Annotated in this window: 82 protein-coding genes and 1 pseudogene; 23 read left to right on the forward strand and 60 right to left on the reverse strand. The window is 55.0% G+C overall.

What is annotated here, in order from left to right; translation table 11 throughout:
* Positions 1 to 159: 159 nt before the first annotated feature.
* From ACMWKA_RS04710 to ACMWKA_RS04720, 3 genes are read right to left on the reverse strand one after another with little or no spacing between them, the layout of a single operon-like run.
* On the reverse strand, positions 160 to 921 hold the full coding sequence (locus ACMWKA_RS04710) for an ABC transporter ATPase (protein ID WP_072051392.1): 762 nt from the start codon (positions 919 to 921) through the stop codon (positions 160 to 162).
* Positions 908 to 1,765, reverse strand: coding sequence for a helicase RepA family protein (locus tag ACMWKA_RS04715; protein ID WP_045419894.1), 858 nt, complete (start codon positions 1,763 to 1,765; stop codon positions 908 to 910). The genes ACMWKA_RS04710 and ACMWKA_RS04715 overlap by 14 nt, the downstream gene beginning before the upstream one ends.
* A gap of 5 nt (positions 1,766 to 1,770) precedes the next feature.
* Positions 1,771 to 2,001 (reverse strand): helix-turn-helix transcriptional regulator, encoded by a 231-nt coding sequence (locus ACMWKA_RS04720; RefSeq protein ID WP_001193557.1) that lies wholly within the window; start codon positions 1,999 to 2,001, stop codon positions 1,771 to 1,773.
* Positions 2,002 to 2,078: 77 nt separating this feature from the next.
* On the opposite strand from ACMWKA_RS04720, the gene ACMWKA_RS04725 reads away from it, so the two are divergent.
* Positions 2,079 to 3,050 carry a hypothetical protein gene (locus ACMWKA_RS04725; RefSeq protein ID WP_052950810.1) on the forward strand — a complete coding sequence of 324 codons (972 nt, stop codon included), beginning with the start codon at positions 2,079 to 2,081 and terminating at the stop codon, positions 3,048 to 3,050.
* A 577-nt stretch (positions 3,051 to 3,627) separates the two neighbouring features.
* Here ACMWKA_RS04725 and ACMWKA_RS04730 read toward each other — a convergent pair.
* From ACMWKA_RS04730 to guaB, 4 genes are all read right to left on the reverse strand, one after another.
* A complete protein-coding gene (locus ACMWKA_RS04730; protein ID WP_414760031.1) occupies positions 3,628 to 4,257 on the reverse strand; it encodes a hypothetical protein in 630 nt (209 codons plus the stop codon).
* Positions 4,258 to 4,380: 123 nt separating this feature from the next.
* Complete coding sequence (locus tag ACMWKA_RS04735; RefSeq protein ID WP_414760032.1) at positions 4,381 to 5,571, reverse strand: tyrosine-type recombinase/integrase; 1,191 nt, start codon at positions 5,569 to 5,571, stop codon at positions 4,381 to 4,383.
* A gap of 305 nt (positions 5,572 to 5,876) precedes the next feature.
* The gene (gene guaA / locus ACMWKA_RS04740) at positions 5,877 to 7,454 is read right to left on the reverse strand and encodes a glutamine-hydrolyzing GMP synthase (protein ID WP_013098264.1); all 1,578 of its coding nucleotides are present in this window, start codon (positions 7,452 to 7,454) and stop codon (positions 5,877 to 5,879) included.
* Between the two features lie 67 nt (positions 7,455 to 7,521).
* Entirely contained in the window at positions 7,522 to 8,988 is a 1,467-nt protein-coding gene (gene guaB, locus ACMWKA_RS04745) for an IMP dehydrogenase (protein ID WP_414760033.1), read from the reverse strand.
* A gap of 159 nt (positions 8,989 to 9,147) precedes the next feature.
* On the opposite strand from guaB, the gene xseA reads away from it, so the two are divergent.
* Positions 9,148 to 10,521, forward strand: a complete 1,374-nt coding sequence (gene xseA / locus ACMWKA_RS04750; protein ID WP_414760034.1) for an exodeoxyribonuclease VII large subunit — start codon at positions 9,148 to 9,150, stop codon at positions 10,519 to 10,521.
* On the opposite strand, the gene ACMWKA_RS04755 is transcribed toward xseA, so the two are convergent.
* A complete protein-coding gene (locus ACMWKA_RS04755) occupies positions 10,522 to 11,655 on the reverse strand; it encodes an MFS transporter (protein ID WP_414760035.1) in 1,134 nt (377 codons plus the stop codon). It lies immediately after the preceding gene.
* Positions 11,656 to 11,817: 162 nt separating this feature from the next.
* Between ACMWKA_RS04755 and ACMWKA_RS04760 the strand changes: the two genes are divergently transcribed.
* Both ACMWKA_RS04760 and ACMWKA_RS04765 read left to right on the forward strand, forming a co-directional pair.
* Complete coding sequence (locus ACMWKA_RS04760) at positions 11,818 to 12,837, forward strand: M4 family metallopeptidase (RefSeq protein ID WP_023620379.1); 1,020 nt, start codon at positions 11,818 to 11,820, stop codon at positions 12,835 to 12,837.
* Positions 12,838 to 13,188: a protealysin inhibitor emfourin gene (locus ACMWKA_RS04765; RefSeq protein WP_040023368.1), complete on the forward strand. Its 351-nt coding sequence runs from the start codon at positions 12,838 to 12,840 to the stop codon at positions 13,186 to 13,188.
* On the opposite strand, the gene ACMWKA_RS04770 is transcribed toward ACMWKA_RS04765, so the two are convergent.
* From ACMWKA_RS04770 to ACMWKA_RS04825, 12 genes are all read right to left on the reverse strand, one after another.
* Entirely contained in the window at positions 13,185 to 13,406 is a 222-nt protein-coding gene (locus ACMWKA_RS04770) for a zinc ribbon domain-containing protein (protein WP_013098270.1), read from the reverse strand. The genes ACMWKA_RS04765 and ACMWKA_RS04770 overlap by 4 nt on opposite strands.
* Before the next feature lie 52 nt (positions 13,407 to 13,458).
* Entirely contained in the window at positions 13,459 to 15,003 is a 1,545-nt protein-coding gene (locus tag ACMWKA_RS04775) for a peptide MFS transporter (protein WP_058651804.1), read from the reverse strand.
* 297 nt (positions 15,004 to 15,300) lie between these two features.
* Positions 15,301 to 16,776, reverse strand: a complete 1,476-nt coding sequence (der, locus tag ACMWKA_RS04780; protein ID WP_029882245.1) for a ribosome biogenesis GTPase Der — start codon at positions 16,774 to 16,776, stop codon at positions 15,301 to 15,303.
* Between the two features lie 112 nt (positions 16,777 to 16,888).
* Complete coding sequence (gene bamB / locus ACMWKA_RS04785; RefSeq protein WP_029882244.1) at positions 16,889 to 18,067, reverse strand: outer membrane protein assembly factor BamB; 1,179 nt, start codon at positions 18,065 to 18,067, stop codon at positions 16,889 to 16,891.
* Between the two features lie 10 nt (positions 18,068 to 18,077).
* A complete protein-coding gene (locus tag ACMWKA_RS04790) occupies positions 18,078 to 18,698 on the reverse strand; it encodes a YfgM family protein (RefSeq protein WP_013098275.1) in 621 nt (206 codons plus the stop codon).
* Between the two features lie 13 nt (positions 18,699 to 18,711).
* The gene (gene hisS / locus ACMWKA_RS04795) at positions 18,712 to 19,986 is read right to left on the reverse strand and encodes a histidine--tRNA ligase (RefSeq protein ID WP_013098276.1); all 1,275 of its coding nucleotides are present in this window, start codon (positions 19,984 to 19,986) and stop codon (positions 18,712 to 18,714) included.
* A gap of 81 nt (positions 19,987 to 20,067) precedes the next feature.
* Complete coding sequence (ispG, locus tag ACMWKA_RS04800) at positions 20,068 to 21,186, reverse strand: flavodoxin-dependent (E)-4-hydroxy-3-methylbut-2-enyl-diphosphate synthase (RefSeq protein ID WP_020690022.1); 1,119 nt, start codon at positions 21,184 to 21,186, stop codon at positions 20,068 to 20,070.
* Positions 21,187 to 21,212: 26 nt separating this feature from the next.
* Positions 21,213 to 22,226 (reverse strand): cytoskeleton protein RodZ, encoded by a 1,014-nt coding sequence (gene rodZ, locus ACMWKA_RS04805; RefSeq protein WP_047023259.1) that lies wholly within the window; start codon positions 22,224 to 22,226, stop codon positions 21,213 to 21,215.
* A gap of 291 nt (positions 22,227 to 22,517) precedes the next feature.
* Entirely contained in the window at positions 22,518 to 23,684 is a 1,167-nt protein-coding gene (locus tag ACMWKA_RS04810) for a bifunctional tRNA (adenosine(37)-C2)-methyltransferase TrmG/ribosomal RNA large subunit methyltransferase RlmN (protein WP_013098279.1), read from the reverse strand.
* A 169-nt stretch (positions 23,685 to 23,853) separates the two neighbouring features.
* Positions 23,854 to 24,285, reverse strand: a complete 432-nt coding sequence (ndk, locus tag ACMWKA_RS04815) for a nucleoside-diphosphate kinase (RefSeq protein ID WP_003860625.1) — start codon at positions 24,283 to 24,285, stop codon at positions 23,854 to 23,856.
* 159 nt (positions 24,286 to 24,444) lie between these two features.
* Positions 24,445 to 26,769: a peptidoglycan glycosyltransferase PbpC gene (pbpC, locus tag ACMWKA_RS04820; RefSeq protein ID WP_414760036.1), complete on the reverse strand. Its 2,325-nt coding sequence runs from the start codon at positions 26,767 to 26,769 to the stop codon at positions 24,445 to 24,447.
* A 1-nt stretch (position 26,770) separates the two neighbouring features.
* Positions 26,771 to 31,723 carry an alpha-2-macroglobulin family protein gene (locus tag ACMWKA_RS04825; protein WP_414760037.1) on the reverse strand — a complete coding sequence of 1,651 codons (4,953 nt, stop codon included), beginning with the start codon at positions 31,721 to 31,723 and terminating at the stop codon, positions 26,771 to 26,773.
* 274 nt (positions 31,724 to 31,997) lie between these two features.
* On the opposite strand from ACMWKA_RS04825, the gene ACMWKA_RS04830 reads away from it, so the two are divergent.
* The 4 genes from ACMWKA_RS04830 to ACMWKA_RS04845 all read left to right on the forward strand — a co-directional run bounded on the left by ACMWKA_RS04830 (position 31,998) and on the right by ACMWKA_RS04845 (position 36,628).
* Positions 31,998 to 33,542 carry a PTS transporter subunit EIIC gene (locus ACMWKA_RS04830; RefSeq protein ID WP_148790430.1) on the forward strand — a complete coding sequence of 515 codons (1,545 nt, stop codon included), beginning with the start codon at positions 31,998 to 32,000 and terminating at the stop codon, positions 33,540 to 33,542.
* 12 nt (positions 33,543 to 33,554) lie between these two features.
* On the forward strand, positions 33,555 to 34,922 hold the full coding sequence (locus tag ACMWKA_RS04835) for a 6-phospho-alpha-glucosidase (protein ID WP_023620126.1): 1,368 nt from the start codon (positions 33,555 to 33,557) through the stop codon (positions 34,920 to 34,922).
* Between the two features lie 90 nt (positions 34,923 to 35,012).
* Positions 35,013 to 35,858: a 3-mercaptopyruvate sulfurtransferase gene (sseA, locus tag ACMWKA_RS04840; protein ID WP_102752274.1), complete on the forward strand. Its 846-nt coding sequence runs from the start codon at positions 35,013 to 35,015 to the stop codon at positions 35,856 to 35,858.
* Positions 35,858 to 36,628 carry a MurR/RpiR family transcriptional regulator gene (locus ACMWKA_RS04845; RefSeq protein ID WP_013098289.1) on the forward strand — a complete coding sequence of 257 codons (771 nt, stop codon included), beginning with the start codon at positions 35,858 to 35,860 and terminating at the stop codon, positions 36,626 to 36,628. The genes sseA and ACMWKA_RS04845 overlap by 1 nt, the downstream gene beginning before the upstream one ends.
* 17 nt (positions 36,629 to 36,645) lie before the next feature.
* On the opposite strand, the gene sseB is transcribed toward ACMWKA_RS04845, so the two are convergent.
* From sseB to trmJ, 11 genes are all read right to left on the reverse strand, one after another.
* Entirely contained in the window at positions 36,646 to 37,422 is a 777-nt protein-coding gene (sseB, locus tag ACMWKA_RS04850; protein WP_102752275.1) for an enhanced serine sensitivity protein SseB, read from the reverse strand.
* Between the two features lie 112 nt (positions 37,423 to 37,534).
* Complete coding sequence (pepB, locus tag ACMWKA_RS04855) at positions 37,535 to 38,821, reverse strand: aminopeptidase PepB (protein ID WP_013098291.1); 1,287 nt, start codon at positions 38,819 to 38,821, stop codon at positions 37,535 to 37,537.
* 53 nt (positions 38,822 to 38,874) lie between these two features.
* Positions 38,875 to 39,075 (reverse strand): Fe-S cluster assembly protein IscX, encoded by a 201-nt coding sequence (gene iscX / locus ACMWKA_RS04860; protein WP_003860650.1) that lies wholly within the window; start codon positions 39,073 to 39,075, stop codon positions 38,875 to 38,877.
* A 1-nt stretch (position 39,076) separates the two neighbouring features.
* Positions 39,077 to 39,412, reverse strand: coding sequence for an ISC system 2Fe-2S type ferredoxin (gene fdx, locus ACMWKA_RS04865; RefSeq protein ID WP_102752276.1), 336 nt, complete (start codon positions 39,410 to 39,412; stop codon positions 39,077 to 39,079).
* Position 39,413: 1 nt separating this feature from the next.
* A complete protein-coding gene (hscA, locus tag ACMWKA_RS04870; protein ID WP_102752277.1) occupies positions 39,414 to 41,264 on the reverse strand; it encodes a Fe-S protein assembly chaperone HscA in 1,851 nt (616 codons plus the stop codon).
* Positions 41,265 to 41,278: 14 nt separating this feature from the next.
* Positions 41,279 to 41,794, reverse strand: coding sequence for a co-chaperone HscB (gene hscB, locus ACMWKA_RS04875; RefSeq protein WP_020690034.1), 516 nt, complete (start codon positions 41,792 to 41,794; stop codon positions 41,279 to 41,281).
* 80 nt (positions 41,795 to 41,874) lie between these two features.
* A complete protein-coding gene (iscA, locus tag ACMWKA_RS04880) occupies positions 41,875 to 42,198 on the reverse strand; it encodes an iron-sulfur cluster assembly protein IscA (RefSeq protein WP_003860659.1) in 324 nt (107 codons plus the stop codon).
* A gap of 13 nt (positions 42,199 to 42,211) precedes the next feature.
* Complete coding sequence (gene iscU / locus ACMWKA_RS04885; protein ID WP_003860661.1) at positions 42,212 to 42,598, reverse strand: Fe-S cluster assembly scaffold IscU; 387 nt, start codon at positions 42,596 to 42,598, stop codon at positions 42,212 to 42,214.
* 24 nt (positions 42,599 to 42,622) lie between these two features.
* Positions 42,623 to 43,837, reverse strand: a complete 1,215-nt coding sequence (iscS, locus tag ACMWKA_RS04890) for a cysteine desulfurase (RefSeq protein ID WP_414760038.1) — start codon at positions 43,835 to 43,837, stop codon at positions 42,623 to 42,625.
* A 117-nt stretch (positions 43,838 to 43,954) separates the two neighbouring features.
* Positions 43,955 to 44,446 carry a Fe-S cluster assembly transcriptional regulator IscR gene (iscR, locus tag ACMWKA_RS04895; protein WP_013098294.1) on the reverse strand — a complete coding sequence of 164 codons (492 nt, stop codon included), beginning with the start codon at positions 44,444 to 44,446 and terminating at the stop codon, positions 43,955 to 43,957.
* A 239-nt stretch (positions 44,447 to 44,685) separates the two neighbouring features.
* Complete coding sequence (trmJ, locus tag ACMWKA_RS04900; protein ID WP_013098295.1) at positions 44,686 to 45,411, reverse strand: tRNA (cytosine(32)/uridine(32)-2'-O)-methyltransferase TrmJ; 726 nt, start codon at positions 45,409 to 45,411, stop codon at positions 44,686 to 44,688.
* A 131-nt stretch (positions 45,412 to 45,542) separates the two neighbouring features.
* On the opposite strand from trmJ, the gene suhB reads away from it, so the two are divergent.
* Positions 45,543 to 46,346 carry an inositol-1-monophosphatase gene (gene suhB / locus ACMWKA_RS04905; RefSeq protein ID WP_013098296.1) on the forward strand — a complete coding sequence of 268 codons (804 nt, stop codon included), beginning with the start codon at positions 45,543 to 45,545 and terminating at the stop codon, positions 46,344 to 46,346.
* A gap of 61 nt (positions 46,347 to 46,407) precedes the next feature.
* On the opposite strand, the pseudogene ACMWKA_RS04910 reads toward suhB, so the two are convergent.
* Positions 46,408 to 47,302, reverse strand: a pseudogene (locus tag ACMWKA_RS04910) (nickel/cobalt transporter).
* Complete coding sequence (locus ACMWKA_RS04915; RefSeq protein ID WP_023620117.1) at positions 47,293 to 47,931, reverse strand: DUF1007 family protein; 639 nt, start codon at positions 47,929 to 47,931, stop codon at positions 47,293 to 47,295. Before ACMWKA_RS04915 ends, ACMWKA_RS04910 begins: the two are co-directional and overlap by 10 nt.
* A 125-nt stretch (positions 47,932 to 48,056) precedes the next feature.
* Between ACMWKA_RS04915 and csiE the strand changes: the two genes are divergently transcribed.
* On the forward strand, positions 48,057 to 49,334 hold the full coding sequence (gene csiE, locus ACMWKA_RS04920) for a stationary phase inducible protein CsiE (RefSeq protein ID WP_148790426.1): 1,278 nt from the start codon (positions 48,057 to 48,059) through the stop codon (positions 49,332 to 49,334).
* Here the strand turns inward: csiE and ACMWKA_RS04925 are convergent, their stop codons facing one another.
* Positions 49,335 to 50,474: a 3-phenylpropionate MFS transporter gene (locus tag ACMWKA_RS04925; RefSeq protein ID WP_013098300.1), complete on the reverse strand. Its 1,140-nt coding sequence runs from the start codon at positions 50,472 to 50,474 to the stop codon at positions 49,335 to 49,337.
* A 172-nt stretch (positions 50,475 to 50,646) separates the two neighbouring features.
* Between ACMWKA_RS04925 and ACMWKA_RS04930 the strand changes: the two genes are divergently transcribed.
* Positions 50,647 to 51,069 carry a DoxX family protein gene (locus ACMWKA_RS04930; protein WP_013098301.1) on the forward strand — a complete coding sequence of 141 codons (423 nt, stop codon included), beginning with the start codon at positions 50,647 to 50,649 and terminating at the stop codon, positions 51,067 to 51,069.
* A gap of 53 nt (positions 51,070 to 51,122) precedes the next feature.
* On the opposite strand, the gene glyA is transcribed toward ACMWKA_RS04930, so the two are convergent.
* Positions 51,123 to 52,376, reverse strand: coding sequence for a serine hydroxymethyltransferase (glyA, locus tag ACMWKA_RS04935; protein WP_013098302.1), 1,254 nt, complete (start codon positions 52,374 to 52,376; stop codon positions 51,123 to 51,125).
* A 303-nt stretch (positions 52,377 to 52,679) separates the two neighbouring features.
* Here glyA and hmpA point away from each other — a divergent pair, with 303 nt between their 5' ends.
* A complete protein-coding gene (hmpA, locus tag ACMWKA_RS04940; RefSeq protein WP_095453317.1) occupies positions 52,680 to 53,870 on the forward strand; it encodes an NO-inducible flavohemoprotein in 1,191 nt (396 codons plus the stop codon).
* A gap of 81 nt (positions 53,871 to 53,951) precedes the next feature.
* Here hmpA and glnB read toward each other — a convergent pair whose 3' ends face one another.
* The 5 genes from glnB to purL all read right to left on the reverse strand — a co-directional run bounded on the left by glnB (position 53,952) and on the right by purL (position 62,278).
* Positions 53,952 to 54,290, reverse strand: coding sequence for a nitrogen regulatory protein P-II (glnB, locus tag ACMWKA_RS04945; RefSeq protein ID WP_003860685.1), 339 nt, complete (start codon positions 54,288 to 54,290; stop codon positions 53,952 to 53,954).
* Between the two features lie 80 nt (positions 54,291 to 54,370).
* Entirely contained in the window at positions 54,371 to 55,708 is a 1,338-nt protein-coding gene (glrR, locus tag ACMWKA_RS04950; RefSeq protein WP_013098304.1) for a two-component system response regulator GlrR, read from the reverse strand.
* Positions 55,695 to 56,432: a two-component system QseEF-associated lipoprotein QseG gene (qseG, locus tag ACMWKA_RS04955; RefSeq protein WP_148790425.1), complete on the reverse strand. Its 738-nt coding sequence runs from the start codon at positions 56,430 to 56,432 to the stop codon at positions 55,695 to 55,697. The genes glrR and qseG overlap by 14 nt, the downstream gene beginning before the upstream one ends.
* Position 56,433: 1 nt before the next feature.
* Complete coding sequence (qseE, locus tag ACMWKA_RS04960; RefSeq protein WP_023620113.1) at positions 56,434 to 57,861, reverse strand: two component system sensor histidine kinase QseE/GlrK; 1,428 nt, start codon at positions 57,859 to 57,861, stop codon at positions 56,434 to 56,436.
* A gap of 529 nt (positions 57,862 to 58,390) precedes the next feature.
* Entirely contained in the window at positions 58,391 to 62,278 is a 3,888-nt protein-coding gene (gene purL / locus ACMWKA_RS04965; protein WP_108452819.1) for a phosphoribosylformylglycinamidine synthase, read from the reverse strand.
* Between the two features lie 267 nt (positions 62,279 to 62,545).
* On the opposite strand from purL, the gene mltF reads away from it, so the two are divergent.
* On the forward strand, positions 62,546 to 64,096 hold the full coding sequence (gene mltF, locus ACMWKA_RS04970) for a membrane-bound lytic murein transglycosylase MltF (protein ID WP_013098308.1): 1,551 nt from the start codon (positions 62,546 to 62,548) through the stop codon (positions 64,094 to 64,096).
* Here the strand turns inward: mltF and tadA are convergent.
* Genes tadA through murQ form a run of 4 tightly spaced genes read right to left on the reverse strand, consistent with a single transcriptional unit; the run spans position 63,984 to position 67,455 of the window.
* Positions 63,984 to 64,523, reverse strand: coding sequence for a tRNA adenosine(34) deaminase TadA (tadA, locus tag ACMWKA_RS04975; protein ID WP_038420406.1), 540 nt, complete (start codon positions 64,521 to 64,523; stop codon positions 63,984 to 63,986). The genes mltF and tadA overlap by 113 nt on opposite strands.
* 24 nt (positions 64,524 to 64,547) lie before the next feature.
* The gene (gene yfhb / locus ACMWKA_RS04980; RefSeq protein ID WP_013098310.1) at positions 64,548 to 65,183 is read right to left on the reverse strand and encodes a phosphatidylglycerophosphatase C; all 636 of its coding nucleotides are present in this window, start codon (positions 65,181 to 65,183) and stop codon (positions 64,548 to 64,550) included.
* Positions 65,184 to 65,186: 3 nt separating this feature from the next.
* The gene (locus ACMWKA_RS04985) at positions 65,187 to 66,548 is read right to left on the reverse strand and encodes a PTS transporter subunit EIIC (RefSeq protein ID WP_020690049.1); all 1,362 of its coding nucleotides are present in this window, start codon (positions 66,546 to 66,548) and stop codon (positions 65,187 to 65,189) included.
* Positions 66,549 to 66,561: 13 nt separating this feature from the next.
* Positions 66,562 to 67,455, reverse strand: a complete 894-nt coding sequence (gene murQ / locus ACMWKA_RS04990) for an N-acetylmuramic acid 6-phosphate etherase (protein ID WP_045293507.1) — start codon at positions 67,453 to 67,455, stop codon at positions 66,562 to 66,564.
* Positions 67,456 to 67,573: 118 nt separating this feature from the next.
* Here murQ and ACMWKA_RS04995 point away from each other — a divergent pair, with 118 nt between their 5' ends.
* Both ACMWKA_RS04995 and ACMWKA_RS05000 read left to right on the forward strand, forming a co-directional pair.
* Positions 67,574 to 68,422, forward strand: a complete 849-nt coding sequence (locus tag ACMWKA_RS04995) for a MurR/RpiR family transcriptional regulator (RefSeq protein WP_013098313.1) — start codon at positions 67,574 to 67,576, stop codon at positions 68,420 to 68,422.
* A gap of 56 nt (positions 68,423 to 68,478) precedes the next feature.
* Entirely contained in the window at positions 68,479 to 68,739 is a 261-nt protein-coding gene (locus tag ACMWKA_RS05000; RefSeq protein WP_008502177.1) for a YfhL family 4Fe-4S dicluster ferredoxin, read from the forward strand.
* Here ACMWKA_RS05000 and acpS read toward each other — a convergent pair.
* The 12 genes from acpS to rseD all read right to left on the reverse strand — a co-directional run bounded on the left by acpS (position 68,736) and on the right by rseD (position 78,188).
* Entirely contained in the window at positions 68,736 to 69,116 is a 381-nt protein-coding gene (gene acpS, locus ACMWKA_RS05005) for a holo-ACP synthase (protein ID WP_013098314.1), read from the reverse strand. The two genes, ACMWKA_RS05000 and acpS, sit on opposite strands and share 4 nt — an antisense overlap.
* A complete protein-coding gene (pdxJ, locus tag ACMWKA_RS05010) occupies positions 69,116 to 69,847 on the reverse strand; it encodes a pyridoxine 5'-phosphate synthase (protein ID WP_013098315.1) in 732 nt (243 codons plus the stop codon). The genes acpS and pdxJ overlap by 1 nt, the downstream gene beginning before the upstream one ends.
* A gap of 75 nt (positions 69,848 to 69,922) precedes the next feature.
* Complete coding sequence (gene recO, locus ACMWKA_RS05015; RefSeq protein ID WP_013098316.1) at positions 69,923 to 70,630, reverse strand: DNA repair protein RecO; 708 nt, start codon at positions 70,628 to 70,630, stop codon at positions 69,923 to 69,925.
* A 17-nt stretch (positions 70,631 to 70,647) separates the two neighbouring features.
* Positions 70,648 to 71,553, reverse strand: coding sequence for a GTPase Era (era, locus tag ACMWKA_RS05020; RefSeq protein WP_013098317.1), 906 nt, complete (start codon positions 71,551 to 71,553; stop codon positions 70,648 to 70,650).
* Positions 71,550 to 72,230, reverse strand: a complete 681-nt coding sequence (gene rnc, locus ACMWKA_RS05025) for a ribonuclease III (RefSeq protein WP_003860711.1) — start codon at positions 72,228 to 72,230, stop codon at positions 71,550 to 71,552. Before rnc ends, era begins: the two co-directional genes overlap by 4 nt.
* 222 nt (positions 72,231 to 72,452) lie before the next feature.
* The gene (gene lepB / locus ACMWKA_RS05030; protein ID WP_013098319.1) at positions 72,453 to 73,427 is read right to left on the reverse strand and encodes a signal peptidase I; all 975 of its coding nucleotides are present in this window, start codon (positions 73,425 to 73,427) and stop codon (positions 72,453 to 72,455) included.
* 15 nt (positions 73,428 to 73,442) lie between these two features.
* Entirely contained in the window at positions 73,443 to 75,242 is a 1,800-nt protein-coding gene (gene lepA, locus ACMWKA_RS05035) for a translation elongation factor 4 (RefSeq protein WP_013098320.1), read from the reverse strand.
* A gap of 185 nt (positions 75,243 to 75,427) precedes the next feature.
* Complete coding sequence (gene rseC, locus ACMWKA_RS05040) at positions 75,428 to 75,904, reverse strand: SoxR-reducing system protein RseC (protein WP_040023394.1); 477 nt, start codon at positions 75,902 to 75,904, stop codon at positions 75,428 to 75,430.
* On the reverse strand, positions 75,901 to 76,854 hold the full coding sequence (rseB, locus tag ACMWKA_RS05045; RefSeq protein ID WP_194500603.1) for a sigma-E factor regulatory protein RseB: 954 nt from the start codon (positions 76,852 to 76,854) through the stop codon (positions 75,901 to 75,903). Before rseB ends, rseC begins: the two co-directional genes overlap by 4 nt.
* Positions 76,854 to 77,504: an anti-sigma-E factor RseA gene (gene rseA / locus ACMWKA_RS05050; protein WP_023620106.1), complete on the reverse strand. Its 651-nt coding sequence runs from the start codon at positions 77,502 to 77,504 to the stop codon at positions 76,854 to 76,856. The genes rseB and rseA overlap by 1 nt, the downstream gene beginning before the upstream one ends.
* A 31-nt stretch (positions 77,505 to 77,535) precedes the next feature.
* Entirely contained in the window at positions 77,536 to 78,111 is a 576-nt protein-coding gene (gene rpoE / locus ACMWKA_RS05055; RefSeq protein ID WP_006176728.1) for an RNA polymerase sigma factor RpoE, read from the reverse strand.
* Positions 78,108 to 78,188, reverse strand: a complete 81-nt coding sequence (gene rseD / locus ACMWKA_RS05060; RefSeq protein ID WP_225368419.1) for a rpoE leader peptide RseD — start codon at positions 78,186 to 78,188, stop codon at positions 78,108 to 78,110. The genes rpoE and rseD overlap by 4 nt, the downstream gene beginning before the upstream one ends.
* Before the next feature lie 349 nt (positions 78,189 to 78,537).
* Here rseD and nadB point away from each other — a divergent pair, with 349 nt between their 5' ends.
* Positions 78,538 to 80,157 carry an L-aspartate oxidase gene (gene nadB / locus ACMWKA_RS05065; RefSeq protein WP_062729925.1) on the forward strand — a complete coding sequence of 540 codons (1,620 nt, stop codon included), beginning with the start codon at positions 78,538 to 78,540 and terminating at the stop codon, positions 80,155 to 80,157.
* On the opposite strand, the gene trmN is transcribed toward nadB, so the two are convergent.
* Positions 80,142 to 80,879: a tRNA(1)(Val) (adenine(37)-N(6))-methyltransferase TrmN gene (trmN, locus tag ACMWKA_RS05070; protein WP_013098325.1), complete on the reverse strand. Its 738-nt coding sequence runs from the start codon at positions 80,877 to 80,879 to the stop codon at positions 80,142 to 80,144. The genes nadB and trmN overlap by 16 nt on opposite strands.
* A 132-nt stretch (positions 80,880 to 81,011) precedes the next feature.
* Between trmN and srmB the strand changes: the two genes are divergently transcribed.
* Positions 81,012 to 82,340, forward strand: coding sequence for an ATP-dependent RNA helicase SrmB (gene srmB / locus ACMWKA_RS05075; RefSeq protein WP_013098326.1), 1,329 nt, complete (start codon positions 81,012 to 81,014; stop codon positions 82,338 to 82,340).
* Positions 82,341 to 82,393: 53 nt separating this feature from the next.
* Here the strand turns inward: srmB and grcA are convergent, their stop codons facing one another.
* Entirely contained in the window at positions 82,394 to 82,777 is a 384-nt protein-coding gene (grcA, locus tag ACMWKA_RS05080; protein ID WP_013098327.1) for an autonomous glycyl radical cofactor GrcA, read from the reverse strand.
* A 314-nt stretch (positions 82,778 to 83,091) separates the two neighbouring features.
* On the opposite strand from grcA, the gene ung reads away from it, so the two are divergent.
* Entirely contained in the window at positions 83,092 to 83,781 is a 690-nt protein-coding gene (ung, locus tag ACMWKA_RS05085) for a uracil-DNA glycosylase (RefSeq protein ID WP_414760039.1), read from the forward strand.
* 38 nt (positions 83,782 to 83,819) lie between these two features.
* Here the strand turns inward: ung and ACMWKA_RS05090 are convergent, their stop codons facing one another.
* On the reverse strand, positions 83,820 to 84,905 hold the full coding sequence (locus ACMWKA_RS05090) for a tRNA/rRNA methyltransferase (protein ID WP_038985714.1): 1,086 nt from the start codon (positions 84,903 to 84,905) through the stop codon (positions 83,820 to 83,822).
* A gap of 204 nt (positions 84,906 to 85,109) precedes the next feature.
* Between ACMWKA_RS05090 and trxC the strand changes: the two genes are divergently transcribed.
* From trxC to ACMWKA_RS05115, 5 genes are all read left to right on the forward strand, one after another.
* Positions 85,110 to 85,529: a thioredoxin TrxC gene (gene trxC, locus ACMWKA_RS05095; RefSeq protein WP_013098330.1), complete on the forward strand. Its 420-nt coding sequence runs from the start codon at positions 85,110 to 85,112 to the stop codon at positions 85,527 to 85,529.
* Between the two features lie 70 nt (positions 85,530 to 85,599).
* On the forward strand, positions 85,600 to 86,298 hold the full coding sequence (tapT, locus tag ACMWKA_RS05100) for a tRNA-uridine aminocarboxypropyltransferase (RefSeq protein ID WP_040023399.1): 699 nt from the start codon (positions 85,600 to 85,602) through the stop codon (positions 86,296 to 86,298).
* A gap of 35 nt (positions 86,299 to 86,333) precedes the next feature.
* The gene (locus ACMWKA_RS05105; RefSeq protein ID WP_013098332.1) at positions 86,334 to 88,997 is read left to right on the forward strand and encodes a bifunctional acetate--CoA ligase family protein/GNAT family N-acetyltransferase; all 2,664 of its coding nucleotides are present in this window, start codon (positions 86,334 to 86,336) and stop codon (positions 88,995 to 88,997) included.
* Positions 88,998 to 89,107: 110 nt separating this feature from the next.
* Positions 89,108 to 90,463 (forward strand): CDP-diacylglycerol--serine O-phosphatidyltransferase, encoded by a 1,356-nt coding sequence (pssA, locus tag ACMWKA_RS05110; protein ID WP_029882218.1) that lies wholly within the window; start codon positions 89,108 to 89,110, stop codon positions 90,461 to 90,463.
* A 44-nt stretch (positions 90,464 to 90,507) separates the two neighbouring features.
* Positions 90,508 to 90,831: a YfiM family lipoprotein gene (locus ACMWKA_RS05115; RefSeq protein ID WP_045293518.1), complete on the forward strand. Its 324-nt coding sequence runs from the start codon at positions 90,508 to 90,510 to the stop codon at positions 90,829 to 90,831.
* On the opposite strand, the gene ACMWKA_RS05120 is transcribed toward ACMWKA_RS05115, so the two are convergent.
* A complete protein-coding gene (locus ACMWKA_RS05120) occupies positions 90,828 to 92,123 on the reverse strand; it encodes an MFS transporter (RefSeq protein WP_013098335.1) in 1,296 nt (431 codons plus the stop codon). The two genes, ACMWKA_RS05115 and ACMWKA_RS05120, sit on opposite strands and share 4 nt — an antisense overlap.
* Positions 92,124 to 92,414 lie beyond the last annotated feature (291 nt).

Genomic DNA, 92,414 nt, shown 5'->3' on the forward strand with positions numbered 1-92,414 from the left:
AAAGCGCCTGCTCAGGCAGGTGATTTCAAAGACTGTAGATCTTGAACGATCCTGTAAATACTGCTGAATAGTAAAAAATCGGGCCGCTGTAGCACGCTACCGGGCCGCTGTAACACGCTACCGGGCCGCTGTAACACGCTACCGGGCCGCTGTAACACGCTATCGGGCCGTTGTGACACGTTTTATCCTAGAACCGTTCAAATCAATTCCAATTTCCAGCAATTGCACGGAATCTTCTTTCAATCTCCGACGATAGTTGCGTAAAGTCATATTACCCGTTCCTTCACCGCACACTGCTAATATCAACGTATCCATATACCACCCTCCTAAAGGATTATTCCTATGGGTTAAGACATGACGAGCGACTGCCTGGCTAATACCATGTTGTAGCCGAGCTATGGGGCCAGGATGATAATAAAATGGCAAATCTTTTTTGAGTAACATCGCTAATGCAACACCCAGACGGACACGCCATAAACGACGTTCTCCCCCAGTCAAAGGATCTGGACGCGTCATAGGTGATGGCACTACATGATCGATCAGTCCCCCTATTATACAGTCGCCGCTTTTCTCCAGCTCTGGCGTTATAATTTCAACTGTTGCGACGCGCAGATCTAAAAGCAATTTCTGTATACGACCATAACTGTATTGTGCATCGGATAGCGTTCGGCGTACTTTCGCTGGATCTACTAATAATTCGATTCCACCATCAGAAATTTCACGACGTTGCTCGGCAACATATAATATTGTCTCTACGATATCGGCATGACGCTGTCCGAGCCGTCCGGTAACACGACAACGTCCGAAACTTGTCTCCATCCATTGTCCCTTCACCTCCTTAGGACGCTGGCTTGGCTGGTACAGAATTACTCGGGCTTGCCAAGCTGTACTTGTGGGTGCCACTTTATTACCAGTTGTCATTGTCAGCGCCACTCCAGGTAGATGTTCTTTCTTTAGTAAGCTTTTTATTATTCTTCGAGCTGAGCGCCGTTATTTTTAATACTCCCCCCTCATGTCTCTGTAACCAACGATCTGGCGCACGTTCTCCATAATTTGCTTTATTTATTCCAAATCTAACAAATTGACCTCGAACATCATCAGAAATACCATACGTCTTCGCTTCTAAGGCGGTCATGCCCGCCAGATAAGATTGCCACCGTATATTATCAACCAGGACGCTACTACCCCTGCTTGCCTGCTGTACATCACCAACTCCCATCGTGGCAGAGCCTTTGTTTGAATGGTGTAGAAATATAATCGAACACCCAGTATCAGCAGCAATACCTTCTAGCTTTCCAATGACTTTGGACATTGCTCCGCTATTATTTTCATCTTCCTGGTGGAAACGACGAAGAGTATCCAAAATTATTAACCGTCTACTTTTTGAAATCTCATTAATCAAGTTGCTCCAACCTGGCGAGAAAATATTTGGACACTTCCCTACCAAAGGTTCGACAAGTAGCTTATCAGCTACAATCTGCTGCTGACGTGCTGTTAGATATTTTCCCAAAGCATATAGACGATGGTGAATGATGGTTGCAGAGTCCTCCACAGTTAAATATGCCACTAACCCCGTTGGATATTCACCAAAGTTTAATAGATCTACACCACAAGTAATCTGCACAGCCAGTTGTAATGCCAGCATTGACTTTCCAACGCCTCCCGGAGAAACAATCGCTCCGATAGTACCAATAGCCAAATTAGGCAAGACGTAATCAATTGGTTGCGGCTTAGCTTCAAATGCTTCCATTATGTTCAATGACATTGCTGTTACCTACCTAAAACAATACCGGGTCTGGCCGCTTTAAACATTGCTGATTTACGATCCGCAATCCACTGTTCCACTTCGGATAACTGCCATGCAACATTTCGGCTAGTAAGTGCTATACGGCGAGGAAACTCGCCTCGCTGTTCAAGGTTATAAATAGTGCGGGCTGACAATGGGATCATTTCCAGAAGTGTTTTTCTGTTAATGAGCGTGCTATGTGCCTTTGTTTGCATCTGCCTTCCTCCTGTTTCCAATCAGGCCTATACAATGCCAAGCATTACCACTTGCTAAAACCTATTCATTGGCTAAAATGGTTGACATGAAAATTACTATCTGGGAAGGCTGTGATCTCACAGTTGCAGCTGCAATTAAATTATTTGTAGAGCGTAGTTCTCCGTACTCCATATTTTCACGGAGGTATCCAATACTGCGTCTCATACAGGAAGTTATTGATCCAGCAGTAGCTGCTTATGTAAATTCCCTGCCACCAAGTCATAAAGACTACATTTCTGGAGTAAATCTAGGATTTAGTGAAGTACTTAAAAAATTGGGTTTAAACGTCGTAGTACAGGCACAAAGACTTCTTTTGCGTAATTTCGTTCTGACTTTAGATCAACAAACTTCTCTTGATAAATGCTTTACCGCTACTATTGAGTCTCTTATTGAGTTAGTCAGTGAGTGCGCATCCAAGCGGCCGAAGAAATCCTCTCCTGCAAAAGGAGTAACTATAAATTCACAGCGTAAGCTCGGTTATTGCGAGTTCTGCGGTAATCTAACCGAATTTTCCAAGTTGATCAGTGAGATATCAGAATTTGTTGCTAACGATAATGAGTTCCCCGTTCATGAAAAACAGGTCCTTAGTCATCGATATTGTTCTGACCATAGGCCCAAACTCACCAATGGTCTATGGAATCCCAAATACAGACAAGGAAAGCGGTCTCTCGAACAGTTCAATAAAGAACTAATAAGGCTTAGACGGCAATGCGCTAAACCTCATAAAGCTAACGCAAACACAGGGGATATATTGATTGATACATATTTTCATGAGTGGATGCAGGGTCAAACTTTAACCCCAGCAGATCTAGATAAACTTAGGAATATCGCCAGACGAATGGTTGACTCCAAATTCACTGATACTAAGAAAAAAATAATCATATTAAAACACCAAGGTTTTAACCAGTTTGAAACCGCACAGGTTTTAGAAAAAAATCACTACACAACTATGACAAAGCAGGCTGTGTCCAAGGCCTTAGCGTCTGTGAGGAAAGAATTTTATATTTAAAATAGTATATCCACGAGCTATTATGGTGGCAGTTTAAGTCTTAATATCATCCACTTTATTGAATTATAACCAGCCACTTACGAAGGTTTTTCGCGATTACCCTGCTTCAAATTGATGATTTTGAAAATACAGTATTATAGTTTATTGTTTGTAGCGCAGCTGTAAGCGTTATGCAAAACGGATCACAGTGATACGACCTCACCAGTAAATCACTGAAGCCGATCTGTAATGACATAGAACGAATTGGTTTTATGGTTATGCAATGGCTCATCCCCTTACTTGTCCCTGACCATAAAAAGCATTCGCTTTCCTGAAAGCAAGTCTAAGCCAAGGGGCGTTTGCAGTTGTCTTATCTTGACTCATTAGGTACTGGCTTAATGATTAGAATCATGTCGGTGGCATTTAGGTCCAAATATGCCCAAAATTTTAGCAGCTAAAATTCGTCTTCTCATGTAGGGTCAAGAAGCTTATGACTTAACCTATTGATTATGTGAATTACCTTGTGAGTAATACTCGTAGAATGGAATCTTCCAAAACTCTGACAATCCACTCTGAATGCATGGTAACAAAGAACAGTTTAAACCATGGTCTGTTCAGCGTTAAATTTCTCAAGATAGACTTCCATTTCGCGAGTCCACCTAGGGGTAGGTACCGAGGTGATCATTAGCCACGGAAACCACCATACAAGCATGAAGAGTAACATAAGCGGTGCGATCATTTCGGCCGAAGAATGAGAAACTATATACATAATGAATAATATTAGTAGAACTGCGTTTGCAATCTGACCTGCCTGAAAAAGACGCCAGAGAAAAAAATGCCATTTCCTGTTGAACACAATCAGTCCATCCCGTTCTTCGAGCCAGTTACGCCACGGCTTGAGATAACCAGCCCGCAACCCATAACGATCGCACATTATTACAGCCAAATCCTGCAGCCGATAATTATACAAGCCTGTGAGCCGATAAAGGCTGCGCTGACGAAGCTCACGCTTTGCCAGACGGACCGCATTTTTATTCAAATATGGCTGTGTCAGCATTTGCTCTAGCCGGCGCTTCCTAAGATTGAGTAGTCCACGAAATATACTGCCAGATTCAGCATTAATTACTCTGTGACGAACTACACCGAGTGCAATATAGATACACAGCAATAGCCAGCCGGTCTTAGGGTATTGATTCATCCATTGTATAATTACAGATAACTCAGGCACTCTTATTTTTCCTTTTTATGCAATCCAGATAAAACCAGTAAAGATTCAGTAAATTTTAGCGGCTAAAATTACTCTCCTAGCGTAGATAAAAGAAGCATATCCACTTAACTTACTGATTGTTCACTACTTAAGAGTCCATTCATCAATCATATTCGCCCAATCTTGTAGCATCTCAGCCCTCTGCTCACGATATTCAGCCTTGTTATAAACAGCTCGTACCCCTTTTTGTTCATGGGCAAGGCTCTTCTCAATCCAGTCAGTATTATACCCGGCCTCATGTAGCAAGGTGCTGGCTGTACGCCGTAAGTCATGGGGACCAAACTTAGGCAACAACTCCCCTTCTTTCTGAGCCAGGCGATACGTCAGTGTCAAAACCCGGTTTAAAGTAGCGCTACTCATTGGCGCATCGGAATCGTACCGCGAAGGAAGGATAAAATCAGAGCTACCGGCAAAGGTTTTGAGAGCAATCATAATATCCATTGCCTGTCTGGAAAGAAAAACCAAATGTGGATTACGTCGTTTCATCCTCTCCTTTGGTATCGTCCATAATGCCTCACTAAAATTGATCTCGTTCCAGGTTGCGTTAGTAAGCTCACTTTTACGTACCATCGTTAACAGCAAAAGTTTAACCGCTGCTCTGATTGATGGCGTCGTTCCTACCCGTTCCATGTACCGATACATCAGACCAATTTCAATTGGCGTCAATGCCCTGTCTCGAGGCTCAAATTTCGCTATGCTTGCAGGCCGTACCAGATCAGCTGGATTCTCCACCTTCTGACCGCGCTCAATAGCCCAGCGATAGACTTGCAATACAATCTCTCTGGCGTGTACAGCTGTCGCCGGTGCCCCTCTCTCGACAATGTTATCGGTTAATGCGCGTAAGTCTTCATGTGTAATCTCACTAAGTTTCTGCTGGGCAAATTTTGACTTCAACTCCCTTTGATATACCGAACGCCGCATATCACGCGTCGATTCAGCCATTTGATAACCGCGTAACCATTTCTCAGCCCACGCACCAGAAGTCTCCGCATCTTTGATACGCGCTTTATCTCTGGCTTTTTCCCTCGCAGGCGATCTTCCACTGGCAACCATTTTTTTGGCTTCATTGAGCCGTTCACGCGCTTCTGCAAGCGTGATCCCTCCAACACCATAGCGGCCAAAAGTAACGGTCTCCTGTCTTCCGTTTATTGAATAGTTATAACGAAATGAAATAGTTCCAGCCGGAGTGACCGCAACATACAGACCATCACGGTCATTAACTTTATAGAGTTTCTCCTTCGGCTTAAGGTGACGCAGCCTGGTGTCAGTCAACATGGTTTATTGTTTTCCTTTATCAAAAAATACCATGTTGTAAAAAATTCAGAAAAGTTGTTTAACCCTCTGTTTTTAATTGAGTTATAAAAAAAATACCATAACTCAAACGAAATTTATCACATGGTACTTTTTCAAACCTGAATTCGAAACCAGAGAGTACCATCAAAAATTCCATTGAAAAAACCGTGCTTCCCGTTGCTAACAGCTGCCAGAAAGTGCCAGACACAAAAACAAAAAAGCCCGCTGTTACGAGGGCTTAGAGGTACTTTACTGCTGTTACGTGCAGGCTGTTGCCAGACGCGAAATCATTCCCACTCAATCGTAGCCGGTGGCTTACCGCTGATGTCATACACCACGCGGGAAATACCGTTCACTTCGTTGATGATGCGGTTAGACACACGGCCTAAGAAGTCATACGGCAGGTGCGCCCAGTGCGCGGTCATGAAGTCGATGGTTTCCACCGCACGCAGGGAAACAACCCAGTCGTACTTACGGCCATCGCCCATAACGCCGACGGAGCGAACTGGCAGGAACACGGTGAACGCCTGGCTCACTTTGTTATACAGGTCAGCTTTGTGCAGCTCTTCGATGAAGATAGCATCCGCGCGACGCAGCAGGTCGCAGTACTCTTTCTTCACTTCGCCCAGCACACGCACGCCCAGACCCGGACCCGGGAACGGGTGACGGTAGAGCATATCGTACGGCAGACCCAGTTCCAGACCGATCTTACGCACTTCGTCTTTGAACAGCTCACGCAGCGGTTCAACCAGACCCATCTTCATCTCTTTCGGCAGGCCGCCCACGTTGTGGTGAGATTTGATGACGTGTGCTTTACCGGTTGCGGATGCCGCAGACTCGATCACGTCAGGGTAGATTGTGCCCTGTGCCAGCCACTTCACGTCTTCCAGCTTCAGCGCTTCTTCGTCGAACACTTCCACGAAGACGCGGCCGATGATCTTACGTTTGGCTTCCGGATCGTTGACACCGGCCAGCGCGTCCAGGAAGCGCTGTTCTCCTTCCACGTGAACGATGTTCAGACCGAAGTGGTCACCAAACATGTCCATGACCTGCTGGGCTTCATTCAGACGCAGCAGACCGTTGTCCACGAATACGCAGGTGAGGTTTTTACCGATAGCGCGGTGCAGCAGCATCGCGGTTACGGAGGAGTCAACGCCACCGGACAGGCCGAGAATGACTTTGTCATCGCCAACCTGCTGACGGATACGCTCAACGGCGTCGTCGATGATTTTAGCCGGGGTCCACAGGGCTTCACACTGGCAGATATCGCGCACGAAGCGCTCCAGCATGCGCATACCCTGACGGGTGTGGGTCACTTCCGGGTGGAACTGCACGCCGTAGAAGCGTTTCTCTTCGTTCGCCATAATCGCGAACGGGCAGCTTTCGGTGCTGGCAACGGTCACGAAGTCGGACGGGATAGCGGTCACTTTATCGCCGTGGCTCATCCACACGTCCAGCAGCGGTTTGCCGTCTGCGGTCAGGGAGTCTTCGATACCGCGCACCAGCGCGCTGTCGTTCACCACTTCAACCTGTGCGTAGCCAAACTCACGCTCGTTGGAGCCTTCTACGTGGCCACCCAGCTGCATTGCCATGGTCTGCATACCGTAGCAGACGCCGAATACCGGCACGCCCGCTTCGAACACATACTGCGGCGCACGCGGGCTGTTCTCTTCGGTGGTGCTTTCCGGGCCGCCGGACAGAATAATGCCGCTTGGATTGAATTCGCGAATCTGTGCTTCCGTGACATCCCACGCCCACAGTTCACAGTAAACGCCCAGCTCACGCACGCGACGCGCCACCAGTTGAGTGTACTGAGAACCAAAGTCCAGGATGAGAATGCGATGTTTATGAATGTTTTCCGTCATTGACGCTAATTCCGAGGCAAGTGAAACAAAAACAGAGCGCCCGGCATGAGCCGGGCGCGGAAACTTATCAGGAGCCCAGACGGTAGTTCGGGGACTCTTTGGTGATCGTCACGTCGTGAACGTGGCTCTCCTGGATACCCGCACCGCTGATGCGTACGAATTCCGCTTTAGTACGCAGCAGGTCAATGGTACCACAGCCGGTCAGACCCATACAGGAGCGCAGGCCGCCCATCTGCTGGTGAATGATCTCTTTCAGACGGCCTTTATAGGCAACGCGACCTTCGATACCTTCCGGCACCAGTTTGTCAGCAGCGTTATCGGTCTGGAAGTAACGGTCAGAAGAACCTTTAGACATCGCGCCCAGAGAGCCCATACCACGGTAAGATTTGTAAGAACGGCCCTGGTAGAGTTCGATTTCACCCGGGGATTCTTCAGTCCCTGCCAGCATGGAGCCAACCATCACCGCGGAAGCACCTGCGGCGATCGCCTTAGCGATGTCGCCAGAGAAGCGGATACCGCCGTCTGCGATGACCGGAATGCCGGTGCCTTCCAGCGCTTCAACCGCGTCAGAAACCGCAGTGATCTGTGGAACACCTACACCGGTCACGATACGGGTTGTACAGATGGAGCCTGGGCCGATACCCACTTTCACCGCGCTGCAACCTGCGTCAGCCAGCGCGCGAGCACCTGCGCCCGTCGCCACGTTACCGCCGATGATCTGCAGATCAGGATATTTCGCACGGGTGTCGCGAATACGTTGCAGAACGCCTTCGGAGTGGCCGTGAGAAGAGTCAATCAGCAGCACGTCAACACCTGCGGCGACCAGCGCATCAACACGCTCTTCGTTACCGACACCTGCGCCAACCGCAGCGCCTACGCGCAGACGGCCATGCTCGTCTTTACAGGCGTTAGGTTTACGTTCTGCTTTCTGGAAGTCTTTAACGGTGATCATACCGCGCAGGTGGAAGTTCGCATCCACAACCAGCGCTTTCTCAACGCGTTTTTCGTGCATTTTTGCGAAGACGACATCACGCGCTTCACCTTCACGCACGGTCACCAGACGCTCTTTTGGCGTCATATATACGCTAACCGGCTGGTTCAGGTCGGTCACGAAACGCACGTCACGGCCGGTGATGATACCCACCAGCTCGTTCTCTTCGGTCACCACCGGGTAACCGGCAAAGCCGTTACGTTCGGTCAGGGCTTTCACTTCGTGCAGGGTGGTGGTTGGCAGAACGGTCTGTGGATCGGATACGATGCCGGATTCATGCTTCTTCACGCGGCGAACTTCTTCAGCCTGACGCTCGATAGACATGTTTTTGTGAATAAAGCCAATGCCACCTTCCTGTGCCAGGGCAATAGCCAGGCGCGCTTCAGTCACGGTGTCCATTGCCGCAGAGAGCATAGGAATGTTCAGGCGAATGGTTTTCGTCAACTGCGTGCTGAGATCGGCAGTATTCGGCAGAACGGTGGAGTGAGCGGGAACGAGGAGGACGTCGTCAAACGTCAGTGCTTCTTTAGCGATACGTAGCATGGGCAATATCTCTGACCTGGGTGGTTAAATATTGCCGTGGCATTATACAGAGCGTAACCGATTGCATCCACACTTTTTTATAAAAAAACCTTGCACTCACCTCTCAGCAGGTTACTATCGACTGAATAACTTGCTGATTTAGAATTTGATCCCGCTCACATGTTATCCTCTCAATCCCCCTCAATTTATACTGTCAGCCGCCTGAATCAGACGGTGCGTTTGCTGCTTGAGCAGGAAATGGGGCAGGTCTGGATCAGCGGTGAGATCTCTAACTTCACGCAGCCCGCTTCCGGCCACTGGTACTTTACGTTAAAAGACGACACCGCCCAGGTGCGCTGCGCCATGTTCCGCAACAGCAACCGCCGCGTGACGTTTCGTCCTCAGCATGGCCAGCAGGTGCTGGTGCGCGCCAATATTACGCTGTATGAACCGCGCGGCGACTACCAGATCATCGTCGAGAGCATGCAACCTGCGGGCGAAGGCTTACTCCAGCAGAAGTATGAACAGCTTAAGGCTGCGCTTTCGCAAGAGGGGTTGTTCGACCAGCAGTGTAAAAAGCCCCTGCCCTCACCAGCCCACTGCGTTGGGGTAATCACTTCGAAAACCGGTGCCGCGCTGCACGATATTTTGCACGTCCTCAAGCGTCGCGATCCTTCCCTGCCCGTTATCATCTACCCGACCGCTGTTCAGGGTGACGATGCACCAGGCCAGATTGTGCGTGCCATTGAGCTGGCGAACGCGCGTCAGGAGTGCGACGTATTAATCGTTGGGCGTGGCGGCGGCTCGCTGGAAGATTTGTGGAGCTTCAACGACGAGCGCGTGGCACGGGCGATTTTTGCGAGTGCTATTCCCATCGTGAGTGCGGTCGGGCATGAAACGGATGTGACGATAGCCGATTTCGTTGCGGATTTACGCGCGCCTACGCCGTCTGCTGCGGCAGAAGTGGTGAGCCGCAATCAGCTGGAGCTGCTGCGTCAGATCCAGAACGGCCAGCAGCGCCTGGAGATGGCGATGGACTACTTCCTCGCTAACCGTACCCGCCGCTTTACCCAGCTTCATCACCGCCTGCAGCAGCAGCATCCACAGCTTCGCCTTGCGCGTCAGCAAACCGTGCTGGAGCGTCTGCGCCAGCGGATGAACTTCGCGCTGGATAATCAGCTCAAGCGCGCGATGTCGCGTCAGCAGCGCGTGACGCAGCGCCTGAACCAGCAAAACCCGCAGCCGAAAATTTACCGCGCACAAACGCGCATTCAGCAGCTGGAGTATCGTCTGGCAGAAACTGTCCGGGCACAACTTAGCACCACCCGCGAACGCTTTGGCAATGCGGTGACCCATCTTGAAGCGGTTAGCCCACTTTCTACCCTGGCACGCGGCTATAGCGTTACCACCGCCACTGACGGCAAAGTGCTGAAGCAAACCAAACAGGTGAAAGCCGGAGACGTGCTGACCACCCGTCTGTCGGACGGCTGGGTGGAAAGCGAAGTGAAAGGCGTGATGCCGGTAAAAAAACCTCGCGCCCGTAAAAAGGCGTAATCAGCGATGGCTCTCTGGCGTGACGGCTAGCATCAGCCAGGTCATGCCTGAAAAAATCGCCAGCGCAGCCACTGCGCTCGTTAACCCCAGAAGCAGGCCAAAAAGGATAGCCCCCACAACCTGCCCGCCTGCCAGCATCAGAAAGGCCAGGCTGACTCCAGCCGCAGGTGAAGGATGTGCGATCTCTGCCCCCTTCACCAACAATACCCCGGACAAAATCACATACCCCGCACCGCTCATGGCCACTGCCGGAATAAGCCACCAGGAGAAACCGTGGCTTACTGTCAGAACCGCTAGAGAAATGGCCATGAAGATCTGGGATAAACGATAGACCCCCCGCATGCCGATACGCCTTGCCATACTTCCGGTAAATATGGCAATAATCCCCGCCCCGCCGCTTATCAGCCAGAGAATATTGGTCGCTGCGCTATCCAGCTTCGTGTGACGCATAAGTATTTCCGGGCCAAAGCTCCACCATGCGGCGCTGGCCATACCGCTGATAAAGGCAATCCCCAGCAGCCGAAACATGCCGGGTTTGCGTACGATAGATAGCACCTTTGGCGTTGACTCACGGGATTTCGCCGCAGATGACGGCAGATACCGCCACAAAGCCGGCAGGCACAGCAGCGCCATAATGGCGAACACAACACAGGCTGCCCGCCAGCCCCCGGGCATGAAAAACAGAACGGGCACCGAGAGAATGATCCCACCGCTCGTTCCGGCATTGATGGTGGTATTCACATGGAGCTGACGGTCAGGGGCGATCCTGTCATTAACCGCCCCGGCAAGGGCCGGTGAGGCCAGGCCGGAGCTCAGCCCGGCAATAAATAAACCTATCGCCAGCATCGTTGAATGTGCCGAAGTCGCGAGAATGAACAACCCCGCGGCGGCGGCGATGGCCGCCAGCAAGGCGGGCAAACGAGGCCCTACGCGCGCAATAAGGTACGAGGCCATAAATATCGACATGCAATACGCCGCATAACTACAGGAGGCTATAAACCCCGCCACCTGCGGGGTGAAAGGGATAGCCTGGCGGATATCAGGCAGCATCAGGCCCCACGAAAACCTTGCCATACCATAGGTCACCGCGATGATTGAAAACCCGGTTATGCTCAGCGAAGTCTGCCTGTTCATTACGCTCCTCTTAGTTAATGCCGTTTAAAAAACCTAAACGGTGATGAAGCGTTGCGCCAGTTTTTAAGGAGACGAATTGTCCGACTTACAACCAGCACCGGTTTAATGTTTTACACTTAAGAAGATTCTTTTTTCGGCATTGCCAGAAAACAGGAGAGTTGCATGACCCGAATTCACAGCGTGATCCCCCCTTATATTCTTCGTCGTATTATCGAAAGCGGTTCTGAGCCGCAGCAGCGCTGCGCCCGCCAGACTTTAACCCATGTCCAGACGCTAATGGCCCACATGCCCGGTAAACCTGCCGCGCCGCACGTGAGCAAAGCCGGACAGCTGGAGCGTGATATCTACGATGCGAAACAGACCCAGGAGTTGCCAGGCACGCAGGTGCGCTATGAAGGCCAGCCGTCCAATGGGGATGTGGCCGTCGATGAAGCCTATGACTATTTAGGCATCACCCACGATTTCTTCTGGAAAGAATACCAGCGTGACTCGCTCGATAATAAAGGGCTGATCCTCACCGGCACCGTGCATTATGGCCGGGAATACCAGAACGCCTTCTGGAACGGTCAGCAAATGGTCTTTGGCGATGGCGACGGGGAAATATTTAACCGTTTTACCATTGCCATCGACGTTGTGGCGCACGAACTCAGCCATGGCGTTACCGAGACCGAAGCCGGGCTGATCTATTTTGAACAATCGGGTGCGCTGAATGAGTCCCTGTCGGACGTGTTTGGCTCGCTGGTTAAACAGTATCACCTGAAGCAAACCGCCGACCAGGCCGACTGGCTGATTGGCGAAGGTCTGCTGGCGAAAGGGATTAACGGCAAAGGGTTGCGCTCCATGTCGGAGCCGGGCACCGCCTATGACGATCCTCTGCTCGGTAAAGATCCGCAACCGGCGCACATGAAGGATTTCATCAAAACGCGTGAAGATAACGGCGGCGTCCACCTGAACTCCGGCATTCCCAACCGGGCGTTTTATCTGGCCGCAACGGCAATCGGCGGCTATGCCTGGGAAAAAGCGGGTTATGCCTGGTACGACACAGTTTGCGATCGCAATCTGCCACAAGATGCGGATTTTGATGCCTTCGCAAAACTGACGATAGCCCACGGCGAAAAGCGCTCGGGCAGCGACGTTGGAGCGGCAATAAGACAAGCCTGGGAACAGGTGGGAGTGCTGTAAATGCAGGTTCCGGAACTGACAGATGACGCCGTGGTTGAGCTGGCCCGGGAAGGCGGCGTCGCTTTTATTCCCAGGCTGAGCGGCCAGCGCACCATCACGCTCTCATCTCTCAATGAGGCGCAGCGTCAGCGCGTGGTGAGTATTCTGGAGCAAGCCATTCCGCGTGGGCAACCGCCTGGTCAGGCGTCGTCACCAGGCAGCGGTGACCAGCGTTATTTTCGTATCCAGATCTTCTGGACCCGGCACAACGAAGCGCAGTATACCGATATTATTGTGCTGGTACCGGAGCAGGAAGCGCCCGAATCGCTGGTTGAACTCTGGCAGAAAGGCGAAGGCTGCGTGTGTGATTAAGCCCCGGCAGGGACGAACTCCACGCGTTTTTTAGAGATCAGGCCGTGGCCGTTCTGGCAGAAATAGTCCACCGCACCACAGGCCTTTAATACCTGGAGTGGCTGATGGCACTCCGGGCAGCGGGCTTCGAGCGCAATATCTTTGTGACAGTGTTCGCAGTAAGCCACGCCGTTTTGCGGCTCCAGCTCGGCATGGCAGGTTGGACAGGCGATCGACATAGTAACTCCTTAAGCAGGTTGCCGGGGCGAAGCGTTCGCCCCGGCAGATCGATTATACCGCCTCTGTGGCAGGTTTCGTCCGGGCATTTTCCAGCATGCGACGAACCGGCACAATGAGAACGATCAGTACCGCAGCACAAATCAGCAGCGCGATGGAGCAACGCGCGAAGAGATCTGGCAACATATCCAGCTGGTCGGCCTTCACGTGGCCGCCAATCAGACCGGCAGCCAGGTTACCCAACGCACTTGCGCAGAACCACAGCCCCATCATCTGACCGCGCATTCTTTCTGGTGCCAGCAGGGTCATGGTAGCCAGACCAATCGGGCTCAGACACAGCTCACCCAGCGTCAGCATCAAAATACTGCCTACCAGCCAGAACGGCGAAACGCCTGCCCCGCCGTTGCTCAGCACATTCTGCGCCGCCAGCATCATCAGGCCAAAGCCCGCCGCCGCACAGAGAATACCAATAACAAACTTGGTGATACTGCTCGGGCGAATGTTCATGGTGGCAAGCTTCGGCCACGCCCAGCTGAATACCGGCGCCAGCAGAATGATGAACAGGGCGTTGATCGACTGGAACCATACGGCCGGAATTTCGAAATCTCCGATCATGCGATTGGTGTAGTCGTTGGCAAACAGGTTAAAGGAAGTCGGTTTCTGTTCAAACGCGGACCAGAAGAACGCAGCGGAAACCAGCAGGATAAAGCAGACCAGCAGTCTGGCGCGCTCTTTACGGGTCAGACCCGCGAAGATGAACAGATAAATAAAGTAGAGCGCAACGGATGCCGCAATCACATAGACCAGCATACTGGCCACCGCGACCGGGTTAATCACAATGACCCCCTGGGCGATCAGCGTGACGAGAATCGCCACCCCTACCGCCAGCGCCAGCAGCCACGCGCCCACGCCGTTGCGTTTGACCACCGGGCTGTTCCAGGTGGAATCGAGGCCCACTTCGCTGTCGTAGCGCTTCATGGACGGGACAGCAAACACGCGGAAGATAATCAGCGCCACCAGCATCCCGATGCCACCAATACCAAAGCCCCAGTGCCAGCCGTGGGTTTTAATCAACCAGCCGGAAATCAGCGGCGCAATGAACGAGCCCATGTTGATGCCCATATAGAACAGCGAGAATCCGCCGTCACGACGCGCATCGCCTTTTTTATACAGGGTGCCGACCATCACAGAGATACAGGTCTTGAACAGGCCCGATCCCAGCACAATAAACATCAGGCCGATAAAGAACAGGTTGTTCCCCATCACCGCCGAGAGCGCAATCGACAGGTGGCCGAGCGCAATCAGAATCGAACCGTACCAGACGGCTCGCTGCTGGCCGAGCCAGTTATCGGCCAGCCAGCCACCCGGCAGCGCGGCCAGGTACATGGTACCGGCGAAGATACCGACAATCGCCGAGGCGTTTTCACGCGCCAGCCCCATGCCGCCGTCATAGACGGTGGCGGCCATAAAGAGGATCAGTAACGGACGAATGCCGTAAAACGAGAAACGCTCCCACATCTCGGTAAAGAACAGCGAACCGAGCGGATAAGGATGGCCGAAGAACGTTCGGCTTTCTTTTTGATTAACAGAGGATTGCATAATTCTCCCGAAAGGTATGTCGTTGTGCTGAAAGCACCGCGCGTACGCCGGCCAGTTACGTATCTGACCGATTTTTTACATGCGGCGAAAAATGAGTTAACCATTTGATAACCAGGCGCTAGTTTTGTCTAGTACCAGACCCTGGACTTTAAGATGAAAATTCGACGATTGTCTACTTTCTTAGATTTAAACATGGTTAAAAGCGAATAGTGATTGACTTCACACAGGGAAGGCAGGCGTTTTGTATGGGCGAAAAAAACCCGCGACAGGCGCGGGTTTTTGTGAGACAGGCAAAGTTTATTTGCTTTTCTTAATGTGCTTAATCAAACGCTTACGCTTACGCATCTGGTTTGGCGTAAGGGTGTTGCGCTTGTTAGCAAACGGGTTATCCCCTTCCTTGAACTGGATACGGATAGGGGTGCCCATCACGTCCAGCGATTTACGGAAGTAGTTCATCAGATAACGCTTGTAGGAATCCGGCAGGTCTTTCACCTGGTTGCCGTGAATCACCACGATTGGCGGGTTATAACCACCGGCGTGGGCGTATTTAAGCTTCACGCGACGGCCACGTACCAGCGGCGGCTGATGGTCTTCTGCTGCCATGTTCATGATGCGGGTCAGCATAGCGGTGCTCTGACGACGGGTGGAGCTGTCATACGCTTCACGCACGGAGTCGAACAGGTTACCCACACCGCTGCCGTGCAGCGCAGAGATAAAGTGCACGCGAGCAAAGTCGATGAAGCCCAGACGGAAGTCCAGCGTCTCTTTCACCTGCTCACGAACTTCATTGCTCAGGCCATCCCATTTGTTCACCACGATAACCAGTGAGCGCCCACTATTGAGGATAAAGCCGAGCAGCGACAAGTCCTGATCGGAGATACCTTCACGCGCATCGATAACCAGCAGCACAACGTTGGCATCTTCAATCGCCTGCAGGGTTTTGATGACGGAGAATTTCTCCACCACATCGGTGATTTTTCCGCGCTTACGCACGCCCGCGGTGTCGATGAGCACATACTCACGCTCATCACGCTCCATCGGGATGTAGATGCTGTCGCGGGTGGTGCCCGGCATGTCGTATACCACCACACGCTCTTCGCCCAGAATACGGTTAGTGAGCGTAGACTTACCTACGTTTGGACGCCCCACAATGGCCAGTTTAATCGGCAGATCCTGCGGGTTGAATGTCTCTTCAGGCTCTTCTTCTTCGCCTTCTTCACCGTCTTCGAACTGCGCCCAGTATGCCGCGTCTTCGTCCACCTCTTCCGGCGGGTTCACTTCGTCAACCCACGGCAGCAGAACGGTTTCCAGCAGGCTGGTCACGCCGCGGCCATGCGATGCGGCGATCGGGTAGATATCACCCAGACCTAAAGACCAGAAATCGGCGATCGCCTGATCGGCATCGATACCATCAGTTTTGTTCGCCACCAGGAAGGTCGGTTTTTCACGCGAACGCAGATGTTTAGCAATGGCGGAATCCGCTGGCATCAGGCCAGCACGGGCATCCACCATAAACAGCACCACGTCTGCCTCTTCGATGGCCAGCAGAGACTGCTCCGCCATGCGGGTTTCAACGCCGTCTTCTGTCCCGTCGATACCACCGGTATCGATACAGATGAACTCGCGTCCTTCCACCTCTGCACGACCGTACTTACGGTCACGCGTCAGCCCCGGGAAATCCGCAACCAGCGCATCACGGGTGCGTGTTAAACGGTTAAAAAGAGTGGATTTTCCAACGTTAGGGCGCCCGACAAGCGCGACCACAGGTACCATGTTTGAAGCCTCATAAAATTCAAAATAACGTCGCTTTCGCAGCGTTTTTAAAAATGTCAAAACGGCTCCTGAGTGAACAGGAGCCGTTTAGTATACTACAACCGCCGGGTAATTAACGCGTGATCGCGTACAGCGTGCCGTCTTTTGCCTGAATCAGCAGTTTGCCGTCAGCCACAACCGGGTCGGTGAGGAAGCCAGAGCTGTCGACTTTTTGCTGCGCAGTAAAGCGGCCCGTCTCCGGATCGATCCAGTGCATGTAGCCTTCGCTATCACCCACCACCAGGCTACCGTTGTACAGCGCCGGTGCGGTCAGCAGACGGTGCAGCAGATCGCTTTGCGTCCACAGCGTCACGCCGCCATCGGTGCTCAGCGCCAGCAGACGGTCGTTCTGGTCAACCATATAGATACGGTTACCATCAACAATGAAATCATTCACTGAGCCCAGTTCACGTTTCCACATGATCTGGCCACTGCGCAGATCGAGCGCGGTCAGGTTGCCGTTGTACGCCAGCGCATAAACCACACCGTTGACGATAACAGGCGTCGTGTCGACGTCGTTCAGACGGTCGATTTCAGTTGACCCCGTCGCCTGAGAGATACGCTGCTGCCAGATCATCTGACCTTGCTGCATCAGCACCGCGCTCACGCGACCGTTATCACCACCCACAATGGCAGCACCAAAGGCTGTCGCCGGGGCAGATTCGCCGCGCAGGGAGAGTGATGGCATATCTAGGTTGACGGTCCACTTCACCAGACCATCGGCTTCGTTCAGCGCCTGCAGCTGGCCGTTGCTGGTGTGGATCAGCACCAGGCCGTCGCTCACCACCGGACGAGACAGAGACTCACCGGCAACCGTGGTTTGCCAGGCAACAGAACCGTCGCTGGTGTTCAGGGCATAGACCTGTGCTTTTTCGCTTCCCACGTATACGTGACCACCGGCAACGGTCAGGCCGCCAGACAGCAGTGCAGGTTTACGGGAGAACCAACCGTCTTTTTCCGCCAGGTTAACGGACCACACTTCTTTTCCGTCATCGGCGTTAAGCGCTTTTACGGTACCTTTACGGTCAGCCGCATAGATAACGCTGTCAGCAAAAGCCGGGTGCAGGTTGGAATAGAAATCACCAATTCCATCGCCCACGGAAGTACTCCACGCGGTTGACGGGGTAAACTGGTTTTCAACCGTCGGCAGCGGGGACATTTTCACAACGTCTTCTTCGCCACTGAACAGTGAACAGCCACTCAATAACGTAACAGAAAGCAGTCCTGGCAGAAGTAATTTACGCAATTGCATCGGGTCCCTCTCAGACGGACAAATTATTTATTTTCATCTGCATCATTTCGCTCAGCGCAGGGGATGCATTGCTATCTACACCAGCTTGCCACGCTTTACGCGCGCCCGCTTTATCACCTTTGCTCAGCAGTGCTTCACCGCGCAGATCGGCAACGATGGCAGCAAAACCTTCGCCTTTGATGGTATCGAGCGTTTTCAGCGCTTCATCAGCTTTTTTCTGCTGAACCTGGATACGGGCCAGGCGCAGATTGATAACCGCTTTCAGGTTGTCATCGCTGGCGGCCGCAAGCCCCTGCGACAGCTGGGCAGCCGCTTTATCCAGTTCGTTCTTATCAATGTACTGCTGAGCCACTTCCAGCGCGGCCAGCGCACCGTAGGTGTTTTTATTGTCAGCGGCAAATTTCTCTGCTGCCGTCAGCGTTTGCGGCTGATCGGCACGAATGGCGCTCACGGTATTTTCATAGGACAGAGACGCGCCGCGCGCGGAATCCGCCTGATGATTGTTCCAGTAGCGCCAGCCAATCAATGCACCTACACCTAAAATCACCCCAACAACCAGCGCTTTGCCGTTTTCAGCAAAGAAGCGTTTGATCGCGTCGACCTGGTCGTGTTCGTTCTCGTAAATTTCCACGCAGTCCTTCTCCTTAGCCCAATAGAGTGCGCAAGTGCGCCGCAACGCCGTCCTGCGTTACCGTTGTCTGCTCACCAGAGCGCAGGTCTTTCACTACCACTTCGCCGTTGGCCACTTCGGACTCACCCAGCACCAGTGCAATACTTGCGCCCCACTTATCGGCACGAGCAAACTGTTTTTTGAAGTTGCCGCCGCCATGGTTGGTCATCAGCTTAACCTCAGGCAGTGCATCGCGCACGCGTTCAGCAAGCTGCATCGCCGCAGACTGCGTTTCCGCGCCTGAGGCCACCAGGTATATATCGACAACGGAATCTGCTTTAAATTCCGGATTAACTGCCTGAACCAGCAAAACAAGTCGCTCAAGGCCCATTGCAAAGCCAACCGCAGGCGCGGCACGGCCGCCAAGCTGCTCAACCAGACCGTCATAACGGCCGCCAGCACACACGGTGCCCTGCGAACCGAGGCTGGTGGTAACCCACTCAAACACGGTACGGTTATAGTAGTCCAGACCGCGCACCAGGCGCTGATTAACGGTATAGGCAATGCCTGCTGCTTCGAGCAGTTTGCAAAGACCAGCAAAGTGTTCGCGAGACTCGTCGTCCAGATAATCGCCTAATGCAGGCGCATCGTTCAGCAGCGCCTGCACGTCCGGATTTTTGGAATCAAGCACGCGCAGCGGGTTGCTGTACATGCGACGTTTGCAGTCTTCGTCCAGCTTCTCTTTGTGCTCTTCAAGGAACGCCACCAGCGCATCGCGGTAGTTAGCACGCGCTTCCAGAGAGCCGATAGAGTTCAGCTCAAGAGAGACGTGCTCGGAGATGCCCAGCGCACGCCACCAGCGGGCGGTCAGCATGATCAGCTCAGCGTCAATGTCGGGGCCTTGCAGGCCAAACACTTCCACACCCAGCTGGTTGAACTGGCGATAACGACCTTTCTGCGGACGTTCGTGGCGGAACATCGGGCCGATATACCACAGGCGCTGCTCCTGATTGTACAGGAGACCATGTTCGATGCCGGCGCGTACGCAGCCCGCCGTACCTTCAGGACGCAGCGTCAGGCTGTCGCCGTTGCGGTCCTCAAAGGTGTACATCTCTTTTTCAACCACGTCGGTCACTTCGCCGATCGCGCGTTTGAATAACGGGGTCTGCTCTACAATCGGCAAACGGATTTCGCTGTAACCGTAGCTGCCGAGCACCTGTTTCAGTGTGCCTTCAATGCGCTGCCAGATGGCGGTTTCGCCAGGCAGATAATCGTTCATGCCGCGGATGGCTTGAATGTTTTTTGCCACGTTTATTCTCTTTCTATATACAAAAAAGAACCCAAAGAATGGGTTCAATCATACATGGGAAGCACTTCGCTTCCCATCACGTTATTTTTCAACCTGCTGAACGCTGATACGCTGCGCTTCGTCCATCATCGACGCTTTGGCACGAATGCGCGCTTCAAGCTGGTCGATCATATCACTATTATCCAGACGATCTTTACGAACGCCATCTTCATAGAGACCACTTTTCTTGTTACCGCCGGTGACGCCCAGCGTTGACACCAGCGCTTCACCCGGGCCATTCACCACACAACCGATGATGGAGACGTCCATTGGGGTGATGATGTCTTCAAGACGTTGCTCCAGGGCATTCACGGTTCCGATGACGTCAAACTCCTGACGTGAACAGGTTGGACAGGCAATGAAGTTGATCCCACGTGCGCGGATACGCAGTGATTTCAGGATGTCGAAGCCAACTTTGATCTCTTCGACCGGATCGGCCGCCAGCGAAACGCGCAGGGTGTCGCCGATCCCTTCCGAGAGCAGCAGACCCAGGCCGATGGCTGATTTGACAGAGCCACTGCGCAGGCCACCCGCCTCGGTGATCCCAAGGTGCAGGGGCTGCTCGATCTGCTTCGCCAGCAGACGATAGGACTCTACCGCCAGGAAGACATCAGAGGCTTTTACGCTGACCTTGAACTGATCGAAGTTAAGACGATCCAGATGATCAACGTGACGCATCGCGGATTCAAGCAGCGCCTGCGGCGTGGGTTCGCCGTACTTTTCCTGCAGATCTTTTTCCAGAGAACCGGCGTTCACGCCGATACGGATGGGGATGTTCTTATCGCGTGCGCAGTCCACCACCATGCGGATACGCTCTTCGTTACCGATGTTGCCTGGGTTGATACGCAGGCAGTCGACGCCGTATTCGGCAACTTTAAGCGCAATGCGGTAGTCGAAGTGGATGTCTGCAACCAGCGGCACACTGACCTGCTGTTTGATCAGTTTGAACGCCTCTGCGGCGTCCATGGTCGGCACGGAGACGCGAACAATGTCCGCGCCTACGCGTTCTAAGGCTTTGATTTGGTTGACCGTCGCTTCCACATCCGTGGTGCGCGTATTGGTCATCGACTGGACGGCGATAGGCGCCCCATCGCCGATTGGCACATTCCCAACGTAAATCCGTTTTGATTTTCTACGTTGAATCGGAGCCTGGTTATGCATGAAAAATCTCCCGCGTAGCCCGTCTGTTACTGTGCTGCTGATTGTTCGGCATTAACGGTAAGACGTGCAACCTGGTTAGTTCTGATAAAGCGGCTCAGATCGACAGGTTTTCCTTGATACTGGATCTGTACCGCTGCCGGTGCGCCGATTTTAAGTTTATACGGTGCCTGACCGGTTAGGTTTAACGTGCCATCTTTACGCTGCAGGCCGCTGAACAGTTTTTTACCTGTTGCGTCAGTGACTTCTAACCAGCAGTCAGCAGTGAAATTCATCACCAGCGCGTTAGGGTCAACCGCGGGCGTTGCGACACCGGCCTGATCGGTCGGCAGGGGGGCAGCAGTGTTCGCCGCCGGTGCGTTCGTTGCGGTATCCACAGGAGCCTGAGAAGGTGCAACCACCGCGTTTTGATCCTGCGCTGGAGCCTGCGTCTGAGGCGCTGGCGTGTTAGCCGTTGCCGCTGGGGTCTGCGCAGCGTCGGTAGCTGGCGTATCGGTCGTCGCGGTTTGTGGTTCGCTGGTCGTTGCCGCGCTGTCGGTGCTCAGTGGAACGCTCTGCGCGTTACCGTTTCCGGCCTGGTTAAGTTCGGCAGAGGATTGATCGGCCATCGTGGTGATCTCTTCCTGCTGCGCCTTGTGGTTTTGCCACCACCATGCGCCGGTCAGGCCGACCACCACAAACAGCACCAGCCAGGTGAAGCTCATCAGCCAGCCATCACGTTTTTTACGACGTTTGCCCAAAGAGAAGCTCTGCATCGGTGCAACTTTGGCTGCACGAACCGGTGCCTGCTTCTCCATCATTGGCAGTAATTCGTCTTCAGGGATGTGCACCAGTTTTGCGTAAGAGCGGATATACCCGCGCAAGAATGTTGAAGCCAGATCGGCAGGTGCCTTATCTTCTTCAATATCGCGAACCGTGGAAACCTTCAGGCACAAGCGTTCTGCAACGGCTTGCTGGCTGAGTCCGAGTTGTTCACGGGCGTTGCGAAGACGAACGCCAGTGGAGAGTGCTTCATGTTGGTCGTGAGTGGCTTCAGTATTCATTCGCTACAACTACTGGTACGTGAAAAATAAGGGTTCAGGTGCCGGTGAGTCACAATGCCACCCGCACCGCGAAACTTCTGGTCAGTTAACCTTGAACAGTCAGTATAAGACTGTCAGCCCGGAGATGACAGTGCGCCCTGCCCGTGAAGCTAAACTGTTGTTACGTCGTTACATACTGCCCGAAAGTCGTATGAAACGCACCGTAATTATTACTCAGTCATCACGAATCTGACTGATTATTCAGTAAGATTATGCTTCACGGCGCAATAATGCGCCGTGATTGCATAATAATCAAACAGCTTTGACCGCAATCGTCTCGCCCTGCATGCGTTTACGCAGGGTACGTTTGGTTCGGTCAATCACATCACCCGCCAGCTGACCGCATGCGGCATCGATATCATCACCACGGGTTTTACGCACGATGGTGGTGAAACCGTACTCCATCAACACCTTCGAGAAACGGTCGATACGGCTGTTCGAACTGCGGCCATACGGCGCTCCCGGGAACGGGTTCCATGGGATCAGGTTAATTTTGCACGGCGTATCTTTCAGCAGTGCAGCCAGTTCATGCGCATGCTCGGTACCGTCGTTCACGTGGTCGAGCATCACGTACTCGATGGTTACGCGGCCCTGGTTGGCGTTGGATTTTTCCAGGTAGCGACGCACCGCCGCAAGGAAGGTTTCGATATTGTACTTTTTGTTGATCGGCACAATTTCGTCGCGGATTTCATCGTTTGGCGCATGCAGAGAGATGGCCAGCGCCACATCAATCATGTCGCCCAGCTTATCCAGAGCCGGAACCACGCCTGATGTAGAGAGCGTCACGCGACGTTTGGAGAGGCCAAAACCGAAATCGTCCAGCATGATTTCCATTGCCGGAACCACGTTAGTCAGGTTCAGCAGCGGTTCACCCATCCCCATCATCACCACGTTGGTAATTGGGCGGGTTCCGGTCACTTTCGCCGCGCCAACGATTTTCGCGGCACGCCAGACCTGGCCAATGATTTCCGATACACGCAGGTTACGGTTAAAACCTTGCTGCGCGGTTGAGCAGAATTTGCACTCCAGCGCACAGCCAACCTGAGAAGAGACGCACAGCGTGGCGCGATCGTCTTCCGGGATATACACGGTTTCAACACGCTGATCGCCAACGGCAATCGCCCATTTGATGGTGCCATCTGAAGAGCGTTGTTCTTCCACCACTTCCGGTGCGCGGATTTCAGCCACTTCTTTGAGCTTGTTGCGCAGCACTTTGTTGATGTCAGTCATGTCATCAAAGTTGTCGCTGCAATAGTGGTACATCCATTTCATGACCTGATCGGCACGAAACGGCTTCTCGCCCAACTCTTTAAAGAACTCGCGCATCTGCTGACGGTTCAGATCCAGCAGGTTAATTTTTCCATTTTTATTTGGAACCGCAGGCGTGGCGACTTCGGAGGTATTCACTAATTCAGACATAATATTTTCCGGCCTCGTTGTTACACGTTATGGCCCATGGAGGGTTGAAAAGAAACGCCCCGGAAAGCGTTCTGCTCGTCCGGGGCGTTGCATTGTACAAAGTCTGGCGCAGGGATGCCACGTTTGCACGTGGCATTTACGAAAATAATGTGTAAACGAAACCGTTAAATTAACGGGTACGTGGACACACTTCGCCTTCTGCGAAGAAGAAAGCGATTTCGCGCGCTGCAGATTCAACAGAGTCAGAACCGTGGGTGCCGTTCTCGGTGAAGCTGTCAGCGTAGTCAGCGCGCAGCGTACCTGCCAGCGCGTTATCCGGGTTGGTTGCACCCAGCAGGTCACGGTGACGCTGTACCGCATTTTCGCCTTCCAGCACGGATACCACGATCGGGCCAGAGGTCATGAACTCAACCAGACCGTCAAAGAATGGGCGACCTTCATGCTCAGCGTAGAAACCGCGAGCCTGCTCAACGGTCAGATGCAGCATTTTGGTGCCAACGATCTTAAACCCTGCTGATTCAAAGCGAGCGAAGATGCTGCCAATAACGTTTTTTGCCACCGCGTTTGGTTTGATGATGGAAAAAGTACGTTCAATAGCCATTGATAACCTCTGTAAAATGTTCTGTTGTTTTTGCATACCTGAGTATGGTGTGGCGCGGATTATAATGAGCAATGGCGCCATTGCCTATGGATTCGGGTAACATTTTTTTAAAATAAGACGAGTTTTAGCAACAGCTCACATCTGAGGCCGTTTTTACCGTTACTGCAGCGTAAAATTCACCGTCGCCACCTGACCCGTTTCATCCATGATCAGCAACTGATAATCCCCCGCCTTATCAAGCTGTAATGTATACGTTCTTCCTTTCACACTCAGCGGCTCTCCGTTTAAAAACCACCAGCGCTCACCGTTGTTACCGGTCGCCTGAAGCGGCAACGAAACGCGAGACTCACCGGGCAGACGTTTGATAACCGCTCCCTCACGCACGCCGGTCAGCATGAGCGGTGCAGGTGCATCCTGCGACAACGGCGGACACATTGCTGAAGAGGGAGGAACCCTGACCGCACGACGCTCCGAGGCAGGCAGCCATGGCTCAAGCGGTAACGGCCAGACGTCCAGCACTTTCTCTGTGGCATCCGGGCAATCTGCCGCCACGCGTTTGCCGGTTTTATCCAGCCAGACCGGGAAACGGATCCCGCGGATGCCCTCTTGCTCCGGCAGCAACAGCGTCGGCGGCTCACTACCTTCCAGCAGCCAGGTCGACAGGCGTCGACGGCAGTTTTCACTGCCCTCCGGCAAAGATTGCCCGCCAGGCCAGCAGATCACGCCTCGCCCGACGCTTTCCGGGCGCGGATCGCGTGGCAGGCGCGCTTCGTCTATCGTTGAGCGCGACTGAAGCAGGTTATTCACCTGATTTAACAGAGGTACGGCACTGGCAAAACCAAACTGTCCCGCCACGGGCGTGCCGTCTGGCCTTCCGGTCCAGATGCCAATCACGTAACGCGCATTCAGGCCAATGGCCCAGGCATCGCGATAGCCGTAGCTGGTGCCCGTTTTCCATGCCAGCGGCGCAACCTGCGGCAGTGAGTTATCCGGTAACGGTTGGGCTTCATTCGCCAGAATACGGCGAATAATCCAGGCCGAGCCGGGTGACAACAGCGGACGTTCAACCAGCGCATCACCTGGCTGTAAGCGCAGCCTTCCCGCTTTACCGTGGCGGGCAAAAGCGCTGTAGGCAGCAGTAATATCAGCCAGCCGCGCTCCCGCCCCGCCCAGGATCAACGACAGATTTGGCTGCGCCCCCGCAGGCAAAATAAGCGGCAACCCTGCGTTGCTGAGCATGCCGGCAAAACGCTTAGGCCCGTACGCCTCCAGCACCTGCACGGCAGGCAGGTTAAGGGAGCGCACCAGCGCTTCGCTCATGCTCACCGGCCCATGGAATCCGCTGTCAAAGTTACCGGGACGATAATCACCGGTTTTCCTGGGGACATCCTGAAGCAGTGAAGCGGGATGGATCAATCCATCGTCGAGCGCCATACCGTAGATAAAAGGTTTCAGTACCGATCCCGGGGATCGGATCGCATTCACCATATCCACATGGCTGAAGCGGGTGTCATCGTTAATATCCACCGAACCGACCCAGCCGCGCACTTTCATATTGGTATGATCCACGACGATCATCGCCAGTGAACTGCGCGCCGGCAGGCGGGATTTCCAGTTCATTGCCAGCTCTTCCAGCTGCCGTTGTAAGGCGGCATCCAGAGTGGTGACAATTTTGGTATCACGGCTTTTTCCCAGCATCATGCGTGCGAAGAGCGGCGCCAGCTGGGGCATCTGCCGGGGAGCCAGCCATACCGGCTCTTCACAGGATTCGTTAACCTGTCGGGCTGACCAGACGCCCTGCGTTACCATCCGGTCGAGCACTTTGTTGCGCGCCGCTTCCGCCCGCGCCGGCCAGCGGTCCGGGCGTAAACGGCTGGGGGCCTGAGGTAGCACCGCCAGCAGGGCCGCTTCGGAATAGCTGAGCTGTGATGGCGGTTTACCCAGATAGGTCCAGCTTGCAGCACCTATTCCCTGGAGCGTCCCGCCAAACGGGGCGCGGTTAAGGTAGAGGGTGAGGATCTCGCGCTTGGAGAGGTGCCATTCAAGCTGCATCGCCCGCCAGAGTTGACGAATTTTACCGCCAAAGGTGCGCGGATGCGGATCCAGCAGACGCGCAACCTGCATGGTCAGCGTGCTGCCCCCGGAGACAACCTTACCGGACGTCAGATCCTGCCAGGCAGCGCGCAGCACAGAGAAAGGATTCACGCCTGGATGCTCCCAGAACCAGCGATCTTCATACTGGATCAGGGCCTCAAGATAGCGAGGAGAGACCTCTTCAATCGTGACCGGATAACGCCAGATCCCTTCGCTGTCGGCAAAACGCCAGAGCGGCGTGCCCTTCTCATCCACCACCACCCGGGCGGGGTTAACCTCTTTCAGCGGCAACGGCCAGAGGCGGTCGACGGCGACAATCAGCCCCCATAAAATGAGAAGCGCCCCCGCCAGCCACAGCCAGCGGGAGCGTATCAGACGTGCAACTGACATATTACGGTACAACAATCAGCGGGCCACTGGCCGCACCCGTTGCCCGCCACTGCGGAACATACATGGACTCCACCAGCGGCACCGGTACCTGGTACGTTCCCGGCGTCACGGCGCGCGCCAGATAAACCAGCGTAACCGGCTGCCCTTCGTTCACCGGCACTGCTGCCACAAAGCGGTCGTCGCGGAACTCCATATGCTGAATATCCGCCTGCTGCATCTGGCTAAGCAGGTTCTGCACTTCGCTGCCGCTGTCCTGCAGGCTGGCGCTGCTGCTTGCCAGGTTCTGGTTCTCCAGCTCCAGACCCGCCGGGAGGAGATCCACCACCAGCGCATCCGGCACGTTCTGGCTGGCCTTCACTTCCAGCCATACCAGCACCAGCTCACCGCTCTTCAGCGAAGAGAGCGATTTCGAACTGCCGTCGGTTGCCAGAATATGGCGTTCAATCTGCAGAACATTCGAGGATGGCTGAGGGGCTGAGTCCGGGTAACCGGTGCTATCCAGACGCACCCACAGCGGTGTCGTGCCGGTGTTGGTCACCTGCAGCGCACCAAGCTGATCGCCATTCATATTCTGCACCAGCGCCTTGTCACCGCTCAATGCGGTACCCGAGAGTGAGGTTTCCGCCTGCCATGCTCCGGACAGAGTTTGTAGCGAACGTCCGGCCAGGAATAGCGCGTTACTCTCCTGCGTAGACAGCCAGCGCTGGCTGAAGGCCTGTTCAGACAGGGCATTCAGCAGCGTATTTTGCGCATCCGGCAGCAGCTTGTACTCCTCCAGAAGGGAGAGCATCAGCGCGTTATCACGAAGCGCGCTACCGTAATCCGCCATCCAGTTTCTGCTGTCGTTGCGCGGTGTTTTGAGGGCCAGATCCAGCGCCTGCTGGCTGCGCGGGGCATCCCCCATCAGTTTGAGTGCCATACCGAGCTGCATCAGCGGCAGACCGGAAGCCGCCTGCCCGTGACGATCCCAGATTTCACGCAACGCACCCAGCGGGGCTTTTTGCTGGCGCGCCAGTACCAGTGCGGCATAGGCCTGCACGGCAAATTTGCTGGCCTGAGTATTGTCGCTGTAGCGGATGGACATCATGCCCGGATCCTGCAGGTAGCGGAGCAGTCGGCTATTGGCATTATTGACCGCATCCGTCGGCACGCTGTAGCCCTGCTCACCGGCACGCACCAGGAAGTCAGTGACATAGGCAGTCAGCCAGTACTCTTCCGGACCGTTTTTATCCCAGAGCGCAAAACCACCGTCATCACGCTGCATCTGCAGAAGGCGGGAGATGCCAATATCAATGGCAGCACGACGTTTGTCGTCCGTGTCGCCTTTAATGCCAAGCGCCTTAAGCTGTGACGCGTTGGTATAGAGCGACGGGAACAGGCCACTGGTGGTTTGTTCAAGACAGCCATAAGGATATGCCTGCAGCTCACGGATATAGCGTGCCAGATTAAGCGGCGGTTTGCCGCTAAGCAGCAGTTGTCCCTGCAATGTAGCGGGAGAGAAGCCGTTGATATGCTGCCCTGGCGCAGTCCAGGACTCACCCGGGTTCAGCATGGCCCCGGTATTCACCGTCTGCGCCGGGAACGCAGGACGGACGCCGATTTTCCAGCTCTTCTGCTGCGGAGCGAAGGTCTCGCCAGGCAGCTGAAGTCCTGTTATCTGCGCCGTCACTTCGCCGTCACCGTAACCTTCCAGTGCACGCACCGGAATAAACAGCGTGCTGCGCGCACCCGGTGGCAGTTTGACAGGCTGCGGCTGCGCCCCTTCCAGCAACAGCTTGCCGGTCGCGGTTAAGGCCACATTTAGCGTTTGCGGCTGATCGGTCAGGTTAGTGAGATCCAGCGTCAACCGTGAGGTATCGCCGCTTGCCAGGAAGCGCGGCGTATTAAGCTCGGTAATGACCGGCGCGGCCACAATCACTTTGCTTTCGCTGCTGCCGAAATCTTCTTCCGTCCAGGCCTGCGCCATCAGACGCAGCTCGCCGTTGAAGTCTCCAATTGGCAGGGTGATGGACCCTTCACCATTCGCATCAAGCGTCACTGGCTGTGCCTGCTGGGCGATAATAGTGACATGATTCACCGGCGGCTTACCGCCGCGTTTAAGCTCATCGCCGTCACCACCAAAACGCAGCGCGGCCATACGTCCCTGGCCTTCAATCACCTGGCCGTAGATATCGTAGATATCCGCGCCATAGCGCTTCTGACCAAAGAAGGCCTGCCACGGATCCGGCGTGACGTAATCGGTAATGTTCAGCACACCGCTGTCCACCGCGGAGACCAGCACGTTCACTTTCTGTGGTACCGGGCCCTCTTTAACGCTGGCTTTTACTTTCACGGAAAGCGTCTGGTTAGGGCGCATTTTCTGCGGGTTATCCAGCGCGATATTCAGACGGCGATTTTCATCCCCCATCGGCAGATGCAGCAGGCCAACCGCCCGCTTCGGCGTGGCGGATTTGGATTTATCGCCAGGGCGAACCACCAGCGTGCTGAGATAGAGGTCGTGGCGTTTCCAGGCTTTGTCTACCGGAATAGACAGATCCAGTCCGTTGGCCGGGACGTCGATCTCTTTCCACCACAGTGGCCCTTCGCTGGATTCGATCATCGCATAGCCTTTACCTGCGGCAGGTGCGGCGATATGCAACTGGATGGTGTCACCCGGCTGGTAAGAAGGCTTATCCAGTTTCAGGGTCACGCGGTCGGGGCGCGCGGCTCCCGTGCCGTCACTGTTATCCTGCCAGCTGTACCCGGCCCAGAAACGTACGCTGCTGACCATGTCATCAGGCGCTTTCACTTCCAGACGATAGGAGCCCCACTCTACCGGGAACGTCACTTTACCCGTTTCATCGGCCTTGAGGGTCAGCTCCTGCTCGCCTTCAATGAGATCTTTTTGATCAAACTGGGACTGCCAGCCATCGCTTTCTGACCAGTTCCAATAGTAGTCGCGGCGTTCGCGGATCAGGCGCACCTGTAACCCGGAAACAGCCTTTTTCGCCCCACTGGCATCGGCATAGACAATGTCGAAACTGGCGTTGCCGTTTTCATCGACGATAGGCTGGTTAACGGTGGTATCGGTGCGGTAATCATACACCGCCTTGCTTGCGAACTGAGGACGAATACCCGGTAATTCGGCTGCTGGCCAGATAGCCTGTTCAGCACGACGCGTCACCGGACGACCGCCTGATTCCAGCAGGCTGGCCTGCAGGATCAGCTGAAGCGGAGAGTGCACCTCTTTCCACTGGCTTTCTGTAGAGACCTGCCCACGCCCCTGTTCATCAAGCGTAAGCTGCACTTCATCCAGGCTGCGACTCAGGTTGTCTTCGGCGATATCGCCAAACTGGAAGCCAGGCAGCGCCGGAACCGCTTCACGCAGTGGACGCAAAAAGAGCTGCCCCTGCAGGGCATTACCGTTGGCCGGTGCGCCGTAGAGGTAATATCCCACCACGTTAAAGTCGACGTTATCCTGCGGTGAAACCGGCGTTTTTTGTCCGCTCAGATTCAGCGCCATACGCTCTGGCATAAAATCTTCGACGTGGAAGTCCCACAGACGCTGCTGGTTATCGCCCGTATTGGCGCGGATATGCCACATGCCGGTTTGTGCCCCGCTGTCCAGCGGATAGTTAAAGCGATAGAGACCATTCTCCGGCTGGACGACGACGGTACGCGCTACCTGCCCGTCCGGGCGAAGCACATCCAGCTTCACCGGCTGCGCGGGCAGCGGTTTACCGTCGCTGTCGCGCAGTAAGCCGTTCAGGATCACCGTTTCGCCTGGGCGATAGAGGTCACGCGGGCCAAACATAAAGAATTGCTTGCTGTAACCCGGGCTACCGGCAATGTCGAACTCCGCCAGATCGAGTGCCGGCAGCTTGAGGTCAAGCAGCGTAGTCTGGCCATCTTTACTGGCAAGGATCAGCGCGGCTTCTTTGTCAGTTTCGAGCTTTGCATGGCCGTCGGCATCGCTGTTCGCCTCAGCCAGGGTCTGCCCTTTATCGTTTAACAGCGTGACGGTTACGCCGGATTGCGCCGCACCGTTTTCCAGGCTCTGGGTGAAGATATCGAGACGGTTATGATAACGGTGAGCGGACAGCCCAATATCGCTTAAGGTGAAGAGCGTGGCGGCATTGCTGTAGTTGTAGTGCCCTGCCTGATTCATCACTGCGATATAGACGCCCGACTGCTGGAGCGGCTTGATATCTTTCAGCGGCAGCAGCAGTTTTTCACGCGTGTTGCGTGCCGGGTTAAGATCGAAACGACCGGTATAAACCAACTCGGCCATCTTCAGCAGATTGTCAGATTCCCAGTTGGTCAGCGAGTTACGGTATTCCCACTGGCTGACGAATGAAGCCAGCGACTCCGGTTTCACGCGATAAAAGTTCACGTCCACGTTATTGACGTTGAGCGCCATGACAGGCAAGCCTTCCACCACTTTACCCGGCAGCAGTGACCCGCGGCTGGCGAAGCCGACCGTCGGCTCGACATCCCGGGTGGTCAGGGCTTTTTCGTAGTCGATGCCAAAAGTCGCTTTGTTTAACGCCTGCAGATCGCGTTCCACGGTGACGACCAGATTGCGGTTAGGCTCCAGATGGCGCAGACGAAGCTCTTTCAGGTTCGGCGCCAGTTCCCACGCCCCGTCAACCTTGCCGCTTTTCTTATCCACGACATGCACGGTTTTCGAGAAATCCTGATCCGGATTCAGTGGAACAGAGAATGTCAGCACCAGCGTGGCGGCGCCGTCCAGCTGCACTTCAGAGGCATCAAGCAGAGTGAGAGCTTTGCCCTGACTTTGTGCCGCCAGTTTTGCCAGCTTGTCAGCGTCTGGCTTTTCCGCCGCTTTTGGTGTGGTTGCTGTAGATGCCGCGGGAGCCGCAGCCTGAGGTTTATCGTCGCTGTTATCACAGCCGACAAGCGTAAACGTGGTGAGCAGCGCAAGAGAGAGCGCGGCTAAGCGAAACGGTTTCATCCTTTGTCCCTGGCCCATGGAGCCTGTTGGTCGTCTTCCGGATAAGTATTATCCGCAAGTTTCGTTAATACAAAAAGTCCATTTTTAGGATCTGGAAGGCGGCTCGCATCGTCAACGTGGTGATGTTACGCCGATCACAACGTCAAACGTCACATGTTACCTTTCACGTCATTTGTTTTTAAAACAAGAAGATAGCTGGATAAGCTCGCCGGGAGCCTGCTAGTTTTAAGCTCAAGACGCACCCCGAGTGCGCGGTTCAATAAGAGAGAAAGCCATGAAACGAGCCGTGAACGCCCTACAAAATTTCGGAAAATCATTGTACGGACCGGTACTTATTTTACCGATCGTCGGTCTGTTTATCGCCTTTGGCAATGTGCTGGGCAATGGCAACCTGGCCGAGTATCTGCCGTTTCTCGGCCATCCGCTGATCCAGAATATCGGCCAGCTGATCGCCAAATCTGCCGTGTCGGTGCTGGTTAACCTGGCCCTGGTGTTTGCCGTCGGCATCCCGATTGGTCTGGCAACACGGGATAAAGGCTACGCGGCGCTGATTGGGCTGGTGACGTTTGTGGTGTTTATCAACGCCATGAACGTCACGCTACAGCTTCAGGGCGAACTGGCAAACGCAGCACAGATGAAAGCCGCCGGGCAGACCATGGTGCTGGGCGTTCAGGTGCTGGAGATGGGCGTGTTCGCCGGGATCCTGACCGGCGCGCTTGCCGGATACCTGTACAACAAATACTCCGGCGTACAGTTTAACGGCGCGATGGCGATTTACTCTGGTCACTGTTTTGTCGCCATTGTGATGCTGCCCGTTTCCATGCTGCTCGGCGTAGTAATGAGCGAGCTGTGGCCGTTTGCCCAGCACGGCATTAGCGCAATGGCGCTTGCCATCAAAGGTTCCGGTCCGTTCGGCGTGGCGATCTACGGCTTCCTTGAGCGCATTCTGGTGCCCACCGGTCTGCATCATCTGGTCTATACCCCGTTCCTGTATACCGAACTGGGCGGCACGCAAGAGGTGTGCGGTACGGTTTATCAGGGCGCGCGCAACATTTACTTCGCGGAAATGGCCTGCCCGGAGGTGAAACAGCTCAGCAGCACGGTGGTATGGGATGCGCGCGGCATCAGCAAGATGTTTGGCCTGCCGGCGGCGGCGCTGGCGATGTACATGACCGCAAAGCCGGAGCGTAAAGCGGCAGCAAAAGCGATTCTGATCCCGGCGGCGCTCACTTCGCTGCTGGTCGGCGTCACCGAGCCCATCGAGTTCTCCTTCCTGTTTGTCGCCCCGCTGCTGTTCGTGGTGCACGCGGTGCTGACGGGTATCGGGATGATGCTGTTCTCCCTGCTGGGTGTTCACGCCATCGGCGCTAACGGGATTATCGATTTTATTCTCTACAACCTGCCGCTCGGTACGGAAAAGTCCAACTGGCCGATGTACATCGTGGTCGGGCTGATCATGTTCGCCCTCTACTTCGTGGTGTTCCGCTTCCTGATCCTGCGTTTCAACATGAAAACGCCAGGCCGTGAAGATGAGGATCAGGAGACGCGCCTTTACAGCAAACAGGAGTACCAGGCGAAGGGCAATAACGACGGGCTGGGTGAATCCATCGTCGTCGGTCTGGGCGGCCGGGAAAATATTGAAGTGGTGGATAACTGCTACACCCGCTTACGTGTGACGGTGAAGGATGTCGCCATCATTGATGAGCCGCGCCTGAAAGCGACCGGCGCAAAAGGGATTATCAAACAAGGTAACAACGTTCAGGTGGTCTACGGGCTGCATGTCAAAAAAATGCGAGAAGCCGTTGAGACGTTTCTCTGAAAGGAGCTAAAGATGTTTACACCCCCATTCATTCTGTCGATTGCTGGCGGCGGTAGCACCTACACGCCAGGTATTGTGAAAAGCCTGATGGTGCGTCTGCAGGACTTCCCACTGGCCGAAATCCGCCTCTACGACATCGACGAGGCGCGTCAGAACACGATTGCCCCGGTGGTGGAAAAAGTGATCCGCGACCACAGCCAGAGCATCAAATTTACCGTCACCAATGACCCGGAAGTGGCCTTCAGCGGCGCACACTTCGTCTTCGCCCAGATGCGCGTTGGCCAGTATAAAATGCGCGAGCAGGATGAGAAGATCCCGCTGCGCCACGGCGTGGTTGGTCAGGAGACCTGCGGCCCCGGCGGGCTGGCTTACGGGCTGCGTACGATCCTGCCAATGGTCGAGCTTATCGATCTGGTGGATCGCTACGCGCATGAAAAAGCATGGATCGTAAACTACTCCAACCCGGCGGCAATCGTCGCAGAGGGGGTGCGTCGCCTGCGACCGAACGCCCGCGTGCTGAATATTTGCGATATGCCGGTTGCTGCAATGCGTAACATGGGAGCCATTCTGGGGGTCGATCGCCGCAAGCTGGAGGTGGACTACTTTGGGCTGAATCACTTCGGCTGGTTTACCCGTGTGTTGGTGGACGGTGAGGACAAGCTTCCGGAGCTGCGTAAACATATCGCGAAGTTTGGTCTGCTGACGGAAGATGCCGCCAAAACCGACCCGCAGCACTCCGATCCGTCGTGGGTGAAAACCTGGCGCAACATCAAGCCGATCATGGATAACTTCCCGGAGTATCTGCCGAACCCGTATCTGCAGTACTACCTGATGCCGAACCAGATTGTTGAGCATCAGAACCCCGACTACACCCGCGCTAACGAAGTGATGAACGGGCGCGAGAAAAAGCTGTTTGCCGCAGCCGAAGAATATAAGCGTACCGGGATCCTGCCGGACGCCTTCCACGTTGGCGTTCACGGCGAGTTTATCGTCGATGTCGCCTGCTCGCTGGCCTTCAACCTGCGGAGCCGTCATCTGGTGATGGTGGAAAACCGCGGGGCAATTACAAATCTGCCGTACGATGCGGTCGTCGAGGTTCCCGCTTATATCACATCCGAGGGGCCAGAGCCTGTCCGCGTGGGCCAGGTGCCGCTGTTCCATCAGACGCTGCTGCAACAGCAGCTCGCCTCTGAACAACTGCTGGTGGAAGCAACCATTGAAGGGAGCTATGAGAAAGCGCTGCAGGCATTTACCCTGAATCGTACCGTGCCGACCATGGAGCACGCGAAAGCGATTCTGGATGAGATGATCGAGGCTAACCGCGAGTACTGGCCTGCGCTGCAAAAAGCCTGGCAGAACGGCGAAGCGGTGAAAAAATAGGGGCTTGCTCGCGAGTTGAACGTGGTTTGCTTGTCGGTGTCAGAAAAAACACCGACAATCCTTTTTTACGGAAAAGAATGGAGGCAACCCATGTCCACCTCATATTTTGTCGCCGCCGACTGGCTGATTGAGCACGGCGACGATCCTGAAGTGCAGATTATTGACGCGCGTATGGCTCCTCCGGGCCAGGAGCATCGTGACGTTCCCGGTGAATACCGCGCAGGGCACCTGCCGGGCGCGGTATTTTTTGATATCGAAGCCCTCTCCGATCACACCTCCTCTCTGCCGCACATGCTGCCACGCCCGGAAGCCTTCTCCGTGGCGATGCGCGAGCTGGGCATCAGCAAAGACAAACACCTCGTTGTTTATGATGAAGGTAACCTCTTCTCTGCCCCGCGCGCGTGGTGGATGCTGAAAAACTTCGGCGTCGAGAAAGTCTCGATTCTGGCGGGGGGTCTGGCTGGCTGGAAGCGCGACGAACTGCCGCTGCAGCAGGGGGACGTGACGCTGCCGGAGGGGGATTTTGACGCGACGTTTGACGCAAATGTGGTGAAACGCCTGACCGACGTGCTGGTCGTCAGCCATGAAAACACTGCTCAAATCGTCGATGCGCGTCCTGCCGCACGTTTTAACGCTGAAGCGGACGAACCTCGCCCTGGCCTGAAACGCGGACACATTCCGGGGGCGTTGAACGTGCCGTGGGGCGATCTGGTGTTTGAGGGCGAGCTGAAAACCACCGATGAGCTACGCGCGATTTTTGATCGTCAGGGCGTGGATTTACACCGTCCAATTATTGCCAGCTGCGGTTCCGGCGTAACGGCCTGCGTGGTGATCCTGGCGCTCGCCACGCTCGGCGTAAACGACGTCACGCTGTACGACGGCGCCTGGAGTGAGTGGGGTGCGCGGGACGACCTGCCGATTGAACCCGCGAAATAATGGATAACCGCCTGGCCACGCTGTTAACGCGCGGGGAATCGCTAACCCGCGCGGAGTATCGCGTACTCGCCCATCTCACGGAGCATCCGCTGCTGGTGGGTAACATCACGGTGCGGGAACTGGCGCAGGCGACATTTGTCTCTACCGCGACGATTATGCGGCTGTGTCAGAAGCTGGGGTTCAGCGGGTTTAGCGAGTTTATCTGGCACTGCAAACAGCTCCTCACCGACACGCCGCATATTACGACGCAAGGAAACGCCCTTCCGCAGTTGCCCGCGCTGTTCAGCCAGTTTATTGCCAACTATCAGCAGACATTCCAGTGGGTGACCGATGAGAAGCGTCTGCAGTTTGCCGACCTGCTGCGTCACAAAGAGAGCTTCTTTCTCTACGGTGCCGGGTTTTCCTATCTGTTTGCCGAATACCTGACCAAAAAACTGCAGGTGCTGGGGAAAACGGCGTTTATCTCCGGGCCGGGTGACAGCCGGAACATCTTTCTCAGTAACGCCGCCCGTTATCAGGTATTTATTGCCGTCTCGCGCAGCGGCGAAACAGAGCAGGTGCTGGATAAAGCGCGGATCGCCAAAAACGTCGGGATGACGATTGTCGCGTTTACCCGCGCCTCGGCCAATACGCTGGCGGGCATGGCGGACGTGCACTTCGCTCTCTATGACGAGGCGGTGCATTACGCCGCGGAAGCCGCAGGGGTGACGTCGTTTGAGTCGAATCTGGTACTGCTGATGGATTTACTGCTGCTGGAAGCAACGGGGTGACAGTCACCCCGCTGTAATCAGATGATGCGGTTGGTTTTGAGATCGCGCAGGAAACCGCCCCAGCGACGCTCATAAAACGGTGTGATGTGCTCGGTAATAAAGTGGCTGATGCCCTTCTCACCGTTCTTCACCTGGCAGATATCAATTGGCTCATCGCCCGGCAACGTATCAGTGGCCACACTGCCCGCCGCCTGGATGATCTCATCAATATCAGCGTCAGCTTCAATACCAATCAACAGTACCGGCTGTTCATCCGCTTGCTCTTTAATCGAACAGAGGAACGCGCGTCTTACCGGCTTCAGGGTTTTGAACAACGTGGTCAGGGAATCGATCATCTGCGCTGGCGGTTCGGCCACTTCAGAGAGCAGCAGCGTTTCGCCCCCTTCCAGCACTTCCTGGGTGCTGAGCGGGTTACCCTCTTCACCAATCAGATGGCTGATTTCACGCGGCGTGAACTCTTTCCCGGTCGGCAGTTTCGCATTAAGGAACAGCGTCTGGCCCAGCGTCATTTCGAACAGCGTGCGCACCGGCATCACCACGAACGCCTGTTCGTCTTCAACGGCGGTCTGCAGCGCTTCAAGCGAGGTAAAGAACGGGATCACCGAGGTGCCGTCGTCTTTCTCCCAGTGCAGCAGATCCAGCGCGCTATCTTCAACAACCTGCTCACCTTCCGCCGCGGTTCCTGGCACCCAGACGGTGGATTCCAGCAGCGTGCGGAAAAATGCCGGACGGTGGGCGGGCTCGGTAGCCGCCTGCTCCAGCAGAGTTTCTAATTCGTTTTTGGTTTCGGACATAACAATTCCAGATAATGCATTTCCCCCCTCACCCCGGCCCTCTCCCTCAAGGGAGAGGGAGCAAACCATCCCCTCTCCCCGTGGGAGAGGGTTAGGGTGAGGGCAATGACGATTATTCAGCCGTCAGCAGGTTCGCCACGGTACGCACGCCCAGGCCGGTCGCACCCGCAGACCACTGCTCAACCGCCGCTTTACGGTAGGTTGCGGAGCAGTCGATATGCAGCCAGCCTTCGTGATAGTTCTCAACGAAGTGGGACAGGAAGCCTGCTGCGGTGCTTGCACCCGCCGGGTATGCCGCGCTCGCGGTGTTATTCAGTTCGGCAAAATTAGACGGCAGCTGGCTGCGGTGGAATTCCGCCAGCGGCAGACGCCAGAACGGTTCGTTTTCTGCCGCGGCGCTTGCCAGCAGGCGGGCCGCCAGCTTGTCGTCAAAGCTGAACAGCGCATGGTAGTCGTTACCCAGCGCCGTTTTTGCCGCGCCGGTCAGGGTGGCCATATCGATAATCAACTCTGGCTTCTGGGCAGAAGCGTCGATCAGGCCATCGGCCAGCACCAGACGGCCTTCTGCATCGGTGTTCATCACTTCAACATTTTTGCCGTTGCGGTAGCGAATGATGTCGCCCAGCTTGAAGGCGTTACCGCTTACCATGTTGTCCGCGCAGCACAGGTACAGCTTCACGCGTTTTTTCAGGCCACGGGTAATCGCAAACGCCAGCGCACCGGTAATGGTTGCCGCCCCGCCCATGTCGGATTTCATGGAGTCCATGAACGCGCTCTGCTTCAGGCTGTAGCCACCGGTGTCGAAGGTGATACCTTTCCCGACCAGGCAGGCAAACACTGGCGCGTCTTTATCGCCGGTTGGGTTGTAGTCCAGCGCCAGCAGCACCGGTGGACGCTCAGAGCCACGACCCACGGTGTGAATGCCCATGTAGTTCTGCTCGCGCAGGTCTTCACCTTTGGTGATGCGATAAGACATGTTGTCGCCTGCCACGCCGCACAGCAGGTCAACGGCGCGCTGTGCCAGCTGTTCCGGCCCCAGCTCTTCTGCCGGTGCGTTAATGGTGTCACGTACCCAGTCGATAATGGTCAGGCGGCTTTCCAGCTCTTTTTGACCGGCTTCGTCAAGGTTGGCCCACTCAATTTTGCGGGTGCCTTTTGGCCCTTTATAACCGGCCCAGAACGCCCAGCTGCGGTCGGTGTCCCAGCCCTCGCCTGCCAGAGAGACATGCTTAATGCCGAGCCCATCAATTTTACGCGCGGCGCGCTGGATCAGGCCCAGATCGTCGTTGCCCGTCAGGTGCAGGGTAATACCGTCGTTATTGATACTGTAAGTGGCTTTTTCGCCCCAACGCGCATCGGCGGGTTGCGTAGAGAGCGTAATCTTCATCGCTTCGGTCATTTTATTTATCCTTATTAGCAAACGGGCCGCCTGAAGGCAGCCCGTTACGTGATTTACTCTGCTTCATCTAACCAGACTAACAGAATCGCCTCCAGAATTTTTTCATTGGATGCGTTGGGATCGTCGTCAAAATCCTCTAAATCGCAGATCCACTGATGCATATCGGTGAAACGTACGGTTTTTGGATCGAGATCCGGGTTAGCGTCGTAGAGCGCTTCGCCGATTTCACGGCTGTCTGTCCACTTCAGTCCCATATTAATGCTCGCGTGCGTGGTTGATGGTGTAGCGTGGGAACTCCACGACCAGATCTTCGTCGGTCACCGCTGCCTGGCAGCTTAAGCGGCTGTCGGGCTCCAGACCCCATGCTTTATCCAGCATGTCATCTTCGTCTTCGGTGCTCTCGGCAAGCGAGTCGAAACCTTCACGCACGATGCAGTGGCATGTTGTGCAGGCACAGGATTTTTCACAGGCGTGTTCCACTTCGATACCTGCACGCAGGGCAACATCGAGAATGGTTTCACCGGGCTTCGCTTCCAGAACAGCGCCATCCGGACAGAGGTCCGCATGAGGCAAAATAACAATCTTTGGCATATTAAACCTCGTCCACGGACTGGCCTTTCAGCGCGACGCGGACAGATTTGTCCATGCGGCGAGCAGCAAAGTCCTGGGTTTGTTTATCAACGTTTTTAATGGCTTCTTCTATTGTGTCAGCGTCATTGCCCTGGGCGACCACGCTTAAGTGCGCAGCAGCCTCGTCAATCACCTGACGCTCAGCGGCGCTTAACAGCGCGGCATCGGCAGCGAGCGCGCCGTTCAGGCTTTCCAGCACGCGTGCGGCTTCCACTTTTTGTTCGGCCAGCATACGCGCCTTCACATCCTGCTCGGCGTAGCTCATTGAGTCCTGAATCATGGAGGCGATTTCGCCATCGGTCAGGCCGTAGGACGGCTTCACCTGAATGGACGATTCGACACCGGTCGATTTTTCCATCGCCGTGACGCTCAGCAGGCCGTCCGCATCCACCTGGAAGGTGACGCGAATATGCGCCCCGCCCGCAGGCAGCGCCGGAATGCCCCGCAGCGCAAAGCGCGCCAGCGAGCGGCAGTCCTGCACCAGTTCGCGTTCGCCCTGCATCACGTGAATGGACATGGCCGTCTGACCGTCTTTAAAGGTAGTGAACTCCTGCGCACGTGCCACCGGAATGGTGGTGTTGCGCGGAATGACTTTCTCCACCAGTCCGCCCATGGTCTCTAAACCCAGCGACAGCGGGATAACGTCCAGCAGCAGCATTTCACTGTCAGGCTTGTTGCCGACCAGAATATCCGCCTGAATCGCCGCGCCCACGGCAACCACTTTGTCCGGGTCAATGGAGGTCAGCGGCGTGCGGCCAAAGAATTCGCCTACACGCTCACGCACCAGCGGTACGCGGGTGGAGCCACCCACCATGACCACTTCCAGCACCTCATCCGCCTCAACGCCGGCATCTTTCAGCGCACGACGGCAGGCTAACAGCGTGCGTTTCACCAGGGGGGCGATGAGATCGTTAAACTGTTCACGGGCGATCTCACCCTGCCAGCCCGCCACGTTCACACTGACTGACTCAGCATCGCTTAGCGCAATTTTGGCCTCGATGGCCGCATCCAGCAGTTCACGCTGTACGCGCGCATCGTTGCGATCGCTAATGCCCGCCTGCTCACGAATGTAATCCGCCAGCAGATGGTCAAAGTCATCGCCGCCCAGCGCGGAGTCCCCGCCGGTCGCCAGCACTTCAAACACCCCACGGCTTAAGCGCAGGATCGAAATATCAAAGGTGCCGCCGCCGAGATCGTAAACCGCAATCACCCCTTCCTGACCGGAGTCGAGGCCGTAGGCAATCGCTGCCGCTGTCGGTTCGTTCAGCAGGCGCAGCACGTGCAGGCCCGCCAGACGCGCGGCGTCTTTGGTGCCCTGACGCTGTGCGTCATCAAAGTAGGCCGGAACGGTAATCACCACACCGTCTAAATCGCCGCCGAGCGTTGCCGTGGCACGCTCCGCCAACGCTTTTAGGATGTCAGCGGATACGCGAATCGGGTTCAGCAGCCCGGCCGCAGTCGCAATCATCGGCAGGCCGTTTTCACTGGCCTGCAGCTGATACGGCAGATGCGGGTAACGGGTCTGAATATCGGCCAGCGAGCGGCCCATCATCCGCTTAACGGAGCTGATGGTATTCGCCGGATCGCGCGCGGCGTTAGCGCGGGCATCAAAGCCCACCGCGTGGCCCTGCTGCTGGTAGTGGACCACGGAAGGCAGCAGATGGCGGCCCTGCTCGTCAGCCAGCGTCTCCGCCTGGCCGCTACGCACGGTCGCCACGAGGGAATTGGTGGTGCCAAGATCAATACCCACCGCCAGACGACGCTGGTGCGGTGCGGCACTTAAGCCAGGCTCACTAATTTGTAATAAGGCCATAATTGCTTCCGAAATTAAAAATCGAGCAGCTTTTCTTCGAGTTGTTCAGCACTGCTTCGCAGTTTATCGAGAAAACGGAGTTTGCGCACAGTGTCTGCCGCCACGTCCCAGGTCTCGTTGTTCAGTTGCGCCACCATCTGCTGATGGCGGGTATCAAACATGCCCTTCACGCGCGTGATGAACCCTTCCAGACGCGCTTCGTCTTTGGCCTGTTCAATCTCATCCAGCTCTTCGCGAAGCGTAAGCTGTTCCATCAGAAACGCCGTGTCGCGTACGGTGTGTTGTTCGCTCGCCAGATCAAAGCCGTGGAGCGAAAGCAGATATTCAGCACGCGCCAGCGGATGGCGCAGCGTCTGCCAGGCCTGGTTGATGGTCGCGGATTGCGACACCGCAGCCAGTTGTTCAGCCTGAGTACCGCTGGCGAATTTGTCCGGATGATACTGACGCTGCAGGTCCTGAAAACGGATCGTCAGCGCCTGGAGATCAATCGGGTATTGAGCGGGTAAACCGAAGAGAGTGAAGTAATCCATAACAATCTCAGGGGTAGCCTGTTAGAACAAACCCCACGCGTAGCAAATAAAGCCACGGTGGGGTTTCGGATGACGCGCGATTAAACGTGGAAGCTTTCGCCGCAACCACACTCGTCTTTGACGTTCGGGTTCGTGAATTTGAACCCTTCGTTCAGGCCTTCTTTTACAAAGTCCAGCTGAGTGCCGTTGAGGAATTGCAGGCTTTTGCCATCGACCACCACCTTCACGCCCTTGTCTTCAAACACAGTGTCATCGGACGCTGGTTCGTCAACAAACTCCAGTACGTAAGCCATACCAGAACAGCCGGAGGTACGTACGCCCAGTCGCAGGCCAAAGCCTTTACCACGGTTCGCCAGAAAAGAGCTTACTCGCGCGGCAGCGCTGTCGCTAAGGGTAATCGACATACTCAAACCTCAATTATTTTGCTTCACGTTTGCTTTTGTAATCCGCAATGGCGGCTTTGATCGCGTCTTCTGCCAGGATAGAACAGTGAATTTTCACCGGTGGCAGTTCGAGTTCTTCAGCAATATCCGTGTTCTTGATTGCCTGTGCCTCGTCCAGAGACTTGCCCTTCACCCACTCGGTGACCAGGGAGCTGGACGCGATAGCAGAACCACAGCCGTAGGTCTTGAAGCGCGCGTCTTCAATGATACCTTCATTGTTGACTTTAATCTGCAACTTCATCACGTCGCCACAGGCTGGCGCGCCAACCATACCGCTACCTACGCTCTCGTCGCTGTTGTCAAAAGAGCCAACGTTGCGCGGGTTCTCGTAATGATCGATAACTTTTTCGCTGTATGCCATGATTGAATTCTCCTTATGTACCGATTAGTGATGTGACCATTCAATGCTGTTCAGATCCACGCCCTGCTTGAACATTTCCCACAGTGGAGAAAGGTCACGCAGACGGCCGATGGAGTTGCGAACCAGCTTGATGGTGTAGTCAATCTCTTCTTCGGTAGTGAAACGACCTAAAGAGAAACGGATAGAGCTGTGTGCCAGCTCGTCAGTCATACCCAGCGCGCGCAGCACGTAGGATGGCTCCAGGCTTGCAGACGTACAGGCAGAACCGGAAGAGACCGCCAGGTCTTTCAGCGCCATGATCAGCGATTCGCCTTCAACATAGTTGAAGCTCACGTTGAGGATGTTGGGTGCGCCCTGCTCGAGATCGCCGTTCAGATACACTTCTTCCATATCTTTCACGCCGTCCCACAGACGGTTACGGAGCGTGCGCAGGCGCGCCATCTCGGTTTCCATCTCTTCTTTCGCAATGCGGTAAGCTTCGCCCATGCCCACAATCTGGTGAACAGGCAGCGTACCGGAACGCATGCCGCGCTCATGACCGCCACCGTGCATCTGCGCTTCAATGCGGATACGTGGCTTACGACGAACGTACAGCGCGCCAATGCCTTTCGGGCCATAGATTTTGTGGCCGGAGAAGGACATCAGGTCGACTTTCAGCTGGCTCAGGTCGATTGGCAGTTTGCCCACGCTCTGAGTCGCGTCCACGTGGTAGATGATACCGCGGGCGCGGCACATTTCGCCGATGGTCGCGATATCCTGCACCACGCCGATTTCGTTGTTTACATGCATGATGGAAACCAGGATGGTGTCATCACGCATCGCCGCTTCGAGCTCTTTCTGGTCAATAATACCGTTGCTCTGTGGCGCCAGGTAAGTGACTTCAAAGCCTTCACGCTCGAGCTGACGGCAGGTGTCCAGCACAGCTTTATGTTCGGTTTTGCTGGTGATGATGTGCTTGCCTTTTTTCTGATAAAAGTTGGCTGCACCTTTGATCGCCAGGTTGTCGGATTCAGTCGCACCGGAGGTGAACACAATCTCACGCGGGTCGGCACCCACCAGGTCAGCAATCTGATTACGGGCGATATCTACCGCCTCTTCAGCATGCCAGCCAAAACGGTGTGAACGGGAAGCTGGGTTACCAAAGTTTCCGTCCAGGGTCAGACACTGCATCATTTTCTCGGCAACACGCGGGTCCACCGGCGTGGTTGCGGAGTAGTCGAGATAAATCGGTAATTTCATTGCTCTATAAACTCCGTACATCGCTTCAATGCAAGGAATCAGGCAACCGGCTGGATGTACGACCGAGTACACGGGGCAGCTTCGCCCCGGCCTGATTCTGAAATACTTATCTTTTTATTACGCGCGTAATTTAACGTCGATAGCGTCCTGCGCGCGGGTGCTGCGTTGAGATTCCTGGCTGTGCTGACGGCCCGATACATCCAGAACTTCCTGGTTATTCACCAGTTCACCGAGGGTGATGTTGTTCAGGAAGCCGGTCAGGCGGTCGCTCAGATCGCGCCACAGCGCGTGGGTCAGGCACTTATCGCCGCCCTGGCAGCCACCTTTACCCTGGCAACGAGTCGCGTCAACGGATTCGTCAACCGCACTAATGACTTCGCCAACCGCAATACTGCCAGCGTCTTTACCCAGCAGATAACCGCCGCCAGGGCCACGAACGCTGGAAACCAGTCCATTTTTACGCAGTCTGGAGAACAGCTGTTCCAGATAAGAGAGGGAGATCCCTTGTCGTTCAGAAATATCAGCCAACGGAACCGGGCCCGCTTCGGAGTTGAGCGCAACGTCCAGCATCGCGGTTACGGCATAACGCCCTTTAGATGTCAGTCTCATGTCTTACTTAACCTCAAACTCGCCCCTGCCCGGGGTTTTTTATAGTAAAATGGGGTATTGCATAGCAGGGCCAAGTCTGACATTCCTGACTAAATTGGTCAACTATTTACTTGACTGTTTTAGTCAGGTATTTAACCTTCCGTGCTCTCATTGTTTTTGTCGGGTGGCGCTACGCTTACCCGACCTACAAAACCGTAGGCCTGTGCAAGCGCAGCGCCGCCAGGCAACAACGCGCACCGTTATTCTTTATTCTTCTGCTCAATCGACGCCAGAATCCCACGCAGGATGTTCAGCTCCTGGCTTTCCGGACGCGCACGGGTGAACAGACGACGCAGCTTATTCATCACCTGCCCCGGATGGCCTTCGCGGATAAAACCGGTAGAGAGCAGCGTCTGCTCCAGGTGACCATAGAAGCGCTCCAGATCGTCCACCAGCGGATAGGCGGTCTCTTCTTTCGGCTCTGCCACTTTCTCCTGGGTCGCCAGCCAGGCCATCCGCACTTCGTAGGCAATGACCTGTACCGCCATCGCCAGGTTCAGCGAGCTGTATTCCGGGTTCGCCGCAATTGCGACGTGGTAATGGCACTTCTGCAGTTCGTCATTGGTCAGGCCGACGCGCTCACGCCCAAACACCAGCGCCACAGGCGCCTGTTCCGCTTCTGAGACACTTTTCAGGCCGCATTCGCGCGGGTCCAGCATTGGCCACGGCAGCGTACGGGAACGCGCGCTGGTACCGACGACCAGACTGCAACCCGCCAGCGCTTCGTCCAGGGTATCAACAATTTGCGCGTTGCCAATCACGTCGCTGGCACCGGCGGCCAGTGCGATGGCCTGAGAGTCCGGCTTCACCAGCGGATTAACCAGCCACAGATTCGTTAAGCCCATGGTTTTCATAGCGCGGGCAACGGAGCCCATATTGCCGGTATGCGATGTTTCGACCAGCACGATTCGAATGTTTTGCAGCATAGTTTTGGATGTCTGAATTCAGTGTCTAAAGAATATTCGGGCATATTATCATAAACGAGAGACATATTCCGATCCCGCTGCTATACTCTGCGCCGATTTTCCTGTTCTTTAACATCCAGTGAGAGAGACCGATGCATCCGATGCTGACCATCGCCGTGCGCGCAGCGCGCAAGGCGGGTAATGTAATTGCCAAACACTACGAAACGCCAGACTCCGTAGAAACCAGCCAGAAAGGCAGCAATGATTTCGTGACTAACGTCGATAAAGCCGCAGAAGCGATTATTATCGAAACGATCCGCAAATCTTACCCACAGCACACCATCATCACCGAAGAAAGCGGTGAACATGAAGGTACCGATCAGGATGTTCAATGGGTTATCGATCCACTGGATGGCACCACCAACTTTGTTAAACGCCTGCCACACTTCTCTGTGTCTATCGCAGTACGCATTAAAGGCCGTACTGAAGTTGCCGTTGTTTATGATCCAATGCGTAACGAACTGTTCACCGCTACCCGCGGTCAGGGCGCGCAGCTGAACGGTTACCGTCTGCGCTGCAGCAATGCACGCGATCTGGACGGCACCATTCTGGCGACCGGTTTCCCGTTCAAGGCGAAACAGCACGCAACCACCTACATGAATATCCTCGGCAAACTGTTCACCGAATGCGCGGACTTCCGTCGCACCGGCTCTGCCGCGTTGGATCTGGCCTACGTGGCGACCGGCCGCGTTGACGGTTACTTCGAACTGGCGCTTAAGCCGTGGGACTTTGCTGCGGGCGAGCTGATCGCGCGTGAAGCAGGCGCACTGGTATGCGATTTCACCGGCGGCCATAACTATATGTCTACCGGCAACATCGTTGCAGGTAACCCACGCGTTGTTAAAGCCATGCTGGCAAACATGCGTGATGAACTGAGCGATGCGCTGAAGCGTTAATCCCGGTAATTCCCTCTCCCTGTGGGAGAGGGTCAGGGTGAGGACATCAGACCGCACCCTACTAAAACGGCCGCAATCCCCTTCCCACCGGCACCGCACTCATCCACATCGTCACCGCCGCTACCAGCAGAATCACCCCGCCCGCCAGCGCGAGCGTCGTCCAGCCAACCTGTCGCCACAGCACCGGCGTCTTATTGCCGCTGAGTTTTACCGCCAGTTGACGGAAGCTGTGAACCAGTAATGCCAGTGATGAAATGGTCAGGGACGTTCCTGCCGCCATAGCCAGCGCAGAGAGCATGCCCCAGCCGAATACGCCAGTCGTCGCCGCTCTGCAACTGCGCCTGCGTAGGCAGATGCTGATGTCCGCAGCCGCAGTGGGCATCATGGACATGATGTGGCGTAAAGGATTTGAAGGTTGGCTTTTGCAGCAGTACGCGCAGTTTTTTCAGCGCCCGCCAGCAGAGGATCCCCCCCAGCACGCCCACCAGCGCATAACTTCCCTTCTCCAGCCAGAAACTGCTCAGGTGCAGCTGACGAGCGGGAAGCTGTAACAGCGAGAGGACGACCACTACCAGCCCGATAGCGACGCCGCCCTGCAGCAGCGAAGAGGCTAGCGTCAGACCGATGCTCGATTTCAGCTTCGAGGGATGCGTGGCAAGCCAGGTAGTGATCACAATCTTGCCGTGCCCCGGCCCCAGCGCATGCAGCACCCCGTAGACAAAACTGAATGCCAGCAGGGAACCACCTGCTTTTGTTGGGTTATCCGCCACCGCCTTGAGTAGTCCACTCATCTGCTGGTTAACGTCACGCTGCCAGAGAATGCTTTTCATCATAACCTGCGGCCAGGCCTGCCATAACCACAGCGCGCCGCACACGGCCAACAATAAAAAGAGCGCCAGCGGCCAGAGATGAAGCCAGCGACGTGGTTTGCGGGCGGAAGAGGCGATCACTGACATTGTAACGTCACCTGCTGTGCAAACTGTTTACCCAGTTCCATATCTTCAGGAGGGGCATCCTCTTTATCCAGAGAGACGGCGAAGTTGAGCGTCTCTTCGCTGGGTTTTGGCGTATGAACAGCGAGTTTGCAGGATTTTTGCAGGGTAGTCGGTAGCGTCACGTCACTCTCCTTCGCATAGCTCATATCGACGTAATAGGTGGGGTCGAAGGTGGAAAAGGTATACGTCTGTCCTGCCAGCGGCTGAGGATGCGCCAGCGGGAGAACAAACGTCAGCACCGCCTGATGACCGTCGCGCGACATGCCGTACTCCGTCGGGCGATTCATAAACTTCACCTTTTGTCCGTTATGCCAGAACTCGGTGAAGTAGTGCTGTCCCAGCACGTTGGCCATGACCTCCGCCGCCAGCTTTTTCCAGATCTCATCGCCTGGCTTTGCGTTTCCCGCGTCATACAGGAGATCGGCCGAGGTGATTTCATCCATCGTCCAGCGCATTTTCAGGCCGCTCAACTGGGTTCCGTCAGTCACCAGCTCGGTTTTGAGACTGATAAAACTGTGAGGATGCGCGCCGGCGGTGAAAGTGATAACCGCCAAAAATAACGCCATCGCGCTGTGTTTAACTGTTTGCATCAATTCCTCACGTCAAAAATTCTGTGATGTTCGCCAGCAATCCTGAGTGAAAGGGCTGCCGGTACGCTTTTCAGCGTCGATCCTTTAGCTATTCTTACCAGACATTCACACTGGATACCCAACAGATGATGACAACGCTTGAAATTCCATCTGTGCTTTCCAGTTCGCAGCGCCGCTGCCAGGTGCTTTTGATGCTTTACCTGCCCGATGCTGCCGTCACCGCACAGAGCATAATCGTAACCAACGGCGTGGACGACGCCATGGCACGGCAAGATATAGCCGAGACGCGCGATGAAATCCAGCGCTATCACCGGCTGGACATTGTCACGCACCATGACGGCAGCTACCGGATTGAAGGCACGGTCCTGAATCAGCGTTTATGTCTGCTGCACTGGCTGCGCAGGGCGCTCCGCCTGTGCCCACATTTTGTTTCACAACAGTTTACCCCGGCGCTTAAAACCGCGCTTAAACAGCAGGGCATCGCGCGTCCGCTTTATGACGATACGAATCTGCGGGCGTTGATCAGCTTCTGTTCGCGAAAGCTACAGCGCCCCTTTGACTGCCGTGACGTGCAGTTTTTACAGCTCTTCTTGCAGTATTGTTTGATCCAGCATCACCAGGGCAATACGCCGCAGTTTTCCCCCATTCAGCGCAGCTGGACACAGTCGCGAGGGGAATACTTTACGGCGCAGGAAATTGTGCGTCACTGGAAACGCCGCGTGCCGCAGGGCACCCACAGCGACGAACAATTGTTCCTCGCGCTGCTGTTTATGATGCTGCGCACGCCCGATCCGGTGCTCGATAAACATCAGCAGGATCAGCGTCTGCGCCGGGCCATCGTGCGGATGATTGCCCGTTTTCGCGCCCAGACAGGAATGAACTTCAGCGATGAACAAGGGCTGACCGATCAGCTCTACGTTCATCTGGCACAGGCGCTGGACCGGTCGCTGTTTGAGATCGGCATCGACAACAGCCTGCCAGAAGAGATCCATCGCCTTTATCCCCGTCTGTTACGCACCACCAAGGAGGCGTTGTTTGAGCTGGAGGCGGAGTTTGGCCTGCGTTTTTCTGATGAAGAGATGAGTCTGGTGGCGGTGATTTTTGGTGCCTGGCTGATGCAGGAGACCGATCTGCACGAAAAACAGGTGGTGTTATTAACCGGAGAGGATAAATCCTGTGAAGAAGTGATTGAACAGCAGCTACGCGAACTAACGCTGCTGCCGCTCAATATTCGTTATCTGACGCTGCAGGCTTTTCAGAAAGAGGGAGCTCCGCGCGAAGCGGCGCTGGTCATTACCCCTTACCCCACCGCCCTGCCCCTGTTCTCGCCGCCGCTGATCCACGCCGTGGAATCGCTGAACGCACAGCAGCAAGAACATATTCGCGCCATGCTGGAATCGTAGTCAGGCGCGCGCGGCCACTTTCGGGCGAATAAACATCGCCGGTAGCGCGACCAGTGCCATTACCCAGAACACGCCGTGTCCCAGATGTTGATACAGGAAGCCCGCAAAGACCGTCATCACGGCAATGCTGCCGCCCATCGCCACCGCAGAATAGACCGCCTGCAAGCGAATCACATCCCCGCCTTCACGCGCGGCGATATAGCGCATGGCCGCCAGATGGCAGACGGTAAAGGTGCCGCAGTGCAGAATTTGCGCCACGATCAGCCAGGGCAGTTCGGTCGTCCAGCCCATAATGCCCCACCGCGCCACGCCACACACGGCGGAGAGCAGCAGCAGGTCGCGCGCGCCGAAGCGGCGGAACAGTTTCTTGCTGAGCGCAAAGATAATCACTTCGGCCACCACGCCAAGCGACCACAGGTAGCCCACAGCAGAGGCAGAGTAACCGGCGCCCTGCCAGTAAATGGCGCTGAAGCCGTAATACGCCGCGTGCGCCCCCTGAAGCAGGCAGACGCAGGCCAGAAAACGCCAGCTTTGCGCCACCAGGCTTCGCCAGGCGGGCCAGCCTGCGCTTTCCTGATGGCGACTTTCGCCTTGCGGCATGACTGACGGTCGCAGCAGCATGCCCAGCAACATCGAGGCGATACCGATGCTTAGCAGGGCCAGAATGGCGCGGTAATCGTAAAGGCTGACCAGTTTCCCCACCAGCGCAGAGCCAATCACAAACGCAATGGAGCCCCACAGGCGCACGCGACCGTAGTCCATGGTGATCTGCTTTTGCCAGGTGTTTGCCAGGGCGTCCGTCAGGGGAACCAGCGGGGAGAAGAACAGGTTAAAGCCGACCATCACCACCATCAGCCAGGCAAACTGATGGCTGACCCAGAAGCAGGCCACAAAGACCAGCGTTAGCAGGGCAAGAATACGCACCGCTTTGATGAGTAAGGAGGGATCGCTGACGCGCGGTGCAATCAGCAGGCTGCCAAGGAAACGCGCCACCAGCCCCGCCCCCAGCAGGACACCGATGGTTTCCGGAGTAAGGCCAATTCCCTTGAGCCAGACGCTCCAGAAAGGCAGAAAAATACCGTAACTAAAGAAATAGGTGAAATAGCTGAGCGCCAGCCAGCGCGTGGAATGCAAGACCATGAATCCCTCCCGAAATGGAGGCCATAGTCTGGCGAGAATATAAAAATTAAGCAAGTAGATAGCCTGCTATAAATTAACGAAAAATTAACATTCAGTGCAATCGTCTGGCTTATGGCAGGGAACGAAAATGTGTATTACGTTTAAATTACTCCACTTGCAGAGGTTTTCTGCCATGAACTCACTTCGCTATTTCGATTTCGGTCAGTCACGCCACCTGTTGTTGTTGATTGCCCGTATCGCGCTTGTCGTACTCTTTATTATCTTCGGCTATCCAAAACTGACGGGGTTTAACGGCACCGTACAATATATGACGTCGCTTGGCGCGCCAATGCCCATGCTGGCGGCCATTATCGCCGTGGTGATGGAAGTCCCTGCCGCCATCCTGATCGTGCTGGGCTTTTTCACCCGCCCTCTCGCCGTACTGTTTGTGTTCTACACGCTGGGCACGGCAGTAATTGGTCACCATTACTGGGACATGACCGGGGATGCGGTTGTGCCGAATATGATTAATTTCTACAAGAACGTCAGTATTGCGGGCGCATTTATCCTGCTGGCGATTGTGGGACCGGGAGCAATATCCCTCGACCGACGTTAAGACATAAAAAAAGGCCGCAAACGCGGCCTTTTTATTTCTGCTAAGCAGAAGAATTATGCGTATACCGGGAAGCGTGCGCAGATATCCAGAACTTTCGCTTTTACGCGCTCAATAACCGCTTCGTCATTGATGTTGTCCAGAACGTCACACATCCAGCCAGCCAGCTCTTTCACTTCCGCTTCTTTGAAACCGCGGCGAGTAACAGCCGGAGAACCGATACGGATACCGGAGGTCACGAACGGACTCTTCGGATCGTTTGGTACGCTGTTTTTGTTCACGGTGATGTTGGCGCGGCCCAGGGCGGCGTCAGCTTCTTTACCGGTCAGGTTCTTATCAACCAGATCCAGCAGGAACAGGTGGTTTTCAGTACCGCCGGACACCACTTTGTAACCACGGTTCAGGAACACTTCCACCATCGCTTTGGCGTTTTTGGCAACCTGCTGCTGGTAGACTTTGAACTCTGGCTCCATCGCTTCTTTCAGCGCGACGGCTTTTGCCGCGATCACGTGCATCAGCGGGCCGCCCTGTGCGCTTGGGAACACAGCGGAGTTCAGTTTTTTGTACAGCTCTTCATCGCCGCCTTTCGCCAGGATCAGGCCACCGCGTGGACCCGCCAGGGTTTTGTGCGTGGTGGTGGTCACAACGTGAGCATGAGGAACCGGGTTCGGGTAAACGCCCGCGGCGATAAGACCGGCAACGTGCGCCATATCCACGAACAGGTAAGCACCGATGCTGTCTGCGATTTCACGCATTTTTGCCCAGTCAACGATACCGGAGTAAGCAGAGAAACCACCGATGATCATCTTCGGCTTGTGCTCTTTAGCCTGCTTCGCCATGTCTTCGTAGTCAATTTTGCCTGACTCATCAATACCGTAAGGGATGATGTTGTACAGTTTGCCAGAGAAGTTTACCGGGGAGCCGTGAGTCAGGTGACCGCCCTGCGCCAAGTTCATACCCAGAACGGTATCGCCCGGCTGCAGCAGCGCGGTGTAGACCGCGAAGTTTGCCTGAGAGCCGGAATGCGGCTGGACGTTAGCGTAGTCAGCGCCAAAGAGTTCTTTCGCACGGTCAATCGCCAGTTGCTCAACGATATCAACGTACTCGCAACCGCCGTAGTAGCGCTTGCCCGGGTAACCTTCAGCATATTTGTTGGTCAGCTGAGAACCCTGCGCCTGCATGACGCGCGGGCTGGTGTAGTTCTCGGAGGCGATCAGTTCGATGTGCTCTTCCTGACGTACTTTTTCCTGCTCCATAGCCTGCCACAGTTCGGCATCATAATCGGCAATGTTCATTTCACGCTTTAACATCCGCATCTCCTGACTCAGCTAACAAGTAAAATTTGGCCTGAAAAGGCAGTCCTGTTGGACGACGGGCAACAGTATAACTGAATAGTTCTGTGATAACAGGTCTTGACAAACGATTTTACGCAAACGTTTTCCTTCACGCCACGCAAGGGTTTGAGGAATAAAGCCCTCGTCATTTTCAACGGATTTCTTTTCAGGTTTGTGATGCATATATTTCATCTTGCAAAGAACCATTTACATCGCAGGGTTATTTTTATAAGATGCATTTAAAATACATCATTAAGTTCACATCAGAAGGACGCGCTCATGCTCGACGCTCAAACCATCGCTACCGTTAAAGCCACCATTCCCCTGCTGGTGGAGACAGGCCCTAAGCTCACCGCTCATTTCTACGACCGCATGTTCGCGCACAACCCGGAGTTGAAAGAGATTTTCAACATGAGTAACCAGCGTAACGGCGATCAGCGGGAAGCACTTTTCAATGCCATCGCGGCCTACGCCAGCAACATTGAAAATCTGCCAGCCCTGCTGCCTGCGGTGGAGAAAATCGCGCAGAAGCATACCAGCTTCCAGATCAAACCCGAGCAGTACAACATTGTGGGCGGTCACCTGCTGGCGACGCTGGACGAGATGTTCAGCCCGGGCCAGGAGGTACTGGACGCCTGGGGCAAAGCTTACGGCGTGCTGGCAAACGTCTTTATCAACCGTGAAGCGCAGATCTACAGCGAAAACGCCAGCAAGAACGGTGGCTGGGAAGGGACCCGCGCCTTCCGCATTGTTGAGAAAACGCCGCGTAGCGCACTGATTACCAGTTTTGAGTTCGAGCCGGTGGATGGTCAACCCGTTGCCGATTATCAGCCGGGGCAGTATCTCGGCGTCTGGCTGAAGCCTGAAGGTTTCCCGCATCAGGAGATCCGCCAGTACTCCCTCACCCGTAAGCCAAACGGCAAAGGCTACCGTATTGCGGTGAAACGCGAGGACGGCGGTCAGGTTTCCAGCTGGCTGCATAACGAAGCCAGCGTGGGCGACGTGGTTCATCTGGCTGCGCCGGCGGGCGATTTCTTTATGGCCGTTGAGGCAAATACCCCGGTGACGCTGATCTCTGCGGGTGTGGGTCAAACGCCAATGCTGGCGATGCTGGACACGCTGGCGAAATCCAGCCACAGCGCGCAGGTTAACTGGTTCCACGCCGCTGAAAACGGGGATGTGCACGCCTTTGCTGATGAGGTGAAAACGCTGGGTGCTACCCTGCCGCGTTTCACCGCGCACACCTGGTATCGTCTGCCAACGGCTGCCGATCGTACAGCGGCCCGCTTTGACAGCGAAGGGTTGATGGATTTACGCCAGCATGAAGGTGCGTTCAGCGCGCCGGAGATGCAATTCTACGTCTGCGGTCCGGTGGCGTTTATGCAGTATGCCGCGAAACAGCTGGTTGAACTGGGCGTCAATAAAGACAACATCCATTACGAATGTTTTGGTCCACATAAAGTGCTGTAATACAAAAAGCCCCTCGTTCGAGGGGCTTTTTTTGCCGGATGGCGGCTGCGTCTGACCCGGTCTGCAAAACCGCTGGCAATGTTAAATCGCAGCGTCGTCTTCTTCGCCGGTACGGATACGGATGACGCGCGCCACGTCAAAGACGAAGATTTTACCGTCGCCAATTTTACCCGTTTGCGCCGTACGAATAATGGTATCCACACAGGTATCGACAATATCGTCGCTTACCACGATTTCAATTTTCACTTTCGGCAGAAAGTCCACCATGTACTCTGCACCACGGTAAAGCTCGGTGTGGCCCTTCTGACGACCAAAACCTTTCACTTCGGTCACGGTCATACCGGTGATGCCCACTTCCGCCAGTGCTTCACGTACATCATCCAGTTTGAAAGGTTTAATAATCGCATCAATCTTTTTCATGGTGGGTCCTTAAACTCTTGCCTGTAAGCTGCGTCGTAATCGATTGCTCACAGTATCATATTCATTCGAAGTTTGCGGTACTACTCTTTAAAATCGTTGGCTTCCAGCTCATGGCGTGACAGCAGCTTATAGAACTCGGTGCGGTTGCGTCCGGCCATGCGTGCCGCGTGGGTCACGTTACCTTTGGTGATCTGCAACAGCTTACGCAGATAGTTTAGCTCGAACTGGTTACGCGCTTCGGCAAACGTCGGCAGTGCCGTGTTCTCGCCTTCCAGCGCCTGCTCCACCAGCGCGTCACTGATGACAGGTGACGACGTCAGCGCCACGCACTGCTCTATCACGTTGACCAGCTGGCGCACGTTTCCCGGCCAGCTTGCGGCCATCAGCCGCTTCATCGCATCGGTGGAAAACGCCCGCACAAACGGTTTGTGGCGATCCGCAGACTGGCGCAACAGGTGATTCGCCAGCAAAGGGATATCTTCCGCACGTTCGGCCAGCGCCGGAATTTTCAGGTTCACGACGTTCAGGCGGTAGTAGAGATCTTCACGAAACTCATTGCGCGCCATTACCTTTGGTAAATCACGGTGCGTGGCGGAGATGATGCGCACGTTAATGTCGATATCGCGGTTGCTGCCCAACGGGCGCACTTTTCGCTCCTGCAGCACGCGCAGTAATTTGACCTGCAGCGGTGCAGGCATGTCGCCAATCTCGTCCAGGAAAAGCGTGCCGCCTTCTGCCGCCTGGAATAGGCCTTCCCGGCTGCTGACTGCACCGGTGAACGCACCGCGGGCGTGGCCGAACAGTTCAGACTCGAGCAGTTGTTCCGGCAGTGCGCCGCAGTTAATGGCAATAAAGGCGTTTTTGCTGCGCGGGCTGGCATTATGGATGGCCTGTGCCAGGATCTCTTTCCCGGTGCCGCTCTGCCCGTTAATCAGGACGCTGACGTCAGACTGCGCCACCATCCTGGCCTGTTCCAGCAGACGCAGCATGATGGGGCTACGCGTGACAATCGGCTCCCGCCACGCCTCATCGCTCGACGGAGCTGCATGTTCCAGCGCACTGTCGATGGCCTTATACAGCGCGTCTTTATCCACCGGCTTGGTCAGGAAGCTGAAAACCCCCTGCTGTGTCGCCGCGACGGCATCCGGGATCGAGCCGTGCGCCGTCAGGATAATCACCGGCATGCCCGGCTGCTGCTTCTGGATCTCTGCGAACAGCTGCAGGCCATCCATTTCATCCATCCGCAGGTCGCTTATCACCAGGTCAATTTTCTCCCGGGCGAGAATTTTGAGCCCCTCCAGCCCGCTTTCAGCCGTCACGACGCTGTAGCCTTCACTGACCAGACGCATTCCCAACAGCTTGAGTAAACCGGGATCGTCATCCACCAGCAGGAGATGGGCAGGTTTACGGCTCGTCATGCTTCACATCCTCTTGTTTCGGTGTATCGCTGTCCGGTGCAGCAGATGAACTCGCTGGTTGATATTTACGCGACGAGAGCTGTCTTTCGATATCGGTCAGGTTCTCCAGCTTACGCGTCGTGGTATCCAGTTGCGTACGCAAATGTTGTTGCTGCTGACGCAGGGTATCCAGCTCGCTGTCGGTTGACTGTTGCAGCTTGCTGTAACGGGAGCGCTCTTCAGACAGCTGAAGTTGTAATGTCTGCCCATCGCGCCAGAGCTGGTAAATCGGGCGTACCTGAGCAGGAAGCGTTGCGACAAAGGTGTCGAGCCGCGTGACGTTCGTGCGTCGTTCGACAGGGGTAATTTTGGCATCCCCAAGCAATATTCCGCGCTTGAAGGCGTCCTGCCAGGTATCGTCGTCCAGCATCGCCGCTTTTGAGCGGGCTTCAACCGGAGCCAGACGCTGCGCGCAGTCTATTCCACGTAGCCAGAACAGAGGATTGGTTTCGACGTCATGCCCCGACAGGTTCCAGATGTCGTCGCAGCGGGTTGAGAGAAAATCTGCCAGCTGATTCTCTGGCCATTTATCTTCCTGTTTATCGCTAATGGCACTTTTTGGCACATGGGAAACACACCCCGCCAGCAATAAACAAGGCAGGCTCAGGCGCAACGTTTTACGGGAAAACACCGCGCGTATGGCGCGGAAAAAGACGTGTGACATACTCACCAGACATAGCTTCATTTTATTGGTTTTTCCGGCTCAGGGGCAGTTCGATACGGAAGCAAACATCGGAACGTTCATCCGTGACAATGTTTAGCTCCCCCTGCATGCGTCGTATACAGTCCCGGGCGATACTTAACCCCAGACCGCTTCCTTTAACCGCACCTTTTCGCTGATGACTTCCCTGGAAGAAGGGTTCAAATATCATCTCTCTTTCGTCATCGGGGATCGGGGTGCCGGTGTTGGCGACATCAATAAAGACCCGTGAACCATTCGTATAGCTTCGGATATAAATGTTACCGGATTCAGTACCATAGTGCACCGCATTGGAATAAAGATTATCCAGAACGCTCATCAATAACATCGGTTCAGCCAGGCAGGTTGGCTCATTCAGCGCCACCCCGGTATGCATCATTTTAGCTCTTGCAGGCAAGCTGTGGGCAGAGATCACCATATCCACCAGCGGCTCAATCTCGACATTTTCAAGGACGACCGCTCCATCCGCCAGCTTGCGGTTGTAATCGAGCAGTTGCTCAATTAATTTCTGCAGATTGCGGCTGCTGGCGTCGAGGATCTCAACAATCTCTTTCTGCTCCACCGTCAGCGGCCCCGCCACTTCGTCTGCCAGCAATTCCGTGCCTTCGCGCATGCTGGCCAGCGGCGTTTTGAGCTCGTGGGAAATATGACGTAAAAACTGATGACGCTGGGATTCCAGCCACGACAGGCGCTCCGAAAGCCAGATAATCCGCTGCCCCACGGAACGCAACTCGCGCGGGCCTTTAAAGGCCACCGTATCGCCCAGTGATTTCCCCTCCCCCAGACGATTGATCATCCGCTGGATGCCCTTCACCGGGCCGATGATCATTCGGGTAAAAAGTAACACCAGCGCGAGGCTGACCAGGAACAGCACCAGCGCCTGCCAGCCAAAGAACTGACCGCGTTCGGCAATCTCCTGCTGCAGTTGCTGACCGCGAGAGAAAATCACCGCACGGGTAGACTGCACCATCTCAGCATTGGCATTGGCAAAGGCTTCAAGGCGCGCGGCTGCGGCGGCATCAGGGCCACTGTTCTTACACTGCAACTGGGCCAGGTCGTTCAAATCCTGACGTAATGCCTGGTAGAGCTTATCGTCCGGCAACACGCCGGCATGCGCATCCAGCATCTCGCTATAGCGTTTACGCTGATTCTGGTAGACCTTTTCCAGCGTGCGATCGTCAAGCACGCAATACTGACGATAGCTACGCTCCATCTCCAGCGCGGCGTTGGTCATCGCCTCACTGCGTCTGGCGTCAATGAGCGTCGTGCGGTTAGTCAGTGCCGCCTGAGCACTGAGCGCGTTCAGGCTTTGCCACGCCTGCCAGGCCAGAATCAGTAAAGGCAGCAGGATCAGCAAAAAGGCCATCATTACGAGTTGACGCAGGGAACGGGGGAAAACGGGCCAGCGTTTCAACGCATTACTCTCTTTGAATGGGTTTGAGGAGAGCGTAACTGAGTCTGCCCTTCAGATACAACAAAGCCGGGTAAAAACCCGGCTTTGTCATGGAATGAGGCGGTGCCTAACTCGACGTTTCGCCCTGTCCTGATAAAGCAACGCTATGATCAGTAGTTGGACGGCAGGCACCTTTTTGTGCGTCATTCGAAGTTTATGTAGCACGTCCCGAAGGGGCTGACATAAGAAGGTGAATGAGCCACTGATTAATATTATGCAATAGATGTGCCAGAATGCAAATAAATATATTATCACATTGATATTTATATAATTTATGGGTTTCCACCGTTAATTGCTCGCTGAATGATTTCCAGGCTAAGTGTCGCTAATCAGCAACACCTTAACGGGAACCGCCCCTGCCATATATAAATCAATGAGTTAAATGTCTCCTTTTGGAGACAGTGGCATGACGGGTCTGTCGCGAAATTGCGACAGACATAAAAAAGCCCGGTAGCGCTTTCGCGTACCGGGCTTTAAAGGGCAATATCGATTAACCCAACTGTTTACGTGCGTTGCGGAAGATACGCATCCACGGGCTGTCCTCACCCCAGTTTTCCGGGTGCCAGGAGTTGCTCACGGTGCGGAACACACGCTCAGGGTGTGGCATCATGATGGTCGCACGGCCACTTTCGCTGGTGACCGCCGTGATCCCGTTCACCGAGCCGTTCGGGTTAGCCGGATAGGTTTCCGTCACCTTGCCGAAGTTATCGACAAAGCGCAGCGCCACCAGGCCTTTGCTCTCAAGCTGAGCCAGATGGGCGGCATCACGCACTTCTACCTGACCTTCACCGTGAGAAACGGCGATTGGCATCTGCGACCCTACCATTCCCTGCAGCAGCAGAGACGGGCTCTGAGTCACTTCGACCAGGCTGAAACGTGCTTCAAAGCGGTCGGACTGGTTACGCACAAAGCGTGGCCACGCTTCACTGCCCGGGATCAGCTCGCGCAGGTTAGACATCATCTGGCAGCCGTTACACACACCAAGCGCCAGGGTTTGCGGACGATGGAAGAAGTTTTCGAACTCATCACGCACGCGGCTGTTGAAGAGAATGGACTTCGCCCAGCCTTCACCGGCACCCAGCACGTCACCGTAGGAGAAACCGCCGCACGCCACCAGCGCATGGAAATCTTCCAGACCGGTGCGACCTGCCAGCAGGTCACTCATATGAACGTCGATGGCATCAAAGCCCGCACGGTGGAAGGCCGCAGCCATCTCAACGTGGGAGTTGACACCCTGCTCACGCAGCACGGCGACTTTCGGACGCGCGCCGGTCGCAATGTACGGTGCAGCGATGTCTTCGTTGATGTCGAAGGAGAGCTTCACGTTCAGGCCAGGATCGTTGTCGTTGGCCTTGGCGTTGTGTTCCTGATCGGCACAGTCCGGGTTATCACGCAGGCGCTGCATCTGCCAGGTGGTTTCCGCCCACCACATACGCAGCGTGGTGCGGCTTTCGCTGAACACCGCATGGCCATCCGCTTCAATGACGAAACGGTCACCCTGAACGGCTTTACCCAGGTAGTGTACGCAGTCTGCCAGGCCGTGCTGAGCCAGCAGGGCTTCAACCGCGTCACGATCGGCCGCGCGCACCTGAATCACCGCGCCGAGTTCTTCGTTAAACAGTACCGCCAGACGATCTTCGCCAAGCGTCGCGATGTTCGCTTCAACACCGCAATGTCCGGTGAAGGCCATCTCCGCCAGGGTCACCAGCAGGCCGCCGTCGGAACGGTCATGGTAGGCCAGCAGTTTACGCTGCGCCACCAGCGCCTGAATGGCATCGTAGAAACCTTTTAACTGTGCCACATCACGCACGTCCGCCGGTTTATCACCCAGCTGACGGTAAACCTGTGCCAGCGCGGTGGCACCCAGCGCGTTGTGACCTTTACCCAGGTCAATCAGCAGCAGGGCGTTGTCTTCGGTCGAGAGCTGTGGGGTCACGGTATGGCGCACGTCTTCCACACGGGCAAACGCGGAGATGATCAGCGACAGCGGCGAAGTCATTTCGCGCTGCTCGTTGCCTTCCTGCCAGCGGGTTTTCATCGACATGGAGTCTTTACCCACTGGAATGGTCAGGCCGAGCGCAGGACAGAGCTCTTCACCCACCGCTTTCACAGCTTCATACAGGCCCGCGTCTTCGCCCGGGTGACCGGCAGCGGCCATCCAGTTCGCGGACAATTTGATACGTTTGATATCGCCAATCTGGGTCGCGGCGATGTTAGTCAGTGCTTCACCGACGGCCAGACGAGCAGAGGCCGCGAAGTCCAGCAGCGCTACCGGGGTACGTTCGCCCAGCGCCATCGCTTCACCGTAGTAGCTGTCGAGGCTCGCGGTGGTCACGGCGCAGTTCGCCACCGGGATCTGCCATGGCCCCACCATCTGATCGCGCGAGACCATACCGGTCACGGTACGGTCGCCGATGGTGACCAGGAAGGTTTTCTCCGCCACCGCAGGCAGGTGCAATACGCGATTCACCGCGTCTGCTACGGTAATGCCCTGACGATCCAGCGCGTTGCCCGCCGCTTTGCGAGTCTGCACGTCGCGGGTCATCTTCGGCGTTTTGCCGAGCAGCACGTCCAGCGGCAGATCGATTGGCTGGTTGTCGAAATGGGTATCGCTCAGGGTCAGGTGTTTCTCTTCGGTCGCTTCACCGATTACCGCGTACGGCGCGCGCTCGCGGCGGCACAGCTCGTCAAACAGCGGCAGCTGATCGGCTGCGACGGCCAACACATAACGCTCCTGAGATTCGTTACACCAGATCTCCAGCGGGCTCATGCCCGGCTCATCGCTCAGAATGTCGCGCAGGTTGAAACGGCCACCGCGACCACCGTCACTCACCAGCTCCGGCATGGCGTTGGACAGGCCGCCCGCGCCAACGTCGTGGATAAAGAGGATTGGGTTTGCATCACCCAGCTGCCAGCAGCGGTCGATCACTTCCTGGCAACGACGCTCCATTTCCGGGTTGTCACGCTGAACGGAGGCAAAGTCGAGATCGGCGTCAGACTGACCGGATGTCATTGAAGAGGCCGCACCGCCGCCCAGGCCGATGTTCATCGCCGGTCCACCGAGGACGATCAGCTTCGCACCGACGACGATCTCACCTTTCTGCACGTGATCGGCGCGAATGTTGCCGATCCCACCCGCCAGCATGATCGGTTTGTGGTAGCCGCGCAGCTCTTCGCCGTTGTGGCTGTCCACTTTCTCTTCATAGGTACGGAAGTAACCGTTCAGCGCCGGACGACCAAATTCGTTGTTGAATGCCGCGCCGCCCAGTGGACCTTCGGTCATGATGTCCAGCGCGGTCACGATGCGCTCTGGCTTGCCGAAATCTTCTTCCCACGGCTGTTCAAAGCCCGGGATACGCAGGTTGGAAACAGAGAAACCGACCAGGCCCGCTTTTGGTTTCGCACCACGGCCCGTCGCCCCTTCGTCACGGATTTCACCGCCGGAACCGGTCGCCGCACCCGGCCACGGAGAGATCGCCGTCGGGTGGTTGTGAGTTTCCACTTTCATCAGGATATGCGCCGGCTCCTGATGGAAGTCATAGCGCCCCGCTTCGCGATCGGCGAAGAAGCGGCCCACCTCGGAACCTTCCATCACTGCGGCGTTGTCTTTATAAGCAGACAGCACGTGGTCAGGGGTTTTCTCCATGGTGTTTTTGATCATTTTGAACAGCGACTTCGGCTGCTGTTCACCGTCAATAATCCAGTCGGCATTGAAAATCTTGTGGCGGCAGTGCTCAGAGTTAGCCTGCGCGAACATATAGAGTTCGATGTCGTTCGGGTTGCGGTTCAGCTTAACGAACGCATCCTGCAGGTAGTCAATCTCATCTTCTGCCAGTGCCAGGCCGAGACGCAGGTTAGCGTCAATCAGCGCCTGACGGCCCTGCCCCAGCAAATCCACGCTCTGTACTGGCGCAGGCTGATGATGGGAGAAAAGTTTCTGCGCATCATCCAGAGAAGCAAATACGCTCTCCATCATGCGGTCATGCAGCTCTGCGGCCACCGCCTGCCACTGGGCGTCGCTCAGGGTGGAGGCTTCAACGTAATACGCCACGCCGCGTTCCAGACGGTTAATCTGGTTCAGACCACAGTTGTGAGCGATGTCAGTCGCTTTGGAAGACCAGGGGGAGATGGTGCCTGGACGAGGCGTCGCAAGGATCAGTTTACCGGTTGGGGTATGGCTGCTCAGACTTGGGCCATACTTGAGCAGGCGTTCCAGCTGTACGCGCTCCTCTGCATTCAGGGGGGCATTCAGGTCAGCAAAATGGACATACTCAGCGTAAATATTGCTTACCGGAAGGTCGGCTGCCTGAAAACGTGCCAGCAGTTTGTTAATACGGAAGGCAGACAGTGCAGGCGAACCACGCAGAATTTCCATCATAAGTCTCTCGTCTTCGAAGCGCCGGGGCGCTTACAGTGTGCGCAAGGGGGGAAAACGGGCGTCATTATAGAGAATCCTGAGCGTCGACGAAACCGTTTGCGTCGAAATAAAATCGACAGCGTCGTTTAACAATAGATGTGACCTCTCTCTCTAATTTGTTGCCAAGTGGCGTAACTTTACGCAAAATGCCGCTCAATCAATGGCAAACCTTATTTTTAACATGGCTACAGCATACTAAGGCAACCGGCGTCGCAGAGAATTAACTAATTGAAAAAATTAAAGATTAATTATCTGCTCATCGGCATTGTAACGTTGCTGTTGGCAGTGGCCCTCTGGCCTTCCATCCCCTGGTTCGGCAAAGCCGAAAACCGTATCGCCGCCATTCAGGAGCGGGGGGAGTTGCGTGTCAGCACGCTTAACTCTCCGCTGATTTACAGCGACATCAACGGCAAAACCATCGGTCTGGACTATGAGCTGGCTCAGCAGTTTGCCGATTACCTCGGCGTGAAGCTCAAAATCACCGTGCGCCAGAACATCAGCCAGTTGTTTGATGACCTGGATAACAACGATGCCGATATCCTCGCCGCCGGGCTGGTGTACAACAGCGAGCGCAGCAAGAATTACCAGCCGGGCCCGACCTATTACTCCGTTTCACAGCAGCTGGTCTATCGCGTCGGTAGCCTGCGCCCGCGTACGCTGGCCTCGATCAACGCTCAACAACTGACGATTGCCCCTGGCCATGTGGTGATTGACGATCTGCGTGAGCTGAAGGAGAAGAAATACCCTGACCTGAGCTGGACCGTTGACCCTAAACTCGGCACGACCGAGCTGCTGGACCAGGTCAAAGATCAGAAACTGCCTTACACCATCGCCGACTCCGTGGCGATCAGCCTGTTCCAGCGCGTGCATCCTGAAATCGCCGTGGCGCTGGACGTGACGGACGAACAGCCCGTGACCTGGTTTACTCATCTTGATGACGATCAGACCCTCTCTGCGGCCATGCTCGATTTTTATAACACCATTAATGAAGACGGCACCCTGGCACGCCTGGAAGAGAAGTACCTCGGCCATGGTGATGACTTTGACTACGTTGACACCCGCAGCTTCCTGCGCGCGGTAGACAGCGTCCTGCCTGACCTGCAGCCTCTGTTCGAAAAATATGCGCAGGAGATTGACTGGAAACTGCTGGCGGCTATCTCGTATCAGGAGTCCCACTGGGACACCCAGGCCACCTCCCCCACCGGCGTGCGCGGCCTGATGATGCTGACTAAAAATACCGCGCAGAGCCTCGGGCTAACCGACCGTACCGATGCGGAACAGAGCATCAGCGGCGGCGCGCGCTACCTGCAGGATATGATGGCCAAAGTGCCCGAGACAGTGCCAGAAGAGGAGCGTATCTGGTTCGCGCTGGCCGCCTACAACATGGGCTATGCCCACATGCTCGACGCCCGGGCCCTGACGGCAAAAACAAAAGGCAACCCCGACAGCTGGTCTGACGTAAAACAGCGTCTGCCGCTCCTGAGCCAGAAGCCGTGGTACAACAAGCTCACCTACGGCTATGCGCGCGGGCATGAGGCTTATGCCTACGTGGAAAATATTCGTAAATATCAGATTAGCCTGGTGGGGTATCTGCTGGAGAAGGAAAAAGAGGCGACAGAGGCGAAACAGCTGGCGCAAAGCTATCCGGTTGTGGCACCGGACGAAATTAATCGCCCGACGACTTCAATTCTGCCTTTTGTTGCTTTTTCTGCTGACGGCGCATTCGAAAGAAATCACTTAATAGCCCCGAACACTCTGGTGCAAGCACCCCACCGATAGTCTTCACCTGATGGTTCATTCCCGGGTGTCCAAGCACGTCCATCAGCGAGCCCGCAGCACCGGTTTTTTCATCCCGCGCGCCAAAGACCAGCGTACCGATACGGCTGTGCACCATCGCGCCGGAACACATGACGCATGGCTCAAGCGTGACATACAGCGTGGTGTCGAGCAGACGGTAGTTTTGCAGTACCAGCCCACCCTGACGAAGCGCCATGATTTCTGCGTGAGCGGTAGGATCGTGGCGACCAATCGGGCGGTTCCACCCTTCTCCAATCACCTGGTTGTTATGGACAAGCACCGCACCCACGGGCACTTCTCCCTCGTCCCAGGCGCGCCGGGCAAGGGTGAGCGCATGGCGCATCCAGTATTCGTGTGAGAATTCAGGGTTGGACAACGGTTGATACTCCAGTCGAAAAGCGGGCGGCATTATACACACCCGCTATGGATAAAACTATTCGAGTTGCTGAAGTTCACCCGCAGGGGTGACGCGCCAGCGGTGCTGGCAAAAATAGAGCAGCGGATTGTCCTGCTTACTGTCACTGTAACCGCTGTACAGGCGCAGCGGCGTGCCAATGCGCATCTCCAGCTGGGCCACCTTTTCATGCCCCAGACAGCGCATGCTCAACACCCACCCGCCGTAACCACGAGAGATCTGCGTGGCGATCAGATTCACTCTCGGCAACCACGGCGTATCAAAATAGACCTGCTCTACCAGCGACTGCGGCGAGCCGGTAATCAACCAGATATCGGCGTCGTTCGCATCGAGGTAGCTGGTCAGCCGCGCCTGCACAACCGGAAACGCCGTCACATGATCGCGAAACCAGTGTGCAAAGTCTTGCTCAAGCTGTTTGAGCCGGGCTTCACTGTGGCCAAAGGTACAGCCCCAGAGCAGCAGGCTCATTGGCCAGCGCGCTGCCCGGCCTTTCACCAGCAGCGCAAGGCCAATCACGGGTAACAAAGGTAAGACGAGCAGTGCGTTCAGGGGCTGTCGCCGCAGCAGGTATCGCATAAACGTACCGAACATATCCTGCTGATGCAGCGTTCCATCCAGGTCGAAAAAGACAACACGACGCTCGTGATTAGCCAAACCTTACTCCTCTGGGTCGTTGAATCCCGCCAGCCAGGTAAACAGGAACCCGGCGATCACCGCTACCAGATAGCCTAACAGATAGAGCATGACTTTTCCGGTCACGATGGTGAGCGCCAGCGGTAAACCGGAGAGTCCAAAGGTGATAACAGTGGCAACTTTCCAGTAGCTGATAAGCGCCCCGCCCACCGCCCCGCCCAGACAGGCCGCGAGGAAAGGCTTACCGAGCGGCAGCGTGACACCGAAAATCAGCGGCTCGCCAATGCCCAGCAATCCGACCGGTAGCGCCCCTTTAATCACTTTTTTCAGGCGCGCGTTACGGGTTTTCATCAGCACGGCAATCGCCGCACCAACCTGACCTACCCCCGCCATCGACAGAATGGGCAGCAGCGCGTTATAACCATGAGCCTGCACCAGCTCCACGTGGATCGGCACCAGCCCCTGATGCAGCCCGGTGAGCACCAGCGGCAGGAAGGTCCCTGACAGCACAGCGCCCACTAATAACCCGCCGCGATCGATAGCCAGAGAAGCGCCGTGGGCAATCACCTCAGAGATCCAGCCGCCCAGCGGCTGCAGGGCCACAATCGCCACACAGCCGGTGATAAGCGTGGTCAGCAGCGGATTGAGGATCAGCTCAATGGAACCGGGCAGAGCGGCGCGCAGCTTTTTCTCAATCCAGCACATCAGGATGACCACCAGCAGCACCGCAATCACCCCGCCGCGCCCGGGCTGGAGAGCCTCGCCAAACAGGGTTATCTGCGCAAGCTGCGGGCTGGAGAGAATACCGGCCATCACCCCGCCCATCGCCATTGAGCCGCCAAACACTTTGGCGGTGTTAACCCCAACCAGAATGTTCATGATGGCGAAGACAGCGCTACCAAAGATCCCCAGAATGCCGAGCAGGTTCGGATAGTGCGTGGCAAAATCGCCGACAATATCCGGCCGCTTGAGGATATTGATGATCCCGGTGATCAACCCGGAGGCAATAAACGCCGGAATAAGTGGAATAAAGACGTTTGCCAGCTGTCGCAGCGCATCGCTCATGGGGGCTTTGTATTTGGCCTTTGCCTGCGCTTTGGTGCGCTCGGCATCGTCAACCGGCACGGCCGCCCCTCCGCCCATCAATGCGCGCATGGCATCAACGACCTGCGCCGCTTTTCCCGGCCCGACGATCAGCTGATGCTGCTGCCCCTGCTTTACGTATCCGCTGACGCCAGGAAGCTGCTTAAGGTGCGCGATATCAAGCTGGTCGTCGTCATGCACCTCGACACGCACACGCGTCATGCAGTTTTCCAGACGCTGAATGTTCTTCTCTCCGCCGATCCCCTGCAAAATATGGCTGGCGAGCGCTGCTGTTTTTTCCATACACGCCTCTGTGTTAGTTTTCTAATGCCGCCCGTAAGAATCCATTATGCTCGGCAAGCCTGGCTCGCGCGGCGGCGGCATCCAGCCCGCTCAGGATCATCAGAATGGCCGGTTTCACATCGTGATCGGTTTGTTTGAGTACGGCTTCCGCCTCTTCGCGGCTCGCACCGGTCGCTTCCATTACCATGCGACAGGCCCGGTCCACCAGCTTGACGTTGGTGGCCTGCATATCCACCATCAGGTTCTGATACACCTTACCGAACTTCACCATCGCGCCGGTGGAGATCATATTGAGCACCAGTTTTTGCGCGGTCCCGGATTTAAGGCGCGTGGAGCCGGTGAGCGCTTCGGGCCCGACAACCGGCGAAATAGCGATGTGGGCCACCTGCGCAATGGGCGAGCCTGGATTACAGGAGATAGCCACGGTAGTGCAGCCCGTCTGATTGGCATATTCCAGGCCACCAATGACGTAAGGTGTGCGCCCGGAAGCGGCCACTCCGACCACCAGGTCGTTTGCGTTGAGGTTAAGCCCTTTCAGGTCATCTTCACCGAGCTGTTTGTTGTCTTCCGCCCCTTCTACCGCCTTCAGCAGTGCGCCAGGCCCACCGGCAATGAGACCGACCACTAGCCCGTGCGGAACGCCGAACGTTGGCGGACATTCAGAGGCATCCAGCACGCCGAGTCGTCCGCTGGTTCCGGCACCCATATAAATAATGCGGCCCCCCGCCTTGAGCGCCTGTGCCGCAGCATCGACGGCCTTTGCCACCTCTGGTAATGTCTCTTTCACTGCCAGTGCGACCAGCGTATCCTGTTGATTAAAACGGTTAACCAGCTCAAGGGTGGAGAGAGCATCCAGATCCATGGTTTGCGGGTTACGCGTTTCTGATACAAGTGAGCCAAGATTCATCTTTTTTACCTCTGGAATTTTTAATTCATAATAATCGCACTATAATGGAATATAAAATTCATTCAGGCGAGCAAAATTCGTATTTGCGCAGACAATCACATTTTCGCCAGGAGAACGTATGAACTGTTTAATTCGCATTCGCCAGCGTTATGCAGGCTTTGCTCAAAGCGACAAAAAGCTGGCGGATTTTTTGCTTTCTCAGCCCGACCATGCCCGCCATCTCAGCTCTCAGCAGCTGGCAAGTGAAGCGGGTGTGAGCCAGTCCAGCGTGGTGAAGTTTGCCCAGAAGATTGGCTTTAAGGGCTTCCCGGCACTGAAACTGGCAATCAGCGAAGCCCTGGTGAGTAACCCCAATCCGCAATCCATGCCAGTGCATAATCAGATCCGTGGCGATGATCCCATGCGTCTGGTGGGCGAGAAGTTGATCAAAGAGAACGTCGCGGCCATGCACGCCACTCTCGATGTCAACACTGAAGAAAAATTACTGGAAAGCGTGGCAATGCTGCGTGCGGCACGACGGATCATTTTGACCGGCATCGGCGCGTCCGGGCTGGTGGCGCGTAATTTTGGCTGGAAGCTGACGAAAATCGGGTATAACGCCATCGTCGAACAGGATATGCATGCCCTGCTGGCGACAGTGCAGGCCATGGATCCGGACGATCTGCTGCTGGCGATCTCCTATACCGGGGAACGCCGTGAAATCAACATGGCCACCGACGAGGCCCTGCGTGTGGGTGGTAAAATTCTGGCTATTACCGGTTTTACGCCCAATGCACTGCAACAGCGGGCAACGCGCTGTTTGTATACAATTGCCGAGGAGCAGGCCACGCGCAGCGCGGCTATTTCGTCCACCAGCGCGCAAATGATGCTGACGGATCTGCTGTTTATGGCGCTGGTGCAGCAGGATCTGGAGCATGCGCCTGAGCGGATTCGTCACAGCGAAGAGCTGGTAAAAAAACTGGTTTGAACAACGAATGAGCGTATAATGCCCGCCCTGTTTGTGTTGTTTCTGAGAATTTCCTGATGGCGCTGTTAATCACCAAAAAATGCATCAACTGCGATATGTGCGAACCGGAATGCCCTAACCAGGCCATTTCGATGGGCGACAGCATTTATGAGATTAACAGCGACCGTTGCACCGAGTGCATTGGCCACTATGAAACGCCGACCTGCCAGAAGGTGTGCCCGATCCCCAATACCATCCTGAAGGATCCGGCACACGTCGAAAGCGAAGAGCAGCTGTGGGATAAGTTTGTCCTGATGCATCACGCGGACAAACTTTAACTCTCGATAATCACCGTTGCGCTGGCATAGTGCCGTTCATCCGCGATTGTCACATGCATGTGCGCCACGCCGAGTTTCTCTGCCAGCTTCAAGGCCTCGCCCCATAAACGCAGGCGCGGCTTACCCAGCTCATCGTTAAACACTTCAAACTGGTTAAACGCCAGACCGTTACGAATACCGGTGCCAAAGGCTTTGGCCGCTGCCTCTTTAACGGCAAAGCGCTTGGCCAGGAAACGTACCGGCTGCTGATGCGCTTCCCAGATGGCCCATTCGTTATCGCTCAGCACGCGCCTTGCCAGGCGATCGCCACTACGGGCGATCACCGCTTCAATGCGGGCTATCTCGACGATGTCGGTACCTAAGCCCAGAATAGCCATTACTGACGCGCTTCCAGCATCAGGCGTTTCATTTCTGAAACCGCCTCTTTCAGGCCACTCATCACCGCACGGCCAATAATGGCGTGGCCGATGTTCAGCTCATGCATTTCCGGCAGGGCGGCGATGGCTTTAACGTTGTGGTAGGTCAGCCCATGCCCTGCGTTAACCTTCAGACCCAGGCTCGCGGCGTAAGTAGCCGCTTTCGCGATACGCTCCAGCTCTTTAGCCTGCTCGGCATCGTTTTTGGCATCGGCGTAGCAGCCGGTGTGAATTTCAATATACGGCGCGCCCACGTCAGCCGCCGCTTTGATCTGCTCCGCATCAGCGTCAATGAACAGAGAAACCAGGATACCCGCGTCCGCCAGACGTTTGCAGGCATCGCGCATTTTGTCACGCTGCCCCGCCACGTCCAGACCGCCTTCGGTGGTCACTTCCTGACGCTTCTCCGGTACCAGGCAGCAGAAATGCGGTTTGGTGTCACAGGCAATCGTCAGCATCTCTTCCGTGACCGCCATCTCCAGATTCATCCGGGTATCCAGCGTCTGACGCAGAATACGCACGTCACGGTCAGTGATGTGGCGGCGGTCTTCGCGCAGATGAACGGTAATGCCATCGGCGCCAGCCTGCTCAGCAATAAACGCCGCCTGAACCGGATCGGGATAAGCCGTGCCGCGAGCATTACGCAGCGTGGCGATGTGATCGATGTTGACGCCTAACAGTAATTCAGCCATGACAATCCTCGGTATTTTGATTCATTTTCCTTCCCTCTCTCCCTCCGGAAGAGGGCTGGGGTGAGGGATAAAACGTTAACGTTTCGGCATAAACTGCCTGAACAATTCGCGGCTCTTCAGGGGTTTGCCCCCAAGATACGGCTTGAGCGCAATCCGGGTAAAGCGTTTTGCTGCACGAAGGGTATCCTGGTCCGGAAATTCGCGCTCATACAGCGCCCGGAGCTGGCGTCCGGTAAAGGTGTTGTTATCAATCACGACGCTGGCGATAAACCCTTTTTCTTCCCGATACCGGTAGGTCATCCCGTCTTCGACCTCGTCTCCACTCCCCGCACAATGCAGAAAATCGACGCCATATCCCAGGTGACCCAGCAGCGCCAGCTCAAAACGGCGCAGGGCGGGTTCAGGCGAACCGGTTGCGCCAGCAAGGGCCTGGATACAGTGCAGATAATCGAAGAAAAGTTCAGAGAAGCGAGTCTCATGTTCAAGAACGCGTGAAATGAGTTCATTGACGTACAGACCGCTGTAAAGCGTGATGCCAGAAAGGGGAAGCGCCAGAGAGACGGCTTCAGCGCTGCGCAGGGTTTTGACTTCCCCTCGCCCGCCAAAGCGGACCAGCAGCGGCGTAAAGGGCTGTAAGGCGCCTTTGAGGTTGGAACGTTTAGATCGTGCGCCTTTTGCAACAAGGCGCACGCGACCCGACTCTTCCGTGAAGACGTCCAGCATCAGGCTGGTTTCGCTCCAGGGACGACTATGCAGAACAAAAGCGCGCTGCCAGCCTTCCATTCGTGCGTCGTCTTGGTTTACTGATCTTCGCCGTAACCGAGGCTGCGCAGAGCACGCTCATCATCGGCCCAGCCAGATTTCACTTTCACCCACAGCTCCAGGTGAACCGGTGCTTCAAACATCTCCTGCATGTCTTTACGGGCTTCGATACCGATGGTTTTGATCTTGGCGCCTTTGTTGCCAATGACCATCTTCTTCTGCCCTTCACGCTCAACGAGGATCAGACCATTGATATCGTAACCGCCACGCTCGTTGCTCTGGAAACGCTCGATCTCGACCGTCACGGAGTACGGCAGTTCTGCGCCAAGGAAACGCATCAGCTTTTCGCGGATGATTTCAGAAGCCATAAAGCGCTGAGAACGATCGGTGATGTAATCTTCCGGGAAGTGGTGAGTCGCTTCCGGCAGATGCTTACGCACGATACCGGCGATGGTATCCACGTTCAGACCGGTCTCTGCAGACAGCGGAACGATGTCGAGGAAGTTCATCTGGCTACCCAGCCACTGCAGGTGCGGCAGCAGATCGGCTTTTTCCTGTACGTTATCCACTTTGTTGACCGCGAGGATCACCGGCGTTTTACCGTCGCGCAGCTTGTTCAGGACCATTTCGTCGTCCGGCGTCCAGCGGGTGCCTTCCACAACGAAAATAACCAGCTCCACGTCACCAATCGAGCTGCTCGCCGCTTTGTTCATCAGGCGGTTAATGGCACGCTTCTCTTCCATGTGCAGGCCTGGGGTATCGACGTAGATCGCCTGATACGCGCCTTCAGTATGGATACCGACAATGCGGTGACGCGTGGTCTGTGCCTTACGCGAGGTGATCGAAATCTTCTGCCCAAGCAGATTATTCAGCAGGGTGGATTTACCCACGTTCGGACGTCCGACGATGGCAATAAATCCGCAATAGGTTTTTTCTTCGCTCATTCCAGCTCCAGCATTTTTAACGCCTGTTCGGCGGCAGCCTGTTCAGCCTTACGACGGCTTGAACCTGTGCCCACCACCGGTTCACTCAGGCCACTGACCTGGCAATGGATGGTAAATTCCTGATCGTGCGCTTCACCACGCACCTGCACCACCAGATAAGATGGCAGCGGAAGGTGACGACCCTGCAAATATTCCTGCAAACGCGTTTTCGGATCTTTTTGTTTATCGCCCGGACTGATTTCATCCAGACGGGTCTGATACCAGTTCAGGATCAGTTTTTCTACGGTCTGGATATCGCTGTCCAGGAACACGCCACCGATTAATGCTTCAACCGTATCGGCAAGAATAGATTCACGACGGAAGCCGCCGCTTTTCAGTTCACCCGGCCCAAGACGCAGACATTCGCCCAGTTCAAATTCGCGTGCGATTTCCGCAAGGGTGTTACCCCTTACCAGCGTGGCGCGCATGCGGCTCATATCACCTTCATCCACACGCGGGAAACGATGATAAAGCGCATTAGCAATCACGAAACTCAAAATTGAGTCACCTAAAAATTCGAGGCGCTCATTGTGTTTGCTGCTGGCACTGCGATGGGTTAATGCCTGTTGCAACAGCTCCTGATGATGAAAAGTGTAGCCCAGCTTCCGTTGAAGCCGATTAATTACGATGGGGTTCATGCGATACCAATAAATGAATGCGTCAAAAATGCAGCACACGAAACCGACCTGAGAAAACCAACGCGGTTTCGTGTGCCGTGGCACCCTTGCAGGGCCAACCTTAAACTTCGGGGGAATATTCTATACACAACGACAGGGGATGTCGTTAGTTCGAAGAGATTTATCGCTGAAATAATTCACGTAGCCGCTAATTAAAGCGACTACGTGTTCAATTATTGAGAATTAATGGATCCCGCCAATACGATTCAGGCGTACCCCGGTCGGCCATTCGCCTTCCTGTTTCTCAAAACTCATCCAGATTGCGGTTGCTTTACCCACCAGATTCGCTTCCGGCACAAAGCCCCAGTAACGGCTGTCCGCGGAGTTATCGCGGTTATCGCCCATCATGAAGTACTGTCCCGGCGGTACGATCCAGGTGGCCAGCTGCTGACCTGGCTGTTTGTAATACATCCCGACCTGATCCTGCGCAATTGGCACGGTCAGGATCCGGTGCGTCACATCACCCAGCGTCTCTTTACGTTCGACCAGACGAATACCGTTCTCTTTGGTTTCATCCTTCGGCACCTGGAAGAAACCGTTGGTCGCTTCGCCGCCGTTACGACGGGCAAAGGTCTGCACAAAATCACTTGGCTCAACGTTTGAGTAGGTGATTGGCAGCGCGTTTTCACACGCGGTACCGGAGCTGCAGCCAGGCTGAACGGTCACTTCTTTGGCAACCGGATCGTAGGTGACTTTATCACCCGGCAAACCCACCGCGCGCTTGATGTAGTCAAGGCGTGGATCGTCCGGGTATTTAAACACCACAATGTCGCCACGTTTCGGATGGCCCGTTTCGATCAGCGTTTTCTGGTAGATCGGATCTTTAATGCCATAGGCAAACTTCTCGACCAGAATAAAATCACCAATCAGCAGCGTTGGCATCATGGAGCCTGACGGGATCTGGAAGGGCTCGTAAATAAACGAACGCACCACCAGCACAATCGCCAGCACCGGGAATACCGATGCCCCGGTCTCCAGCCAGCCCGGTTTCGGGCCAACTTTCTTCAGGGTTTTCGCATCAAGCCCATCACCTGTGGCTGCCTGCGCGGCAGCCTGACGTTCACGGCGTTTTGGGGCGAAAATAAACTTATCCAGACACCACAACAGACCTGTCACCAGGGTAGCGATGACCAGGATCAGGGCAAACATGTTCGCCATGCCAACTCCTTAGGGTTATTTGCCGTCTTTACCAACATGCAGAATGGCAAGGAATGCTTCCTGCGGCAGTTCGACGTTACCGACCTGCTTCATACGCTTCTTACCTTCTTTCTGCTTCTGGAGCAGCTTTTTCTTACGGCTGACGTCACCGCCATAGCATTTCGCCAGAACGTTTTTACGCAGCTGTTTCACGGTAGAGCGGGCGATAATGTGGTTGCCGATGGCCGCCTGAATCGCGATATCAAACTGCTGACGCGGGATCAGATCTTTCATCTTCTCAACCAGCTCACGGCCACGGTACGGTGCATTGTCGTTGTGGGTGATCAGGGCCAGCGCATCAACACGTTCGCCGTTGATCAGCACGTCCACACGTACCATGTTCGAAGCCTGGAAGCGTTTGAAGTTGTAATCCAGTGACGCATAGCCACGAGACGTAGACTTCAGACGGTCGAAGAAGTCGAGAACCACTTCCGCCATTGGGATTTCGTAGGTCAGCGCGACCTGGTTACCGTGGTAAACCATGTTGGTCTGAACGCCACGTTTCTCCACGCACAGCGTGATAACGTTACCCAGATATTCCTGCGGCAGCAGCATATGACACTCTGCGATTGGCTCACGCAACTCATCGATGTTGTTCAGCGGCGGCAGCTTGGACGGGCTGTCGACGTAGACAATCTCTTTGTTGGTGGTCTGCACTTCGTACACTACGGTCGGCGCGGTGGTGATCAGATCCAGATCGTATTCACGCTCCAGACGTTCCTGAATGATCTCCATGTGCAGCAGACCAAGGAAGCCGCAGCGGAAGCCGAAGCCGAGCGCCGTGGAGCTTTCTGGCTCGTAGAACAGCGAGGCATCGTTCAGGCTCAGCTTGCCGAGCGCATCACGGAAGTTCTCGTAGTCGTCAGAGCTGACCGGGAACAGGCCGGCATAAACCTGTGGTTTCACCTTTTTAAAGCCTGGCAGCGCTTTTTCTGCCGGGTTACGCGCGCCGGTCAGGGTATCGCCCACTGGCGCACCGAGAATGTCTTTAATGGCACAAACCAGCCAACCCACCTCGCCGCATTTCAGCTCGGTACGGTCAACCTGTTTTGGTGTGAAGATCCCGAGACGGTCTGCGTTATAGACCTGGCCGGTACTCATCACCTTAATTTTGTCGCCTTTACGCATGGTGCCGTTTTTAATACGCACCAGCGAGACAACGCCCAGATAGTTATCGAACCAGGAGTCGATAATCAGCGCCTGCAGTGGGGCATCCGGGTCACCTTCTGGTGGCGGAATATCACGCACCAGACGTTCCAGCACATCGGTAACGCCCACGCCGGTTTTGGCCGAGCAACGCACGGCATCGGTCGCGTCAATTCCGACGATATCTTCAATCTCTTCCGCCACGCGCTCAGGGTCAGCGGCTGGAAGGTCGATCTTGTTCAGAACCGGCACCACCTCGAGATCCATTTCCATCGCCGTGTAGCAGTTTGCCAGGGTCTGGGCTTCTACGCCCTGCCCCGCATCCACCACCAGCAGCGCGCCTTCACAGGCTGCCAGCGAGCGAGAAACTTCATAGGAGAAGTCAACGTGGCCTGGGGTGTCGATAAAGTTCAGTTGGTAGGTTTCACCATCAGCCGCCTTGTAATCGAGCGTGACGCTCTGCGCTTTAATGGTGATACCACGTTCGCGTTCCAGGTCCATGGAGTCCAGAACCTGGGCTTCCATTTCACGATCAGACAGGCCACCGCAAATCTGGATAATACGGTCAGACAGCGTCGACTTACCGTGGTCAATGTGAGCAATGATCGAAAAGTTACGTATGTTCTTCATATAGTTAAATAATTATGCCTTACGAATTCCTGGAGGCCGCTGTTCTTAGCCTGACGTTTTTCAGTGCGAAAACGCAGCATTCTACACTACATCTCCGTTACCTGGAAATGCACTTAGCGCCAGGTATAGCGTGAAGAAATGGCGTTTTCTTTTTTAAGATGTAAATGATGATAAAGCCCGATGGATCACCGGGCCTCAGAGGAGAGCGTCTCAACACGAAGTTGGTCTGGTGCCAGCCCTACGCTGAGAATAACAGGCTGCCACGCTTCGCGGGCTGCGAGCCTTGGGGAGAAACCTTTGGCAAGCCAGAAACCACCCATACCTCCCAATGCAGCGCCGCACATAGCCGCCGCATCGGTACCAAACAGCATCTGAAACACGCCGCCCATCACAAAGAGCCCCACCAGCGGGGAGAGATAAACCAGCATTGCGGAACCCAACAGGCTGCCTTCGGCAATACCCAGTTCCACCTTCTGTCCTGCCACCAGCGGTTGCTCACTTGGCACGGAAAGCGTGTGCGAGGTTTGCGGCCCGAGCTTATTTAGCACGCGGCTGCCGCAACCCGCCCGGGATGCACAACTGTTACAGGAGGCCTTTACATCACAGCTTACCAGCGCAACACCGTCCTGCCATGATACAACCGTAGCCCACTCTTTAATCATTGTGCAGCCCTGAATTTGATGCTGTCAGAAATACGCTTCGCCGTTTGCGGGGGTAATTCGCCGACGATGGTGATCTCCGCGTTGTCGCGTACCGTGGTACTGACTGTTCGACGTCCGGTACGCAGCATTTGTTCGGCACTGTTTGCCGTCGCGCGATTGATGTTCACCGAGAAGCTGAACAAGCCATCGGAGTAGAGGCGCGATTCAACCGGCGTTTCAATGGTAGGCAGTTGTCGGCGGCTGCTTGATACTTCCGTAAAGCCTTGCGGGATCCAGGAAGGAACCCAGTTGAAATTCACGGAATCTCCCACCGGAACGGAGAGCAGCGGCGGCAGGCTGGCTTTCGCCAGATTCTGCATGCTATTACCCACCTGATTATTGACGCTAAAGGAGATAACGCGGAACTGTTCCAGCGTTTCGCCATCGCGATCAAGCAGGTCTACACGCATTGGAAGCTTGGTTTCGGCATCAATCCAGACAATGTAGCTGTAACGCGTCCCGTCGCGGGCGACAACGCGGATCACTTCACACAATCTGTCAGCGATGCGCGTACGCCCTACCGAAATAAAATCGTAGTAAGGGGCAAGGCGCTTGAAGTCGGTGTAGATGAGCGATGGCAGAGAATCAACGATATAGTCGCCATTGAGGGTGAAAGGCTCCAGGCCTGGCTCGAAATAGCTGATTTCGTTACCACGCTGAACCACTTCCCGACGCGGGCCATCCATCTGTAAAAGTTGCGCGAGCGGCTGATTATCAAGACGGGCGTGGCGATAGCGTAACGACTCGACGCCCTGCTTATTGATGCTGATAAATGCCAACTCGTAATTGAGTGACTGGCTGGCCAGATTCATTTGCTGCAACAACGCCCCGGATGAAACATCAGCCGAGGCGTTGGCAGAGAAGAACAGGCTACCCGCCATCAGAGACATGGCGAACCAAAGTTGCTTCATTACTGCGATTGCGTTCCTAAAGTTTGGTTTCCTGGCACCTGCACAGCAGCCTGCTGGGTTTGTGCCTGCTCAAACTGAAGCTGTTCTGAGTGCAGACGACGCTGCAACTCATAATCCTGCAACATCGCATTAATGCGACGGCGCTGCTCCTGAACCTGCTGTTGCTGACCGCCACTGGCGGAGGCATCAGCCGGTACACCCAAACTTACCGGGCTGGCTTTGCCCATCATCGGCAGTGTATTGAACACTGGCGCTTCTGGCTGCTGATTAGTTTCAGACTGAGTATTATAGTGCTGGACGCCAACGATAACTGCAAGCGATACGCATGCCGCCACACCCATTTGGGTAAGTTGACTGGCCCACGGACGCACCTTCTGCCAGAACGGCATTTTCTGCCACTGGTGTGGTGCAGGTTGAGCTTCAGGAATCAGCGGAGTGGTCTGATGAACAGGCTCATTCTCAATAGCCGCCATCACGCGGGCTGAGATATCGAAATGGATAACCTCGCTGGTGTCACCACGAAGGGTGTCACGGATGAGATGGTAACTCTCCCAGGTCTCTTGCATTTCGGGAGAATGAGACAACTCGTTGAGCAGCTCGCTATCCAGCGTTTCACCATCCATTAAAGCGGAAAGTTTTTCTTTCTGCATGCCTAATACCTTTTCCAGTATCCCGCTATCGTCAACGCCTGATAAGCGGTTGAACTTTATTATCAATAGCTTCTCGCGCACGGAAAATTCGTGAACGTACCGTGCCGACCGGACAATCCATGATAGCGGCTATCTCTTCATAGCTCAGACCATCAAGCTCCCGTAACGTAATTGCCATGCGTAAATCTTCCGGGAGCGACTCGATCGTGCGAAAAACAATTTGTCTCAGTTCTTCTGACAACATTAAGTTCTCAGGGTTCGAAATTTCTTTCAGCGCACCGCCACTTTCGAAGTTTTCGGCGTCGATTGCGTCCACATCACTTGAAGGCGGACGACGGCCCTGAGCGACCAGATAATTCTTTGCCGTATTGACCGCAATACGGTACAGCCAGGTATAAAAAGCACTATCTCCCCGGAACGAGTCCAGCGCGCGATAGGCCTTAATAAAAGACTCTTGTACAACATCAGGCACATCACCTGACGGTACATAGCGGGAAACCAGACTCGCCACCTTATGCTGGTAGCGCACCACCAGTAGGTTAAAGGCTTTCTGATCTCCCTTCTGGACCCGTTCAACCAGGACCTGGTCCGTTAACTGCTCGCTCATCCGAGGTAATGTCTCCCCAAACCAAAATTCCACGCGTTATCGAAACGCCACTCTACAAATCCCGCACTTTTGAGCAAGCACCGAGTTGGAGTGTCTATTCTTCAATAAGTTCCGTAACGCCTTTGTTTTTGTTCATCGCGTCACAGACTGTTTATTTTCTCTCATTATAAGTCTGTTCACGATACATACCCACTTTCTGACTTCAAACATCTCTTATCCGGTCAGAAGAGTAACGCAACCCAGGCTTTATTTCACCACAAAATCTGAAGCTAACGACCTGCTTCGCAAAATATTTTCCTTCTTTTACATGCCGGAAATCCGCGCATCCGCGTTTAGTCATTGCAACTGAGAATAAAAAAAACGTGCGATATCTCGCACTGAGGTGCTATTCTGCCCAAACACTGTTTAGTAAATTAAACAAAAATCATGAACACAACACCTGAACTACATTGTGATGTACTGATCATCGGTAGCGGCGCGGCAGGACTCTCGCTGGCGCTGCGTCTGGCTGAGCATCAGAGCGTAATTGTTCTGAGTAAAGGACCGATGAGCGAAGGCTCCACATTTTATGCCCAGGGCGGAATTGCCGCCGTGTTTGATGAAACAGACAGCATTGCGTCACACGTCGAAGATACGTTGATTGCCGGAGCCGGGATCGTCGATGAACATGCTGCGGAATTTGTCGCCAGCAATGCGCGTCACTGCGTCCAGTGGCTTATTGACCAGGGTGTACTGTTTGATACTCAGGTTCAGCCAAACGGCGAAGAGAGTTACCACCTTACCCGCGAAGGCGGACACAGCCACCGCCGGATCCTGCACGCTGCAGATGCCACCGGTAAAGCGGTGGAAACCACCCTGGTCAGCAAGGCGCTCAGCCATCCTAATATTCGGGTGCTTGAGCGCAGTAATGCCGTTGACCTGATTATTTCTGACAAGATTGGCCTGCCGGGCACGCGCCGGGTGGTGGGGGCCTGGGTCTGGAATCGTAACAAAGAAAAGGTCGAAACCTGTCAGGCGAAAGCCGTGGTGCTGGCAACAGGTGGCGCCTCCAAAGTATATCAATACACCACCAACCCGGACATTGCCTCTGGTGATGGTATCGCCATGGCCTGGCGCGCCGGGTGTCGTGTTGCCAATCTTGAGTTCAACCAGTTTCATCCAACCGCACTGTTCCATCCGCAGGCGCGCAATTTCCTGCTGACGGAAGCCCTGCGCGGTGAAGGCGCGTATCTGAAACGACCGGACGGCTCACGTTTTATGCCGGACTTTGACCCGCGAGGCGAGCTTGCGCCGCGTGATATCGTCGCCCGCGCTATCGATCACGAGATGAAACGTCTTGGCGTGGATTGCATGTATCTGGATATCAGCCACAAACCGGCTGAGTTTGTCCGTCAGCATTTCCCGATGATTTATGAAAAGCTGCTCAGCCTTGGGATTGATCTGACGCGCGACCCGGTACCGATTGTGCCAGCCGCTCACTATACCTGTGGTGGCGTCATGGTTGACGATCATGGCCGTACGGATGTGGATGGTCTGTATGCCATCGGCGAGGTGAGCTATACCGGACTACATGGCGCGAACCGCATGGCATCCAACTCGTTGCTGGAGTGCCTGGTTTACGGCTGGTCCGCATCGGTGGATATAACCAAACGCATGCCGTATGCCCGCCACGCTGAGCACTTACCAGCCTGGGATGAGAGCCGCGTGGAAAACCCGGATGAGCTGGTTGTGATCCAGCATAACTGGCATGAGCTTCGGCTATTTATGTGGGACTACGTTGGCATTGTACGCACGACGAAGCGTCTTGAGCGAGCCTTACGCCGTATCACCATGCTGCAGCAGGAAATTGATGAGTATTATGCCAATTTCCGCGTTTCCAACAATCTGCTGGAGCTGCGTAACCTGGTGCAGGTTGCCGAGTTGATTGTTCGCTGCGCGATGATGCGTAAAGAGAGTCGGGGTTTACACTACACCCTGGATTATCCCGACACGCTGCCTGAATCCGGCCCGTCGGTTCTCTCCCCGCAGCGTCACATAAACAGATAAAATGCCTGGGTCAGCGCAGTGTAATCTTCGGAGTAACGCTGGTCTGGCCCACGGATAACCATCCTGTCGTTAAAACATTCCCCCTCTTTTGGCGAAAGCGCCAGCAAGACCCGGTGTGGTAACCGCCCTTCCGTATCCGAGATATCGGTACGCAGCCGTAAGTTCCAGCCCATCTCCCGTGCGATCTCAATAAAGGTATTGCCGGTGCTTTCGGGAAGTACCACGCAGAAGAACCCTTCTTCGGAAATTAAATTCGCCGCGCTGGTTAACAGGGCTTTATGATCGAGCGAACCGGTATAGCGAGCCTGTTCGCGCTCAGGCGTACCGCACTCCACGCCGGGCGCGTAGTAGGGAGGGTTACTGACGATCAAATCGTAACGCGCCGTTTGCTCTGGTGCCCAGGCCAGTACGTCCGCGCATTCAACTTTAATTCGGGTTGCCCAGGGGGATTCGAGCGCATTTTCACTCGCCTGCCCTGCTGCCTGTGCATCCAGTTCAACCGCATCAATGGTGACATGTTCATCCGTGCGCTGAGCCAGCATTAATGCCAGCAGACCACTGCCGGTGCCAATATCCAGAATGCGCTTAACCCCTGCGACAGGCGCCCACGCTCCCAGTAGAATACCGTCTGTACCGACTTTCATGGCACAGCGATCGTGAGCAACAAAAAATTGTTTAAACGTAAAACCATCGCGGCGCAATTGCGCTTTGAGTTGAGACATGTCAGAGCAACCTTCTAAGTGAAACTGGAGTAGCATAGGGGAAAGCGAAGTGGCCGAAAAGCGATATCCATACAAACAGATGAAGATTACAGCCGTAACGTCTATAATCAGCGCCCCACACAGAGGTAGAACATGACTGTAACGACTTTTTCCGAACTTGAACTCGATGAAAGCCTGCTCAATGCACTTGAGAGCAAAGGCTTTACACGCCCGACCGCCATTCAGGCAGCGGCCATTCCGCCTGCGCTTGAGGGCCGCGATGTGCTCGGTTCTGCGCCAACCGGCACGGGGAAAACAGCAGCCTACTTGCTGCCTGTGTTGCAGCACCTGCTCGATTTTCCTCGTAAAAAATCAGGCCCGCCGCGTATTTTGATCCTGACGCCTACCCGTGAACTGGCTATGCAGGTTGCCGATCACGCACGCGAGCTGGCAGCGAATACCCATCTGGATATCGCCACAATCACCGGCGGCGTTGCGTATATGAACCACGCCGAAGTGTTCAGCGAAAACCAGGATATCGTCGTTGCGACGACAGGCCGTCTGCTGCAATACATTAAAGAAGAGAACTTTGACTGCCGCGCGGTAGAAACCCTGATTCTGGACGAAGCCGACCGTATGCTGGACATGGGCTTCGCGCAGGATATCGAACACATCGCCGGCGAGACGCGCTGGCGCAACCAGACAATGCTCTTCTCTGCCACCCTCGAAGGGGACGCGATCAAAGACTTCGCAGAGCGCCTGCTGGAAGATCCGGTGGAAGTGTCGGCAACGCCTTCTACCCGTGAACGCAAGAAGATCCATCAGTGGTACTATCGCGCGGACAACCTTGAGCACAAGGTTGAATTGCTCAAGCACCTGCTGAAGCAGGAAGAGGCCACCCGCACTATCGTCTTTGTGCGTAAGCGCGAGCGTGTGCATGAGCTGGCTGAAATGCTGCGTAATGCCGGGATTAACAACTGCTATCTCGAAGGCGAGATGGCACAGATCAAACGTACCGAAGGCATTAAGCGTCTGACCGATGGCCGCGTTAACGTGCTGGTGGCAACAGATGTTGCTGCTCGCGGGATTGACATTCCGGACGTCAGCCACGTGATCAACTTCGATATGCCGCGCAGCGGTGATACCTATCTGCACCGCATCGGCCGTACCGGCCGCGCCGGGCGTAAAGGTACAGCGATCTCCCTGGTTGAAGCGCACGACCATCTGCTGCTGCAGAAAATTGGTCGCTATATCGACGAGCCGCTGAAATCCCGCGTTGTCGATGGCCTGCGCCCAACCACGCGTGCACCGAGTGAAAAAATGACGGGCAAACCGTCTAAAAAAGCACTGGCGAAACGTGCGGAGAGAAAAGAGAAAGAAAAAGAGAAGCCGCGCGTGAAGCAGCGTCATCGCGATACCAAGAATATTGGTAAACGCCGTAAGCCAAGCGGTACTGCGTCAGAAGCGAAAACTGAAGAGTAAAAAAAAGCCGGGAAATATCCCGGCTTTTTGTTCCACCCCCGTGGCTAAAAACCTTACAGGCTTTCAGTAAAGGTACGCGCGATAACGTCGCGCTGCTGTTCCGGGGTCAGAGAGTTGAAACGCACCGCGTAGCCAGACACACGAATAGTCAGCTGTGGGTATTTTTCAGGATGCTTAACCGCATCTTCCAGCGTTTCGCGACGCAGTACGTTCACGTTCAGATGCTGACCACCTTCAACACGCACTTCAGGTTTCACTTCCATTGGGATTTCGCGGTATTCAATTTCGCCCAGCTTATTAACTGGAACGATTTCATCTTCCGCAAAACCCGCTTTTGCTACCACACAGCGTGCTTCGTTTTTCTCGCTGTCCAGCAGCCAGAAAGAGTTGAGCAGATCGTCGTTTGCAGCTTTAGTAATCTGGATACCTGTAATCATGTGTTGCCTCCCTTAGGCTACATTAACTGGTGTCGACCTTTCGCGGCCAATTGGTAAAACCATTGTTTCTTGTGTGTATATATATCATTCACACCACGGCGATTTATTGATTTAAATCAACAAAATCACCAACCACACAAAGAGTGTGGTCTGGTTTTATTGTTTCAGATCAATTTTCCAGCCTTACCAATTCAAATCAATTTGTAATTTTTCAACCATAATTTAAGGAGTTAGGGCTAATTTCCGCATGGAATTTTGCACCGCAGGATTTAGCGGTTAAGCTAGGCGCAGAATGAGATTCGCAGGAGAGCGAGATGACGACACCGCTGACATGGCACGATGTGCTGGCAGAAGAGAAACAGCAGCCCTATTTTATCAACACTCTCAGTACCGTTGCGGCAGAGCGGCAGTCTGGCCAGACGATTTATCCGCCCCAGAAAGACGTATTTAACGCGTTTCGCTATACCGGACTGAGCGATGTCAAAGTCGTGATCCTGGGTCAGGATCCTTACCACGGCCCTGGTCAGGCTCATGGACTGGCCTTCTCTGTGCGCCCGGGCGTGGCTATCCCCCCTTCTCTGCTGAACATGTATAAAGAGCTTGAAGGAACGATCCCGGGTTTTACCCGGCCCAATCATGGTTACCTGGAAAGCTGGGCGCGCCAGGGCGTGCTGTTACTGAATACTGTCTTAACCGTACGAGCAGGTCAGGCGCACTCTCACGCCAGCCTTGGATGGGAAACCTTCACCGATAAAGTGATTAGTCTGATTAATGAACATCGCGAAGGAGTGGTGTTTTTACTGTGGGGATCGCATGCGCAGAAGAAAGGGGCGATTATCGACCGTCAGCGTCATCACGTGTTGAAAGCACCACACCCGTCTCCGCTGTCAGCCCATCGTGGTTTCTTTGGCTGTAATCATTTTGTTCTGGCGAATGAGTGGCTGGAAAAACGTGGCGAAACGCCGATTGACTGGATGCCCGTGTTACCGGCAGAAAGCGAATAGGAAATGAATGTGCCGGGCTGGCCCGGCACATAAAAAGCTTATGCTTTGTTCTGACGCCACCACTCCGCCAGCAGTACGCCGGTCGCGACGGAAACGTTCAGACTTTCCACATTGCCCGTCCCGTCAATAGAGACGCTCAGATCCGCACTCGAGAGTGCCGCGTCTGACAGACCATCACGTTCCTGACCTAACACCAGCACCATCTTGCGCGGCAGCGTCGCTTTAAACAGCGGCGTACCGGCATGGCTGGAGGTCGTCACAATGGAATAGCCCGCTTTACGGAACTGCTCGATGGCATCCAGAACGCTGTCGCCGGTGATCGGCTGAACGTGCTCGGCACCGCCTTCCGCAGTACGGATCGCAGCACCGGATTCCAGCAGCGCAGCATCCTGCAGCAGTACCCCTTTAACGCCGAAGTGCGCGCAGCTGCGCATCATCGCACCCAGGTTATGCGGGTTACCCACATCTTCCAGCGCCAGCACGCAGTCATCGGCACCGGCCTGGCTGACCCACTGTTGCACCGTTGTGCCGTTGCGTTTTTTGATCAGGAAGCAGACACCACCGTGGTGTTCGGTGCCTGACGCTTTCGTCAACTCGGCATCATCAACCACATGATAGGCTTTACGGTTTGCCGCCATCCAGCGCAGGGCTTCTTTGAAGCGGGGGGTGACGCTCTGGATAAACCATGCACGAACGATACACTCAGGGCGGCTCTGGAACAGAGCCTGACAGGCGTTTTCGCCATACACGCGTGTCTCTTCCGCACGCTGACGGCGCAGCACTTCCGGATCGATAAAGCTTTTACCGCTGATGCCGCCGTGATCGGCTTTTTCAGGCGTCTCTTCGCCAGGCGCGCGGGACACGGTACGCCATGGTGACGAACCCTCACGTGCAAAATCATCGCGTTTGCGATCGTCACGCTTGCGGTCATCACGTTTGCGGTCATCACCGCGGTTGTTTCTGTCATCGCGGGCGGGGCGACGGCCACCGTCTGCACGAGAGGACGCCGGACGCCCGCCACCTTTTCCGGTACGCGGATTTTGGGTGCGTTTATCAGAGTCATCATCACTGCGGACATACATCACTTTGACCTTGCCGCTTTTATTTTTCATTTCGTCGTTCATGCTTTTCTCCACCAGCGCTGCGCGAAGCGCGCAGATTACCCGATGTGCAAGCGCATAGCCATAATTTCGTACAAAAGCCTGTGACTATTGTTCTCATTGAATAAAACGCATTGTCGTTTCAAACAGGCTCATTGATAATATGTAACATATTAGAAACATTATCGGCATACTGCCGCTGTCCCATGGTTCTATCAGAGGTTAGTTATGAATACCGTATGTGCCAACTGTCAGGCTCTTAACCGCATTCCGGACGATCGGATCGAGGATGGTGCGAAATGCGGGCGTTGTGGCCATGAGTTGTTTGATGGCGATGTGATTAACGCTACAGGTGCTACGCTGGACAAACTCCTCAAGGACGATCTCCCGGTGGTTGTTGATTTCTGGGCACCATGGTGTGGCCCGTGCCGTAACTTCGCACCAATCTTTGAAGATGTCGCCGAAGAACGCAGCGGGAAGATGCGTTTTGTGAAGGTGAATACGGAGGCAGAACGCGAGCTCAGCGCCCGTTTTCGTATTCGTAGCATTCCGACCATCATGATTTTCAAAAATGGTGAAGTCATCGACATGCTCAACGGCGCGGTACCCAAAGCGCCGTTCGAGAGCTGGTTGAACGAGTCGCTGTAACATTCACGGGGCACATCTTGTGCCCCGTTCCCGCCTCTGCGAAAATGGGGTTTTTCCTGCCCTTTCGCCCATGACTGATAACGCTGTACTTCAATTACGCGCCGAACGCCTTGCCCGCGCGACTCGCCCTTTTCTCGCTCGTGGCAACCGCATCCGTCGCTGCCAGCGCTGCCTGCTGCCGTTAAAAGTGTGCCTGTGCGACACGCTGGTACCGGCCACGGCGGAAAGCCGTTTTTGCCTGGTCATGTTTGATACCGAACCGATGAAACCCAGCAATACGGGTCGTCTGATCGCCGATATTCTGCCTGATACGGCCGCGTTTCAGTGGTCGCGAACGGAGCCTCCTCAGGCCCTGCTCGACTTAGTGGCAAGCCCGGACTATCAGCCGATGGTCGTTTTCCCCGCCTCCTATGCAGGCGCCGACCGTCAGGTATTGTCAGCCCCGCCATCCGGAAAACCACCGCTGTTTATTATGCTGGATGGCACCTGGACGGAAGCGCGAAAAATGTTCCGTAAAAGTCCTTACCTTGACGCGCTGCCGATCATTTCTGTTGACCTCTCTCGCGTATCGGCCTACCGCTTACGTGAAGCCCATGCTGACGGACAATACTGCACCGCCGAAGTGGCGATCGCACTGCTGGATTTAGCGGGTGATACCGAGGCGGCTGGCGCGCTGGGCAGCCATTTCTCCCGTTTTCGCGAACGCTATCTGGCGGGAAAAACCGTTCATAAGGGCAGTGTCACAGCAACCGGGACAGAAAACGTTTAAAATCATCAGGTCGCTTGCATTCACAGGAGGCCTGCATGAGCCAGCGAGGGTTAGAAGCGCTACTACGTCCTAAATCCATAGCCGTTATCGGCGCATCAATGAAACCGGATCGCGCTGGCTATCTGATGATGCGCAACCTGCTGGCCGGCGGATTTAATGGCCCCGTTATGCCCGTTACACCGGCCTATAAGGCCGTTCAGGGGGTGCTTGCGTGGCCTGATGTGCAGAGCCTGCCTTTCGTACCCGATCTGGCCGTACTCTGTACAAATGCGAAACGTAACCCGGAATTGCTGGAATCGCTCGGCAAGAAAGGATGTAAGACCTGCATTATCCTCTCATCTCCTCCTGAACAGCAGCCCGAGCTTCTGGCGTGTGCCAGCCGCTATCAAATGCGTATTCTCGGGCCGAACAGTCTGGGATTACTCGCCCCCTGGCAAGGACTGAACGCCAGCTTTTCTCCAGTGCCGATCCGTAAAGGCAAACTTGCTTTTATTTCGCAGTCGGCTGCGGTATCCAACACAATCCTTGACTGGGCGCAGCAGCGTGAGATGGGGTTCTCCTACTTCATCGCCCTGGGTGACAGCCTGGATATCGACGTGGATGAACTGCTGGATTTTCTGGCGCGTGACAGCAAAACCAGTGCGATCCTGCTTTATCTTGAACACCTCAGCGACGCCCGTCGTTTTGTGTCGGCATCGCGCAGCGCGTCACGTAATAAACCCATCCTGGTCATCAAAAGCGGACGCAGCCCTGCAGCACAAAGCCTGCTGCATTCCCATTCCGGGATGGATCCCGCCTGGGATGCGGCTATCCAGCGCGCGGGTTTACTGCGGGTACAGGACACGCACGAACTTTTTTCCGCCGTCGAGACGTTGAGTCATATGCGTCCGTTGCGCGGAGAGAAATTAATGATCGTCAGTAACGGTGCAGCTCCGGCGGCGCTGGCGCTGGACGAACTGTGGTTACGTAATGGCAAGCTGGCCACGCTCGGTGAAGAGACGCTTCAGCGCCTGAGAGAGGCTTTACCCATCAGCGTTGCCCCCGGGAACCCCCTTGATTTACGCGATGATGCCAGTAGCGATCGCTATATCAAAGCCATCTCTATTTTGCTGGATAGTCAGGATTTCGATGCGCTGATGATTATCCATTCCCCCAGCGCGGTCGCTCCTGGCAGTGAGAGCGCGCGAGCCCTCATTGAAGCAGTGCGTAACCATCCGCGTGGTAAATACGTCACTCTGCTCACCAACTGGTGCGGTGAGTTCTCCTCTCAGGAGGCGCGGCGACTGTTCAGCGAAGCGGGGTTGCCAACGTACCGCACCCCGGAAGGGACTATTACCGCCTTTATGCATATGGTGGAGTACCGTCGTAACCAGAAACAGTTGCGTGAAACCCCAGCATTGCCCGGCAATCTGACGGCAAATTCCGTCGACGTTCACCGGCTGTTGCAGCAGGCTATCGATGAAGGTGCGACATCGCTGGACACTCACGAAGTGCAACCCATTCTTGGTAGCTATGGGATGCAGACGCTGCCCACCTGGATCGCCAGCGACAGCGCGGAAGCAGTACATATTGCCGAACAGATAGGCTATCCAGTCGCCCTTAAGCTTCGCTCACCGGATATTCCCCACAAGTCCGATGTGCAGGGGGTAATGCTGTATCTTCGAACCGCGGCTGAAGTTCAGCAAGCGGCAGATGCTATTTTCGACCGCGTAAAAATGGCCTGGCCTCAGGCCAGGATCCACGGACTGCTGGTGCAAAGCATGGCGAACCGCGCGGGCGCACAGGAACTGCGGGTGGTTGTTGAGCACGATCCGGTTTTTGGCCCGCTCATCATGCTGGGAGAAGGTGGCGTGGAATGGCGCCCTGAAGAACAAGCCGTGGTGGCTTTACCGCCGTTGAACATGAACCTTGCTCGCTATCTGATTATTCAGGCCATCAAAAGCAAAAAAATCCGTGGCCGGAGCGCCCTGCGTCCGCTCGACATTGCGGGGTTAAGCCAGTTCCTGGTGCAGGTCTCAAACCTGATAGTCGATTGCGCGGAGATACAGCGGCTGGACATTCATCCTCTGCTCGCCTCCGGCAATGAGTTCACGGCGCTGGACGTCACGCTGGATATCGCACCATTCGAAGGCGACAGAGAGAGCCGTCTGGCAATCCGTCCTTATCCTCTGCAACTGGAAGAGTGGGTGGAGATGAAGAACGGTGAGCGTTCGCTGTTTCGCCCCATTTTGCCGGAAGACGAACCCCAATTGCGGACGTTTATCTCTCAGGTCACGAAAGAGGATCTTTACTATCGCTACTTCAGCGAAATCAACGAATTTACCCATGATGATTTAGCCAATATGACCCAGATCGACTACGATCGAGAAATGGCCTTTGTCGCCGTTCGTCGTTCCGAAAACGGTGATGAGATCCTTGGCGTGACGCGTGCTATTTCAGATCCGGATAACGTCGATGCGGAGTTTGCCGTACTGGTGCGCTCCGATCTTAAAGGCCTGGGCCTTGGGCGGCGGCTACTGGAAAAACTCATCAGTTATACGCGCGATCACGGATTGTTACGCCTGAATGGCATTACTATGCCAAACAATCGCGGTATGGTGACCCTGGCGCGAAAACTCGGTTTTGACGTTGATATTCAGCTGGACGAGGGGATTGTTGCCCTCTCCCTCACTCTGAAATCGCCGGATAAACCCGAGTAAGCTACTGGAAATGTTACCCACTTTGGACGGGACTGGTGGTATCATTGTCCGCTTATGTTGTTTGCATGGTACAGACAACCCTTCAATGAACAGAGAAGAAACGCACTGTGATGTTGTCAAAATTTAAGCGTAATAAACATCAACAACACCTTGCTCAACTACCGAAGATTTCTCAGTCAGTTGATGATGTAGAGTTCTTTTACGCTCCCGCTCATTTTCGGGAGACGCTTCTGGAAAAGATTGCCAGCGCCACGCGACGCATTTGCATTGTGGCACTCTATCTTGAACAAGATGAAGGTGGCCGCGCGATCCTGAATGCGCTCTACGAAGCCAAGCGTCAGCGTCCTGAACTGGATGTTCGCGTGCTGGTTGACTGGCACCGCGCTCAGCGTGGCCGTATTGGCGCTGCTGCTTCAAATACAAACGCAGACTGGTATTGCCGCACGGCGCAGGAAAATCCTGGCGTTGATGTCCCTGTTTACGGGGTGCCGGTGAATACCCGTGAAGCGCTTGGCGTACTCCATTTCAAAGGGTTCATCATCGATGACAGCGTGCTTTATAGTGGCGCGAGTCTGAATGATGTTTACCTTCATCAGCTCGATAAGTATCGCTACGACCGCTACCATCTGATCCGTAATTCGCAGATGGCCGACATCATGTTTAACTGGGTGGATAAGCATCTGGTACATGGCCGTGGTGTGAATCGCCTTGACGATCCTCATCGCCCGAAAAGCCCGGAAATCAAAAACGACGTTCGCGCGTTCCGCCAGGAGCTGCGCGATGCGGTTTATCATTTCCAGGGCGATGCAAACAACGAAGAGCTGTCCGTTACACCTCTGGTGGGCTTAGGAAAATCCAGCCTGCTGAACAAAACGATTTTCCATCTGATGCCGTGCGCGGAGCAGAAGCTCACTATCTGTACGCCGTACTTTAACCTTCCCGCCGTGCTGGTGCGCAATATCATTCAGCTGCTGCGCGACGGTAAAAAAGTGGAAATTATTGTCGGTGATAAAACGGCTAATGACTTTTTCATTCCTGAAGATCAACCCTTCAAAATCATCGGCGCCCTGCCCTACCTTTATGAGATTAACCTGCGTCGTTTCCTCAGTCGCTTACAGTATTACGTAAACACCGACCAGCTGGTGGTGCGTCTCTGGAAAGATGAAGATAACAGCTATCATCTCAAAGGAATGTGGGTTGATGATGAATGGATGCTGCTGACCGGCAACAACCTGAACCCTCGTGCCTGGCGTCTGGATCTGGAAAACGCAATTCTGATCCACGATCCACAACATGAGCTGGCCGCGCAACGTGAACGTGAACTGGAACTTATTCGTACACATACGACGGTTGTTCGTCATTACCGCGAGCTACAGAGCATTGCCGATTATCCGGTGAAGGTTCGTAAGCTTATTCGCCGTTTGCGTCGCATCCGTATCGATCGTCTTATCAGCCGTATTCTGTAATATCCAGGCCCTGCCACCCGCAGGGCTTTTTTATGGAGCTGTTGATGCGTCTTCCTCTGTTAGTCACGACCCTCTGTTTAACCGGCTGTAGTCATATGGCGAACGATAGTTGGTCCGGCCAGGATAAAGCGCAACACTTCCTCGCATCCGCGATGTTGTCCGCTGCCGGTAATGAGTACGCCCAGCACCAGGGATATAGCCGGGATCGTAGTGCGGCAATCGGCCTGATGTTCTCAGTCAGTCTTGGGGCATCGAAAGAATTATGGGATAGCCGCCCCTCAGGGAGCGGCTGGAGCTGGAAAGATTTTGCCTGGGATGTTGCCGGTGCCACGACCGGCTATGCCGTGTGGCAGATGGCGCATTATTAAAGACGAATACCTTTCCCTTTGCGATGCAGCATCAGGGATACGATAAAGGCCAGCGCCCCCATGATCGTCACATACCAGAAGAATGTCGTTTCGCTTCCCCATGATTTCAGGGACAGCGCAACGTACTCAGCCGAACCACCAAACAGGGCATTGGCGACCGCATAAGAAAGCCCTACTCCCAAAGCACGCACCTGTGCCGGAAACATCTCGGCCTTGAGTATTCCGCTGATCGAGGTGTAGAAACTCACAATCACCATCGCCAGCATCACCAGTGCAAATGCGGCATAAGGTGATGAGACATGTTGAAGCGCGGTTAAAATGGGGACGGTACATAAGGCGGACATGCCACCAAAAATCAACATCGATGTGCGACGGCCGATCTTATCTGAGAGCGCACCAATTAGCGGCTGTATCAGCATAAAGACGAACAGCGCGGCGGTCATGATGACGCTGGCGACGTTGGCGTGCATTCCCGTAGTATTCACCAGATACTTTTGCATGTAGGTGGTAAAAGTATAAAAACTGAGTGAACCACCGGCGGTGAAACCGAGAACCATCAGGAAAGCTTTGCGGTTTCGCCACAGTCCTTTAAACGATCCCGCTTCCTTCAGCGCCCTGACCTCTTTTTGCGAGGTTTCGTCTAACTGACGGCGCAGCCAAAGCGCCACGATCGCCAGTGCAGCCCCCATCGCGAAAGGAATTCGCCATCCCCATTCATGAAGCTGGCTGTCTGTGAGGATCTGCTGCAGGATCACGACAACCAGAATGGCCAGCAGTTGACCGCCGATGAGCGTGACATACTGGAAAGAGGCGTAAAAACCCTTCCGACCTTCAAGTGCAATTTCACTCATGTACGTGGCGCTGGTGCCGTACTCTCCCCCAACGGAGAGTCCCTGGAATAAACGAGCCAGCAATAAAAGGGCGGGCGCCCAGGTTCCGATAGCGTCATACCCCGGCAGACAGGCGATGATAAGGGAACCAAAACACATCATGCAGACCGAGATCAGCATGGAGGTTTTACGCCCGCGACGGTCTGCGATACGGCCAAATAACCAGCCACCAATCGGCCGCATTAAGAATCCTGCTGCAAATACACCTGCCGTTTGCAGTAGCTGCGTTGTGGTGTTTCCTGACGGGAAGAAAATATGTGCGAAGTAAAGTGAACAGAATGAGTAGACGTAAAAGTCGAACCATTCAACCAGGTTACCGGATGAGGCACTAACAATTGCCCATACCCTTCTTCGGGTATCACTGGCAACCAGCGTCCCGTTCGATGTAATGCTTTCGGTCATTATGATTATACTCCTGCCATAAACAACGGCATGCTGAGCTCTGAAGGAACTCAATACCTTGTAAATTAAATGTTATTATTTTGTTATAAATAACATTGCGAGGGAGATCACAAATTTCGTTAGCAAGGTAAGTTCCGGAGAAAGCCCAGGAGGGGAATGGTGCGGTCTGATGCCCTCTCCCGCAGGGTGAGGGAGAAAACAAAAGCAAAAAACCCCGCACCTTACGGTACGGGGTTCTTCTTATTTGATGCCTGGCAGTTCCCTACTCTCACATGGGGAGACCCCACACTA

It is taken from the genome of Enterobacter sp. 03-F-07-AD-ECC, from assembly GCF_047530935.1.
GTDB classification, from domain to species: Bacteria; Pseudomonadota; Gammaproteobacteria; order Enterobacterales; family Enterobacteriaceae; genus Enterobacter; species Enterobacter cloacae.

What these genes read in the sequence shown, in the direction of transcription:
- ACMWKA_RS04710 (WP_072051392.1), bottom strand. Translation starts at nt 921, where the DNA reads ATGACAACTGGTAATAAAGTGGCACCCACAAGTACAGCTTGGCAAGCC.
- ACMWKA_RS04715 (WP_045419894.1), bottom strand. Translation starts at nt 1,765, where the DNA reads ATGTCATTGAACATAATGGAAGCATTTGAAGCTAAGCCGCAACCAATT.
- ACMWKA_RS04720 (WP_001193557.1), bottom strand. Translation starts at nt 2,001, where the DNA reads ATGCAAACAAAGGCACATAGCACGCTCATTAACAGAAAAACACTTCTG.
- ACMWKA_RS04725 (WP_052950810.1), top strand. Translation starts at nt 2,079, where the DNA reads ATGGTTGACATGAAAATTACTATCTGGGAAGGCTGTGATCTCACAGTT.
- ACMWKA_RS04735 (WP_414760032.1), bottom strand. Translation starts at nt 5,571, where the DNA reads ATGTTGACTGACACCAGGCTGCGTCACCTTAAGCCGAAGGAGAAACTC.
- guaA (WP_013098264.1), bottom strand. Translation starts at nt 7,454, where the DNA reads ATGACGGAAAACATTCATAAACATCGCATTCTCATCCTGGACTTTGGT.
- guaB (WP_414760033.1), bottom strand. Translation starts at nt 8,988, where the DNA reads ATGCTACGTATCGCTAAAGAAGCACTGACGTTTGACGACGTCCTCCTC.
- xseA (WP_414760034.1), top strand. Translation starts at nt 9,148, where the DNA reads ATGTTATCCTCTCAATCCCCCTCAATTTATACTGTCAGCCGCCTGAAT.
- ACMWKA_RS04755 (WP_414760035.1), bottom strand. Translation starts at nt 11,655, where the DNA reads ATGAACAGGCAGACTTCGCTGAGCATAACCGGGTTTTCAATCATCGCG.
- ACMWKA_RS04760 (WP_023620379.1), top strand. Translation starts at nt 11,818, where the DNA reads ATGACCCGAATTCACAGCGTGATCCCCCCTTATATTCTTCGTCGTATT.
- ACMWKA_RS04765 (WP_040023368.1), top strand. Translation starts at nt 12,838, where the DNA reads ATGCAGGTTCCGGAACTGACAGATGACGCCGTGGTTGAGCTGGCCCGG.
- ACMWKA_RS04770 (WP_013098270.1), bottom strand. Translation starts at nt 13,406, where the DNA reads ATGTCGATCGCCTGTCCAACCTGCCATGCCGAGCTGGAGCCGCAAAAC.
- ACMWKA_RS04775 (WP_058651804.1), bottom strand. Translation starts at nt 15,003, where the DNA reads ATGCAATCCTCTGTTAATCAAAAAGAAAGCCGAACGTTCTTCGGCCAT.
- der (WP_029882245.1), bottom strand. Translation starts at nt 16,776, where the DNA reads ATGGTACCTGTGGTCGCGCTTGTCGGGCGCCCTAACGTTGGAAAATCC.
- bamB (WP_029882244.1), bottom strand. Translation starts at nt 18,067, where the DNA reads ATGCAATTGCGTAAATTACTTCTGCCAGGACTGCTTTCTGTTACGTTA.
- ispG (WP_020690022.1), bottom strand. Translation starts at nt 21,186, where the DNA reads ATGCATAACCAGGCTCCGATTCAACGTAGAAAATCAAAACGGATTTAC.
- rodZ (WP_047023259.1), bottom strand. Translation starts at nt 22,226, where the DNA reads ATGAATACTGAAGCCACTCACGACCAACATGAAGCACTCTCCACTGGC.
- ACMWKA_RS04810 (WP_013098279.1), bottom strand. Translation starts at nt 23,684, where the DNA reads ATGTCTGAATTAGTGAATACCTCCGAAGTCGCCACGCCTGCGGTTCCA.
- ndk (WP_003860625.1), bottom strand. Translation starts at nt 24,285, where the DNA reads ATGGCTATTGAACGTACTTTTTCCATCATCAAACCAAACGCGGTGGCA.
- pbpC (WP_414760036.1), bottom strand. Translation starts at nt 26,769, where the DNA reads ATGTCAGTTGCACGTCTGATACGCTCCCGCTGGCTGTGGCTGGCGGGG.
- ACMWKA_RS04825 (WP_414760037.1), bottom strand. Translation starts at nt 31,723, where the DNA reads ATGAAACCGTTTCGCTTAGCCGCGCTCTCTCTTGCGCTGCTCACCACG.
- ACMWKA_RS04830 (WP_148790430.1), top strand. Translation starts at nt 31,998, where the DNA reads ATGAAACGAGCCGTGAACGCCCTACAAAATTTCGGAAAATCATTGTAC.
- ACMWKA_RS04835 (WP_023620126.1), top strand. Translation starts at nt 33,555, where the DNA reads ATGTTTACACCCCCATTCATTCTGTCGATTGCTGGCGGCGGTAGCACC.
- sseA (WP_102752274.1), top strand. Translation starts at nt 35,013, where the DNA reads ATGTCCACCTCATATTTTGTCGCCGCCGACTGGCTGATTGAGCACGGC.
- ACMWKA_RS04845 (WP_013098289.1), top strand. Translation starts at nt 35,858, where the DNA reads ATGGATAACCGCCTGGCCACGCTGTTAACGCGCGGGGAATCGCTAACC.
- sseB (WP_102752275.1), bottom strand. Translation starts at nt 37,422, where the DNA reads ATGTCCGAAACCAAAAACGAATTAGAAACTCTGCTGGAGCAGGCGGCT.
- pepB (WP_013098291.1), bottom strand. Translation starts at nt 38,821, where the DNA reads ATGACCGAAGCGATGAAGATTACGCTCTCTACGCAACCCGCCGATGCG.
- iscX (WP_003860650.1), bottom strand. Translation starts at nt 39,075, where the DNA reads ATGGGACTGAAGTGGACAGACAGCCGTGAAATCGGCGAAGCGCTCTAC.
- fdx (WP_102752276.1), bottom strand. Translation starts at nt 39,412, where the DNA reads ATGCCAAAGATTGTTATTTTGCCTCATGCGGACCTCTGTCCGGATGGC.
- hscA (WP_102752277.1), bottom strand. Translation starts at nt 41,264, where the DNA reads ATGGCCTTATTACAAATTAGTGAGCCTGGCTTAAGTGCCGCACCGCAC.
- hscB (WP_020690034.1), bottom strand. Translation starts at nt 41,794, where the DNA reads ATGGATTACTTCACTCTCTTCGGTTTACCCGCTCAATACCCGATTGAT.
- iscA (WP_003860659.1), bottom strand. Translation starts at nt 42,198, where the DNA reads ATGTCGATTACCCTTAGCGACAGCGCTGCCGCGCGAGTAAGCTCTTTT.
- iscU (WP_003860661.1), bottom strand. Translation starts at nt 42,598, where the DNA reads ATGGCATACAGCGAAAAAGTTATCGATCATTACGAGAACCCGCGCAAC.
- iscS (WP_414760038.1), bottom strand. Translation starts at nt 43,837, where the DNA reads ATGAAATTACCGATTTATCTCGACTACTCCGCAACCACGCCGGTGGAC.
- iscR (WP_013098294.1), bottom strand. Translation starts at nt 44,446, where the DNA reads ATGAGACTGACATCTAAAGGGCGTTATGCCGTAACCGCGATGCTGGAC.
- trmJ (WP_013098295.1), bottom strand. Translation starts at nt 45,411, where the DNA reads ATGCTGCAAAACATTCGAATCGTGCTGGTCGAAACATCGCATACCGGC.
- suhB (WP_013098296.1), top strand. Translation starts at nt 45,543, where the DNA reads ATGCATCCGATGCTGACCATCGCCGTGCGCGCAGCGCGCAAGGCGGGT.
- ACMWKA_RS04915 (WP_023620117.1), bottom strand. Translation starts at nt 47,931, where the DNA reads ATGCAAACAGTTAAACACAGCGCGATGGCGTTATTTTTGGCGGTTATC.
- csiE (WP_148790426.1), top strand. Translation starts at nt 48,057, where the DNA reads ATGATGACAACGCTTGAAATTCCATCTGTGCTTTCCAGTTCGCAGCGC.
- ACMWKA_RS04925 (WP_013098300.1), bottom strand. Translation starts at nt 50,474, where the DNA reads ATGGTCTTGCATTCCACGCGCTGGCTGGCGCTCAGCTATTTCACCTAT.
- ACMWKA_RS04930 (WP_013098301.1), top strand. Translation starts at nt 50,647, where the DNA reads ATGAACTCACTTCGCTATTTCGATTTCGGTCAGTCACGCCACCTGTTG.
- glyA (WP_013098302.1), bottom strand. Translation starts at nt 52,376, where the DNA reads ATGTTAAAGCGTGAAATGAACATTGCCGATTATGATGCCGAACTGTGG.
- hmpA (WP_095453317.1), top strand. Translation starts at nt 52,680, where the DNA reads ATGCTCGACGCTCAAACCATCGCTACCGTTAAAGCCACCATTCCCCTG.
- glnB (WP_003860685.1), bottom strand. Translation starts at nt 54,290, where the DNA reads ATGAAAAAGATTGATGCGATTATTAAACCTTTCAAACTGGATGATGTA.
- glrR (WP_013098304.1), bottom strand. Translation starts at nt 55,708, where the DNA reads ATGACGAGCCGTAAACCTGCCCATCTCCTGCTGGTGGATGACGATCCC.
- qseG (WP_148790425.1), bottom strand. Translation starts at nt 56,432, where the DNA reads ATGAAGCTATGTCTGGTGAGTATGTCACACGTCTTTTTCCGCGCCATA.
- purL (WP_108452819.1), bottom strand. Translation starts at nt 62,278, where the DNA reads ATGATGGAAATTCTGCGTGGTTCGCCTGCACTGTCTGCCTTCCGTATT.
- tadA (WP_038420406.1), bottom strand. Translation starts at nt 64,523, where the DNA reads ATGCCGCCCGCTTTTCGACTGGAGTATCAACCGTTGTCCAACCCTGAA.
- ACMWKA_RS04985 (WP_020690049.1), bottom strand. Translation starts at nt 66,548, where the DNA reads ATGGAAAAAACAGCAGCGCTCGCCAGCCATATTTTGCAGGGGATCGGC.
- murQ (WP_045293507.1), bottom strand. Translation starts at nt 67,455, where the DNA reads ATGAATCTTGGCTCACTTGTATCAGAAACGCGTAACCCGCAAACCATG.
- ACMWKA_RS04995 (WP_013098313.1), top strand. Translation starts at nt 67,574, where the DNA reads ATGAACTGTTTAATTCGCATTCGCCAGCGTTATGCAGGCTTTGCTCAA.
- ACMWKA_RS05000 (WP_008502177.1), top strand. Translation starts at nt 68,479, where the DNA reads ATGGCGCTGTTAATCACCAAAAAATGCATCAACTGCGATATGTGCGAA.
- acpS (WP_013098314.1), bottom strand. Translation starts at nt 69,116, where the DNA reads ATGGCTATTCTGGGCTTAGGTACCGACATCGTCGAGATAGCCCGCATT.
- pdxJ (WP_013098315.1), bottom strand. Translation starts at nt 69,847, where the DNA reads ATGGCTGAATTACTGTTAGGCGTCAACATCGATCACATCGCCACGCTG.
- recO (WP_013098316.1), bottom strand. Translation starts at nt 70,630, where the DNA reads ATGGAAGGCTGGCAGCGCGCTTTTGTTCTGCATAGTCGTCCCTGGAGC.
- era (WP_013098317.1), bottom strand. Translation starts at nt 71,553, where the DNA reads ATGAGCGAAGAAAAAACCTATTGCGGATTTATTGCCATCGTCGGACGT.
- rnc (WP_003860711.1), bottom strand. Translation starts at nt 72,230, where the DNA reads ATGAACCCCATCGTAATTAATCGGCTTCAACGGAAGCTGGGCTACACT.
- lepB (WP_013098319.1), bottom strand. Translation starts at nt 73,427, where the DNA reads ATGGCGAACATGTTTGCCCTGATCCTGGTCATCGCTACCCTGGTGACA.
- lepA (WP_013098320.1), bottom strand. Translation starts at nt 75,242, where the DNA reads ATGAAGAACATACGTAACTTTTCGATCATTGCTCACATTGACCACGGT.
- rseC (WP_040023394.1), bottom strand. Translation starts at nt 75,904, where the DNA reads ATGATTAAAGAGTGGGCTACGGTTGTATCATGGCAGGACGGTGTTGCG.
- rseB (WP_194500603.1), bottom strand. Translation starts at nt 76,854, where the DNA reads ATGAAGCAACTTTGGTTCGCCATGTCTCTGATGGCGGGTAGCCTGTTC.
- rseA (WP_023620106.1), bottom strand. Translation starts at nt 77,504, where the DNA reads ATGCAGAAAGAAAAACTTTCCGCTTTAATGGATGGTGAAACGCTGGAT.
- rpoE (WP_006176728.1), bottom strand. Translation starts at nt 78,111, where the DNA reads ATGAGCGAGCAGTTAACGGACCAGGTCCTGGTTGAACGGGTCCAGAAG.
- nadB (WP_062729925.1), top strand. Translation starts at nt 78,538, where the DNA reads ATGAACACAACACCTGAACTACATTGTGATGTACTGATCATCGGTAGC.
- trmN (WP_013098325.1), bottom strand. Translation starts at nt 80,879, where the DNA reads ATGTCTCAACTCAAAGCGCAATTGCGCCGCGATGGTTTTACGTTTAAA.
- srmB (WP_013098326.1), top strand. Translation starts at nt 81,012, where the DNA reads ATGACTGTAACGACTTTTTCCGAACTTGAACTCGATGAAAGCCTGCTC.
- grcA (WP_013098327.1), bottom strand. Translation starts at nt 82,777, where the DNA reads ATGATTACAGGTATCCAGATTACTAAAGCTGCAAACGACGATCTGCTC.
- ung (WP_414760039.1), top strand. Translation starts at nt 83,092, where the DNA reads ATGACGACACCGCTGACATGGCACGATGTGCTGGCAGAAGAGAAACAG.
- ACMWKA_RS05090 (WP_038985714.1), bottom strand. Translation starts at nt 84,905, where the DNA reads ATGAACGACGAAATGAAAAATAAAAGCGGCAAGGTCAAAGTGATGTAT.
- trxC (WP_013098330.1), top strand. Translation starts at nt 85,110, where the DNA reads ATGAATACCGTATGTGCCAACTGTCAGGCTCTTAACCGCATTCCGGAC.
- tapT (WP_040023399.1), top strand. Translation starts at nt 85,600, where the DNA reads ATGACTGATAACGCTGTACTTCAATTACGCGCCGAACGCCTTGCCCGC.
- ACMWKA_RS05105 (WP_013098332.1), top strand. Translation starts at nt 86,334, where the DNA reads ATGAGCCAGCGAGGGTTAGAAGCGCTACTACGTCCTAAATCCATAGCC.
- pssA (WP_029882218.1), top strand. Translation starts at nt 89,108, where the DNA reads ATGTTGTCAAAATTTAAGCGTAATAAACATCAACAACACCTTGCTCAA.
- ACMWKA_RS05115 (WP_045293518.1), top strand. Translation starts at nt 90,508, where the DNA reads ATGCGTCTTCCTCTGTTAGTCACGACCCTCTGTTTAACCGGCTGTAGT.
- ACMWKA_RS05120 (WP_013098335.1), bottom strand. Translation starts at nt 92,123, where the DNA reads ATGACCGAAAGCATTACATCGAACGGGACGCTGGTTGCCAGTGATACC.